The 115343-nt window shown below is 37.1% G+C and carries 117 protein-coding genes (1 of these 117 only partly in view); 72 read left to right on the top strand and 45 right to left on the bottom strand.

Going from position 1 to position 115343, the window contains the following annotated elements; all coding sequences use genetic code 11:
* The first annotated feature begins 31 nt into the window (after nucleotides 1-31).
* The 8 genes from CHB68_RS08295 (at nucleotide 32) to CHB68_RS08260 (ending at nucleotide 11271) form a co-directional block, all read left to right on the top strand.
* Complete coding sequence (locus CHB68_RS08295; RefSeq protein ID WP_089260374.1) at nucleotides 32-478, top strand: KTSC domain-containing protein; 447 nt, start codon at nucleotides 32-34, stop codon at nucleotides 476-478.
* A gap of 27 nt (nucleotides 479-505) precedes the next feature.
* Nucleotides 506-1807 (top strand): DEAD/DEAH box helicase, encoded by a 1302-nt coding sequence (locus tag CHB68_RS08290; protein WP_089260373.1) that lies wholly within the window; start codon nucleotides 506-508, stop codon nucleotides 1805-1807.
* Between the two features lie 37 nt (nucleotides 1808-1844).
* Complete coding sequence (locus CHB68_RS08285; RefSeq protein WP_074673853.1) at nucleotides 1845-3395, top strand: SDR family NAD(P)-dependent oxidoreductase; 1551 nt, start codon at nucleotides 1845-1847, stop codon at nucleotides 3393-3395.
* A 121-nt stretch (nucleotides 3396-3516) separates the two neighbouring features.
* Entirely contained in the window at nucleotides 3517-5475 is a 1959-nt protein-coding gene (locus tag CHB68_RS08280; protein WP_089260372.1) for a hypothetical protein, read from the top strand.
* Nucleotides 5476-5478: 3 nt separating this feature from the next.
* Entirely contained in the window at nucleotides 5479-6312 is an 834-nt protein-coding gene (locus tag CHB68_RS08275; protein ID WP_089260371.1) for a DUF2490 domain-containing protein, read from the top strand.
* A 15-nt stretch (nucleotides 6313-6327) separates the two neighbouring features.
* The gene (locus tag CHB68_RS08270; RefSeq protein ID WP_089260370.1) at nucleotides 6328-7176 is read left to right on the top strand and encodes an MORN repeat-containing protein; all 849 of its coding nucleotides are present in this window, start codon (nucleotides 6328-6330) and stop codon (nucleotides 7174-7176) included.
* A gap of 174 nt (nucleotides 7177-7350) precedes the next feature.
* Entirely contained in the window at nucleotides 7351-10350 is a 3000-nt protein-coding gene (locus CHB68_RS08265) for a WD40/YVTN/BNR-like repeat-containing protein (RefSeq protein WP_089260369.1), read from the top strand.
* 87 nt (nucleotides 10351-10437) lie between these two features.
* Nucleotides 10438-11271, top strand: coding sequence for a 3-keto-disaccharide hydrolase (locus tag CHB68_RS08260; protein WP_089260368.1), 834 nt, complete (start codon nucleotides 10438-10440; stop codon nucleotides 11269-11271).
* Between the two features lie 12 nt (nucleotides 11272-11283).
* Here the strand turns inward: CHB68_RS08260 and CHB68_RS08255 are convergent, their stop codons facing one another.
* Nucleotides 11284-12390, bottom strand: a complete 1107-nt coding sequence (locus CHB68_RS08255; protein WP_089260367.1) for a Gfo/Idh/MocA family protein — start codon at nucleotides 12388-12390, stop codon at nucleotides 11284-11286.
* Between the two features lie 186 nt (nucleotides 12391-12576).
* Here CHB68_RS08255 and CHB68_RS08250 point away from each other — a divergent pair, with 186 nt between their 5' ends.
* Together CHB68_RS08250 and CHB68_RS08245 are read left to right on the top strand one after the other, a co-directional pair.
* Nucleotides 12577-13077 carry a GreA/GreB family elongation factor gene (locus tag CHB68_RS08250; protein ID WP_089260366.1) on the top strand — a complete coding sequence of 167 codons (501 nt, stop codon included), beginning with the start codon at nucleotides 12577-12579 and terminating at the stop codon, nucleotides 13075-13077.
* 220 nt (nucleotides 13078-13297) lie between these two features.
* A complete protein-coding gene (locus CHB68_RS08245) occupies nucleotides 13298-15427 on the top strand; it encodes a catalase (RefSeq protein WP_089260365.1) in 2130 nt (709 codons plus the stop codon).
* Nucleotides 15428-15498: 71 nt separating this feature from the next.
* Here CHB68_RS08245 and CHB68_RS08240 read toward each other — a convergent pair whose 3' ends face one another.
* Nucleotides 15499-17502 carry an ATP-binding protein gene (locus CHB68_RS08240; RefSeq protein WP_179213165.1) on the bottom strand — a complete coding sequence of 668 codons (2004 nt, stop codon included), beginning with the start codon at nucleotides 17500-17502 and terminating at the stop codon, nucleotides 15499-15501.
* A gap of 347 nt (nucleotides 17503-17849) precedes the next feature.
* Between CHB68_RS08240 and CHB68_RS08235 the strand changes: the two genes are divergently transcribed.
* Nucleotides 17850-18488 (top strand): fasciclin domain-containing protein, encoded by a 639-nt coding sequence (locus tag CHB68_RS08235; RefSeq protein ID WP_089260363.1) that lies wholly within the window; start codon nucleotides 17850-17852, stop codon nucleotides 18486-18488.
* Nucleotides 18489-18601: 113 nt separating this feature from the next.
* Here the strand turns inward: CHB68_RS08235 and CHB68_RS08230 are convergent, their stop codons facing one another.
* The gene (locus tag CHB68_RS08230) at nucleotides 18602-19408 is read right to left on the bottom strand and encodes a phytanoyl-CoA dioxygenase family protein (RefSeq protein ID WP_089260618.1); all 807 of its coding nucleotides are present in this window, start codon (nucleotides 19406-19408) and stop codon (nucleotides 18602-18604) included.
* Between the two features lie 130 nt (nucleotides 19409-19538).
* Between CHB68_RS08230 and CHB68_RS08225 the strand changes: the two genes are divergently transcribed.
* Nucleotides 19539-20387 (top strand): AraC family transcriptional regulator, encoded by an 849-nt coding sequence (locus tag CHB68_RS08225; RefSeq protein WP_089260362.1) that lies wholly within the window; start codon nucleotides 19539-19541, stop codon nucleotides 20385-20387.
* Here the strand turns inward: CHB68_RS08225 and CHB68_RS08220 are convergent.
* From CHB68_RS08220 to CHB68_RS08210, 3 genes are all read right to left on the bottom strand, one after another.
* Nucleotides 20384-20932 carry a DUF4494 domain-containing protein gene (locus tag CHB68_RS08220; RefSeq protein WP_089260361.1) on the bottom strand — a complete coding sequence of 183 codons (549 nt, stop codon included), beginning with the start codon at nucleotides 20930-20932 and terminating at the stop codon, nucleotides 20384-20386. The two genes, CHB68_RS08225 and CHB68_RS08220, sit on opposite strands and share 4 nt — an antisense overlap.
* Nucleotides 20933-21089: 157 nt before the next feature.
* Nucleotides 21090-21764, bottom strand: coding sequence for a LytR/AlgR family response regulator transcription factor (locus tag CHB68_RS08215; RefSeq protein WP_089260360.1), 675 nt, complete (start codon nucleotides 21762-21764; stop codon nucleotides 21090-21092).
* On the bottom strand, nucleotides 21757-22827 hold the full coding sequence (locus tag CHB68_RS08210; protein WP_089260359.1) for a sensor histidine kinase: 1071 nt from the start codon (nucleotides 22825-22827) through the stop codon (nucleotides 21757-21759). The genes CHB68_RS08215 and CHB68_RS08210 overlap by 8 nt, the downstream gene beginning before the upstream one ends.
* Before the next feature lie 190 nt (nucleotides 22828-23017).
* Between CHB68_RS08210 and CHB68_RS08205 the strand changes: the two genes are divergently transcribed.
* From CHB68_RS08205 to CHB68_RS08165, 9 genes are all read left to right on the top strand, one after another.
* Nucleotides 23018-23299: a CREC-EF hand family protein gene (locus tag CHB68_RS08205; protein WP_089260358.1), complete on the top strand. Its 282-nt coding sequence runs from the start codon at nucleotides 23018-23020 to the stop codon at nucleotides 23297-23299.
* Between the two features lie 35 nt (nucleotides 23300-23334).
* Nucleotides 23335-24816 (top strand): CotH kinase family protein, encoded by a 1482-nt coding sequence (locus tag CHB68_RS08200; protein WP_245838882.1) that lies wholly within the window; start codon nucleotides 23335-23337, stop codon nucleotides 24814-24816.
* 82 nt (nucleotides 24817-24898) lie between these two features.
* Nucleotides 24899-25678: a YHYH protein gene (locus CHB68_RS08195; RefSeq protein ID WP_245838880.1), complete on the top strand. Its 780-nt coding sequence runs from the start codon at nucleotides 24899-24901 to the stop codon at nucleotides 25676-25678.
* A gap of 2 nt (nucleotides 25679-25680) precedes the next feature.
* Nucleotides 25681-26307, top strand: a complete 627-nt coding sequence (locus tag CHB68_RS08190; protein WP_089260356.1) for a toxin-antitoxin system YwqK family antitoxin — start codon at nucleotides 25681-25683, stop codon at nucleotides 26305-26307.
* 52 nt (nucleotides 26308-26359) lie between these two features.
* Nucleotides 26360-26974: an SCO family protein gene (locus tag CHB68_RS08185; protein WP_317043810.1), complete on the top strand. Its 615-nt coding sequence runs from the start codon at nucleotides 26360-26362 to the stop codon at nucleotides 26972-26974.
* A gap of 201 nt (nucleotides 26975-27175) precedes the next feature.
* Nucleotides 27176-28234: a nickel-binding protein gene (locus CHB68_RS08180; RefSeq protein ID WP_245838878.1), complete on the top strand. Its 1059-nt coding sequence runs from the start codon at nucleotides 27176-27178 to the stop codon at nucleotides 28232-28234.
* 118 nt (nucleotides 28235-28352) lie between these two features.
* On the top strand, nucleotides 28353-29084 hold the full coding sequence (gene mddA / locus CHB68_RS08175) for a methanethiol S-methyltransferase (protein ID WP_089260616.1): 732 nt from the start codon (nucleotides 28353-28355) through the stop codon (nucleotides 29082-29084).
* A gap of 30 nt (nucleotides 29085-29114) precedes the next feature.
* The gene (locus CHB68_RS08170; protein ID WP_089260353.1) at nucleotides 29115-29489 is read left to right on the top strand and encodes a group I truncated hemoglobin; all 375 of its coding nucleotides are present in this window, start codon (nucleotides 29115-29117) and stop codon (nucleotides 29487-29489) included.
* Nucleotides 29490-29535: 46 nt separating this feature from the next.
* Entirely contained in the window at nucleotides 29536-30927 is a 1392-nt protein-coding gene (locus tag CHB68_RS08165) for an FAD-binding oxidoreductase (RefSeq protein WP_089260352.1), read from the top strand.
* Between the two features lie 286 nt (nucleotides 30928-31213).
* Here the strand turns inward: CHB68_RS08165 and CHB68_RS08160 are convergent, their stop codons facing one another.
* Both CHB68_RS08160 and CHB68_RS08155 read right to left on the bottom strand, forming a co-directional pair.
* The gene (locus CHB68_RS08160) at nucleotides 31214-31891 is read right to left on the bottom strand and encodes a type 1 glutamine amidotransferase domain-containing protein (protein WP_089260615.1); all 678 of its coding nucleotides are present in this window, start codon (nucleotides 31889-31891) and stop codon (nucleotides 31214-31216) included.
* 39 nt (nucleotides 31892-31930) lie between these two features.
* Nucleotides 31931-32929, bottom strand: coding sequence for an NADP-dependent oxidoreductase (locus CHB68_RS08155; RefSeq protein WP_089260351.1), 999 nt, complete (start codon nucleotides 32927-32929; stop codon nucleotides 31931-31933).
* Nucleotides 32930-33245: 316 nt separating this feature from the next.
* On the opposite strand from CHB68_RS08155, the gene CHB68_RS08150 reads away from it, so the two are divergent.
* Complete coding sequence (locus CHB68_RS08150; RefSeq protein WP_179213164.1) at nucleotides 33246-34010, top strand: alpha/beta hydrolase; 765 nt, start codon at nucleotides 33246-33248, stop codon at nucleotides 34008-34010.
* Nucleotides 34011-34077: 67 nt separating this feature from the next.
* Here the strand turns inward: CHB68_RS08150 and CHB68_RS08145 are convergent, their stop codons facing one another.
* The 3 genes from CHB68_RS08145 to CHB68_RS08135 form a co-directional block, all read right to left on the bottom strand.
* Entirely contained in the window at nucleotides 34078-35475 is a 1398-nt protein-coding gene (locus CHB68_RS08145; protein ID WP_089260349.1) for an NAD-dependent succinate-semialdehyde dehydrogenase, read from the bottom strand.
* A gap of 19 nt (nucleotides 35476-35494) precedes the next feature.
* Nucleotides 35495-36235, bottom strand: coding sequence for an SDR family oxidoreductase (locus CHB68_RS08140; protein ID WP_089260348.1), 741 nt, complete (start codon nucleotides 36233-36235; stop codon nucleotides 35495-35497).
* Nucleotides 36236-36443: 208 nt separating this feature from the next.
* On the bottom strand, nucleotides 36444-36812 hold the full coding sequence (locus CHB68_RS08135; protein WP_089260347.1) for a winged helix-turn-helix transcriptional regulator: 369 nt from the start codon (nucleotides 36810-36812) through the stop codon (nucleotides 36444-36446).
* A gap of 234 nt (nucleotides 36813-37046) precedes the next feature.
* On the opposite strand from CHB68_RS08135, the gene CHB68_RS08130 reads away from it, so the two are divergent.
* The 7 genes from CHB68_RS08130 (at nucleotide 37047) to CHB68_RS18785 (ending at nucleotide 42368) form a co-directional block, all read left to right on the top strand.
* Nucleotides 37047-37721 (top strand): NAD(P)H-dependent oxidoreductase, encoded by a 675-nt coding sequence (locus CHB68_RS08130; RefSeq protein WP_089260346.1) that lies wholly within the window; start codon nucleotides 37047-37049, stop codon nucleotides 37719-37721.
* A gap of 5 nt (nucleotides 37722-37726) precedes the next feature.
* On the top strand, nucleotides 37727-38560 hold the full coding sequence (locus CHB68_RS08125; protein WP_089260345.1) for a DUF4437 domain-containing protein: 834 nt from the start codon (nucleotides 37727-37729) through the stop codon (nucleotides 38558-38560).
* Nucleotides 38561-38649: 89 nt separating this feature from the next.
* Nucleotides 38650-38787: a hypothetical protein gene (locus tag CHB68_RS18550; RefSeq protein ID WP_179213163.1), complete on the top strand. Its 138-nt coding sequence runs from the start codon at nucleotides 38650-38652 to the stop codon at nucleotides 38785-38787.
* Between the two features lie 136 nt (nucleotides 38788-38923).
* Nucleotides 38924-39547 (top strand): MarC family protein, encoded by a 624-nt coding sequence (locus CHB68_RS08120; RefSeq protein ID WP_089260344.1) that lies wholly within the window; start codon nucleotides 38924-38926, stop codon nucleotides 39545-39547.
* 30 nt (nucleotides 39548-39577) lie between these two features.
* A complete protein-coding gene (locus CHB68_RS08115; protein WP_089260343.1) occupies nucleotides 39578-40111 on the top strand; it encodes an NAD(P)H-dependent oxidoreductase in 534 nt (177 codons plus the stop codon).
* A gap of 49 nt (nucleotides 40112-40160) precedes the next feature.
* Nucleotides 40161-42059 carry a monovalent cation:proton antiporter-2 (CPA2) family protein gene (locus CHB68_RS08110; protein ID WP_089260342.1) on the top strand — a complete coding sequence of 633 codons (1899 nt, stop codon included), beginning with the start codon at nucleotides 40161-40163 and terminating at the stop codon, nucleotides 42057-42059.
* A 186-nt stretch (nucleotides 42060-42245) separates the two neighbouring features.
* Nucleotides 42246-42368, top strand: a complete 123-nt coding sequence (locus CHB68_RS18785) for a hypothetical protein (protein WP_262494232.1) — start codon at nucleotides 42246-42248, stop codon at nucleotides 42366-42368.
* 32 nt (nucleotides 42369-42400) lie between these two features.
* Here the strand turns inward: CHB68_RS18785 and CHB68_RS08105 are convergent, their stop codons facing one another.
* From CHB68_RS08105 to CHB68_RS08080, 6 genes are all read right to left on the bottom strand, one after another.
* Nucleotides 42401-43012 (bottom strand): DEAD/DEAH box helicase, encoded by a 612-nt coding sequence (locus CHB68_RS08105; protein WP_089260341.1) that lies wholly within the window; start codon nucleotides 43010-43012, stop codon nucleotides 42401-42403.
* A 114-nt stretch (nucleotides 43013-43126) separates the two neighbouring features.
* Nucleotides 43127-44026, bottom strand: coding sequence for a DMT family transporter (locus CHB68_RS08100; RefSeq protein ID WP_089260340.1), 900 nt, complete (start codon nucleotides 44024-44026; stop codon nucleotides 43127-43129).
* Between the two features lie 130 nt (nucleotides 44027-44156).
* Complete coding sequence (locus CHB68_RS08095) at nucleotides 44157-45317, bottom strand: iron-containing alcohol dehydrogenase (RefSeq protein WP_089260339.1); 1161 nt, start codon at nucleotides 45315-45317, stop codon at nucleotides 44157-44159.
* Between the two features lie 32 nt (nucleotides 45318-45349).
* Nucleotides 45350-45982, bottom strand: a complete 633-nt coding sequence (locus tag CHB68_RS08090; RefSeq protein ID WP_089260338.1) for a nitroreductase family protein — start codon at nucleotides 45980-45982, stop codon at nucleotides 45350-45352.
* A gap of 9 nt (nucleotides 45983-45991) precedes the next feature.
* Nucleotides 45992-46657, bottom strand: a complete 666-nt coding sequence (locus tag CHB68_RS08085) for an NAD(P)H-binding protein (protein ID WP_089260337.1) — start codon at nucleotides 46655-46657, stop codon at nucleotides 45992-45994.
* Nucleotide 46658: 1 nt separating this feature from the next.
* A complete protein-coding gene (locus CHB68_RS08080) occupies nucleotides 46659-47243 on the bottom strand; it encodes a TetR/AcrR family transcriptional regulator (protein ID WP_089260336.1) in 585 nt (194 codons plus the stop codon).
* A gap of 292 nt (nucleotides 47244-47535) precedes the next feature.
* On the opposite strand from CHB68_RS08080, the gene CHB68_RS08075 reads away from it, so the two are divergent.
* The gene (locus CHB68_RS08075) at nucleotides 47536-48750 is read left to right on the top strand and encodes a patatin-like phospholipase family protein (RefSeq protein ID WP_179213162.1); all 1215 of its coding nucleotides are present in this window, start codon (nucleotides 47536-47538) and stop codon (nucleotides 48748-48750) included.
* A 19-nt stretch (nucleotides 48751-48769) separates the two neighbouring features.
* Here CHB68_RS08075 and CHB68_RS08070 read toward each other — a convergent pair whose 3' ends face one another.
* Complete coding sequence (locus CHB68_RS08070) at nucleotides 48770-50788, bottom strand: aceric acid hydrolase (protein WP_089260334.1); 2019 nt, start codon at nucleotides 50786-50788, stop codon at nucleotides 48770-48772.
* Between the two features lie 374 nt (nucleotides 50789-51162).
* On the opposite strand from CHB68_RS08070, the gene CHB68_RS08065 reads away from it, so the two are divergent.
* Nucleotides 51163-52170: an LLM class flavin-dependent oxidoreductase gene (locus CHB68_RS08065; protein WP_089260333.1), complete on the top strand. Its 1008-nt coding sequence runs from the start codon at nucleotides 51163-51165 to the stop codon at nucleotides 52168-52170.
* 214 nt (nucleotides 52171-52384) lie between these two features.
* Nucleotides 52385-53704, top strand: a complete 1320-nt coding sequence (locus CHB68_RS08060) for a sensor histidine kinase (protein WP_089260332.1) — start codon at nucleotides 52385-52387, stop codon at nucleotides 53702-53704.
* 54 nt (nucleotides 53705-53758) lie between these two features.
* Here CHB68_RS08060 and CHB68_RS08055 read toward each other — a convergent pair whose 3' ends face one another.
* Nucleotides 53759-54673 (bottom strand): helix-turn-helix domain-containing protein, encoded by a 915-nt coding sequence (locus tag CHB68_RS08055; protein WP_089260331.1) that lies wholly within the window; start codon nucleotides 54671-54673, stop codon nucleotides 53759-53761.
* 155 nt (nucleotides 54674-54828) lie between these two features.
* On the opposite strand from CHB68_RS08055, the gene CHB68_RS08050 reads away from it, so the two are divergent.
* The 8 genes from CHB68_RS08050 to CHB68_RS08015 all read left to right on the top strand — a co-directional run bounded on the left by CHB68_RS08050 (nucleotide 54829) and on the right by CHB68_RS08015 (nucleotide 61920).
* Complete coding sequence (locus tag CHB68_RS08050; RefSeq protein WP_089260330.1) at nucleotides 54829-55608, top strand: hypothetical protein; 780 nt, start codon at nucleotides 54829-54831, stop codon at nucleotides 55606-55608.
* Between the two features lie 24 nt (nucleotides 55609-55632).
* On the top strand, nucleotides 55633-56091 hold the full coding sequence (locus CHB68_RS08045) for a nuclear transport factor 2 family protein (protein WP_089260329.1): 459 nt from the start codon (nucleotides 55633-55635) through the stop codon (nucleotides 56089-56091).
* A gap of 10 nt (nucleotides 56092-56101) precedes the next feature.
* The gene (locus CHB68_RS08040; RefSeq protein ID WP_089260328.1) at nucleotides 56102-56548 is read left to right on the top strand and encodes a nuclear transport factor 2 family protein; all 447 of its coding nucleotides are present in this window, start codon (nucleotides 56102-56104) and stop codon (nucleotides 56546-56548) included.
* Nucleotides 56549-56783: 235 nt separating this feature from the next.
* Complete coding sequence (locus CHB68_RS08035; protein ID WP_089260327.1) at nucleotides 56784-57251, top strand: (2Fe-2S)-binding protein; 468 nt, start codon at nucleotides 56784-56786, stop codon at nucleotides 57249-57251.
* A gap of 5 nt (nucleotides 57252-57256) precedes the next feature.
* Nucleotides 57257-59524 (top strand): xanthine dehydrogenase family protein molybdopterin-binding subunit, encoded by a 2268-nt coding sequence (locus tag CHB68_RS08030; protein ID WP_089260326.1) that lies wholly within the window; start codon nucleotides 57257-57259, stop codon nucleotides 59522-59524.
* A gap of 31 nt (nucleotides 59525-59555) precedes the next feature.
* Nucleotides 59556-60278, top strand: a complete 723-nt coding sequence (locus CHB68_RS08025; protein ID WP_089260325.1) for a carboxymuconolactone decarboxylase family protein — start codon at nucleotides 59556-59558, stop codon at nucleotides 60276-60278.
* A 10-nt stretch (nucleotides 60279-60288) separates the two neighbouring features.
* Nucleotides 60289-60753 carry a cupin domain-containing protein gene (locus tag CHB68_RS08020; RefSeq protein WP_089260324.1) on the top strand — a complete coding sequence of 155 codons (465 nt, stop codon included), beginning with the start codon at nucleotides 60289-60291 and terminating at the stop codon, nucleotides 60751-60753.
* A 138-nt stretch (nucleotides 60754-60891) separates the two neighbouring features.
* Nucleotides 60892-61920, top strand: a complete 1029-nt coding sequence (locus CHB68_RS08015) for a leishmanolysin-related zinc metalloendopeptidase (protein ID WP_089260323.1) — start codon at nucleotides 60892-60894, stop codon at nucleotides 61918-61920.
* A gap of 232 nt (nucleotides 61921-62152) precedes the next feature.
* Here CHB68_RS08015 and CHB68_RS08010 read toward each other — a convergent pair whose 3' ends face one another.
* Nucleotides 62153-62527, bottom strand: coding sequence for a response regulator (locus CHB68_RS08010; RefSeq protein ID WP_089260322.1), 375 nt, complete (start codon nucleotides 62525-62527; stop codon nucleotides 62153-62155).
* 524 nt (nucleotides 62528-63051) lie between these two features.
* On the opposite strand from CHB68_RS08010, the gene CHB68_RS08005 reads away from it, so the two are divergent.
* From CHB68_RS08005 to CHB68_RS07995, 4 genes are all read left to right on the top strand, one after another.
* Nucleotides 63052-64500 carry a peroxidase family protein gene (locus CHB68_RS08005; RefSeq protein ID WP_089260321.1) on the top strand — a complete coding sequence of 483 codons (1449 nt, stop codon included), beginning with the start codon at nucleotides 63052-63054 and terminating at the stop codon, nucleotides 64498-64500.
* Between the two features lie 279 nt (nucleotides 64501-64779).
* A complete protein-coding gene (locus CHB68_RS08000) occupies nucleotides 64780-65379 on the top strand; it encodes a DUF6642 family protein (RefSeq protein WP_089260320.1) in 600 nt (199 codons plus the stop codon).
* Between the two features lie 221 nt (nucleotides 65380-65600).
* Nucleotides 65601-65765: a Lacal_2735 family protein gene (locus CHB68_RS18425; RefSeq protein ID WP_143815181.1), complete on the top strand. Its 165-nt coding sequence runs from the start codon at nucleotides 65601-65603 to the stop codon at nucleotides 65763-65765.
* A gap of 39 nt (nucleotides 65766-65804) precedes the next feature.
* A complete protein-coding gene (locus CHB68_RS07995) occupies nucleotides 65805-66158 on the top strand; it encodes a DoxX family protein (protein WP_089260319.1) in 354 nt (117 codons plus the stop codon).
* Nucleotides 66159-66163: 5 nt separating this feature from the next.
* Here the strand turns inward: CHB68_RS07995 and CHB68_RS07990 are convergent, their stop codons facing one another.
* Complete coding sequence (locus CHB68_RS07990; protein ID WP_089260318.1) at nucleotides 66164-66526, bottom strand: DoxX family protein; 363 nt, start codon at nucleotides 66524-66526, stop codon at nucleotides 66164-66166.
* Nucleotides 66527-66622: 96 nt separating this feature from the next.
* On the opposite strand from CHB68_RS07990, the gene CHB68_RS07985 reads away from it, so the two are divergent.
* The 3 genes from CHB68_RS07985 (at nucleotide 66623) to CHB68_RS07970 (ending at nucleotide 69869) form a co-directional block, all read left to right on the top strand.
* On the top strand, nucleotides 66623-67876 hold the full coding sequence (locus CHB68_RS07985) for an NAD(P)/FAD-dependent oxidoreductase (protein WP_089260317.1): 1254 nt from the start codon (nucleotides 66623-66625) through the stop codon (nucleotides 67874-67876).
* Nucleotides 67877-68047: 171 nt separating this feature from the next.
* Complete coding sequence (locus CHB68_RS07980) at nucleotides 68048-68548, top strand: hypothetical protein (RefSeq protein ID WP_089260316.1); 501 nt, start codon at nucleotides 68048-68050, stop codon at nucleotides 68546-68548.
* Nucleotides 68549-69071: 523 nt separating this feature from the next.
* Nucleotides 69072-69869, top strand: coding sequence for a DUF4440 domain-containing protein (locus CHB68_RS07970; protein WP_089260314.1), 798 nt, complete (start codon nucleotides 69072-69074; stop codon nucleotides 69867-69869).
* A gap of 323 nt (nucleotides 69870-70192) precedes the next feature.
* Here CHB68_RS07970 and CHB68_RS07965 read toward each other — a convergent pair whose 3' ends face one another.
* From CHB68_RS07965 to CHB68_RS07955, 3 genes are all read right to left on the bottom strand, one after another.
* On the bottom strand, nucleotides 70193-71056 hold the full coding sequence (locus tag CHB68_RS07965; RefSeq protein WP_089260313.1) for an HNH endonuclease: 864 nt from the start codon (nucleotides 71054-71056) through the stop codon (nucleotides 70193-70195).
* A 1-nt stretch (nucleotide 71057) separates the two neighbouring features.
* Nucleotides 71058-72257 (bottom strand): DNA cytosine methyltransferase, encoded by a 1200-nt coding sequence (locus tag CHB68_RS07960; RefSeq protein ID WP_089260312.1) that lies wholly within the window; start codon nucleotides 72255-72257, stop codon nucleotides 71058-71060.
* Between the two features lie 142 nt (nucleotides 72258-72399).
* A complete protein-coding gene (locus tag CHB68_RS07955; RefSeq protein ID WP_218822491.1) occupies nucleotides 72400-72999 on the bottom strand; it encodes a LexA family protein in 600 nt (199 codons plus the stop codon).
* Nucleotides 73000-73108: 109 nt separating this feature from the next.
* Here CHB68_RS07955 and CHB68_RS18780 point away from each other — a divergent pair, with 109 nt between their 5' ends.
* The 17 genes from CHB68_RS18780 to CHB68_RS07880 all read left to right on the top strand — a co-directional run bounded on the left by CHB68_RS18780 (nucleotide 73109) and on the right by CHB68_RS07880 (nucleotide 91192).
* On the top strand, nucleotides 73109-73243 hold the full coding sequence (locus tag CHB68_RS18780; protein ID WP_262494231.1) for a hypothetical protein: 135 nt from the start codon (nucleotides 73109-73111) through the stop codon (nucleotides 73241-73243).
* Between the two features lie 110 nt (nucleotides 73244-73353).
* Complete coding sequence (locus CHB68_RS18775) at nucleotides 73354-73482, top strand: hypothetical protein (protein WP_262494230.1); 129 nt, start codon at nucleotides 73354-73356, stop codon at nucleotides 73480-73482.
* Between the two features lie 1063 nt (nucleotides 73483-74545).
* Nucleotides 74546-75118, top strand: a complete 573-nt coding sequence (locus CHB68_RS07950) for a Crp/Fnr family transcriptional regulator (RefSeq protein ID WP_089260310.1) — start codon at nucleotides 74546-74548, stop codon at nucleotides 75116-75118.
* A 118-nt stretch (nucleotides 75119-75236) separates the two neighbouring features.
* Nucleotides 75237-75719, top strand: coding sequence for a cupin domain-containing protein (locus CHB68_RS07945; RefSeq protein ID WP_089260309.1), 483 nt, complete (start codon nucleotides 75237-75239; stop codon nucleotides 75717-75719).
* Between the two features lie 33 nt (nucleotides 75720-75752).
* Complete coding sequence (locus CHB68_RS07940; protein WP_089260308.1) at nucleotides 75753-76850, top strand: L-dopachrome tautomerase-related protein; 1098 nt, start codon at nucleotides 75753-75755, stop codon at nucleotides 76848-76850.
* 132 nt (nucleotides 76851-76982) lie between these two features.
* Nucleotides 76983-77921: a cyclase family protein gene (locus CHB68_RS07935; RefSeq protein WP_089260307.1), complete on the top strand. Its 939-nt coding sequence runs from the start codon at nucleotides 76983-76985 to the stop codon at nucleotides 77919-77921.
* A gap of 25 nt (nucleotides 77922-77946) precedes the next feature.
* Complete coding sequence (locus CHB68_RS07930; protein WP_027067511.1) at nucleotides 77947-79155, top strand: MFS transporter; 1209 nt, start codon at nucleotides 77947-77949, stop codon at nucleotides 79153-79155.
* A gap of 7 nt (nucleotides 79156-79162) precedes the next feature.
* Nucleotides 79163-80104, top strand: coding sequence for an aldo/keto reductase (locus tag CHB68_RS07925; protein ID WP_317043809.1), 942 nt, complete (start codon nucleotides 79163-79165; stop codon nucleotides 80102-80104).
* A 54-nt stretch (nucleotides 80105-80158) separates the two neighbouring features.
* The gene (locus tag CHB68_RS07920; protein ID WP_089260306.1) at nucleotides 80159-81118 is read left to right on the top strand and encodes a TIGR03571 family LLM class oxidoreductase; all 960 of its coding nucleotides are present in this window, start codon (nucleotides 80159-80161) and stop codon (nucleotides 81116-81118) included.
* A gap of 1382 nt (nucleotides 81119-82500) precedes the next feature.
* On the top strand, nucleotides 82501-84432 hold the full coding sequence (locus CHB68_RS07915; RefSeq protein WP_089260305.1) for a hypothetical protein: 1932 nt from the start codon (nucleotides 82501-82503) through the stop codon (nucleotides 84430-84432).
* Nucleotides 84433-84434: 2 nt separating this feature from the next.
* On the top strand, nucleotides 84435-85151 hold the full coding sequence (locus CHB68_RS07910; protein WP_089260304.1) for a hypothetical protein: 717 nt from the start codon (nucleotides 84435-84437) through the stop codon (nucleotides 85149-85151).
* 9 nt (nucleotides 85152-85160) lie between these two features.
* Complete coding sequence (locus CHB68_RS07905; protein WP_089260303.1) at nucleotides 85161-85376, top strand: hypothetical protein; 216 nt, start codon at nucleotides 85161-85163, stop codon at nucleotides 85374-85376.
* Between the two features lie 226 nt (nucleotides 85377-85602).
* A complete protein-coding gene (locus tag CHB68_RS07900; RefSeq protein ID WP_089260302.1) occupies nucleotides 85603-85938 on the top strand; it encodes a hypothetical protein in 336 nt (111 codons plus the stop codon).
* Complete coding sequence (locus CHB68_RS07895; protein WP_089260301.1) at nucleotides 85938-86852, top strand: MvdC/MvdD family ATP grasp protein; 915 nt, start codon at nucleotides 85938-85940, stop codon at nucleotides 86850-86852. The genes CHB68_RS07900 and CHB68_RS07895 overlap by 1 nt, the downstream gene beginning before the upstream one ends.
* A 14-nt stretch (nucleotides 86853-86866) precedes the next feature.
* Nucleotides 86867-87397 carry a hypothetical protein gene (locus tag CHB68_RS07890; protein WP_089260300.1) on the top strand — a complete coding sequence of 177 codons (531 nt, stop codon included), beginning with the start codon at nucleotides 86867-86869 and terminating at the stop codon, nucleotides 87395-87397.
* Between the two features lie 37 nt (nucleotides 87398-87434).
* Nucleotides 87435-90041, top strand: a complete 2607-nt coding sequence (locus tag CHB68_RS07885) for a KAP family P-loop NTPase fold protein (RefSeq protein ID WP_089260299.1) — start codon at nucleotides 87435-87437, stop codon at nucleotides 90039-90041.
* Between the two features lie 299 nt (nucleotides 90042-90340).
* A complete protein-coding gene (locus CHB68_RS07880) occupies nucleotides 90341-91192 on the top strand; it encodes a hypothetical protein (RefSeq protein ID WP_089260298.1) in 852 nt (283 codons plus the stop codon).
* 738 nt (nucleotides 91193-91930) lie between these two features.
* Here the strand turns inward: CHB68_RS07880 and CHB68_RS07875 are convergent.
* From CHB68_RS07875 to CHB68_RS07850, 6 genes are all read right to left on the bottom strand, one after another.
* Complete coding sequence (locus CHB68_RS07875; protein WP_089260297.1) at nucleotides 91931-92125, bottom strand: cold-shock protein; 195 nt, start codon at nucleotides 92123-92125, stop codon at nucleotides 91931-91933.
* Between the two features lie 126 nt (nucleotides 92126-92251).
* Complete coding sequence (locus CHB68_RS07870) at nucleotides 92252-92728, bottom strand: nucleoside deaminase (protein WP_089260296.1); 477 nt, start codon at nucleotides 92726-92728, stop codon at nucleotides 92252-92254.
* Between the two features lie 79 nt (nucleotides 92729-92807).
* On the bottom strand, nucleotides 92808-94049 hold the full coding sequence (locus CHB68_RS07865; RefSeq protein ID WP_089260613.1) for a hypothetical protein: 1242 nt from the start codon (nucleotides 94047-94049) through the stop codon (nucleotides 92808-92810).
* Nucleotides 94049-94588: a TlpA family protein disulfide reductase gene (locus CHB68_RS07860; RefSeq protein ID WP_245838876.1), complete on the bottom strand. Its 540-nt coding sequence runs from the start codon at nucleotides 94586-94588 to the stop codon at nucleotides 94049-94051. The genes CHB68_RS07865 and CHB68_RS07860 overlap by 1 nt, the downstream gene beginning before the upstream one ends.
* Nucleotides 94573-95475: a 3-keto-disaccharide hydrolase gene (locus CHB68_RS07855; RefSeq protein WP_089260295.1), complete on the bottom strand. Its 903-nt coding sequence runs from the start codon at nucleotides 95473-95475 to the stop codon at nucleotides 94573-94575. The genes CHB68_RS07860 and CHB68_RS07855 overlap by 16 nt, the downstream gene beginning before the upstream one ends.
* 152 nt (nucleotides 95476-95627) lie before the next feature.
* Entirely contained in the window at nucleotides 95628-96056 is a 429-nt protein-coding gene (locus CHB68_RS07850; RefSeq protein WP_089260294.1) for an FKBP-type peptidyl-prolyl cis-trans isomerase, read from the bottom strand.
* Between the two features lie 269 nt (nucleotides 96057-96325).
* Here CHB68_RS07850 and CHB68_RS07845 point away from each other — a divergent pair, with 269 nt between their 5' ends.
* A complete protein-coding gene (locus CHB68_RS07845; protein ID WP_089260293.1) occupies nucleotides 96326-97837 on the top strand; it encodes a TolB family protein in 1512 nt (503 codons plus the stop codon).
* 28 nt (nucleotides 97838-97865) lie between these two features.
* Here CHB68_RS07845 and CHB68_RS07840 read toward each other — a convergent pair whose 3' ends face one another.
* From CHB68_RS07840 to CHB68_RS07830, 3 genes are all read right to left on the bottom strand, one after another.
* Complete coding sequence (locus CHB68_RS07840; protein ID WP_089260292.1) at nucleotides 97866-98417, bottom strand: DUF4251 domain-containing protein; 552 nt, start codon at nucleotides 98415-98417, stop codon at nucleotides 97866-97868.
* Nucleotides 98418-98494: 77 nt separating this feature from the next.
* Nucleotides 98495-98818, bottom strand: coding sequence for a hypothetical protein (locus tag CHB68_RS07835; RefSeq protein ID WP_089260291.1), 324 nt, complete (start codon nucleotides 98816-98818; stop codon nucleotides 98495-98497).
* 116 nt (nucleotides 98819-98934) lie between these two features.
* Nucleotides 98935-99249 carry a hypothetical protein gene (locus tag CHB68_RS07830; RefSeq protein ID WP_089260290.1) on the bottom strand — a complete coding sequence of 105 codons (315 nt, stop codon included), beginning with the start codon at nucleotides 99247-99249 and terminating at the stop codon, nucleotides 98935-98937.
* 230 nt (nucleotides 99250-99479) lie between these two features.
* Here CHB68_RS07830 and CHB68_RS07825 point away from each other — a divergent pair, with 230 nt between their 5' ends.
* Nucleotides 99480-99782: an HPF/RaiA family ribosome-associated protein gene (locus CHB68_RS07825; RefSeq protein ID WP_089260611.1), complete on the top strand. Its 303-nt coding sequence runs from the start codon at nucleotides 99480-99482 to the stop codon at nucleotides 99780-99782.
* A gap of 6 nt (nucleotides 99783-99788) precedes the next feature.
* Here CHB68_RS07825 and CHB68_RS07820 read toward each other — a convergent pair whose 3' ends face one another.
* Together CHB68_RS07820 and CHB68_RS07815 are read right to left on the bottom strand one after the other, a co-directional pair.
* The gene (locus tag CHB68_RS07820; protein WP_089260289.1) at nucleotides 99789-100142 is read right to left on the bottom strand and encodes a hypothetical protein; all 354 of its coding nucleotides are present in this window, start codon (nucleotides 100140-100142) and stop codon (nucleotides 99789-99791) included.
* A gap of 188 nt (nucleotides 100143-100330) precedes the next feature.
* A complete protein-coding gene (locus CHB68_RS07815; protein WP_089260288.1) occupies nucleotides 100331-100939 on the bottom strand; it encodes a nitroreductase family protein in 609 nt (202 codons plus the stop codon).
* A gap of 174 nt (nucleotides 100940-101113) precedes the next feature.
* Between CHB68_RS07815 and CHB68_RS07810 the strand changes: the two genes are divergently transcribed.
* Nucleotides 101114-102058 carry a TerC family protein gene (locus CHB68_RS07810; protein WP_089260287.1) on the top strand — a complete coding sequence of 315 codons (945 nt, stop codon included), beginning with the start codon at nucleotides 101114-101116 and terminating at the stop codon, nucleotides 102056-102058.
* 51 nt (nucleotides 102059-102109) lie between these two features.
* Here CHB68_RS07810 and CHB68_RS07805 read toward each other — a convergent pair whose 3' ends face one another.
* From CHB68_RS07805 to CHB68_RS07760, 10 genes are all read right to left on the bottom strand, one after another.
* Nucleotides 102110-102364, bottom strand: coding sequence for an acyl carrier protein (locus CHB68_RS07805; protein WP_089260286.1), 255 nt, complete (start codon nucleotides 102362-102364; stop codon nucleotides 102110-102112).
* Between the two features lie 26 nt (nucleotides 102365-102390).
* Nucleotides 102391-103671, bottom strand: coding sequence for a beta-ketoacyl-[acyl-carrier-protein] synthase family protein (locus CHB68_RS07800; RefSeq protein ID WP_089260285.1), 1281 nt, complete (start codon nucleotides 103669-103671; stop codon nucleotides 102391-102393).
* Nucleotides 103664-104116: a 3-hydroxyacyl-ACP dehydratase FabZ family protein gene (locus tag CHB68_RS07795; protein ID WP_089260284.1), complete on the bottom strand. Its 453-nt coding sequence runs from the start codon at nucleotides 104114-104116 to the stop codon at nucleotides 103664-103666. The genes CHB68_RS07800 and CHB68_RS07795 overlap by 8 nt, the downstream gene beginning before the upstream one ends.
* Before the next feature lie 16 nt (nucleotides 104117-104132).
* Nucleotides 104133-104930, bottom strand: coding sequence for an SDR family oxidoreductase (locus CHB68_RS07790; protein WP_089260283.1), 798 nt, complete (start codon nucleotides 104928-104930; stop codon nucleotides 104133-104135).
* A 6-nt stretch (nucleotides 104931-104936) separates the two neighbouring features.
* Nucleotides 104937-105992, bottom strand: a complete 1056-nt coding sequence (locus CHB68_RS07785) for a type III polyketide synthase (protein WP_089260610.1) — start codon at nucleotides 105990-105992, stop codon at nucleotides 104937-104939.
* Between the two features lie 21 nt (nucleotides 105993-106013).
* The gene (locus CHB68_RS07780) at nucleotides 106014-106721 is read right to left on the bottom strand and encodes a methyltransferase domain-containing protein (protein WP_245838874.1); all 708 of its coding nucleotides are present in this window, start codon (nucleotides 106719-106721) and stop codon (nucleotides 106014-106016) included.
* Entirely contained in the window at nucleotides 106721-107842 is a 1122-nt protein-coding gene (locus CHB68_RS07775) for an NAD(P)/FAD-dependent oxidoreductase (RefSeq protein ID WP_089260281.1), read from the bottom strand. Before CHB68_RS07775 ends, CHB68_RS07780 begins: the two co-directional genes overlap by 1 nt.
* 82 nt (nucleotides 107843-107924) lie before the next feature.
* On the bottom strand, nucleotides 107925-108608 hold the full coding sequence (locus tag CHB68_RS07770; RefSeq protein WP_394339888.1) for an OmpA family protein: 684 nt from the start codon (nucleotides 108606-108608) through the stop codon (nucleotides 107925-107927).
* 38 nt (nucleotides 108609-108646) lie between these two features.
* On the bottom strand, nucleotides 108647-109126 hold the full coding sequence (locus CHB68_RS07765; protein ID WP_089260279.1) for a lipocalin family protein: 480 nt from the start codon (nucleotides 109124-109126) through the stop codon (nucleotides 108647-108649).
* A gap of 152 nt (nucleotides 109127-109278) precedes the next feature.
* Nucleotides 109279-111255 carry an alpha-ketoacid dehydrogenase subunit alpha/beta gene (locus CHB68_RS07760; RefSeq protein WP_245838872.1) on the bottom strand — a complete coding sequence of 659 codons (1977 nt, stop codon included), beginning with the start codon at nucleotides 111253-111255 and terminating at the stop codon, nucleotides 109279-109281.
* A gap of 121 nt (nucleotides 111256-111376) precedes the next feature.
* Here CHB68_RS07760 and CHB68_RS07755 point away from each other — a divergent pair, with 121 nt between their 5' ends.
* The 5 genes from CHB68_RS07755 to ppk1 form a co-directional block, all read left to right on the top strand.
* Nucleotides 111377-112327, top strand: coding sequence for an isopenicillin N synthase family dioxygenase (locus tag CHB68_RS07755; protein WP_089260278.1), 951 nt, complete (start codon nucleotides 111377-111379; stop codon nucleotides 112325-112327).
* A gap of 2 nt (nucleotides 112328-112329) precedes the next feature.
* Complete coding sequence (locus CHB68_RS07750) at nucleotides 112330-112659, top strand: translation initiation factor (protein WP_089260277.1); 330 nt, start codon at nucleotides 112330-112332, stop codon at nucleotides 112657-112659.
* A 108-nt stretch (nucleotides 112660-112767) separates the two neighbouring features.
* Nucleotides 112768-113700 carry a DUF1835 domain-containing protein gene (locus CHB68_RS07745; protein WP_089260276.1) on the top strand — a complete coding sequence of 311 codons (933 nt, stop codon included), beginning with the start codon at nucleotides 112768-112770 and terminating at the stop codon, nucleotides 113698-113700.
* A 1-nt stretch (nucleotide 113701) separates the two neighbouring features.
* Nucleotides 113702-114568: a nucleoside phosphorylase gene (locus CHB68_RS07740; RefSeq protein WP_089260275.1), complete on the top strand. Its 867-nt coding sequence runs from the start codon at nucleotides 113702-113704 to the stop codon at nucleotides 114566-114568.
* A 46-nt stretch (nucleotides 114569-114614) separates the two neighbouring features.
* Nucleotides 114615-115343: the beginning of a polyphosphate kinase 1 gene (gene ppk1, locus CHB68_RS07735; RefSeq protein WP_089260274.1), read on the top strand. It continues 1314 nt past the right edge of the window; the window shows 729 of its 2043 coding nt (coding positions 1-729); its start codon is at nucleotides 114615-114617; its stop codon lies off the right edge, out of view.

Raw genomic sequence — 115343 nt, 5'->3', positions numbered from 1 at the left:
CGTAGTTTCGCAGCCGCAAAAAAGCTGTGTTATGAAACGTATCAACGAATACAAAAAACTTTTTGGGGTAGAGAAGGAAATTGAACTTAAAGCCTTAAAAACCAAGTACAGAAACTTGGTTAAAGAATGGCATCCAGATAAATTTCAAGAGGGTGATGAAAAGAGGGAAGAGGCAGAAGTGCAAAGTCGCAGAATTATTGACGGCTACCACTTTCTAGCAAGTATTGCTCCAGAAACCAAAGAAGCCAATAAAGAAGCTTACGAAGAAAGCATTACTTCTGGCATTGCAGATTTTCAACATAACGGTCTTGTTTTAGAAGTTACTTTTGTTGATGGTGCTACATACGAATATTTTGGGGTAACAAAACTTATCTTCCAAAAGATGATCAATGCCAACAAATTAAACAGATTTGCCAAAAGAAGTATTTTTCCAAATTACTTATATAGAAAATCTAAACGAGATCTTCAAGAAGCATAATATCATATTTTTAAAGGGTTATAACGCATGAAAAATCAAAAGGATATTTTATCAAAATTGAATATCAATGCGTTAAACCCTATGCAAGAATTGGCATTAGAAACCATTTCTTCGTCGGACAACACCATATTACTTTCACCCACGGGTACTGGCAAAACCTTGGCGTTTCTATTACCGGTCCTAGACCTTTTAGACCCAAACAATCTTGAAGTGCAAGTGCTCATTTTAGTGCCCTCTCGTGAGCTGGCTATTCAAATAGAGCAAGTGCTGCGTGATATGGGTACCGGTTTTAAGGTAAATGCCATTTATGGAGGTAGGGCAATGTCCAAGGACAAGATTGAACTAAAACATACACCTGCTATTTTAATTGGCACACCTGGTAGAATTTTAGATCATTTTATGGCAGATCGTTTCACCAAAGACCATATTAAAACGCTTGTACTTGATGAGTTTGATAAATCGCTTGAAGTTGGTTTTGAAGAGCAAATGACAGAAATTTTGCTAGAATTGCCAAACCTTAAAAGGCGCATTCTTACCTCGGCTACCGAGGGCGTTAAAATCCCAAAATTTGTGGGTATGGAAAACCCAAGAAGAATTAATTTTCTAAAAAAGGAAATTCCATCACAGTTAACCATAAGTACTGTTGTTTCCAAAGAGAAAGACAAACTGAACACTTTGGTTCAGTTACTTGAATTTATTGGTGAAGAACCTGGTATTATTTTCTGTAATTACAAGGATAGTATTGAAAGTGTAAGCGTTTTTTTAAGCGAACAGGGTATTTTGCACGAATGCTTTTCGGGTGGTATGGAACAACGTGATCGCGAACGTGCGCTTATTAAATTCAGAAATGGCAGTAGCAGAATTTTGGTGGCAACTGATCTTGCCGCTAGGGGCATTGACATTACCGAACTAAAATTCATCATACATTACGAATTACCACATCGTATAGAAGAGTTTACCCACCGTAACGGTAGAACTGCGCGAGTAAATGAATTGGGAACAGCTTATGTTTTGAAATGGGATAAGGAAAAATTACCCGAGTTTATTGAAGCATCTACCCCAATTAAAATCAATACCTCAAAAAAATTAGGCGACCCGTTTTGGGAAACCTTATTTATATCTGGCGGAAGAAAAGATAAAATATCCAAGGGTGATATTGCGGGACTTTTCTTTAAGCAAGGCGACTTAAATAGAGACCAATTGGGAGATATAGAACTAAAGCAAGATTGCGCTTTTGTTGCTGTACCCAAAAGTCTATCAAAAGAACTTGCGAATAAATTGAACAACACCCGATTAAAAAAGAAGAAAGTACGCATTACCGTACTTTAAGCATTGTTAGTATTTTTGCCCCTATTAAGGTAGTACCATGAAGGAAGAACAGCAGTATAAAGAAACAGAAATCGACTTAAACGAGATTGAAAGTTGTATTGATATTTTAAATCGTTTGGTAAACGACACCAACCAGATTTTTGAAATTCCCGAAGATAGACGTATTGCCTTAATTAAAGCTGCCGGCCAATTATCTCGCCCTAGCAAACAAGAATTTGCTAAACGGGTAAAGGACGCCAAAAGAAATGAAAAAAGAAAGCAGGCTGTTCGTGACAAACATGCCCGTAAAGAAACCGGAATTCGTAGTGCGCGTGAAGCCCATGTCTTTGTTGCGCCAAAATTACTACCTGCAGCCGAATTGGCCAGTAAAGATTTGCCGGAGCTTACCACTCCTCGCAATTGTTATGTGTGTAAGGCCGAGTTTACAAAACTTCACCATTTTTATGATACCATGTGTACAGATTGTGGCGATTTCAACTATGCCAAAAGATTTCAGACTGCGAATGTTAAAGGTCAGGTAGCGGTGATTACCGGTTCACGTTTAAAAATTGGTTATCATATTACCTTAATGTTACTTCGTGGAGGCGCAACGGTCATTGCTACCACGCGTTTTCCTGTAGATTCTGCATTACGTTTTTCTAAGGAGGAAGATTTTATGGAGTGGGGGCACCGACTTAAAATTCATGGTCTAGACTTGCGCCATATACCCAGTGTAGAAATCTTCTGCAATTTTGTAGAACAGCAATATGACAAACTGGATATATTAATCAATAATGCTGCGCAAACAGTGCGTAGACCGGCAGGATTCTACCATCACTTAATGGAGAACGAAGAGCGCGAATTCTCATCGTTACCAAAATTTGCCCAAATGGTTTTAAGCGACCATGAAAGCTGTTTGGAAGAGCTTAAAACATTCAGCTCAAAAGCATCACCAAACCAAAACATGCCGGTTACATGGCACGGACCAGAACCTGGTATTGGCTTGAGAGCTTCTGCTCAACTATCACAAATACCGTATAGTTTTGACAATGCATTGGTTGCCCAAGAGGTTTTCCCAACTGGCGAATTAGATGCCGATCTTCAACAAGTAGATTTACGTAAAACCAACAGTTGGCGACTAAAATTAGGGGAGATAGAAACTACCGAAATGATCGAGGTTCAATTGGTCAACTCCGTTGCACCTTTTGTACTGTGCAACCGTTTGGCAGAAATGATGAAAAAAGAAAACACCGGTCAAAAACATATTATCAACGTTACGGCCATGGAAGGTAAATTCCACCGTTTCTTTAAGGAATCGCGCCATCCGCATACCAATATGGCGAAGGCCGCACTGAATATGTTAACGCATACCGCAGCTGGCGAGCTTGCAAAAGATGGTATTTTTATGAACGCTGTGGACACTGGCTGGGTTACCGATGAGGACCCTGCCGAATTGGCGAAAAAGAAACAAGAAGTACATGATTTTCAGCCCCCTTTGGATATTGTTGATGGTGCAGCCAGGGTTATGGATCCATTATTCGATGGTATAAATACCGGTAAGCATTGGTGCGGCAAATTTTTGAAGGATTATTTCCCAATTGATTGGTAATTTCACAAACTTTAATAGCTTTTATTGCTTCATTCTGAATTGATTAAAAACTTTTAATAAAAAGTTAAAAATCATACTCTTCTAATTTACTAGTCTGAATCTTATTTCGTTTTTTTGCGGCATGATTAGGCTAACTATCAACCCTTTACTATTTTTTGTTGTATGCTGTTGTATCGGTATTACAAATTCGCTGAATGCCCAAGAGGTCAAAAATTACAACGGTCCGTTACAGATTGGCAAATACAACGGTAAGGCAAAATACACGTATAAAATTGTTGATAACGACACGGTTTTGGATGGCGACTTTTTGGTGGTGCGTTCCAATCTTCAAGAATTGTTACAAAAGCAGGATTACTCTTTTCAGTTTAAAGGTAGCTTTGTGGAGGGTACGGCCAATGGCCCTTGGAAATTTCAATTCGGGGAATTTAATTCCGAAAGTCAGTCAGAAATTATAGATTACCAATATAGGGTTTTGGTAAGTGGTATTCAAAAATCTGCTTCGGGAAAAATAAATATGGGTAAACCTAATGGCAAATGGACCATTTTGGAGGAGCAAATAGAAAATTCTGAAATAGTCAATACCCTTTTTAAAAGTGTCATTTCTTTTGATAATGGCGTTCCACAACAAAACTTTAGTATCAATAATGAGGATTATACCTTAATTGGTAGATTCTTACGGGATGGCCTGGCCCATGATGAGTGGTCCCTGTTTCCCGTAAACGGTATAGATCAATCTGAAAGTTGGTTTTTTAGGGACGGTTTGTTAATGTCCATTCGGGTAGATGATGACAACGATCATAAAACTATACAGGCATACAATGATTATAATGGCAAAACCCAGACTATTAACTTAAATGAAAGTTATATCAAAGCATTGGAAATACAACTTTCACAAGAAAATATAGAAATTTTACAATATAAATCCTTACCTCGATTATTGACCCAAAATGCCAATAGATACCAAGAAATAGATGCTATTTTATCCTCTTTGGGGAAATCTGAATTTCTACCGGAATTTAAAGTGAAGGTGCCCTATTATCCTTTGAATACCATAGAAAGAAACAGTGTAGATAGTATTGTATCCTTTTATCAAAAAGCGAAAATATTAAGTGAGACTATTTTGCACAATTCCCAATTAAACCTTCTTAAACTTTCTGATAGCACTACGGCCTATCAATATAACAGTGTATTGGCATTAAAGAACCAATTTTTAAAACCCATAAAAAATGTGGTAGATTTTGATTCATTGGGCATTGTAGAATTTGCGGCCCGTGAACAATTACAGAAACATTTATTTCCTAACGGTTTTCCTTCTAAAAACCTTACTATAGAAATAGCAATTGATAGTACAACGGGTTACAAAGCTTATGAAATACCTACATCCGCTTTTATTGATGTAAGCAAAAGTACCATAGAGAATTTAGTAGCTATTTCAAAAGCGGGTTTAGATGGTGTAATGGCCATTGCAGATGAGGTCAAGGAAACTTTGGCACAGGAAAAACGGCAGAATGAACTGGTTTATCTTGAAGAGCAAATCATCATGGAAAACGACTCCCTCATTAAATTTTCGGACTCCTTACTGGTAACGGATATGCCAGTACTTTATAAAAAACCGGTACAACATATTAAATCTTTTGCAAACCGTACTTTAAATGATTACTCCAAGGTTAAATCGGCTCAAAATAGATTGGTCCAGGCGCGTAAGACCGTAACTTGTTTGGCAGGTCTTAACCAATTGGTCCGTACCGTTGAGAAAATGCCGAAATATAAAGACACCTTAAAGGATACATATACAGACCGTATTTGGAACCCGTTCATGGCCACACTTATGGATGAGGACATTAAAAGACGTATTACCACCGCATACAATAAAATTTTGGAACCTTATTTTTTGAACGAGACTTCTGCATTAGATTGTGATAAAGTTTCTACGTTGAATGACCAAATCAATTCTACTTATCTTCAAATTTTAGAATTAAGGGATCAAGAGACCAAAAAGTTGGAACGAAAGCTTAAAAAGGAAAAGGATCCTTTAGCTATACTACAAATGTTGAACGTACAAAACACTGTTAAACAATAGTCTATGAGCACGTTTCGTACATTTCAGCATAATTTAACCGTATTGGTCTGTATACTATTCTTGTTTCGTGTACTTGCCCAAGAGAGTGAAAAAGTTGAGCTACCTCCATATTCAGAGTACAAGGACCTAAAGACCAAAACGTGGTTTAATTCCTATGGAAATATAAGAATAGGAAAACGTCTTTTTTGGGATGCCCAAACACATTTAAGATTAGAGGAAACCAAGGAAACACCTTTTGTTGGACAAGTGGCCCAAATATATAATAGGCACGCAATAGGATATATTCACTCCAAATATTTCAATGTTCGCTTAGGGGGCGTACTCCGCTTAAACTTCAATACGGACGAAAGTTCAGAAGACCGCAACCTGGTACCGGAATGGCGTATTTGGCATCAGTACCAATTTGCACAATCCCTTTCCAGTATGATGATCTACCACCGTATACGTATAGAACACAGGTGGACACAAGGTTTTGCCGAGGATAGTGAGTATATTTTCAGAAATCGTTGGCGGTATATGTTTAGAATGAAAATTCCATTGAACAGTCACAAGCTAAAACCAAAAACATTGTATGTTGCTCCGGAAGCGGAGCTGATCATGCAAAGTGGCAAGGCCGTAGTGGCCAGCCCCATGGAAGACTTACGTTTAACATCCACTTTAGGCTATATTTTGACCCCTAGGTTAACTGTAGCAGCCGGTGCAATGTATTCACAAGGTCAAGACCTAACCAATGGCGGATATTTTAAACATAGCTGGGCCATGCGCTTTCATGTATATTACTCCCCAGATTTTAGAAAGGTTAAAAATAAACTGCCGGAAATTCACTTGACGGATTAAAGCTAGTCAACTATCATGAAGAAAAAGCATTTACTACCTTACGTATTGTTGACCATTGTGTCTGCATTTGCCCTATATTTTGGTATAAAATCCAATGCACTACAGAATGAAGTAGGGGAAAGCAACAAAGCCAAAAAAGAATTGGATGAATTGGTGACCGGTAATAGGGAACTTTTATCCATAGATTCGGTACTAATGAAAGGTGAATATGATAAGGCAATAGAATCGTATCATACTACCTTGGAAAACCATAAGGAACTGAATACGGTCATACCTCTGCGTATTGCCTTGGCGGAGAAATTAATGCAGACGGATTCCCGAAATAATTTTGACAATAGAACGGACCAAAATAGACCAGATTCAGTATCCAGTACATCCATTTCACCTAAAGAACTAAGAAGTATAGACTCGTTGAATTTTGCACTTGAGAAAGCTAGGGTTCAACTGAATAACATGCGAAACCAACTCAATAAAAAATCATTTGGGGAATACTTGAGTTTCAAAAGTAAAAAAGGCACCGCATTGCACTATGTTGGGCAAGTGAAAAACAATATGGCCAATGGCGCCGGTATTGCCGTTTTGGAAACCGGAAGCCGTTATGAGGGTCAGTGGAAAGATAATGAACGTAACGGTCAAGGTACTTTTTATTGGTCAGACGGAGAATATTACGTGGGTAGTTACAAAGACGATATGCGAAATGGCGAGGGGTCCTATTTTTGGCCAAATGGCGATAAATATGTGGGGCAATGGAAAGGTGATAAAAGAAATGGCAGGGGCACATTTTACACTAAGGACGGTAGCATTCTAAGCGGTATTTGGGAAAAGGACAAACTTAAGGAAGCGGATAAAAAAACCAAGAAATAAGTACTGTATTCCTTTTATAAAATTCAATTAATGCCAATAAGGCAAAACTACACACAGACTTTTCTTAAAATTGATAGGGTACAATAGGAAAATCATAAAAATTTGACTTGATATATGAATTGGATATAGGTTTAAGTAACTTTAGGTTTTAACCAACCTATTATCCAGTTTAAAATGAAAACGCTCTTTCACCACTTTACCTATTTCTTTCTTTTTGGTATTTCCACAGTTCTTGTAGCACAGGACTTCTCCGCTTTTGAATATCGTACCATTGGCCCATTAAGGGGTGGGCGGGTAACGACGGTAACGGGCACGCCCAATGAGCCCGGAACTTTTTATTTGGGTGCATCAGGTGCAGGTGTTTGGAAAACCGATGATTATGGTACTACCTGGAATAACGTTTCCGATGGGTTTTTTAAAACACCATCCATAGGTGCCATTGAAGTTGCGATAAACGACCCCAATATAGTATATGTTGGCACCGGGTCAGACGGATTAAGAAGTAATATTATTGGCGGTAAAGGTGTCTATAAATCTATAGATGGCGGAAAAACGTGGAACCATATAGGACTTGAGCATGCCGGACAGATAGGTGCCGTAGAAATAGACCCCACCAATAGCAATATTGTATGGGTAGCGGCTATAGGCAATGCATTTAAGGCCAATGAGGAACGCGGTATCTATAAAACTACGGATGGTGGTGTTACTTGGCAGAAAATGCTTCATATTTCCAACACAACCGGTTTTGCAGATTTGGAACTGCTACCGGGAAATCCAAATATCGTGTACGCTGCCGCTTGGAAAGCTCAACGAACACCATGGACCATTATCTCAGGTGGTGAGCAAAACGAAGGTGGCATCTACAAATCCGTAAACGGAGGAAAGGATTGGACCAAACTGGAAAAAGGGCTGCCTAAGGGATTGATCGGTAAAATTGATCTAGCGGTCTCTGCAGTTGATTCAAGCATTCTTTATGCGGTAATTGAGGCGCCCGGTGATAAAGGCGGTGTATATAAGTCAGTAGATCAAGGCAATAGTTTTGTACAGACTTCGGATAACAAAGGTTTGGTGAACAGACCGTTCTATTATACCAATATTGAACTTGACCCTACCAATCCGGATATTGTGTATTCCAACGCCAATCCACTTTTAAAATCTACAGATGGCGGCAAATCATGGACGATGATGGCGGTACCACATGGTGACAACCATGATATATGGTTGAATCCTAACAATCCAGATTTGTTGATTCAATGTAATGACGGCGGTGCCAATGTTTCCCATAACGGGGGCAAGACATGGTCTTCTCAATTTAATCAACCAACTGCAGAAATCTATCAAGTTGCCGTTGATGATCAATATCCGTATTGGGTCTATGGCGCGCAACAAGATAATACAACCATTGCCATTCCTAGTTCCGCTCCAAGTGCCACGGGTCCTCAAGGAACACAGATAATGATCAATGTGGGAGGATGTGAAACGGGTCCGTCCATACCTAAACCTGGCAATCATAATATAGTATATAACAACTGTAAAGGCCGTTTTAGTGTTTATAATAAAATAACAGGGGTAGATAGGGAATATTCTATTGGCGCATCCAATATTTACGGACACAATCCAAAAGACCTAAAATATAGATTTCAACGTGTGGCACCAGTTCATGTTTCTCCACACGACCCAGATGTGGTATATATGGGTTCTCAGTTTCTACATAAAACAAGGAACGACGGTGTTATTTGGGAAACAATTTCTCCTGACCTTACGGCATTTGAAAATGATAAGCAGGTTATATCCGGTAGCCCGATCACTAGGGATATCACTGGTGAAGAATACTACAGCACCTTATATGCTATTAGGGAATCTAAAATCAAAAAAGGATTGATTTGGACAGGCTCCAATGATGGAGTAGTTTCCGTAACCCAAGATGGGGGATTGACTTGGTCCAATGTAACTCCCAAAAAAATGCCGAAAGGGGGTAGGGTCGAGTCTATTGAACCTTCCCAATTTGATCCCGCAACGGCCTATATGGCCTTGGACAGGCATTTATTGGGCGATACAACCCCTTACTTTTATAAGACCGAGGATTTCGGTAAATCATGGGAACTGTTGAGCACGACAACCAATGGAATACCAATGGACCATATCGCCAAAGTATTGAGGGAAGACCCTGTGACTAAAGGGCTATTATATGCCGGCACGGAATACGGGATGTTTGTTTCCTTGAACGATGGAAAGGAATGGAAAAACTTTCAACAAAATTTACCTATAACCCCAATTACGGATATTATTCTTCATAGGGGCGATTTGGTATTAAGTACCATGGGCAGAGGATTTTGGATTTTGGACAATATAACTTCATTAAGAAATTCTGCCATAAGCAATTTAAACGATACGCCTGTATTATTTGCACCGGACAATACTATACGATATAGGGTTCCAAGAAGATCAAAAGACTTTCCCAATTATCCGGATACCGGCGTATTAATAGATTATTACCTTCCAAAAGAATTTGCGAATGAAGTAAAATTGGAAGTGCTGAATGCGGATAGGCAAATTGTAGCTAGTATTGTAAGCGATTCTACCAAAGCAATGACTACAAAAGAAGAAGTTGAAAATATGGCACTAAGTATGACTTTCAGCTATTTTGACAATAAACTGGAAACCAAAAAAGGGATCAATAGATTTCACTGGAATATGCGGCAAAAAGGTGCTTGGGACAAAAGAGAGTCCAGACGCTATAAAAACGGACCTATGGTGCCACCAGGAGATTATATAGTTAGATTAACCGTTGGAACCGAGGAATATGAACAACCTTTTAAAATTATGGTCGACCCGCGTATGGCCAAAGAGGGTATAGATGACACGATCATTTCTGAGCATTTAAATTTTGAAAATAAAGTACTTCAGTTATTGACCAATGTTAGAAAATTTCAATCCAATTTAGAGTCCGAAATCAAGAAAAGTAAAGGCGATAAAAAAGAAAACTTGGAAAAAATCCTTAAGGAAATAAAAAACGATGAAGGTGCTTACCCTCAACAAATGTTGGCGGCCCAAACGGCCTACTTATCCTATATTGTGGGAGATGCGGACAAAATTATAGGTAAGGATATGAAGGAGCGTTATTTGGAACTAGTTGCGGCGCTGGAAAAATTGGAGAAAGAGGCCAATTTATAATTTTAAGGGAAAGATTTATAAAAAGGTATGTTCAAAAGACATACCTTTTTTTGTTACTTTTAGGTTTAGAGCTTTAAACCAACCCTAATGAATTTGAAAAGTACGCTTAGGCAATCATTGACCTTACTAACACTTCTGACGCTTATATACGCTTGCAACACCAAGAAAAAAGATAATAAGGGCACAAACGAATCCATTGCGGTTTTAGAAGACACAATTCCCCAATGGGTCTCACTTTTCAATGGAACTGATTTAACCGGGTGGACCATTAAAATACCAGGACACGCTTTAGGAGAAAATTTTGGCAATACCATGCGTGTGGAGGACAGTATTCTAAAAATACGGTATGATGCATACGGCCCAGAGTTCAACGATCGTTTTGGAACGGTATATTATGATAAGTATTACAGTAATTATAGGTTAAAGGTAAGGTATAGATTCGTAGGTGAAACCGCTCCTGGTGCACCTACTTGGGGGTATCGTGATAGTGGGATTCAATTTCATGGTCAACCACCCGCAACCCAAAAAATGGACCAGGCATTTCCCGTTTGCCTAGAATATAATTTTCATGGAGGTAATGGTATAGAGGATAGACCATTGGGCGCTGCTTGTACAAATGGTATGTTCATAGAATATAAGGGAACCCAAAATACCACTACTTGTATCCCTGCAGAGATACCGAAGACTTTTCATGGTGATCAATGGGTCACGGCAGAGATAGAAGTGAACAATGGTGAAATTAAACACTTTGTCAATGGTGAAGAAATTTTAAGATATGCCAATCCAACCTATAATACGGAGAATGAAATGGCCAAATCATTGATAGACGGCAATAATACTCAAGTAAAAGGTGGCTATATCTCTTTACAGTCGAACAGCCACCCTATAGATTTTAAAACTATTGAAATTATGGAATATTAATGTTATCCTAGCTTATAGCATTACTTTTTCCCCTGTCTTGGTCGCTTGGAAAATAGCATCAATGATTTTCATATCCTTTACACCTTCTTCCCCGTCTACGGGTACAATAGGTTTTATACCATCAAAAATCAATGCCGCCATACCATCCATCTGTAAGGTTTGATGGGTAATATGTGGCTGGGTCAAAGGACCTTCATGAGTTCTTCCTTCTATGGGGCCATACCCCGTAGAGGGTTGCATCTCAACGAACCCTTTGGACCCTGTCATAAAAAACCGGTCTAGATTATTCATATTGTAAGTACTTAAACAGTTGGCTACCGCACCGCTTGGAAAACCCATTTGAAATTGTATGGTCTCATCTATTCCTTCCTTAAATTTTACCGGATCCGTTTTAGTTTCCTGTGCAGTTACCCAAATAGGTTCCTCTCCCAACATATATCTAGCACCGTTAATGGAATATATACCTATATCCATCATGGCGCCACCACCGGAAAGTTCCTTATTTAATCGCCATTGGTTGGGATCACCTATCGTAAACCCAGATTGACCTTGAAAAAATTTGAGGTCACCAAATTGACCTTCTTTTCTCATTTTTATTACAGCCACTGTCTTGGGTTCAAAATGCATTCTATAGCCGATCAGCAATTTTACATTGGCCGCCTTACAGGCATCTACCATTTCCTGACCTTCTTGGGCATTTATTCCCATTGGTTTCTCGCAAATAACATGTTTTCCAGCTTTGGCTACGCGTATAGATTGATCCTTATGCAATCCGTTTGGGGTAATGACATATACTGCATCTATATCCGGGTTGTCCTTAATAGCATCAAAATTATCATAGTTATAGCAGTTTTTAGAAGGAATACCGTAAGTAGATTGCCATTTTTTGACCTTGGAAGGTGTACCGCTAATTACCCCTACCAGTTTAGCCCTTTTACAAGCCTGCATGGCTTCGGCAACACGTGTACCATAACTACCCAGCCCCATGATTGCAACATTCAGTACCGGTCCTTCATAAGGTACGGTTGAGGAGGCAAAGAGATTTAAAGGCGAATACAATAATGGCACGGCGACCGAGGTGGCCGATATTTTTTCCAAAAATTTTCTTCTAGTTGTCATTGTATATGGTTTTATTGTTAAGTAAAGTGATTTTAAATATAGGGATTCTACGTTTGCAAAATACACACAACCTGTAACTTATAACAATTTAGGGCCAACCTGTAGGAACTGATAAGGGTAAAAAAACTTGCAATGCCATTACATACCTAAATCAGTTAATTGTATGTTGTCCTCAAAAGAATATATATGAGCAGGGGATTTGTTAAAGAAGATGATCAAGAGGAAATACCAATGGTTCCGCCAAGGGCAGATTTACCTAAGGGGGCCATTAATTATGTTACTCCACATGGGTTCGTTCTATTACAGACCGAAAAAAAGACCCTAATTCAGGAAATTGAACAATTACCTAGCGGCAATGATAAGGAACGTCGGATTGCAAGCAATTTTATCAATGCCAAACTACAGCTTTTAAATGCCCGGATTGCAAGTGCCAAAGTAATCAATTTTAAAGACCAACATTTAGATAGTGTGCGTTTTGGAGCACAGGTTACCGTTATGGTCAATGGAAATAAAATACTAGAGACCTATCAAATAGTTGGGGTGGATGAAGCCAATATAGCGGCAAGGAAAATTTCATATGTTTCCCCAATAGCGAGAATTTTAATTGGAAAAAAAATAGGGGATAGTGCCATTTTACAAATGGGGAAGGAACAGCGAGTATTTAAAATAACGGCTATTGACTATTAGACGATTGACTATAAAATATGATTTTCAAATAGGATATATTAATTCCGTATTATTTCAACGAGATCGAGTTTCATTAGTTTTTAGAGGTACTTACAATTGAAATTATCTGTATAGATTTTTATCAATAAAATTATATGAGCCAGTTTTAAAGTTTAAACAGCAAAAGTTCATCTGATTTTACCCCTAGTTTTAAGCTCCTTAAAACAAACAATCGTACACTATGAAAAATAAAGAATCAGCGTCCAAAAAAATCAAGGACCTAGAGCATTATCAAAAAGATATGAAAAACAAACCTTTGACCACCAACCAAGGATTAAAGGTTAACGATACAAATAATAGTTTAAAATCCGGGGAACGTGGTTCTACATTGTTAGAGGATTTCCTGTTACGGGAAAAAATTACAAGTTTTGATCACGAACGTATTCCAGAACGTATTGTACACGCCAGGGGTAGTGCGGCACACGGTTATTTTGAATTATATGAAAGTATTGAGGAGTATAGTAAAGCCGGCATATTTACGGATACCGCAAGAAAAACGCCTGTGTTTGTACGTTTCTCTACCGTAGCGGGTTCAAAAGGTTCACCTGACCTAGCTAGGGATGTCCGTGGTTTTGCAGTAAAATTTTATACCGAAGAAGGAACATGGGATCTTGTGGGAAATAACATGCCTATATTCTTTATACAGGATGCTATGAAATTTCCAGATTTGATTCATTCCGTTAAACCGGAACCGAACAAGGAAATTCCACAAGCTGCATCTGCACATGATACATTCTATGATTTTGTTTCTCTCACTACGGAAACCTTGCACAATCATATTTGGGTTATGAGTGATCGGGCCATTCCTAGAAGTTTACGTATGATGGAAGGTTTTGGAATACATACCTTTAGATTGATCAATGCAAAGGGAGAAGCACACTTTGTAAAATTTCATTGGAAACCAACGCTAGGCGTACACTCCGTAACATGGGAAGAAGCAGTAAAGATAAATGGAGCCGATCCGGATTTCCACAGAAGGGATTTGTGGGATGCCATTGAGGCCGGACAATATCCTGAATGGGAACTTGGTATACAGGTAGTAGCGGAAAAAGATGAACATAAGTTTGATTTTGACCTGTTGGATCCAACTAAACTTATTCCTGAAGAAATGGTTCCTGTTAAAATAATTGGTAAAATGACCTTGAACAGAAACCCGGATAATTTCTTTGCGGAAACGGAACAAGTTGCTTTCTTGCCTGGTCACATTGTTCCAGGTATTGATTTTACGAACGATCCTTTGTTACAAGGTAGATTATTTTCTTACCGAGATACCCAGTTGTCCAGATTGGGAAGCCCTAATTTTCATCAAATTCCAATCAACAGGCCTATTGTAGAAACGCATAATAATCAAAGGGATGCTCATATGCAAATGTCCATTCCTAAAGGACAAACTGCATATTTTCCAAATAGCTTAAGCGGTGGTTGCCCACACCTTTCCAAAATGGCGGAAGGTGGTTTCCATTCATATGAGGAACGTATAGATGCAAAAAAGATACGGACAAGAAGCGAGAGCTTTAACGATCATTTTTCGCAACCGGCATTATTCTATAGAAGTTTGGCAGATTGGGAACAAGAGCACGTGGCAGCGGCCTATACTTTTGAGTTGGGCAAATGTAACCATGAACACATTAAGGAGCGCATGTTATGGTTGATCGCCCAGATAGATGATGATCTTGCCAATAAAGTAGCGGAAGGATTGGGTATGGAAATACCAAAGGATATTGAACGACCTATTAATCAGGCTATAGGTGCCGATGCTGATGCGGACAAACATCAACCTGGTGAAAAGAAAAATTACCTGGACAAATCAAAGGCATTAAGTATGGCCAATACAAAATTCAATAGTATTGCTACCAGACAGATAGCCGTGCTTGCAGCAGATGGATTCAACATGAAAAAATTTAAATCCATGACAGAATTATTGGAGAAAGAAGGAGCTATGGTTAAAATTGTTGCGCCTCACGGAGGAAGTATTACTTGTGATGAAGGTATGAAACATAAAGTTGATGCGGCTATAGCAACGACGGAAAGTGTTTTATTTGATGCAGTCTATATTCCTGGAGGAGAAAAATCTGTGGAAGCTATTTTGGATAATGGAAAGTTTATCAAATTTATAAATGAAAGTTTCAAATATTGTAAGGCAATAGCCGTAGATGATGAAGGTGAAATGGCTTTGGACAAATCATTTATTAAAGCATATAAGGATGATAACGCCATACATATCAATGATGAGCCCTCTAAATTTGTAGACAGTATTTCCAAGCACAGAAATTGGGAAAGACGCAAATTGGCCGATAAAATTCCCGTGTAATTAAATGGTTATATATGGGATAAATCCACTGGAGCCTATGGTTTCGGTGGATTTTTCATTTTTAAGACATATTAAATGGCCTTGCGAAGTTTCAATTTCTTGGGTACGGTAAAATAGATAGTTGATCCTTGACCAATTACACTTTTTACCCATATTCGTCCACCGTTCATTTCTACCATTTCCTTACATAAAAACAATCCTAGTCCTGTTCCTTTTTCATTATTGGTACCATAAGAAGATTCATAATTGTTCTTGTTAAATAAATTCTCCTGTTTTTCCGGGGACATACCAACACCATTGTCCGCCACGGAAAGTACCAATTGGGATTCATTTTCCATAGCATCTATAGTAATCTCACCATTTTTTTGTGTGAATTTTATGGCATTGCCAATAAGGTTTCTTAGTACAATATCCACATGGGCGTCATCACTATAACTAACTAAATTCTTTTCCACATTACTTTTAACTTGAATAGATTTCTTATCGGCTAAAGGTTTTAATAAACGCATATTATTTTCTATCAAATCATTGATGTTAATATTTTTAGGTTCATGTTTGGTACCGTTAATCTGTGTTTTACCCCAAATCAATAGATTATCCAACATATCTGCAATAGAACTTAAATCCTGTAAGGCTACAGGTAAAAATTTGTCCGTTTCTTCCTTGGTCATTTGACCACGTACATAAAATTGCATAAGGCCATGAAAGGAATGAATTGGGCCTCTAAGATCATGCGCTATCAATGAAAATAACTTATCCTTGGTATTATTACTTTCCTTTAACTGTAATTCCCTATTGACTAGTATTTGTTGCTTTTTCTGTAAAATACCATTAAAACGTCCTTGAATTTTAAAGTTTCTATAAATTAAAACGAGCATGATAATCAATAGCAATAGACCTGCCAAGGCAATATAGGTCAACGCTTGTTGACTTGCCAGTTCCCTGTTTTTTTCATCGAGAATCTGTTTTTTTTGTGCCTCGTATTTTTGATAGCTACGGAGCATTGCCAAGCCTTTCTTAAAATTTTCGGTATCTGCTTTTTCCGCAAGTTCCAAATACTCATCCTGATAATCCAACGCCACCTCAAACTCACCTTTTATCCTATTAATATCAGCAAGAGTTTTTGCGGATTTCATTAAAATTTCTGGGTAGTGGGTGGTGCTTGCCGCCTTATTGGCCTTAAGGGCATAATGTTCTGCGGAATCTATTTGACCTAGGCCTATATACGCTTCTGCCAGACCATTATAGGTGTTAATGGTACCCGTAAAATAATCAAGGTCCTCACATAGCAAATTACTTTCCATATACCATTCCAAAGCATCTTCAAATTGCTTTTTTTCCAAGGCTATAATTCCCTTAACCTCATAGCAAAAGGAAAGCCAATCCATATTATCCTCTTCAATGAATATAGGAATGGCCCTTTTTATTACATCTTCTGCATTTTCAAATTTGTGTAAATATGCATATGAAAAGGCCATATTACTTAAGGTCTTTGCCATAGTAAATGCACTCTTGCTTTTTTCACTAAAACGAAGTGAGTTTTCATGAAAGATCAACGCGGTCTCATAGTCTTTTAGACCGGAATACATAATGGCAATATTATCATATAATATCGGCAACATAAGGTTATCCTTATTTTTTTCACCAATTTCAATGCCTTCCAAGTAATATTTTAAAGCCTCATCTACATCACCATGTATAGAAAGGGTAGTGCCGTAATTGTTGAGGACAATTAATTTAAGCTTTTCATAATCGTAATTATCAGCTATTTCTATTGTCTTATCATAATACTTTTTATAATTATCCTTATCCATTAATTGGGAATAGTAGTCACCTAAACGTAGATAAGCATAACCTTCCCCTTTTTTATATTTGGTAAGTTTACTTAAAGCAAGCCCCTGGTTTGCCAAAATATACGTACTGTCCTTATTCTTGTAGGTATATTCCTTGGCCAGATCAAAAAGTAAATCTATGTAAAGGGGGGTTTCAGGATTAAATTCTGGTTGCGCTTTTAATTCCTCTATCTGTTTAAGAAGCTTTTTTTCTGATTGTGAATACGATCTAGGTATCAACATCAATGATAGTACTACTAACAGTATGCATTTTTTATAATTAGTAGGGGACAAAATAAACTTCATCACTAAGAGGGAATTAAGCAATAAATATATAATGTAAATACAATACTTCCTTAATTATGTTGTGAAATGCCAAGTTATGTATGTATTTTCTTACTATTAACTAACGTGCAAATCAATTTTTTCTTTGAGTCCATTTTTTATTTTTTCCAGTTCTTTTTAAACATAGGTTAACATAAGCAGTAATTGTTTAACTAATTATTAATACACAAGTCATGGTTTTCAGCAAACTATCACCTGTAATTGTACGTAAATAATATGATAACAATATCTAAAAACACGGAATTATGACACTAAGAAATTTAAAAACTTTGGTATGTTTAGGCATCGTACTTTTTGCATTAAATTCATGTAAGGATCAAGCCAAAATAGATGCCGATAAAAAGGCTATGGAGGATCAAATATCAATGGAGGAAGCCAAAATTGAGGCAGAAGCGGAAAAGGCTAAAGTCGAAGCCAAAAAAAACGAAATGAAGGCTAACAGTATAGCCGCACTTGCTCATAAAAATAATGAACTTTCAACGTTATTATCCGCTGTGAAAGTAGCTGATTTGGAAGCTATGTTAACTGAACCTGGTAATTATACCGTATTTGCACCATCTAATAATGCTTTTGAAAAATTACCTAATAATAGGTCTATTGCAGAATTGGGCAAAGAAGAGAATAAAGAATTATTGACCAAAATATTACAGTATCATGTAATAAATGACATAATTTCTACAGATAAATTGGTGGATAATATTAAGGAAGCCAATGGTAAATATGTAATGACGACAGTTGCCGGATCAGAAATTACCGCTGGTTTAAAGAATGACAAAATTGTTTTGAAGGATGAAAAAGGAAATAGAAGTGAAATTGTCTTAGGAAATGTAAAAGCATCTAACGGAATTATACACGTAATCAATGATGTGCTATTGACAAAATAATCCTTGATGGGTAAATTATGAAGAGGGCCTTAAGTGCCCTCTTTTTTATTGCATATTTATGAATTTTCATAAATGGTGTTCTAAATTAAATAAACCTAAACGGTATGTTGAAGTCAAAATAAAACAGGATTTAAGGGAGAATTAATAATTCTACCGATTTTAGTGCCAGGACACCATGTTTCCCAATCATTCTGTTGTCCGTCATTAGTGGGTTGTTTTAATTTCATATGCTTATCCATATAGATTATGGTCATGACCTTTCTCATGTTCCGGGTAGTATTTGCACCGGCACGATGAAAAACCCATCCAGAATGAAAACTTATTTCCCCAATATCAAAAGGCGATATAATATGTTTAAAATCGGTTACTTTTAATCTATTCTGTATAATCTGTTCACTCTCATCACTTATAGATAATTCCCTACCATCCATAATTTCATGACTACCTGCGCTAAACTCCAATGGTCCCATTGATAATGGTGTTTTTTGTAGGGGTATCCAAGCAGTTATGGTTTTATCAGAGGCCAAGGGCCAATAGTATTGATCGGCATGCCACGGGGTAATACCCCCGCCAGCTTCCTTGAACAAGGCTTGGTCATGGTACAAACGTACACCTTCAACTTGCATTAAGGCACTGGCAATTTGTGCTAGTCTCTTTGAAAATACCAATGTCTTTATCAATTCATCTTCTTGCCATAAATTAAAAAGCTGCATAAACGCCTTGCCATAGGTGTCCCTATGTTCCATTGGCTGCTTTTCTTTGGTCAACTCCATTACTTTCTTGGTAATGATCCCATTAAAAAATGAAATGGTTTCGGGATCAAAAACATGTTTCAATTTTATATAGCGATTGGAATCATAAAATTGTATTTGTTCATGAGTGAGTACGTATTCCTGATTTAAAAGTGCCATTGTTTTCATGTCATAAATTTTATGTTCATAAAAGTATATAGATGACAGCGGTACATATTTTACAATTTTAACCAATAGTGTGCATATTTTATCCCATATGATGTAATTTGTATACATTAATAGTTAATTATAACTTATAATGAAACCCATCATTGAAAGAATAGACCTTAAAGAATCCCAAACATCTTTTCGGTATTTTAAATTAAAAGAACAACAATTTAAACCCTTTTGGCATTATCATCCAGAGCTGGAACTTACTTTAATTACCAAGGGTAGCGGTACACGGTTTGTTGGTAACAGTATACTTAACTATACTGAAAATGACTTGGTCCTTTTGGGTAGTAACCTACCTCACAATTATATATCCCACTTAAATAACCCATCAATGACCCAAGAAGCGATCGTTATTCAATTTCCAGCCCATTTGTTTGATAGTTTTATAGAATGTGAGGCTTTTAAAACACTGTATAGTTCTGCCACTAGGGGTATACAGTTTTTACATCCCGCCCCACAACTGTTAGAACAATTATGCTCGTTTGATGATTTATCAAAAACAGGGCAATTGGCCGCTTTAATTGAAATAATTCAGCAATTGCTTCTTCACGAAGACACGGTTTATCTCTCCTCATCCTCATACCTTCCGCAAATGGTAACCGATAAATCAAAAAGTAAAATAAAAGTCATTACGTCTTACATTCTTGAAAATCTTACCAGTAAACTTACCGTAAACCTAATGGCAGAAAAAGCCCATATGATAGCTCCGTCTTTTTGTAGATGGTTCAAAAAAAGTACGGGGCATTCGTTTGTGACATTTTTAAATTTATCCAGAATAGAATTAGCCTGTATGCATTTATCCACAACGGATAAACCTATACAGGCTATTGCTTTTGATTGTGGCTTTGAAAGCTTATCTCATTTTAACCGAACATTTAAAAAATTGAAAGGATTAAGCCCAAGGGAATTTAGAAATTCAATGCTATCGCATTAAACCGTTACCTCATTTTCACTCTTCAAACTATCATCTACTTCTAGTACAGGCACCGAATACTTTAGTTCTGTAAATTTTTGAATACGCTCCAAATCATCTTCTTCACCTGAAAAATAAGGAAAAACATCCATAATGGGCGATTCAGTAATGGCAGGAATGGTATAATCTCCCATAGTATCCTTCATTACACTAACCGTATTCTCATAAGCTTCCTTAACATCATTTGCCTGAACCAATAAATATTGATTGGTTTTACGTTCCTTGCCACTCTCCTCATCAAAGGCGATCAAGGATATCTTGGACTTAAACCATCTATCCGAATTTTCAAACGGATGGATTTCTGCGTAATTGGCAACCTTAATGTTCGTAATCTTTATTTCTTCGCTATCACTTAAATAGGCGGACATTTCTTGGGTTATTCTACTTTCTGCTTCAGTATAGGAAATGGCATCTACCAAGAACGGTTCTGTTTTGACCTTTAGCATACCACTTGCCTCATCCAATTTTCTATATTTTACTTTACACTCATACCAAATTGCACTCATATCATGTTTTTTTAGGGGTGGCAAATATAGCAGTTAGCCTTAGTTCCCATCATAAAAAAAACCATTAGATATTCACAATTTCACGAGGTATGCCATAATGTATTTACTAAGAGACATTTAGATTTCTACAGCTAAAAAAGGGAATGAGTAATGGTATTTAGAACACCTCTTTCTTTACCCGCTCATAATAGGAATCGCTCACCGGTATTACTAAATCCTTAAGCAATAAATCTCTTCCCTTTAGGCCCATTACCTTATCCTTATTGATAATATAAGACCTATGTACCCTAATAAACAGGTCGTTTGGCAATTCTTGCTCAACCATCTTTAAACGCTGATTACTTATAATTTTTCTGTCGGACAAATGAAAAGTAACATATTCACTATCACTTTCAACATAGATTATATCCGTATAATTAACCTTATGAAGATCATAACCGGATTTAATGGTGAACGATTCCGAAATGGTTGCATTACCGGTATTTTTAAGTTTGTTCACGGCAGTTAAAAATCGCTCAAATGTTATGGGTTTCAATAAATAATCCAGGACATTAAGTTCATAACCTTCCAATGCGTATTCTGAATAAGCGGTGGTAAATATTATTTTAGTAGTGGGACCGACCATTTTTGCAAAGGAGGTTCCTTTTAATTCTGGCATTTGAATATCCAAAAAAAGTAGGTCCACAGGTTTTTCCTTCATTATTTTAAGGGCATCAAGTGGGTTTTCTACCGATCCAACCAAATGTAAAAAATCTAACTTATCCATGTATGATATAATCAACCTACGGGCCAATTCCTCATCATCTACCACCAAGCAGTTAATTTTATGCATGTAGTTGAAGTATTAAATTCACTTTGAACGTTTGTTCCGCATCATCTATAATTAATTGATGTCGTTTAGGATATAAGATAGCTAATCTTTTCTTGACATTTTCAATTCCAATACCACCAACGGAATCGGTAATTAAGGGGGTCCTTGGCTTACTATTTTCTAATTCAAAACGTATCTGGTTTTTGTTGGCCGCCAAGGATATATGTATGAATGTACCTGTTATTTTTTCAATGTTACTATGTTTTAGCGCGTTCTCTAAAAATGGTATCAATAACATAGGTACTATTTTTATCTGTGGATCCTCTACATTAAAATTTGTGGTAATAGGATACGTTTTACTGCTCTTTAAAGAAAAAAGTTTTATGTAGTTTTCAATATAATCCATTTCCTTTTGTAGTGGTACGATCTCCTGTTCACATTCATAAAGGACATACCGTAACATATCGGAAAGATAACTGATACTTTCTTGGGTTCTGCCTGCATCTATGGCAGAGAGTGCGTAGATATTGTTCAAAGAATTAAATAGAAAATGGGGATTTATCTGTGATTTCAGCAATTTTAACTCTGTCTGTAAGCTTTCATTCTTATTCTTTATAATTTCTTCCTCCTTTCGTTGCGCAAATAAAAATATCTCGACCAAGGTAGCCACAACACAAGCAATGGAAATTAATAATAGGTTTATAAAAAATTTGGAAGGCGGCCTTCTAACTACATCCATTGGCGGTCCCATATCTCCTCTAGGTGACATACCTGGTCCTGGACCAGGACCAGGACCAGGACCCATGTCAGGGCCTAAAGTTGGTACTTGGGTCAACTGGGTCAATATCAAGGTTATTGCAATTACGGTCACCATCAGTGCAATAGAGAACAATAAATATTTCTTTTTGAGTAAAAGGTGGGGTATTGCAAAATAAATCAACAGGCCAATGGCTAGTATTTGGAAGATCAAGGAAAACCAATTCTGCCTAACAAACTCAAATTCCCCTCCATTGAACAGCCAAGCGGTTGACCATATCAATAACCAAAGTACACCGTGAAAAATGAAATTTTTATGTCTTTTCATGCTGCAAATAAAAGATATAATTTTTTAAACCGTCCCTATAAACAAGCTTATAAAACAACGCTATTAAAGTATTCACGGCTTAAAATCAACCATTCACTTAAAGGTTGTCGGCATACGCTTAATATGCCCATTTTGCATTATGGTTTCTTACACCTTTGTAGTCAAATATCAATAATTAAAATTAAAACATATGAAACGAGCTACATTAAAAACAGGATTATTATTTGCCATAATGATTGCTTTGGGAACTTTGGCCGCAACGGCCCAGTCTAAAGGAGAGCGTAGAGAGCCACCTACATTTAAGGAATTATTGGAACAAATGGACAAAGACGAAGACGGACAACTTTCCAAAGACGAGGTCAAAGGACCTTTACAAAAAGATTTTGATAAGATAGATGCCAATGAGGATGGTTTTATAAATGAAGAAGAACTGAAAAATGCCCCTAAACCAAAGGGAAGACCAAGAAACTAATTTCACACAATACGTAATCTTAAATAATAAAACACATGATCATACAGAACAATTATCTCCCTAAAAGTATGTTTCAAGCATTTATCATTTGCCTATCCTTTACATTTTTTACGGCTTGTAGCGATGATGATACCGTTACGGATGCTGATCAGGAAATTACTGAAGGGGAAGTGGAAGAGGAGGATGATACTACCGAAGTGGATGATACCGACTTTACAGCGACCGACTGGACAACTGAAACACACAGTAAGGATGCCGACCCCAATTTTGAAGAAGTATTTGAGGACAATACCGTTAAGCGTTTGGATATTGTCATTACAGAAGCCCGCTGGACCAGTATGCTTGAGGATATGACCTCATTATATGGATCCTTTGGTGCTTCTGCCCAAGGACCGGGTGGCGCTGGTGGGCCAGTTTCGTCATCATCTACGGATGAAGACCCAATCTTTGTTCCCGCAGAGGTAGTTTATGAGGGCAAGGAATGGTACAGGGTAGGGGTTCGCTTTAAAGGAAATAGCAGCTTACAGTCCGCATGGCAAGCAGGTAACCTTAAACTCTCCTTTAAGTTGGATTTTGATGAGTTCGAGGACGACTATCCACAGATTGACAACCAACGTTTTTACGGTTTTAAAAAATTAAGCCTTAAAAACAACTTTGACGATAAATCCATGCTACGTGAAAAAGTCGCAACGGATGTTTTTAGAAATGTTGGCCTTGCAGCGTCTCATACTGCTTTTTATACCGTGTATGTGGATTATGGAGAGGGACCTGTATATTTTGGCGTATACACACTTGTTGAAGAAGTTGACGATACTGTAATTGATGAACAATTTGATGACAATGATGGTAACCTATATAAACCAGATGGTGATGCCGCTACATTTGTCGCAGGTTCCTATAATGAGGATGAATATGTAAAGAAAACCAATGAGGACGAAGCGGATTATTCTGATGTTCTCGCCTTATTGAACAACCTGAACGACAATACCCGTACTTCTGATCCAGAAACTTGGAGAACAAATCTAGAGGCCGTTTTTGATACGGATGTTTTCCTTAAATATTTAGCTACCAATACGGTGATACAAAACTGGGATACCTATGGCAGAATGTCTCATAACTATTATCTATATAATAATCTTGAAAATGGAAAGCTTACATGGATTCCTTGGGACAACAACGAAGCTTTACAGGTAGGCAAACAAGGTGGTTCACCGCAATTGGATTTCTCTGATATAAATGCTGCTCAATGGCCATTGATTTCTTATTTGTATGACGATGATACATATAAAGCGCAATATGACCTATATGTGCAAGAAGTTATTGAAAATGCTTTCAATGAAAGTACTATGCAAGCATTATATACCAATTATGCGGCCTTGATAGAACCATACGCAACAGCTGAGATCGAAGGGCATACCTATTTAAACTCCAGTGCGGATTTCCAAAATGCAATCAACGAGCTAAAGACTCATGTTGCCAATAGAAATACAGCAGTACAAAATTATCTTGATCAATAGGTTGTTTTTGTTTAGTTGACAAAGCTTCATGAGTAATCATGGAGCTTTTTCCCCAAACCATAGACATTATAAATATAATAGCATGAAAAAAAATCCAATTAAAAGAATCACCCCTTTTGCCTTTATTATAGGCATGTTGTTCATTACGTTCATTGCCTGTAGTAGTGACAGTATGGACGACACTACAGAGGATATGGAAGAAAATGAAGACGATGAGCCAATTGTAACAGAACTACATGCTGCATACGGCGCATTTAATACCAATGCCGTAACCGTCTATTTAGATGGATCTGAAGTTGTCATTGAAACCACGGGACTGCCCAACCATGAAACCGTATACTGGGGAGAAGGTAATACGCTTTATCGTGATGAACCTGATGTAGCAACGACACCAAGTATAATGTCCAGCAACAATAATGCAACAACCATTAGGGTAGACGCTACGCCTAATTTATCAGGAAATACCGTTGCCACGGATTTTAATACTATTGGAATTGCGGTCAGTGGTGCTTCTATTTTCAATGATCAAGAAGGAGGTGGTCCTCTAGATTCCGCTGCAGCTAGTTTGGACTGGACTGGGGCGCATATTGGTCCGGGCGTATACCATTACCATCTGGAGCCTATAGCCTTTTCTGACGATGATGAAAACTTAGTAGGTATACTGTTAGATGGTGTTTTTCTCTATGGCCGTAAATGTAATTCAACAGGAGATTATCCTTCAGATCTTGATGCTTCTGGCGGACATACCACTACTACTCAATACACTGATGGTGAAGTAGAATATCATTACCATATTATAAATGAAGTTTATTCAACAACAGGATCATACTTAGCATTTGCAGGTCCTTATCAAGGATATTAAAAATGAGAATAGTTCATTTCCATATTATTTGTTTTATACTGATTTTTCAAATTGGTTGTAAGAATACAACAGAGCCCAAAACTTTGGTGGAGAAACCAATAGAAATTAAGCAAGAAACTAAATTTAAAGAAGAGTTGACATTAAATCAATTGGAAGGAACTTGGTATTATAAAAACTCACCTTATGATGGTTATTCAATAGCCTTACATGAAAATGGTACTTTGGCAGAAAAGGTGGGTTTTATAAAAGGTAAAAGAGAAGGTGAAGCCCAAAAATGGTCTGAAGCCGGAGTTTTACGAGTGGCATATCACTATAAAAACAATCGACTTGAAGGTTCTTATAAAAGCTGGTGGGAAAATGGTCAATTAGCGCAAGATGCTAATTACGTTAATGGCAATATGAACGGGGTTGAAAAGAAATGGTATCCAGACGGGCAATTGGCAAAAGAAAGACAATTGTTAAATGGTAAGGAAGAAGGTTTACAAAAAGCATGGTTGCAAAATGGAACTTTGTACGTAAACTATGAAGCAAAAAACGGACGTATTTTTGGATTACGGAGAGCAAATTCTTGTTATCAATTAGAAGATGAAGTTGTTGTTAGGGATGAAATCGCGAAAAGAGATGAATAAGTCAATTGTAATAATACTGTTTTTTATAATTTTTGCTAGTTGTAAAGAAGCAGTGAAAAAGGAAAACATTCAGGTAACGGAAACCAGTAGGGTAGAGCACTTGCCATATTACAATGATGAATCATTTACGCCTTACTGGATAACGCCAAATTTTAAGGAGGAAAAACAGTTCCATAAAATTCCAGATTTTAAGCTGATCAACCAATTAGGAGATACGGTAACGCAAAATACATTTGATGATCAGATTTACATTACGGACTTCTTTTTTACGAGTTGCCCAGGTATTTGCTTGAAGATGACCAATAATATGACCAAGGTACAAGAAGCCTTTTTAGATAATCCGGAAGTAGCTATTCTTTCACATTCCGTTACTCCATCCATAGATTCGGTTTCTGTTCTTAAAACATATGCTGAAAAGAACGGAGTTATAGATTCTAAATGGCACTTGGTTACAGGTGATAAAACTGAAATTTACAACTTAGGTAGAAACGAATATTTTGTAGAAAATGATTTGGGTATCCCCAAGGATATCAATGATTTTTTACATACGGAAAACTTCCTTCTCATTGACAAGAACAAGCATATTCGCGGTATATATAATGGTTTAAACCGAGCGTCAATAGCACAATTGATTACAGATGCTGAAGCTTTGTTGCAAGAAATGTAATTTCTACTAGTTTAGCTCTAAATTGAATTCATTTCATAACTGTATACCTAGTATTGGGTATTTTAATGTTAAAAATTGAATTACAACCTGTTAACAATCAATTCTCTATATAAAACACTTACTTTTATAAGGCTTACAAAACATAATCCTCCGGTTTTTACGAGCAGTAACCTTGTAAAAAATACCAACATGCCAATATACATGGATAGACACGATGTGTCTCAAGGAGTAACCGCAGAGGATGTAGCAGATCTGCATAATCAAGATTTAATTGTTCAGCATAAATATTGCTGTAAAGGTCTAAGCTATTGGTTCGACGAAGACCGTTCTACCGCATTTTGTTTAGTCGAAGCTCCAAATATGGAAGCGATTATAGAAATGCATACCAATTCACATGGTGATGTGCCCAACACTATAATTGAAGTAGATACTAGTATTGTAGAATCTTTTTTAGGACGCATTGAGGACCCATCCAAATCTCAAAAAACAGAACTTAATATTGTCAATAATCCTGGTTTTCGAATTTTGGCCGCACTTAAATTTATGGATGGCCAATACTTAACCTCTCCGAGTAAAGAAGTACTGGAAAAAATAAAGAACATCATTGAAAATTATGCGGGCCGACTGATAGACAGTCATAAAGAATATTTGCTGATATCCTTTACATCTACAACCAACGCACTGCATGGTATTTTAGAATTGAAAGAATATTATGTTTTGACTACAAAAAGTACAGAGCAAATTCGTATTGGTATTGGAGCGGGAGTTCCAATTACCAAAAACCATGGTTTTTTTGAAGAAACGATTAAGACAGCAAAACGTTTAACAGATATTCAACATTCGCATATCATTGTAACTACAGAAGTTAAAGAGTTATATGAGAGTGAAAATCAGAACAAAAGATTAAATCCTGATATATTTAAAATACTCCTTTTTCAAGAAGAAGAGTTTCTAAACGATGTTATGAATTATTTAGATTGCGAATGGCAAAATCCCAATTTATGTGTAGACGATTTTTGTTCGCATTTGGGATTAAGCACTTCTCAATTATATCGAAAGACCAAAAGTCTACTACATACATCAACCAATTATTTAATTCAAAGACATCGGTTGAACAAGGCTATCAAACTTTTGATTAAAAAAGATATGAACATTTCTGAAATAGCATTTGAAACAGGTTTCAATAGTGCGGCATATTTTACAAAATGCTTTCAAAAAGAATATAACATCCTGCCTTCCAATTATTTAAAAAGTGTTTAAAAGCATAATTTGACTTTTATATTAATGACCGAAAAGTTATAGTATTTGGTTGAAATGTAGAATTTGCAATGAATAAGCATGACTAGATTTGAATGGTAAAACCAAAACAATCAATGTCATGAAAAAAATTATCATCCTTATTTACGGTATTCTAGCTTATTTCATTTTCCTAATTGCTTTTCTGTATGCCATAGGTTTCGTCAATAATTTATGGGTGCCAAAAAGTATAGACTCCGGTGTTGAAATAGATACACTAAATGCTTTATTAATAAACATTGGCTTGCTTAGTGTTTTCGCCTTACAACATAGCGTTATGGCAAGACCGGCATTTAAAAAATGGTGGTTTAACATTATAGGCAAAGCAGCAGAGCGTAGTACCTATATACTCTTATCCAGTCTGGCGTTACTATTAATTTATTGGCAATGGCAGCCAATGACTACGGTGCTATGGTCTGTAGATAATGCAGTTTTAGCTTCTATTATTCAAGGAGTTTTTTTTATGGGTTGGTTAATCGTTTTATTATCTACGTTTATGATAAGCCATTTTGAACTGTTTGGTCTCACTCAAATCGTAGATAATCTTAAAAACAAGGTAACCAAAGAACCTTCATTTAAGGTCAACTATTTCTACGGGCTGGTACGTCATCCTATTATGCTAGGTTTTATAATTGCTTTTTGGGCTACACCAACTATGACTATAGGTCATCTATTATTCGCAGTAGTAACAACCAGCTATATTCTAATTGCAGTTAAATTTCTAGAGGAGAAAGACCTAAAAAAGGCATTAGGTACAACCTATATCGATTATCAAAAAAAGGTTCCCATGATTATCCCTTTTACCAAATTATAAAAACAACAATCTTTTTAAAACCTATATATTATGAACAAATCACTATTTGAACGTCTAGGAGGAAGAGTAGGAATCTCCACTATAGTTGATAACACAGTTACCAATCATATGGATAACCCAGCTGTTAACGCTAGATTCTTGCATTTAAAAAATCAACCGCAACGTCTGGCTATAATTAAAAGTCATACCATCGACTTTTTTAGTGCTGGTAGTGGCGGACCAGCAACCTATACCGGCATGGATATGGTCACGGCCCATACAGGAATGAATATAAGTCCAGGAGAGTATATGCATGTAATGGATGATATTTTCAAAGCGTTAGATCAAAACGGAATTGACGAGGAATCAAAAAAAGATGTCCTTGCCATATTGTGGTCCTTAAAAGGAATGATGATATCAAAATAAAAACAATACAACAATTATATAAAACGAAACAAAACCATGAAAAACCATGAGAAACCTTGAACAACCAATCACAGAAAAACATATAGAAAGCTTACGAAAGCAATTAAATGGTAGACTAATAACAACTAATGACACTTCGTATGACGAAGCACGAAAAATATATAATGCAATGATTGACAAACGTCCTGGCGCTATCGCTATGTGTACGAATGTAAATGATGTTAAAATTGCAGTTGATTTTGGTAGAAATAATAATTTACTCGTTGCAATTAGAGGAGGTGGACACAATGGTGGCGGATTAGGATTATGTGATGACGGAATGGTCATTGATTTATCAGGTCTAAAATCTATTACCGTCAATACAGAAAACAAGACCGTAAAGGTAGGTGGTGGATGTATTTGGAACGAGGTAGATAATGCCACGCATGAGCACGGTTTGGCAATACCTTCCGGCATGGTTTCAAGTACCGGAGTTGGGGGACTTACTCTAGGTGGTGGTGTTGGGTATCTTTCTAGAAAATACGGGTTAACCATTGATAACCTCTTGGAAGCTGAAATGGTTTTGGCAGATGGTTCCTTACTAACAACCAACAAAGATGAACATCCTAATTTGTTTTGGGCTATTCGCGGAGGTGGCGGTAATTTTGGAATTGTAACTAAATTTACTTTTCAGGCACATCAACAGAAAATGGTATATGGAGGACCAACCTTGTGGCCCATAGAACAAACAGAGGAGATTATGGGTTGGTTTGATGGTTTTATTAGAAAGGCGCCAGATGATATAAACGGCTTTATCGCCACTATGATAATTCCCGAATCGCCATTTCCCGAACATCTACATAATAATAAATTTTGCGCCATTGTTTGGTGTTATACAGGTAAAATGGACAAAATGGATGAAACTTTTGCTCCGATTTTAAAAAAGAATCCCTTATTTGCTCATATGGGAGAAATGCCTTATCCGGCTATGCAATCTATGTTCGATGTTTTGTTTCCAACAGGAATGCATTGGTATTGGAGAGCCGATTTTTTTAAATCTTTGACTCCAGAAATTACCGCTCAGCATTTAAAATTTGGTTCAGAAATTCCGACGCCTCTATCACAAATGCATTTGTACCCAATAACAGGTGCAGCAAGTAGGGTAGGAGCAACTGAAACTCCTTGGGCATACCGTGATGCTGATTATTGCGGTGTATACGTTGGTGTTGATCCCAACCCAAAGAATGCTGATAAAATTACGGAGTGGTGTAAAGGATATTATGATGCCTTGCATCCATATTCAGCAGGTGGTGCCTATTCTAATTTTATGATGGATGAAGGGCAGGAACGGGTACAAGCGAGTTATAAACACAACTATAATCGTTTGGCAGCTATAAAACATCAATATGACCCCACTAACTTTTTTAGAGTGAATCAGAATATTATTCCGAAATCATAATTCAGGGAATAATTAAATCGAATTTGATACAGTTTGCTTTGTTTAAAGTAATGAATTCAATTGATGGATATCATAGAGTAGATGATAATATTAGTGGATTTAGGGTGAAGGTTACAACTTAACACAATTCGTGTCAGTTTTAAAGAAATATGAAATATAATTATGGATCAATTAGCAATGGAGCAGAACAATTTGTATCAAAAATATTAGGGATTGATTACCATATAAAACCAAAAAAAAAGCCTGCAAACTGCTTGCAGGCTTTTATATTCAATATGAAATGTTATTATTTCAAAGCTTCAAAAAGTTTCTCGGCAACCAATTCAGATGAAGCAGGATTCTGACCCGTAATCAAATTTCCGTCTTGTACGGCATATGCCGCCCAATCCTCTTTCTTGGAATAAATTCCGCCGCTTTCTTTTAACATATCCTCTACCAAAAACGGAACCACGTTCGTTAACTGGACCGCTTCTTCCTCAGAATTGGTGAAACCGGTTACTTTTTTGCCTTTTACCAATTTATTGCCATCCACACCGGAAACTCTTTTCAAGGCTGCTGGGGCATGACATACAAATGCTATTGGTTTTCCCTGCTCATTAAATGTTTCTATCAATTTTACCGATGTAGCATCATTGGCTAAATCCCATAATGGTCCATGCCCTCCTGGATAAAACACAGCATCAAAATCTGCTGCATCTACCTCTGCCAATATTTTGGTATAGTTCACCAAATCTTGGGCTACCTTATCTTTCTTAAAGCGTATGGTATCCTTGGTTTGTGCGTCCTCGGTATCACTACTTGGATCAATTGGGGCTTTACCGCCCATTGGGGTTGCCACGGTAATTTCCGCTCCTTTATCCAATAAACTATAATAGGGCGCAGCAAATTCCTCAATCCAAAACCCTGTTTTCTTTCCTGTGTCTCCCAATGAATCATGAGAGGTTAATACAAATAATATTTTCATTTTCTTTATTCTTTGGTTCATTAATATATGGTCCAATTATTAGACCTTTACTATCATCTTTCCTTTATTCTTACCATCCATCATATCCAAAAAGGCCTGTGGCGTATTTTCAAAACCTTCTACAATGGTTTCCCTATATGTTAATTTGTCCTCGCCTAGCCATGTAGCTAACTGTTTCATGGCCACCGGAAATTTATCTGCATAGTTAGATACAATAAAACCCTGCATTAAAGCACTGTTCTTTACCAAAAAAGGCTGTACGGCAACGGCCATTGGCAATTCTGTCTTATTATAGACCGATATGGCACCACAAATAATAATTCGTGCAAATTGGTTGATGCTGAACAGTACTGCATCTGATATGGGTCCGCCAACATTGTCAAAATATATATCCACTCCATTGGGGGCTGCCTCTTTTATGGCCGCTTTCATATCCTTGGTGGTTTTATAATTGATGCCATGATCAAATCCAAAATCAGATTTGAGCATGTCAATTTTTACATCCGTACCTGCAATTCCAATTACAGTAAGTCCAAGTATTTTTCCTATTTGGCCAACAACACTACCTACTGCACCAGCGGCTCCAGATACTACCATGGTTTCTCCCTGCTTGGGCTTACCTATTTCATGAAGGCCTAAATAGGCGGTTAAACCCGTCATACCCACAATGCCTAGATATGCACTTAAAGGCGCTTTACTTTTATCTATTTTTTGTAGACCCTCGCCATTGGACACTTGTTTTTCCTTCCATTGCAATAATCCAGAAACAAAATCTCCTTCCTTAAATTTTTCGTTTTTAGACTCCAGAACCTCTGCAACGATACCTGAGCTTATTGGTTCACCTACTTTAAAAGGAGGTACATAAGATTTGGCGTCGCTCATACGGCCACGTAGATATGGGTCTACCGAAATATATTTTGAAACAAGGAGCATTTCCCCATTTTTCAATGTGAAGTTATCATCTAGTTCTTCAAACGAAAAATCATCTAAGGTAGGGGTACCTACCGGTCGTTGTTTTAAATTAATCGAAGTATTCATACACTATTATTTTTCAATTTCATTAATAACTTTATCCCATTACCATCTCCTACAATCCTAGAATTAGGACTATTAGGACGTTCGGTTATCCGGGACTTAAAATCCTTAACTTTTTTACCTTACAAAGGTATCATAAAAAAAGAATGAACGTTCATTTTTAACATTGCTTAACAGTAATGTTGAACTATTTTAAAGATAATTGTTATACTGTTGATCTCCTAAAACCAATAGCGATTGCGTTAACAAACAATAGTTTACGATCAAAAGAATTTTACCTGTATTATAATTTTACCATGGAACAATTTATATGATAATTATGTTTACTGATTGTATCGCTTTTACTCATTTAAAACAGCAGATAAATGGTAGTAGGTTTACCCCAAAAACAAGATTACGGCATCCGGTATTGCTAGTGCATGGTTTTGGATCAAACAGAATTGGGGTGGGCCGTTCATTTATAAACCTTGCCCAACATTTATATGATAATGGTTTTGAAGTATATTCCTTTGACCGGTTGGGTCATGGTGAAAGTGAAGGGTGCTTTGAACAGATTTCCGTTTATGATGAAATTGAGCAATTACACGCCATGGTAGATTATGTTTTAAGCAAGTATAATAGAAAAGTGCATGTACTGGGCCATTCCTTAGGGGGTATGGAGGCTGCAAAATTGGCCGCACAACGACCGGACGTAATAGCATCTTTGACATTATGGGCACCAGCTGCGGTGTTTGCCCATGAAATTGCGGAGCAGGGGGTCATTCAAGGAAAATCAATTGAAGGAGCAGCGGAAAAGGGTTATTTTGATTTTAAAGGTCAAAAATTAGGTTACAAATTTATTGAAGAGGCCAAGGGGTTTAAACCGTATGAAGGATTGGATAATTATGACCAACCTGTATTTATCCATCAGGGAGAAAAGGATGATGTGGTACCTATGGAATATGCTAAAAAATATGTGGCGTGCTGGAAGGGAAACAGTAAATTATATACGTATAAAAATGCTGACCATGGCTGGAATGTACTTGAAGAAAGGGAGTCTTTAATACACCGAACGGTGACTGACCTGCTTGACCTTCAATACTGATAAGCACCCAATAATTTATAAAAAAAGCACCCGAAAGGGTGCTTTTACTTTACGCTGAATTTTAGAATCAATCTTCTGAAATCATTATGGATTTTACATTGACAAATTCCTTCATACCAAAACCGCCATGTTCACGACCGTAACCGGAGTCTTTAACCCCACCAAACGGCATAGCTGGCTCCGCTAAACCAAAAGAGTTGATAAAGATCATACCGGTATCAAAGTGTTGTTCTGCCAACTTTATCGCTTTATCAACATCTTTGGAAAAAATACCGCCACCCAATCCAAATCGGCTATCATTTGCAATTCTCATGGCATCCTCGTCATCCTTGGCCTTGATCAAGGAAGCTACGGGGCCAAAAAGCTCTTCGTCGTAAGCAGGTTGACCAGGTGATACTTGGTCCAAGACCGTTGCAGGATAATAATACCCATCACCATCCATTAATTCACCGCCACATAATAATCGTGCTCCTTTTTCTATACTTTTCAATACTTGCTCATGGATGGTTTCACGTAAATCCTTTCTCGCCATAGGACCCAGTTCCGTATCTTCTGCAGTGGGGTCCCCAATGGTTAAGGCTTTCATAGCTTTAACAAATTCTTCCTTGAACTTATCATATACTTTCTCCGTAGCAATAAATCTTTTGGCAGCAATACAGGTTTCTCCATTATTATAGATTCTACCTTTAACACTCTTTTCCACAGCTGTGGCTATATCGGCATCGTCCAAAATTAAATACGCATCGTTACTACCCAACTCCAATACGGATTTTTTCAAATTTTTACCAGCAAGTTCACCAACCTTTTCACCAGCACCGGAACTACCCGTTAAGGTTACACCACGTACCAATTCGTGGTCTATTATGGTATTCGATTGGTCATGGTCAATTACCATTACATTGAACAAACCGTCTGGCAATCCTGCCGTATCAAAAATGGATTTTAATAATAATGCAGTACCGGTTACATTAGACGCATGTTTTAGCAAAATACTGTTCCCTGCCATTAAGTTAGCTATGGTATACCTAATTACCTGATAACTTGGATAGTTCCATGGCATGATACCGTAAATGATTCCAATTGGGGAATATGTGACAATGCCCTTTCCGCCATTGGAAAGCTCACGTTCCTCTTTTTGAAATACCTTAGGAGCATTAGCGGCGGAGTAATCGCAAATAGCGGTACATAGATCTACCTCTTGTTTACTTTGTTTTAAAAGCTTACCCATTTCTTTGGTCATCAGCTCGGCAAGGTCAGCCTTATAATTCTGTAGTTCCTTACCAATATTTTCAATAACCTTTCCGCGTTCCTCTACACTTTTGGTTCGCCATTGTAAAAATGCTTTATGGGATTGTTGAATGGACTGTTCTACTTCGTCATCTGTCATATAGGAATAGGTAGTCAATTCCTTACCCGTGGTTGGATCAATTGTTTTAAATGTTGTTCTTTTTGTTGTCGTAGACATATTCTTTTTCTTTAATGATTTATTGTTGTTCGCTAGGCACTAAATACACATCGTTGATGTTTACTCGTGCAGGTTGCGACAACGCATAATAAATGGCGTCTGCGATATCCTCTGCTTCCAAAGTTTCCATTTGTTGCATTTCCTTCATTTTCTCTTTGATATCGTCATCGGTAATAGTATCGGTTAGATTAGTTGCAACGGCTCCCGGTTCTATTGAAGTTATATTGATTCCATATTTAGGGGCCAATTCTTGCCGTAATCCTTCAGAAAACATTTTTACGGCTACTTTCGTTGCACAGTAGACCGCTCCACCTGGAAAATAGCGATGTGCAGCCATGGATGAGATGTTAATGATATGTCCGCCTTTATTCTTCTTAAGTTCTGGCAGTACCGCTGCAACACCGTTCAAAACACCCTTTATATTGACATCAACCATTTTATTCCATTCCTCTGTCTTTAATTTTTCAACAAAGGATAGCGGCATTAGTCCCGCATTATTGATCAAAACGTTTACAGTGCCAAAAGTGGTTTTAGCTTTTGAAACCACTTTCTCAAAATCTTCCATTTTGGTTACATCACCGGAAACCACCAATGCTTCCCCGCCTTTTTCCTCAATATTGGATTTTAAATCATTTAATTCATCCTCGCTTCTGGCCATCAATACCACTTTGGCTCCGTGAGCAGCCAATTTATGTGCCGTAGCTTTGCCAATTCCACTAGAAGCTCCTGTTACTATTATTACACTATTTTCTATTTTCATTACTCATATTTTTTGATTCCTGAGCAAGATAATAGCACTGAATAAGTATGATTGACTAGTTTACCACTAGCATTGACCTATTTGCAAATAGAGGATAGAATTATTGCTTTTGAGCTAAAAAAAAAGAAGGTTGAAATAAATAAAAGGGGTTGCAGAAATAGGATAATAGTTTATTGTTAAGTAAACATTATTAAAACTAGATAAGTTTTTATTCGATTACCTCTCCTTTTTTCGCGGCAACAATTTTTCCCCACTCAGCAATAGATGTCAATACCGGAGCCAAACTCTCTCCAAAAGGAGTTAATTGATATTCCACCTTTAATGGAGGTTTTTTGGTATAAACATGTCGCGTAATCAATCCATCCTCTTCTAACTTCTTAAGCTGTAAACTCAAGGTGCGCTCAGTAATTGTTGAAATTAATTTATAGAGTTCATTATAGCGTTTCTTTCCATTCAACAAATAAATCAGAATAACACTCTTCCATTTACCACCAATTAATTCCATAGCAATACTGGTAGTACATGAAAACATTTTATCATTATACTTAATCAGGCGCTTTTTATGTTCAATTTCCATGACTACTGAATTTATATTTCAAAATTAGCGAACTATAATATAGCATACAACTATACTTTTTATAGTTTATTTAACTTTTTATAATTAGTTAACAATCAGTTATTTATAAGTTTCCAATTCTTAAATGAAAGTACTATCATTTTTGACCGTTATTGCAAGTTCTAAATAGCTATCCTACTTTTGAACTATACTTTTGATAGTATGTATTCAATTATTTAATAAAAGGTTACAAACATGAAAATACCAAACATTGCAAAAGAAGACATCCTAAACGCTTTTAATTACAGACACGCTACTAAGGAATTTGATGCTAGCAAAACCATTTCTGATGCCGATATGAAATTTATCTTAAAGACGGCCCATTTATCGCCTAGTTCATTTGGTTTTGAGCCCTGGCATTTTGTAGTGGTCCAAGATAAAGAGTTACGCGAATTATTAAAACCTGTAGCTTGGGGCGCGCCTTTAAAATTAGATACTGCCAGCCACTTTGTTTTAGGTTTGGCAATGAAAGCCCCTATGGTAAAGCACAACGCGCCTTATATTGAACATATGATGAAAGAGGTAAAACAAATGCCTGCCGAAGTTATAGAAATGTACTCTAAATTTTATAGGGAATTTCAGGAGCGCGATTTTAACCTGGATACGGATAAGAAGTTGTTCGACTGGTCTTCTAAGCAAACCTATATAGCATTGGGTAATATGATGACATCAGCAGCATTAACGGGCATAGACTCTTGCCCCATTGAAGGGTTTCATCAAGAAAAAGCAGAGGCTTTATTACAAGAGAAATTTGGAATTGACACCAATAAATACGGACTAGCTTTTATGGCAGCCTTTGGATATAGAAAAGCAAACCCAGAGTTTCCAAAATCTAGAAGAAATTTTGAAGACATTGTAACTTGGAAGTAAACACAATGAAAACATCATTTACAATACTATTTATACTTATAGTTAGTGTTATCTCATTGGCACAAACACCAACAACAGACAATATTAAGTCTGTAAACGAAGTAGTTACCGCAGATAATGTAGAATGGGGTTGGTTAAATCCATTACGAGGCGATAAGAGTCCGGCTGCAGGTGAACTTTGGGGAGACCGTACAAAAAACGAACCAGCAGGGTTTTTAGTGAAATTCAAAAAAGGTTTTTCATCACCTCCACACATTCACAACATAACTTATAGAGGTGTTGTAATTAAAGGTTTGTTGCACAATGATGATGAAAATGCCGAGAAACAATGGCTTCCGGCAGGTTCTTATTGGCAACAGCCAGCAGGCGAAGCGCATATTACTGCTGCTGACGGTGAAGAAAATATGGCGTTTTTAGATATTCAAGAAGGTCCGTATTTGGTAAAACCAACATCTAAAGCTTTTGATAATGGCGAAAGACCTGTAAATGTTGACAAAACAAACTTGGTCTGGTTAAACGCTAATGACATCCGGTGGGTTGCTGAAAAGAGTAATGTGCAAACTGCCTTTTTATGGGGAAGTCATCAAAAAAATCAGCTACGTGCCGCACTTTTAAAATTGCCAGCAGGTTTCAAGGGAAGTATCAAAAACTTAAGTCCCAATTTTAGGGCTGTAGTTATCTCTGGCAAGGTAACCCACCAATATTCTAAAAAAGAGGCTAAAAATGTCTTAGAACCAGGTTCTTATTTTGGAGCTAAAGAAAATGCTGAGCCTTTGTTGGATACAGATACAGAAACGGTTATTTACATCCGCTCTAATGGGGATTTTGAAGTGAAATAAACCATAAGAATTGTTATGAAAAGGAAAGATAGGTAAGACAAGTAGGTATTTCCCCTAAAAAAGGAGTTGACATTCTGTACAATTTAAGTATGACAGATTTAGCAAAATCAGGTGAGTATTTTGATAATGACCGTGGTGGATATAACAAAGCTCATGCAGATGCTTATAATGCTTCCAAAATAGAAGAATTAATACAAATTACCGACCGTTTTTTTCCTAACATATAATTTTGGCTTTGCTTTATAATTCTAATGTACCGTAGCTCACAAAATTCAAGTAATTTTGCTTTTTTAAAAAAATATTGGAGAAGTTGCTATTTTTAAACGTTCGCTTTATTTTTTTAGATAGCTAATTTCTTATCTAATGGATGATTTAATAACCTTTTCTATTACCGTATTTACTGGTTTTTTTGCCATTACCAACCCTATATCCAATATGACGGTATTCCTGTCGCTTACCCAAGGAGCGGATAACAGGACCAAACAGGATATCAATAAAAGAGCCAATATCATAGCGTTCATAATTGTTTTGGTATTCGTTCTTTTGGGCAAGTTTATTTTTGAGCTGTTCAACATTAGTATTCCTGCATTTAAGATAACCGGGGGTATTTTAATATTTTATATTGGGTTTGATATGCTTCAATCCAAACAATCCAGTATTAAGAGTATTAAAAATGTGCATATTGATGAGAATATAGCGGTATCCCCGTTGGCTATACCCATTTTGGCCGGTCCGGGAACTATTGTTACTTCAATGAACTTTGTCTCCAACGTAGAACCCGTACAGATTATAATTGTGATTGCAATTTTCGGGTTTATGAGCTTACTTACCTATTTTACGTTTAGGCTCAGTAATCTGATCGTACGGCTTGTTGGCTATAATGTTATATCCGTAATTGGTAAGATTATGGGATTGATCATTGCCATCATAGGCACAGGTATGATCATTGAAGGTATTAAACTTTCGTTTGATTTGATTACAAACTAAATATCAGACCATATCCATATACATTTGACCATGAAAAAAGTGCTGGTTTTATTCGCTCATCCAAAGTATGAAAAATCCAGGGCAAACCAAGTTCTAATAAATGCCATTGCAAAAAAAGAGGGGGTTACTTTTCATGATCTATATGAAATATATCCGGATTTCCATATAGATGTAGACGCGGAAAAAAAATTATTGGAAGCACATGATGTCATTATTTGGCATCATCCTATGTATTGGTACAGTTGTCCTCCTTTATTAAAACAGTGGATAGATATGGTGCTCGAGTTCAACTGGGCATATGGACCCAAGGGTAAGGCTTTACAGGATAAACTATGTTTAAATGCAATAACTACGGGTGGCTCCAAAGAACTGTACTGTTCCCAAGGAAGTAACAGTTATACCATCAATGAATTTTTAAGACCTTTTGAACAAACGGCCAATTTATGCCTCATGAAGTATCAAAAGCCTTTTGCGGTAATGGGCACCTACAAATTGACCAATGAAGAACTAGATGGTTATGGGGCCGCTTATAACGCGCTAATAGATAGTTTACAGCAATTTTAATATACCTGTTCTGGACGGTATAAAAGTTAATAGTTTAAATTAAATCAATATGACGGGAAGTATACTTTTTGATGCCATAGTTTTTTTACTTGGTGCCATAATTTGCGTTTCGGTTGCCAAAAAATTAGGGCTTAGTTCCGTACTGGGATATCTTATGGCTGGAGTGTTGATAGGACCATACGTATTGGGGTTCATTGGGGAAGAAGGCGAGGATATTCTTCACTTTGCGGAATTTGGGGTGGTAGTCATGCTTTTTTTGATCGGTCTGGAAATTGAACCTAGGAATTTTTGGAATATGCGTAAGACCATTGCCGGGATGGGCGGCTTGCAGGTGGCAGGTACTCTATTGATAACGTATTTCTTCTTTTATGCCATAGGTTTTGATTGGAAAGTATCTTTAGTGGTGGCCATGGCCGTAGCACTTTCCTCCACAGCAATAGCCATGCAAACCATTAAGGAAAAAGGGCTTATGGAAACAACTTTTGGCACCTCTGCCTTTTCCATATTATTGTTTCAGGATATAATTGTGATATTTATGTTGGGGGCACTTCCCCTGTTATCCAATTCGGAAACTGAGGTAGTTGCCGGAACTCATGAAACATCGGGTAATTTATTGGATAGCCTGCCATTGGGTTATCAAACCTTGGCGATTATTTTATCGGTCGTATTGATTATTGTAGCCGGTAGGTATTTGATCGTTCCCATGTTGCGTAAAGTAGCGCAGACCGGAGTACGCGAATTACTGATTGCCTCTGCGCTGCTCATTGTATTCAGTATATCCTTTTTAATGGAATATGTTGGCCTATCGCCAGCATTAGGAGCATTTTTGGGTGGCGTTGTATTGTCCAATAGCGAATATAAGCACGAGTTGGAAAGCACGTTGGAACCTTTTAAGAACCTGTTACTTGGACTGTTCTTTATTGCCGTTGGTGCATCTATAAATTTTGTGGTCATTGCTAAAATCCCGTTCACCATTGGAGGAATATTGATTTCCGTAATCCTTATTAAGGCATTGGTCTTATGGATAACCGCCAGGGTTTTTAGTCTAAAGCTGGACCAGAAGTTGCTATTAACCTTTAGTTTGGCACAAATAGGGGAGTTTGCCTTTGTACTCTTGTCCTTTGCCTTTCAATTAAATATCCTTGACCAAGAGCAAATGGATATTATGTTGGTCATTACCGCACTGACCATGACTTTGACCCCAATAATCAGTATTATCAATGAACGATTCATATTACCAAAAATTGGTACTAAAGAATCTATTAAACGCCCAATGGACCATATAGCAAAATCTCAAAATGTCATTTTGGTTGGGTTTGGACATTTTGGAAGTACTGTGGGCCGCTTTTTAAGATCTCATGGTATTGAAGCGACCATACTTGACCAAGATTCCAATAGAGTAGATTTTCTTCGTAAAATGGGGTTTGAAGTCTATTATGGGGATGCCACACGTATTGATCTTTTGGAATCTGCCGGTATTGCACAAGCTAAGATTTTAATTTGTGCCATAGACAATCCGGGGGTTACCAAAGAAGTTACCAAGTTAGTCAAGGAAAAATACCCGCATGTTGAATTAATGATACGTGCTAAAAACAGATATGATGCCTATGAACTTTTGAATATGGGTATAGAAAACATTTATAGGGAATCATTGGATACATCACTGGCCCTGGCCAAGGATGTACTTAGTAAATTGGGCTTTAGAAAATATACCTTGAATAGGCAAGTACAAAATTTCATCAAGTATGATGAAAGCAGTTTACGTAGATTGGCATCTGAACCCAAACAAGATGAAAATTATATTTTTAAGGCAAGGAAGGAACTTGAGGAGCAGGAAAAATTACTAAATGCAGATTTTGAAAGAGGCGTAGTGGCCTATGATAATCACTGGGATAGTGAACAGATCAGAAAAGCCTTGGATAAAAGCAATCCAAATTCCACTTCCTAAATTTCCGCTATGTTCCCATTACTATGCAATCCCTTAATTTTAGGTTAATTTGAATTTCTGTTTCTTAGAAATTCTTTAAATTGTAATATATTCTTAAAAATTGTGGTCATTTATCGAATGTTGGCCATTTCATACACTAAATAAAATAGTAGTACCGTTATAATAATATCACTAAAAAAATTTAGCATGAAGATTATAGCCAATAGAATTCATTTATTCACCAGTATTTTAATGTTGGTTATAACATCTTGTGCCAAAGGAATTGATGTTTTGGATGAGCTACACACCAATAATTCAGTACAGGAATAGAATATAGAGTTCCTGTTTACCAATTCAATAGCTTATAATTTTACCTTTCTGGCCCTTTCCATAAAATGGTCCTCAAAACGTTGAAGCATCGTATTCATCTGTTCTGCATACAGCACATATTGACATTTAAAAATACTTTGGGATATGGCCAACATGGCATTGTATTCCGATTTCTGTTTTAGGAACTCTCCATCATCAATACTACAAATTTGTAATTGTGATGTGCTCACCCCGTTCAACAAGAATAGTTTGTGCAAATTGGTAGGCGTTGTGATCAATACATCTATTCCCTCAAATATTTCAGATTTTTGAATATCCACATGTAGCTCCTTATATCCCATGTATACCCTAACATCCGTATATTTTACATACTCTTGAAACGCATCGTGCATTTCAATGACCCGTTCCTTATCCTCCACCAAGACCAACGCCCTGGGCGCATTACCTAACGCGCTACACTTTATTTTATGTAGGGTAGTGAGAATCAAAGTAGTTGTTTTACCGCTACCGTTTGGTGCAATACAGTAGACATTGGCTCCACTTTTTATAACAGGTATACCTTTTTCTTGGAACGGTGTAGGCCCTTCAACTTTAAGTCGCTCTAATGCTTCTTTAAGATGTGGATGTAATTTTTTAAATGACATAATTCAACAATTACTACTTTTAAATAAAGGAGATTCTGTTTGCAAATATACAGACTACCATGGGAGTACCTAAACTAATGAACTATTAAAGAGTCTTGGAAAAACAACCATACCTTATGCATATAGAATGAGAAAAACCCCTAACATGATTCCGGTTAGCGGCACTAATTTCTTACGCTTATTCTGTTCTTTAAAGATAAAACCTCCTACTACTACAGCTATTAAAATCTGACTGCGCTTTATAGCGGATAATAGCATGATCAACGCATCTGGATCCTGTAATGCCTTAAAATAAAAGTAATCTGCCACTTGTAACAAAATACCCACCAAAGGTATGGACCACCGCCATTTAAACGCTTTTCTCTTTTCGGCATATGGAAACCACATAACAGATAAGATGAGAAGCAAAATAAGTACGGTATAAAAACAGAACCAAAATTGCAATGTCTGTGGATTTAAGGTTAAGCTTTGTATTAAAAACTTATCGTAAAGTCCGCTGGATGCTCCTAAAAAGGTAGCCCCAATTATGGCAAATATCCACTTGTTCCGCTTAAAATGGATTCCTTCTTTCTTTCCTATTCTGGAGTAAAGTAATACAGAGAATATAATGAGAAAAAAACCTATCCATTGATAAAAATTAGGCTTTTCCTGATAAATGGTAATGGCTCCTATAAAGGTAAAAAATGGTCCGGCCGAACGTATAGGTGTTACAATGGTTATGGGTAAATGTTTTAAAGCTTGGTACGCCAATAGCCATGATGCAGCCATAATCATTGATTTAATCAAGATGTAACCATGGGTCTTCCAAGATATATCGGTAATATATAACTGAATGCCCATCATATAATCCCTATAAAAATGAGAACCAATGTAGAAGGGGAGGAGTAACAAAAATCCTGCGGATATGGTTCCCAATAACACGGGAAACACCTCATTTCCTTGTACCGCATGCTTCTTGCATAAATTATGCAAGCCTAAAAACAATGCCGCCAAAAGACCTAGGTACATCCACATAACGGCTGCGAAGATATTGGTTTTTTAACAATACCACCTACTAAGAATTATCGTCCGGATTTAGAGAAAGTCCCCAATACAAAAAGGCTTCCTTATCGGAAACCTTTTTGTATCATTTACAGAAAATTACTTAATATGCCATTTTCACGATCTTTTCAACCTTATCCGGGGAGAGGTCTTGATGTTCTCCCAATCCATTCCAACCACGATCGGTAAATCGTTTTGAAATCTCTTCGGCAGTACCTTCATATTTTTCGGTATAATCAGATAATTTTGTGGCTATCCCAAGTTGTTTAAAAAAAGCTTCTGTCTTTTCAATGGCCGCATAAGCTTTATCATCCTGACTGCCTTCCGTAATATTCCATACGCGCTCACCATATTGTGCTAATTTTGCCTTTTTAGCTTCAAAGTTATATTTATAGTGGCTTGGAACTACAATGGCCAATGTACGTGCATGGTCTATACCGAATAATGCCGTTAGTTCATGGCCCATCATATGTACTGCCCAATCCCCAGGAACTCCTTTTTGGATCAACCCATTAAGCGCCATTGTACAACTCCACATAAAATCTGCCGCAGGCTTATAGTCAGATGGATTTTCCAATACTTTTGGTGCAACCTCAATAAGTGTCTGCAAAATACTTTCCGCAAACCTGTCCTGTAAAGTTGCTTCAATAGGGTAGGTCATATATTGCTCCAAGACATGTGTAAAAGCGTCCGTTATACCATTGGCCAATTGCCTCTCCGGTATTGAACGTATTACCTGTGGATCTAATATTGAAAATTCCGGAAACAATCCTGGTCCGCCCATAGCCAATTTTTCCTTGGTTGACGCCCTAGTAATTACTGCTCCTGAATTCATTTCTGAACCTGTAGCCGGTAAGGTCAATACGGTACCAAAAGGCATTCCCTTTTGGGTCCTAATATTCTTTGTCAATATATCCCAAGGCGTATCGCCATCATATACTGCTGCTGCAGAAAGAAACTTGGTTCCATCAATTACGGAACCTCCGCCCACGGCCAATAGATAGGTAATATGTTGTTCCTTGATAATCTTTAGGGCATCCATCAAAACATCATATTCTGGATTTGCGGGAATACCTCCAAATTCAACCACTTCTACATTGGACAATGCATTACTTACTTGCTCGTAAATTCCATTTTTTTTAATGCTTCCGCCCCCATATAAAAACAGGACCTTTGCATTTTCAGGAATTTCATTTTCCAACTTTTTTATCGTGTCCTTACCAAAAATAATTTTGGTAGGATTCTTAAATTCAAAATTGTTCATCTCTTTTCTAGTTTATAGCGTTTTTAAATAATTTACTGTATTACAGTTACCAATTCTTCCATTGGTTTTCTAACTTTTTCTAAATTGACCAACCAGTCCTCGCTCTCGTTTCTGTACCCTATAGGCAATAAGACCGTACTACGCAATCCTTTATCTCTCAACCCTAAAATCTTATCTACGGCATCCGGTTCAAAACCTTCTACGGGAGTTGCATCTACCCCTTCAAAAGCCGCTGCACTTATAGATTGGGAAAAAGCTATATAGGCTTGCTTTGCAGCATGGTTAAAATTTTCCTCTTCACTTTTTTGAGGGTAGGACCCCAGTAGCATTTGACGGTAATTTTCCCAACCTTCATTTTTAAATCCCCTTATATCATTGGTTAGATCAAACATATAGTTTATTCTATCTGCCGTATAGGTATCCCAAGCGGCAAACACCAGTAAGTGCGAACAATCTGTAATAACGGATTGATTCCATGCTACCGCCCTTATCTCTTCCTTGACCTGTTGCTTCTTTACTACAATAATTTCAAAGGGTTGTAATCCGCTGGAAGTGGGGGCCAATCGTGCAGCTTCCAAAATACGCTCAATCTTTTCTTCTGCAACTTTTTCGCCATTCATTGCTTTTGCCGCGTATCTCCAATTTAATTTATCCAATAATTCCATAAACTCCTTTTAATTTTTTTTTGCTAATTGTTTAATATCGTTCGATGTAATAATTACCGCCGCATGACTGGAAGCATTTGCCAAATTGATCATTGCTTGGGCTATCTCCTCTGCCTGGATAATCTTATATTTTTTTAAAGGCCCAACAAATAAAGGCTCTAAGACCTTAAATATCTTGATACCTATTTTTTCCATGGTACGTTGTTCATCACGGTCGCCATCAATAAGTGAAGGTCTTAATATGGAGGTGTACCTAATTTCCTGTTTTAGCACCCCTTGTTCCATTTCACCTTTGGTCCTGTTGTAAAAGATGCGACTATCCCTATCCGCACCCATTGCGGATATGACCAAAAATTTCTTTATATCATTTTGACTAGAGAGTTGAGCGGCGGTTACAGGAATACCCATATCTATTTTACGATAAAGTTCCTTGTCCGGTGTTTTATTGGTCGTTGTACCAATACAGCAGTAAACCTCATCGGCCGTAAAATGATTTTTGAACTTTTCCAACTGAAGGACATCGCCAATATGCTGCTCTACCTTATTGGAAAGCCCTTCTATCCTAGACCTTGAAAATAATTTTATAGTACCGTAACGGTCGTCCCGTTCTAGTTTTTGCAGTAAGATACCACCTGTTAAACCTGTAGCTCCTAAAATTATGGCTGTTTTCTTCATTTTATCGATTGATTTTGATACTGCTCCACGCTGCTTGAAAAGCTTCCTCTAGCTCTTGGGGCCCAATTTTGATAGCTCCTCTATTTTCAACAAGCATTAAGAACGATAACGGATTAATGGAATAAGCGTATAGTAGATAATCTGAAATAGGTTTGATGATACCTTCAGCCTTACCACGTGCCCATAGGTCCAATAGAGGTTGTAAGTGCTTAATGCCTTCACGTCTACTGGGTTCATCGATCATGGGGGTATTATCGCACTGTGCCAAGAACATGGCATCGGCGACTTCCTTTAACTTAAAATCTGCAATACGTTTCCAAATAACCTCAAATCCTTCTTCGACGGACATAGTTTCCCTATATGTTTCAAAGGCATACGCGGTATATCTAGATTTTACCTCAATATAAGTTTTGTTCACCAAGTCCTGCTTATTATCAAAATAAAGATAGATCGTAGCTGGAGATACATTGGCCATTTTAGCAATCTTGCTCATTGGAGTAGCATGAAAACCGTCATTGTTAACCAGTTCAATTGTTGCCTCTATAAGTGCATTTCTTTTATCGATACTTTTCTGAAGTGCTGCCATAATTCCTAAACTAGATTACAAATATATTAAAAATGAACGTTCATTCTTTTTTATTAACACAACTTTATATTCAATCATATTCGGTAGGGGGGGGGTAGATTTTTATATGAAGTTCAATTAAAAAGTGACCATTCATCGAAAAAACAATACTTCCTCATATATTCTAAGGTTCTTCTATAATGGTTTTTAAAATGCTATCGTTAAATTTAATGCATACAATCAAGGTAGTTCCCCCTCCTTTATCGTTTTGATCAAGTGCCATCATCAAATGGGCTTTAATACATTATTAAAAATGTTTAAAATCTTATCCCTAGACGGCGGTGGAAGTTGGGCAATAATTCAACTGTTGACCTTAAAAGACCGCTACGGTAATATTAAAGGACATGATCTTTTACAGAAATTTGATTTGGTTATTGCCAATTCCGGCGGCAGTATAGTCCTTGCCGCTTTAGCCGAAAATTATACGCTAAATGAAGCCATTGCACTTTTCAAGTTAAAAGAGAACAGAACGCTCATTTTTCATAAAAACACATTTGCAGACCGCTTTTTTCCGGTAGATTATCTACGCTTAATTGGTATAGGATTTGGACCTAAATACAGTTCAAAAAAGAAAAAGGAAGCTTTTGAACACCTATTTCCGAATATTGATAAGTTGCAGATGTCGGAATTGCCTTTGGCCATTGGCAAAGCGTCCCTAAAATTGGTAGTATGCACCTATGACGCATTGAACAACCGTGCAAAATTTTTTAAATCCTATATAGGCGGCGAACACGGCCATGATTCGGTCAGGCTTACCCAAGCCATTAACGGCTCATCTAACGCACCGGTACAATATTTTGATTTTCCTGCCAGGTTTAAGGCCAAGGACAGTGAGATATTTTATGAGCTGTGGGATGGTGCATTGGGCGGATTCAATAATCCAGTATTATCCGGTATTATTGAAGCCTACAAATTGGGAATTGAACTAAAAAATATAAGGGTGGTTTCCCTAGGGACCAGCAATAGCTTAATGTCCCTTCATGACAAGACCAAATTTTGGAATTGGAAACAAACGGCCCAGCAATTCAGGAGAAAAAAACTACATTTTTTTAAACTGGGACATCAATTAAAGTTTTTCCAAGCTACCGTATTCAATCAGGCAAAGACAATTTTATATCAACCGCCCGATACTGCTAATTATATTGCCATGATGTTCTTAAGGGCAACTACTGGGCAAACGCCAAAAGATAACATGATACGTTTATCCCCTTTGATTCATTTTGACCAGCAAACACCAACAGAGGTAATCCCCCTTATTGAAAAACTATATCAATTGGATATGGATGTGACCAAAGATGAGGAAGTACTTACTTTATTGGAATGTTACGAAGCCTGGAAAAACGGACATATCTATAATCAACCTATAGAATTTAAGGTTGAACGAAATAATGATCTGCTGTGCATTGAAGGAGATAAACAATACAAAACAGGTATGGATAGGTGGCGAACTTGGGAGAACACAGCATGATAAAACAATCAACAATGTTTTAATAGGGCATCCATACCGTCATTTCCCGTTGCAAGCGGTTGCCCCAAGCAAAGTATGGTATTAACATGATATCTACTTTTCTATCATGTAAGGAGAGCGGCTTGTACAACCTATTGTCCCAATTGCCAGATTGTATATTGGCCTTAGCCTTAATGCCCAGAATCTTTCTCTGATCAACTGTAAATTCCTTAAGCTCAAATTCAGATTTTATATCCAATGCCAGGGTGTTGATATCCACTTGTTCCATAACATCATCGGTTTCCAAACAGTATACCAATGGGCCCCGCTTAACAGCTATTTGATTTTTGGTCTCTTCAACCAAAGGGTTGGCCATCATTAATTGAACCGGCATGGGCAAGTTCAATTCAATTATATCTCCCTTTTTCCATGACATAGAAACTTTCGTATATGTACCAGGTGCTGAAACGGGTAACCTTTCTTTATAATTATACACTATGGTTGCCTCATTGCTCCATCCAGGTATCCTAAAATGAATAGGATAATCGCCCTTTGGTGCGTTAAGGATCTTTATAACAATTTTACCGTCCCAAGGGTATTTGCTTTGTTGCTCCAAGACTAAGGATTCATTTGTTAAAATTATAGTATCCAGATTGTTACTTCCATACAAATGAATATATAGGCCTTCTGAAGATACGCTATAGGCATAATTGCTCACCTGGGCCAGCGTACGCGTTACATTAGGTGCGCAACAATTGGATAGTGATATATACCCTTCGCGCTTAGAGCCCCAACGTTGTTCAAAAGGCATTTTGGTAGAGACATTCAACGGGTTGTTATAACAGAATTCCTTTCCCTTTAAACTAATTCCGGAAAGTACACTATTGTACAACGCCAATTCCATAACGTCCGCATATTTGACCGCTGCGGTTAACTGTAACATTCTATAGTTCCATAGAACATTTCCTATATTGGCACAGGTTTCAGTATGTGCAGTGGCGTTGGGCAACTGATAGGGTCTCCCGTAGGCTTGGTGTATTTTTTGAATTTGTGAAGGATTGTATACCGTACCATCCGGTGATACTCCGTCATACAAGGAACCACAGCCTCCGGTAATGTACATTTTACGATACGCAACATCTTCCCAAATGGATTCAAGATTCTCCATTAGTTTGGCTTCCCCGGTTTCCGCATATAAATCTGCAATACCTGCATATAAATAATTGGCCCTTACCGCGTGACCCATTGCGGTGGTCTGTTCCCTAAATGGTATTCTGTCCTGGTTATCATCGGTACCATCTTCCGTAGTACCCCTTATATCGATTAGATTATTGGCCAGTTCCAAATAACGAGGGTCCTTTACCGTTCTGTACATTTCTATTATACCCATATAATGAGACGGACAAATGGCATTTCTGGCCAATTCCGGTGATGCTTTTTTATAAAAGTCATATAAAAATTCGGCCACGCCCTTAGCTACATCCAAAAAATTACTTTTGCCCGTTGCACGATAATGAACACATGCGGCGGTCATTAGATGTCCCATATTATATTTTTCAAAACCCAATTGTTTTTGAAGTTCTTCCGGACCTAATGTGCCCCATCGTTGTTCTATCAATACCGGTGTATTTAAATAACCGTCTGATCGCTGTGCCTTTGCCAATAATGCAATTGCTTCATCCATTTGACGATCTAAACGTTCATCTTTTGTTATGGCAAATGCGGCTGCCATGCCTTCCAATATTTTATAGAAATCACCATCATGAAAGGACGGGCCACTATGCTTTCCTTTTTCTATACCGGCCGCAATCCTAAAATTGGCATACGCGTGGGTAATGGAATCGTTCCTGTAGAGATCCCACATATAGGGAAGGGTATGTTCGGTTTCTATCATAAATTGTTCCTTCCAAAACCCACCTGTCCATTGAACGTCATCAAGATCAACACTCTTTAATCGTGTGTATGGACTGTTTTTATTGGCCACCAAACCATTATTCTGTGAGCATAGTGGCGTATAAGCCACCACAAAAATTAAAGTAAACTTGAGCAACCTTGACATAATATTTGTTTAAACGGGTTCTTTACTGAATAACTAGTGATTGTTAATTGGCACGAATAGTATTTTTGAAATGCTTTGAAACGTTAGCAAATTTTATTTAAATATAACAATCGGCACTTATCAAATATAATAAAAGTGTTATAAATACACCTATCTATTAATCCATACTAACTGTATCAAATATTATTGGATAATTGTCCTAAAGAGCATCATAATTACCAACTGCATTTATGTGATTACCTCTTGTAAGGTTTAAACATTGTGGACGACAAATTGCATCGTTCACTTTTAACCCAAGGATAAAATGTAGGGTGAACAATGCTTAGCACCGGACTTTAAAAGTGAATATTTACAAATGGTACAGAATTTAAAAAATGAAAAAAACTACATATTCCATCTTAGATCTTGCATTAGTATCCAAAGACCTTACACTGCAGCAGACATTTGACAACAGTCTAAAATTGGCGCAACATGCAGAACGTTATGGGTATTCGCGTTATTGGTTGGCAGAGCATCACAATTCCCCAAATATTGGGAGTAGTGCTACCTCTATTTTAATAGGGTATATTGCCCAGGGGACCAAAACCATACGCGTGGGATCTGGAGGAATCATGCTGCCCAACCATTCTCCATTGATCGTTGCGGAACAGTTTGGCACGTTGGCTTCGCTTTATCCCAACCGAATAGATTTGGGACTGGGCAGGGCACCGGGAACGGATAGGGAAACCGCAATGGCCATCCGTACAGATTTTATGCAGGCGGCACAATCCTTTCCAACGGAACTGCAAAAAATTCAGACTTATTTCTCTAAGGAGAATGCGAATGCTAAAATACGTGCTACAGTGGCAGAAGGCACACATGTCCCTATCTATATTTTGGGTTCTAGTACGGACAGTGCGCATTTAGCGGCCCATAAAGGACTTCCGTATGCTTTTGCCAGCCATTTTGCAACAACACATTTATGGAATGCCATGGAAATCTATCGCACGGAATTTCAGCCTTCCAAAGAATTAGCGCAACCATACATGATAGCCGGAATAAACTGTATCATTGCAGATACCGATGAAGAGGCGGAACGTCTATATACATCGTTGATACGCATGATCGTTGGTATTTTTACCGGTAAGCGTGATTTTGTGCAACCACCTACTGAAATGACCGATGAGTTAAGGGATATCGTTCAAAATCCTCAAGTTCACCAAATGCTTAAATACTCCTTTGTAGGTAGTAAAGAGACGGTTAAAAACCAGGTGCAGGAATTTTTAAAGCAAAGCCAGGTAGATGAGCTTATTGCCGTTACCAATATTTACGACATTAACGCTAAAATACGCTCCTATGAGCTTTTTGCCGAAATCATGCAGGAGCTTAACAGTGGGCAGTAATTATTTATTTTAGGGAAATTGCACCTAATCAAATATACCGAAATCGTAATAGCTGTCATTAGATTCTCCAGTATGGGAGATTGAATTACTTTATGTCATATAAGTTTTTAAAAAACACTATTTTTAAAGTATGTATTAAGGTTTACCTATGCATTTTAAAAATGTTTCTCACATTTAACGTTGTAAATCTTAGTAGTTGAATAATACATCGAATATGGACAAGACACGTAAAGTTTCGCCTCTAGTGCAAAATTCAATTGCAAATTTAAATCCGTTGGAGAAGGATTCCATTATTGAAAGGCAACTGCGTTTTCAAGAGTTATTGATCAGTATCTCTACCACATATATCAATTCAGATTTATCGGATATTGATAAGTTGATTCGCGAATCGCTGCAACAAATAGGGGAATTTGTTGAATCTGACAGAAGTTATATTTTTTCCTATGATTTGGTCAACAATACCACTTCTAACACCTATGAATGGTGTGCCAAGGATATAGAACCTGAAATTGAAAATCTACAGAACGTTCCCATAGATTTTATTCCGCAATGGGTTGAAGCTCATAAGAACGGTGAGGCATTTTTTGTGGAAGATGTAAGTCAGTTGCCAGAAGATGGGGAATTAGGTCTACGTGCGGTTTTAGAGCCACAGGGAATTAAAAGTCTAATTACTATACCTAAAATTAAAAACAAAGAATTAATAGGTTTTATTGGGTTTGATTCTGTGCGGAAAATCAATAAATACAACGACCTTGAAAAGGAAATACTCTTTGTTTTTGCGAACATGCTCGTCAATGTTATACAACGTAAGGAAAATGAGGAGCGTATTAAGGAACAGGAACAAAAGAAAGAGGAACTATTGCAATACCTTTCTCGCCAAAACGAGGAACTGAACGAGTATGCCCATGTTGTATCACACGATTTAAAAGCTCCGCTTATCAACATAAGTACCTTGATCAGTTGGTTTATGGACGATAATCAAGAAGTTTTGGATGAAGGTGCCATGGCGCCCTTGCATCAAGTGATGTTCAATGTGGAAAAAATGGATTTTCTGATCAAGGGTATTTTAAATTATTCCACTATAGACCGATTGGAGAGTGATGATAAACATATTGATTTCAACATTATTGTGGACGAAGTTGTTCAGACTTTAATGGTACCAGAACATATAAAAATTGAGGTCCAAAAAAATCTACCTCACATTTACGGTAATACCTGGAGGTTTAAACAGATATTTCAAAATCTTATTCAGAACGCTATTGATTATAGCGACAAGCCACAAGGAAAAATTAATATTGGTATGGAAGAAAAGGATAATGAGTTTGAATTTTATGTCAAGGATAATGGGGTAGGTATCAAATCTACATATTATGACCGTATTTTTAAGGTGTTTACAAAATTGGAAAGTACAGGCTCTTCTTCGGGCATTGGACTTTCCATTGTCAAAAAAATTGTCACTTATTACAAGGGTAATATCTGGATAGAGAGCAAGGAAGGAGAGGGTAGTACCTTTTTCTTTACCATTCCTAAATAAAACCAATTAACAGCGGCAAACTTCAAAAGTAAAATTGGTCAAAGTGAACATTTATTAATTAATGGACGCCCTAAACTCCTTGGGGGAATACCCTACTTTTTGTTTAAACAAGCGACTAAAATGTTGGGGATATTTAAACCCCAATTCATAAGCTATTTCACTTACGGTTTTGTTAGGGTCAAAGACTTTCTCCTTTGCAACCTCAATAAGTTTGCCCTGTATATATTCTTGAGCTGATTTTCCGGTTTCCTTTTTGACCAAATCACCAAAGTAATTGGAAGACAAATGCAGTTGATCCGCAAAATATCCTACCGATGGTAATCCATTTGTTTTTGGCTTATCCGATGAAAAATAACCGCTAAGAAGATTATCGAACTTTTCTAAGGTTCCTTTGTTAACCACTTCTCGTGTAATGAATTGACGGTCATAAAAACGAAGGCAGTAATCTAAAAACAACTCAATATTGGTCACGATCAGTTTCTTACTGTGTTTATCTATCGGTAATTCCAATTCAAACTGGATTTTATCCAATAAACTTAAAATCACTTTCCGTTCTCTAGCCGATAAATGCAAAGCTTCATTGCTAGAATAGGCAAAGAAATTGAACTCTTGTATTTTTTTGGCCAAGTCGGTACCCAATAATAGGTCTGGGTGAAATAGCAATGCATAGCCTTTTGGTACATAATTAGGGTCGTACCCACCAAATTCAATAGTTTGGTTAGGTGCCATGAAAACCAAAGTACCCTCATCATAATCATAAGAATTACCCCCGTACATTATTTTACAACCCACGGCATCCTTTAAAAAAATGGCATAACACCCATAATGAAAACCATCGTAAGCCCTATTGGAGTATCCGTCCTTGTTTACTTTATCAAAATCTACGATACCTACCAACGGGTGCAACACTTCATAATTTCGCAGTTTAAAATAATCTGCAATGGTTTTAATTTCTAAAATATTCTTCATGGCCCTTTATATTTAAAATAAAGATAACGTATTGATTACCATGTAATCAAACCCAAATCTAAAATTCAGTAATTAGGGTATAAACATCCGTTATTTGGGTATTACCCTGCCTTCTTTCTTAACCTAAATTTGTATCAAAAGTTAAAGTAACTTCCATGAATAACGTAGTAGCAATTACCCTATGTCTTTTTTGTTTTACGGTTTGTGCTCAAAATAATAACGCTGGGGACAACAAATTTTTACATGATTTTAGGGGTACGGCAAGTATTACCCACAATGGCGTTTCATTGGTGCCTTCTTTTTCATTAGGTGACCCGGCTTTGTTGTTCGATTTAAAATTTAGGAAGGACAAGTTAAGTTTTGAACCCGATATGCGCTTTTCATTGGATGCAAAACCATGGACCATGCTTTTTTGGTTTCGATACAAGGCGATTGAAAAAAATAAATTCTCACTTAGAATAGGTGCACATCCTGCTGTCAATTTTAGAACGGTTTCCGTAATTCGTAATGGAACAACAGAGGAACTATTGGAGTCTAGAAGGTACTTGGGTGGGGAAATCGTGCCTAGGTATCAAATTACAAATAAGATTGGGGTAGGCATGTATTATCTGTATGGCCGTGGTTTTGATGCGGGAGTCAAACAAACCAATTTCTTGGTATTGAATACCTCTTTTAATCAAATACAAATTTCAGAGCAGCTTGTAATCAATTTTACGCCCCAAGTATATTATCTTACATCAGACAAATTAACAGGATACTATACATCTGCGTTTTTGACCTTGGCAAAAAAGAATTGTCCTTTTTCGTTAACAGGTGTAGTAAACAAAGGATTAAGAACGCAAATTCTGCCCGATGACGATTTTACATGGAGCGTGTTGTTGAATTATAGTTTTTCATCTAATAAAAGAAGTATCCATAAACAAACTAAAGTTTAATACTAATTAATAAACAATAATATAATGAAAACAAAAATTAAGATTTTCGCCATTCTAATTACCGTTTTAGGAAGTTTCAATGCTTTAGCACAATCCGGAATCGAGGAAGAAATCAAGTCACTTTCAGCATTGAAATGGCAATGGATGGCCGATAAGGATGTAGATAATCTAGAACAGCTATTTCACGAAAAATCCAAATTTGTACATATGAGCGGTTCTTGGAAAAAGGAAAGGGAACTGGAAATTATCAAAACCGGGAGCATTTGGTATAAAAATGCAGAAGTACATGACGTTGCCATAGAAACATTTGGTGACGATACCGCCGTACTTTGGAACCGCATTACGCTTACGGCACATGTAAGGGGAAATGATGTTGAAAATGAATTTACGGTTACGGAATTTTACAAAAAGGAAGGAGAGGATTGGAAATTACTGGACCTGACATTTAGTAGTGTACGGGATACCCACAAAATTGAACACTGAAAAATTTACAATGATAAATAAGCAACTGATTTTAGGTATTCTGATTTCATTTATGTGTATGCACATGGCAATAGCCCAATCGGAAATTGAACAGCAAATTAAGGAATTGTCTACTTTAAAATGGCAGTGGATGGCTGATAAAAATGCTGATAGTCTTGCCGTACTTTTTCATGATAAAGCAAAATTTGTACATATGGGCGGTACCTGGGGTAAAGACCGTGAAGTTGATATTATTAGAGGTGGATTCATTCATTACAAAAAGGCAAAAATTCATGAAGTAATGGTAGAAGTATTGAACGAAAGCACTGCTATCCTTTGGAATGAAATTACATTAGTGGCAGTAGTAGGTCAGAATGAAGTTACTAATCCTTTTATGGTCACGGAAGTATATGTAAAGCAAAATGATAATTGGAAATTAGCTGATTTAACCTTTAGCAAACTACTCGTGCGCGAATAAAAACACTATTAATTATTATGGTAAAAACCGCTTTGATATATGTTTACTCGATAGGGATTATCTTGGTTTTTATTAAAGAAATAAATTTAAATACGAACTCCAAAACAAGATTTAGAAAGTTGATTAGCTCAAAATGAGAGTTTTAACATAGTAGATTTATGATATAATCTTGATTTTCAATATACATAACTAAATAAATCATTAACTTGATATAAACCTAAAATTAGATATCACTATGGCGACATTTTCAATACATATAAATGGAAGTACTAAAAACATAGATGTTGATCCATCTACTCCCATGTTATGGGTGCTTCGTGATCACTTTAATTTGGTAGGTACAAAATTTGGATGTGGCATTGCACAATGTGGCGCATGCACCGTACATCTTGGCGAGAATGCGGTACGCTCTTGCCAATTGCCCATATCAGCCGTGGGAGAACAGCACATTACTACGATAGAGGGACTTTCAGAAAACGGTGATCACCCCGTACAACAGGCGTGGTTGGAAGTGGATGTATACCAATGTGGTTATTGTCAAGCCGGACAAATAATGACCGCTTCGGCGCTATTAAAGAAAAATCCGAATCCTACAGAGGAGGAAATAGAAGGTGCCATGAACGGTAATATTTGTCGCTGTGGCACATATACGAGAATTAAAAAAGCCGTTAAAAAAGCGGCAGAGATTAACCAAAACACCTAATAGCCATGACGCATATAAAGACAAAACAGGGAAGACGTGCATTTATAAAGAATAGTAGCCTTGCCGGTGGCGGACTGGTTCTGGGGTTCAGTTGGTTCAATTCGTGTAAACCAAAGGTAGCAGAGGCGCTGGCCGTAGAAATAGAAATGCCGAAAGAGTGGTACGAAATCAATGGCTATCTAAAAATTGGCGATAATGGAGTGGTTACCATAATGTCTCCCAATCCTGAAATAGGGCAAAATGTAAGAACATCCATGCCCATGATCGTGGCGGACGAATTGGAAGTAGATTGGAAAAATGTGGTCGTTGAACAGGCCGCCCTTAATACCAATCTTTATAGTTGGCAGGTTGCCGGAGGTAGTAGGTCTATCAGTAGTTCTTGGCAAAATTTACGAATGGCAGGGGCAACAGCCCGTCATATGCTCAAGGAGGCCGCCGCAGAGACCTGGCAGGTTCCGGTCGGTGAAGTTACAGCGGTCGGCGGGATTCTTTCACATGAAGCTACGGGTAAATCCGCAGGTTATGGTGAAATGGCTTCCGCAGCGTCTAAGCTAGAGGTACCCGAAGAAATAGAATTAAAAGAGATTAAGGATTTCTCCATAATAGGTACTTCCCGTAAAAATGTGGATGGTAAAAAACTTGTTACCGGAAAGCCCCTTTTCGGCATTGATGTGCAACGTGAAGGTATGTTGATCGCATCGGTGGTACACCCACCGGCATTTGGTATGAAATTAAAATCCTATGATGCCGAATCTATCAAACAAATGCCTGGAATTCGCGATGTATTTACCATCAAACTATATAACGACGATTTCAAAAAAATGGCGTTCCATTTTACCGCATTTAATGAGTTGATCGTAGTAGTGGGCGATAGTACTTGGCAAGTATTTCAAGCTAAAAAGGCATTGAACGTAGAGTGGGAAAACAATCCTGAAGTTACCGATACCATGACTATGTTCGGTAACGACATGAAGGTCACCTTCCCGGCCGGTATGGAAAATTCTGAGGACCATACTGCCAAATTAAAGGATATTACGAGTAGTAAAATCAAGGTGGCCCGTAAAGATGGAAATCCCGAGGCTGCTTTTAAAAATGCTGCTAAAATCATAGAGCGAAGCTATAGTTGTCCTTTCTTGGCGCATAACACCATGGAGCCCATGAATTTCTTTGCCCATGTTACGGATGACCATGCAGAATTGTTGGGGCCCACCCAAACTCCCGAATGGATGGAACCTGCCGTTTCTGAAGTCCTTGGTATTCCATTGGAAAATATCGATATACAAATGACACGCCAAGGTGGTGGGTTCGGACGTAGGTTGTATGGTCATTTTATGGTAGAGGTTGCAGCCATATCCCAGCGTATGAAAGCTCCCGTAAAACTGGTATATACTCGTGAAGATGATATGACACAGGGTATTTACCGCCCGGCATATTATGCCACATATAGAGCAGCTTTTGATACGGATAACAATTTAACCGCTTTTCATGTAAGGGCAGGGGGCATACCGGAAAGTCCACTTTTTGCCAACCGTTTTCCTGCGGGAGCGATTGATAACTACTTGGCCGAGGATTTTACGGTAGATTCAAATATTACCACCGGGGCGTTCCGCGCACCACGATCCAACTTTATTGCCGGTGCGGAGCAGTCCTTCTTAGATGAAATAGCGGAAGAAATGGGTAAGGACCCTATAGATTTCAGGTTGGAACTTTTAAAACGTGCAGCCGAAGATCCCGTAGGAGAAAAGGAATCTAACGATTATGATGCCAATCGCTATGCTGGGGTATTGGAATTGGTGCGTGAAAAATCGAATTGGAAACAGGCTGAACCTGGTGTTCACAGAGGTGTCTCTGCCTATTTCTGCCATCAAAGTTATGTGGCACAAGTATTGGATATTGTAATGGAAAATGATACCCCTGTAGTACATAAAGTAACCGCTGCCATTGATTGTGGTATTGTCGTAAACCCAGATGCCGCTTCCAATTTATCCGAAGGTGGAGTCATTGATGGCATTGGTCATGCCATGTATAGTGGTCTAACGTTTAAAGACGGTATGCCCGAACAAAGCAATTTTGACCGCTATAGATTGATTAGACATAAAGAAGCCCCTAAAAAGATTGAGACATATTTTGTACAAAGCGATATTGACCCTACAGGTATGGGCGAACCGCCCTTTCCGCCAATTATGGGTGCCCTGGCCAATGCGTTGTACAAAGCAACCGGCCAACGCCACTACCATCAACCTTTCATAAAGGAAAAGCAAATTATAGGCTAAACATAATATACCTAATAGTTACTCAAAAAGTATGAAAACAAGATTTATGTTTTGTTTGCTAATAGTTTTTGTTAATCTCTTAAGAGCACAACATATAAGTACTCCTGATTATTCTTTAACTTTGCAGCACGAAAGCATTATCAAAATTGCAAGCTATACAGCGCAAGGTGATTTAGAGGATTTAAAGATTGCCCTTCATGATGGGCTGGATAATAAACTCACCGTTAACCAAATTAAAGAGCTGTTGGTACATGTGTACGCTTATGCGGGTTTTCCAAGAAGTATTCGAGGTTTACAGACTTTTTTACAGGTGCTTGATGACCGTAAAGAAGAGGGTGTTATTGATGAAAGGGGAGCAGAGGCAACCCCCGTTACCGATCCACGGGATAAATATGACCGTGGAAAGGAAATATTGGAAACCTTGGTAGGCCGATCATTGGACGGTCCAAAACCTGCCTATCAAGAATTCTCACCGGAGATGGATCGTTTCTTAAAGGAACATTTATTTGCCGATATTTTTGAGCGCGATGTGCTTAGCCATAAACAACGAGAATTGGTGACCATATCGGTCATTGCAAGTTTGGGAACCTTAGAGCCCATGTTAAAAAGCCATTTAAATCTTTCGTTAAATGTAGGATGGCAGCCCGAGCAATTGCGGGAGTTCACCAAAGTACTAGATGGAACTACGACAGCCAAGAATGCAAAGGCAGCAAAAATGGTACTTCAAGAAGTACTTCATAATCGAACAGAATAAAACGGAAGCGATGAAAAGTAAAATCTTATATCGGACATTGTTGATTCTAGTTCTGTTTATTGGTTGTAATGAATCAACAGAAATTCATAAGGATGCTACCTTGTTTTCCAAAGGCGAAATAATAACCAATGAAAATTTTACGGGCACCGCGTGGTTAAATATGTTGGCCGGCCCAGATAGTTTAAATACCATGTATGCCGGCTTGGTTACTTTTGAACCTGGGGCAAGGACCAATTGGCATTCGCATCCAGCGGGGCAAATTCTTATTGCTACCAAAGGAAAGGGCTATTATCAAGAAGAAGGAAAAGACAAACGAATTATGCTTCAAGGCGAAACCATAAAATGCCTGCCCAACATAAAACATTGGCATGGGGCTAGCCAAAATTCCGAATTTGCTCATATCGCCATATCGGACCGGGAAAAAGGACCTGCCCAGTGGTTTCAACCCGTTACTGCTGCGGAATATATGCCTTAATTATTTTATTCTTATATACTCCTTTTTTCAATTTCCCCCTACCTATTGTAGTTTTTAATTAAATATTTTAAATTTAACAATAACTCCATTTTAGTTATAAAACTGTTTAATTATTAACCACTAACACTTTATTTTTTTATGAAGAACACTATTAAAAGTTCCCTAAAATTCATTGGTTGCAGTATGGTCTTTGGGTCCCTATTGCTAACATCTTGTAGTCATGAAACTGGTACCAATGAAATATTGGAACCAACCGATTCTCAAGAATTTGACTTTTCCTTAAGGACACCTTCCAGTGACCTTATTATTATTGATGATTTAGGCACGGATGCTCTTAAAACAACCGAGGCTCCAGGGGTAGACCGTGGTAGGTTCAATATCACCTTAAGTTACTTATTGCCTCCAACTCCCAGACAACAGGAAGTTTTTGAAGCTGCCGCTGCGCGTTGGGAAAGAATCATAATTAAGGACGAGCCCTCATTTACAGGCACGCTACCTTCAGCCTTTGAGGGTTTACCACCGTTGGTAGATGAAGGTGTTGTAGATGACATTATTATTGAAGTGGTCCTAGCACCAATTGATGGTTCCGGTGGAATTCTAGGTCAAGCAGGTCCTCAATTTGTACGTAGCGATGATTTCTTGACCTTGTCAGGCGTTATGTTCTTTGATGTGGCCGATTTGGATTTTTTGGAAGAGCTTGATTTGTTCGAAGAGGTTATCGTTCATGAAATGGGCCACGTTTTGGGCATAGGAACACTCTGGAATACAGTACCCATTGGATTTGACAGAACATTACGAGGCGGGGATGATAGCAACCCCTACTTTTTAGGTAAAAAAGCAAATGTATTTTGGAATGCCGAAGGAGGTACATTGGAATTGCCCGTAGAGGGTGATTTTGGACCTGGCACTGCATTGGGACATTGGGATGAGGAAGTATTGAACAATGAGCTCATGACAGGTTTTCTTAATTTGGGCGAAAATCCATTAAGTAGAATTACAGCCGGTTCTATGAAAGATTTAGGTTATGGCGCAGCCTCTGTTGGCGAATCTTACGATCTACCAAAAGGTTCTCCTGGTGTTGCGGCAAAATCCAATCCTACTGGCTTACACATTGGTTCTATGGAAACCTTATTACAACCCATAGGTATCGTAAATATGAAAAAGTAAGTTTAGACCACTTTTTAATTGTTGGTCTTGATTAGATAAAAGATCAAAAATTTTACAAAAAGAGCTTGTAGCATTCAATTCCTACAAGCTCTTTTTTATATCGCATAAATAATTAAAACTAAAGTCTTAAAAACATACTTTCATAATGTTTTCCTATATTTCTAAAACATACGCACAAAGACGCTGCTAATGAAATCGCTTTAAAACAGTATAATAAGGTGTAATCCGAGTATTAAGCACTTCTCTTACCATAAATCCTGTCATACACCAAATCGATGGACTTAAAAAATGCCTGCTTGGAGAAGGGTTTGGCAATAAAGTCAACGCACCCCAGCTCCCTGGCAATTACCTCAAAATCCAATTTGGTAGAGCTAGATATGAACGGTAAGCGATTTCCGTACATCTCTAAAAAGGAAAAACCGTTCATTCCCGGCATTTCAATATCTGCCATCACCACCTGTGGCTTGGCAATCTGTATATGTATCCATGCATCATAGGAATCTTCAAAAGTAAGTACACCGCCTACCAAAGGGTGTGCGCTGGCCAGTTTCTCTGCAAGGGATAGCCATAATGGGGAATCATCAACAATAACTAATTCAAGCTTCATAAAAATAGAATACGATTTTTCAAAGGCGAAAATTACCGCATACTTCAATTTTGGAAAATAATTTCGGATGAATAGCCTGAAAGTTCTTTATAAACTAACGCTCAGTACCTAAGCACGGCTCAATGACATTTTTCTTCGGTCAATAACCAGGTCCAAATTGGGGTTAGACCAATGTAGGCTTACATGGATTCTCTACAAATTCCTACAAAAAAAGTGCAATTCCTACAAGATAACTATCAACATGCACAAAATTATAACTTCCTAATAATTAAGTAATTACATTTATACAACCAATTTCCTCTCATTTATAACATTTTCCCGACACTGATCGGATTATCCAAGTAGGTACTATTCCTGCAGCAGATATAATGATCATCCGCCTCGTAGTGCTTTCTAATTAAAAGCACCTGAGCGCTATATGTTTATTGTCGGTTAGATTTTTTATCCAGCCCCCCTTACATAGTATTAATGCAACAACAGCCCTTACAGGCATTATTATAAACTAATCCTTTAAATAAGCAGTTATGAACAACAATCATGGACAACACAGTTTTTATGGCAAGAATATGCTATGCACGCTTAAATCCTACCAAATTGAATCTATAGGTAGGTTTGGAAGAATGTTCCGGGAAGTTTCGCCCTTATATATCAATCCGCTCGAGCTTAATAAATTGGGTGCACCCGGTGGACCAATGGAAGGGACCTCACCGGCACAATTGACCAGTGATGTACCATTGGGAATGATATTTTTTGGCCAGTTTATTGACCATGACATTACGTTTGACACACAATCCAATTTTAGCAGTATCAACAATCCGCTACAAATAGAAAATACCCGAACGGCCAATTTGGACCTGGACTGTATTTTTGGTGGCGGACCGGAGGACGAACCGTTTCTATACGATAAACCCAACGGTAGGGGGCTTTACCTATTAACCGGAAAAAGCAACCAAAATCAAGGTCAAGCGGCCAAATTGGAAAAGCATGACCTCCCCCGTACCGGTACCGAAACTGCTATAATCGGTGATCCTAGAAATGATGAAAACCGGGTAATATCCCAATTTCAGTTGGCCATGATCCGCTTTTACAATGCAAACTATGATGCTATTAAAAACGCGGATCCCCATAAGAGTGCGGTTGAAATTTACGAAGAGGCACGTGAGCTAGTCATGTACCATTATCAATGGATTGTAGTGAACGAATTTTTGCCCTTGTTATGTGGTTCCAAAATTGTGGGCGATATCCTGGGATCGGGACGTAAGTTTTACAAACCGTGCAACCAACCTTTTATACCTATAGAATTCTCGGTCGCTGCATATAGATTTGGCCACTCCATGATCAACCAGGCACTTAAGTTACAGCCTAGCGGGCCTGTCCATAGTATTTTTTCGCCCCAATTTGGTAGGGGCTTCGAGAAGATAAAGAATGAGGCACAGGTTATCCATTGGGAAACCTTGTTTGATTTTGATGGTACCTATCAACGTGCGGAAAAACTGGATACCAAACTAGCCGCAATCTTATTGGATTTACCTTTTATACAGTCCGCAAACCCTGCAGATAGGTCGCTTGCCACCCGAAACCTGAGAAGGGGACAGAGCTTTTTATTGCCTTCCGGGGAAACCATTGCCGAGTGTATGCAACGAGATACCGCAGAAATCAACGATATCAAAAATTTAATCCGTAACCTGGCACAGACCCATGATATTAATTTGGACAGCGGTACGCCTTTATGGTTCTATATCTTGGCAGAGGCCGAAGAAATAGGTAGAATTGATAGCGCTGGCAGCAAACCTGGCGAAGGGCTGGGACCTGTAGGTGCAACCATCGTTGCCGAAACCATTATTGGTCTTTTGGAAATGGACGAAGCTTCATACTTGGGCAGCAATAGGGATTGGTCCCCAACCTTAGGCACCAATGGTGTTTTTACCATGAAAGACCTTTTAAACATGGCCAACACCGCCATTGATCTATAATCAAGATTTGCAGCTCATTATTGAACTGTTATTATATAATTTTAGCACTAAGAAAATAGGATCACATAAGTGCACTTCTTACAGTCTCTGTATACAATAATCGGTTAATAGCTGAAGGGTATACAGGGACTTTTTATTAAATCTATCATGTTGGTATGCTATAGTTTTTAGTCATTAGGTAGGAAGAAAAGTAAGGTGTTTGAAACAGATTTTTATGCAAAATCGCTAAAAAGACAAAAAGAGTTACAGTAATTTTGTGGTTCAATTAATTACAGAATCTTGCTAGAGAAAAGACACCAATTACCCCAAGAACAATTTACGGATGAAGAAAATTTCATTTATTGTTTGGAAGGCGTTCAAGATATAGAAACCGACAAGGTTACCGAAGCTCAAAAAAGTTTGACGCAACTGGCCATGAAATATGGCATAGCAAGTATTTATAAAACATGCGACACTATTGAAGGACTTGAGGATAGCCTGAACGCGCTGGTTTTGGATGACCATAATTTTAAGGACTATGAAATCATTTATTTGGTCATGGCCGGTGAAGCCAATAGTATCTGCCTAAACGATTACTATTATACGCTACAAGAAATTGCTGAGCTATTTGAAGGTCGATTAAAAGGAAAGATTCTACATTTCTCCAATGCCAAAATTTTGGATTTGGACGAGGAGGAAGCACAATACTTCTTGGATATCACCAATGCCAAAGCTATTTCTGGTTATGGTAATGCATACAACGGAGTAAGTAGTGCCAACCTAGATGAGGCATTCTTCAACTTATTTAAAGAAGATGATAATATGTTCGATGTAGTCGAAGAGCTACACCAAAGGCATTACAATGTCTGTAAATTGTTAGATTTTAGGTTGTATTATTAAAAGTGAACCGTTTAGGGTAAAGTTTGATCATCCTATTTTTTTAATAATACGCAGGAACCTGGTTTGTAATCCAACCCTAACCTTTAGTGCGTTTTAGCACAATTGAGTTAACCCTAATTTAAAGATTGTTTATTTTGTTTAATTATAATGATATATAATTAAACATTTTGTATTTTTGATGTATACTTTGCAGAGGTTTATTCATCAGAAATATGAAAACTATGTTCGGAATATTTAAAATGAAGTCGGAAAAAGAAAAATTGCAATCTCAATATGAAAAGTTATTGAAAGAAGCGCATACCTTGTCCACTACAAACAGAAAAATGAGTGATCAAAAAACGTTTGAAGCCGATGAAATAATGAAAAAAATAGAACTACTTGATTAATTAGTTGTTTTTATATAGAACAACTCCAATCCATTGTTAATGATCTTTTTGAACATAGCCATTTTAATATCGAGCATAGGTTTCCTGTACTATGGATTTGAATGTTTATTTTCCCAAAAAATGAATGATGAGTTTATTCGGTTTGGCTTAAGTAAACAAAGAGTTATAACGGCATATCTTCAGCTTACCGGAGCATTAGGTTTAATTTTTGGATTTTTTATGTCACCCTTATTAGTCCTAATTTCTGCCGCAGGACTATCGCTCCTAATGCTTTTGGGCTTTGGGGTCAGAATAAAGATAAACGATAGTATTTCAGCGTCTTTGCCTTCGCTAGTTCTTGCGCTAATAAATCTATTTATAGCGTATCGTTATTACCAACAATATATTTTGTAATACTGCTACAAAAAGACAATTAACAGGCATAATGTTAAAAACAAGGCTGCAGGAAAAGATTTGAACAAAGGGTCTTGAATCTTAAGATGCATAACTATAGAACCCAACAATAAAGCAGCCAACCCTAAAGCAGCAGGTTGTGTTAATTTAGGCACCCAAATACCTACCATTAGCAAAATTGCAAGGGTTACCTTTAGAAACCCAACGATATAGCACATCGTTTCAGAAAGCCCATAGACCTTGAATTCTTCAATAATCGTTTTGGCATTTCCGCCACGCCATTTCGTTTCTTTTTTATACTGTATTAGCCAAACATTGAGTATGCTTAGTCCAACTATTAATTGACAAGCAATAAGAAAATAATTCATATTAAAGTAGTTTTGTTTTAAAGGTCACTATTAACCTTCTTTCAAATATACTATTTTTGTTTATTTTTATTTAAAATTAGTTAAACAAAATAAATCGTGAACAAACAGGACTATAGAATACATATCGTTGGCGCCGGAATTAGTGGATTAATAGCTGCCATTGTATTGGAACAAAACGGATTTTCTCCCATAATACTTGAAGCAACCGAAAGGGCAGGAGGTAGGGTCAAGACGGATATTATCAATGGATATCAATTAGACCACGGGTTTCAAGTGCTGCTTACCGCTTATCCTACCGCTCAGAAATATCTCAATTTCAATGCTTTGGAGCTACAACGCTTTTTACCTGGCGCGGTTATTTTTAAGAATAGGAAACAACACATTATAGGTGACCCGCTTAGAGATATAAGTCTCATATTCTCAACGCTTTTTGCAAATATTGGTACCGTTTCCGACAAACTGAAAATTTTACTATTAAACACAACACTTAAAAATAAATCCCTTTCAGAAATTTTTGCAACAAAGGAAGAAACCACCCTTACCTACTTAAAGAATTTTGGCTTTTCAGCAGGTATGATACATGACTTTTTTAAACCGTTCTTTGGCGGTATTTTTCTTGAAGACCAGCTAGAAACATCCAGTAGAATGTTCCTATTTGTCTATAAAATGTTCGGTGAAGGTGATGCTGCCGTGCCTAAAGGAGGAATGGAAGAAATTCCCAAACAATTGGTCCGTCGGTTAAAAAACACTTCTATACAATATAATACCGCCGTAACTTCCGTTAGCGAAAAAGAAATACTACTTGCTAACGGTACTACGTTAGAAAGCGATTTTACGATCGTTGCTACAGCACCTAGTCAACTCATTGGAAATCTAAAGAACCAAGCTACGGAATGGCATGGTTGCGATACCCTTTATTTTGAAACCGATAACAGAAAAATCAATAAAAAATTAGTGGGACTTCTTCCAGAAACGGATTCGATGATCAATACTATTTTTTATCCTTCAAGTCTTGAAACTAAGGTAAGCGGAGCTAAGGAATTACTTTCGGTAACGGTAATCAACAATAAAGGATTATCTGGAAAAGAGCTTATAAATGGCGTTCAACAAGAATTAAGTACCTATTGTGGCATAACTTCATGTACCTTCTTAAAACATTACCATATTCCCATGTCCTTACCAAAACTGAGCGAAGTACAATATGAAGTACCACCTTCTGAAACACGATTGACCGAGACTATTTATTTGGCCGGGGATGTACAGTTAAACGGCTCTTTAAATGCCGCAATGCTAGCTGGCGAAAGTGCTGCGCTAGGCGTGCTGGAAAACCTAGAAGGTGTATTCAAATAGTTTACGGCCTTAAACTTTAAAATTGTTCCATTCAACATCGCCCTAAATTCCTTTGGTTTGTAAACCTGATGTGGAAATAGGTAGCACAACGTATTTGTAAATAAAATCTACCCAATAGCGGGTATTGTATACGACCCTGTTCAAAAGTAGTTTTGGCTTAAAAGCAGTCGTATGAAATTAAAAATTCTGATTGCCATATTCGTGTTGGCACTTACAACACAATGTTCGCTCATAGAAATAGAACATGAAGAAGACCTGATTGTACAAATAAAAGGGAAGTGGAAATTAACATCCATCACCTTTGATGGAAGACAGAATATTATACCTTGTGACAAAACTACCTATTCTGAATTTACGCTGGACCCGTACGATGACAAGGACTTTAATTTTGATTATTCGGGTGATTATATAGGTACCGCCTATTTCTATACCGAGGCATTGGAAAGCTGTAGTCCCGAAACTTTTGTAGGTAGTTGGGATTGGGACGATGAAGAAGTAACGTTAATCTTAAACATTACGGGAACATCTTCTGGTACTGTTTACACCAACGAATTCAATATCGCTTACAGATATATGGAAGGCAGCGATAGTGTTGTGGATACCATCTATCTTACCTTTAAAAACGAGGATGAAGATTTTGAACGGGTATACTTATATGAAAAAGAAGAGTAAAGTTTTGATTTTATGTTTTTTTTAGGTCGAAGTTCAGAAACCATTGCAGTCTGAAAATAATTTATTTATCAAACAGATAGTATAAACTACCTGCATACGGTCCGCAGAAAAATAATTCTTAACGTTATAAATAATATGAGAACTATTGGCAACAGCTACATTTAAGCTATGACTAATCTAAAATTAGGGTTAACTTTTTGATATTTTATATAACGTATGATTATGATACATTTTTGTATCATTTTGTTCCGCGTAATGTAACTTGAGATTTGGTTGCGGCATAAAAATAAAGATTGAGAATCTTATTTTTTGAACGAGATGGTGCGTTGGCAAAGTTGTAACCATCTTTTTTGGATTTCTTTCTAAAAGTTTTCTTTTCATAAGGTAATGGTACTTTATTTATCCGAAACAATTGAGTAGGGCAATGTGTGTGGAATGGTATTTTAAGTTCCAATGTTTCATCGTGTCTGTAACAATAATAAACTACATTCATCTTTAGAAGGAATTAACTTAATAGATATTCATGAAAAATAAATCCGCTTCTAAGACAACACTTCTCTTATTAATCGCAATTTTCTTGTTTAAAAGCGGTAATTCCCAAGTAGAACCTTCATCAGAATTATACCAGAACATAAAAAAAATAGATAGTATCCTTTTTGAGAATGGTTTCAATAAGTGTGTGCTTTCCGATATGGAAGATTACATAAGTGAAGATCTTGAGTTTTATCACGACCAAAGTGGACCAAGCACTACCAAGAAAGATTTTTTTAAGGCGCTTCAGCAAAATATTTGCTCAAACCCAAATATGAAACCCATTCGTAAATTAATTGAAAGTAGTGTAGAGGTATACCCTCTATACAATAATGGGGTTTTATATGGAGCCATTCAAAACGGTTTACATGAGTTTTATATAAAAGAAATAAATAAAGAGGTATATCTAACCAGCGCAGCTACATTCACTCATCTTTATATCCTTAAAAATGAAACTTGGCAATTGAAACGTGTATTGAGCTATAACCACAAACAACCAAAACAAGAAATCCGTGAACATACAGCAATTTCATTGGCAGATAACATACTAGCGGAATATGTTGGCGAATATAAAAGTACAACCACAAGTGTAAGTATTTCAAAAAAAGAAAACGCTCTACAAATGGTTTCCGGTGAAATGCAGTTGATTATTCAACCTATGTCACAAAATCTGTTTTTTAGCACCGAAGCGCCACTAACCTTTGAATTTATTAAAAATGCTGAAGCTAAGATTATAAAGATGGTCGTTCGCGAGAACGGACAAGTTGTTGAAGAAATTGAAAGAATTTAGTTACTCACCAGCTTTATTTTTAATAGTATTCCAAAAAATATTACTATAACTTATCGCTATTTTATATAACGTCTGATTATGATACATTTTTGTATCATAATGTCTTGCATTATGGCACTTTGCTTGGGTAAAGCAAAGTAATTGAGACTTCACTTTCTTTAAATTTTTCTTCTAAAAAGTTTCTTCTCTAAAGGTAAAGAAATCGAAAAGCAATTTCGCTTTGAGATTCATGAATACCTTTAAAAAATAATAAACAAGGAATGAATAAACACTTATTATGCGAGCCGACGGTAGGAGGGGAGTGTAATGTGTGTGGAATGGGTTTAGTCATCAATCTTTAAACTGTTGTAATATTGCGCTATGTCATCTAAGGAATAGCTTTTTATCAATCTTGGGCGAATTGAATAAATAGTTTCAATTAGTTCTAACTTATGGTCTGTTACCGCATGATGAATTCCTCTGTGGCAATTCGGACATAGCGAAACTATATTATCCAAATTATCTAAGGGATAATCGAAAGAAGTTTGAAACTTTATCGGAATAAAATGATGAGCTTCTACGTAAGGCTTTCTCGTTCTTTGAGCAATAAATGTTTCGTGGGATTTGTCAATTTCACAAGTATAACTTGTTATATCAAAACGCATTATCGCCAATCTAGGGTCTCTGTAAAATCTTGTTCTACCACTTAAAGTTTGCGTGATTATCTTACCTTTTGGGTCTATATCAATTGCAGATGCTTCGGGAATAGTATTTTCGATTATTTCTTGATATTCCAAATCTTCGAAATCAATCTGTCCTAATGTTCTCCATGCAGGTTCATCAATTGAACCTATAACAATTCGATTATCCAAGTTTATGTAAATAAACCAAATATCCCCGCCCTTTGGTTTGAATCCGCTCCGTGAGGATAGATAAAGCCTGAGTTCAGGTTTATCAGGTTTTGGATAGACTAGATTTAACGAGATGGAATCGAAATTTGGATACAACAGGAATTCCTTACTAGCCAAATCTGGATTGCTTCCGACATTTCCGACTTGAATATTTTCATTGCCAAAATATTCCACTACCATTCCAGCCTCGCTATCTGTAAGCGTTATTTGGGAATCATAATTTTCTCTTTCCGTAACCCGCGAATAGGCTCCGTTACGAGAGCTAAAAAAATCTTTATGGAAATCTTTAAAATCCAAACTACCGTAATATTTTATTTTTCTCTAAAGTTTCAACAATCTTCTTTGCTATACTTTCGACTACGGGCACAGCAACAGAGTTGCCAAATTGTCTATAAGAAGCAGCATTACTTGAAGGAAGAATATAACTTTCAGGGAAACCTTGTAATCTTGCACATTCTCTTGGGGTAAGTTTTCTTGGGTTTAATCCCTCTTGCGGAACTAAACATTCCTTACCATCTTTTCCATATCTAGCAACTATAGTATTTGAAGGCTTTTCGAGATTCGCTGTGAAAGCTGTAAAACCTGTACCTCTTTCTAAATTGCGCTTTGTACGCCTTTGATGCCCTGCCCAAAGTTTATCTGAAATAGTGTATTCTTTAGATGGATTATCTTCAAGTATTGATTTTAATTTTAGTGGTTCCCCTTCAAAATTTGGGAACTCAAAGTCTATAGAGGAATCTTTAAAGCATACCATATAAAATCTTTCACGTTTTTGAGGTACAACGGATTTAGAATTTATGACTTTACTAAAAAAAGAATATCCCAGGTTTTCTATTACTGACTTTACAGTATCATATGTGTTTCCACCATCATGACGCTTGAAGTTCTTGACATTTTCCAAGAATATAACTTCTGGCTTTTTAACTGACACGATTCGCATTATATCAAAGAATAGATTTCCTTTAACCTTATCTTCAAAACCATGTGATTTACCTAATGAATTTCTAGAAGAAACGCCAGCTAAACTAAAAGGTTGACATGGAAATCCACCTGTTAAAATTGTATGGTCAGGAATCAACAAATCTAACTCCGAATCACTAATTTGTTCTCCTGTAAACTCCCTTATATCTCCAAAAGGTACTTCTCCAAAATTTGATTCGTAAGTTCTTTTAGCGGAATTATCAATCTCGGATGAAAAGACACATTTACCTATTTGACTTTGTAATGCTAATCTAAAGCCGCCAATTCCGGCGAATAGGTCGATGAAAGTAAACTTCTCGTCTTTAGGAGGAGGAAATGGAACATCCCACTTTATTGGAATAATTGTTTGGAAGTTAGGCTCTTCAACCCTGTTTTCTATGAAACCCAATGCTTTGTTCTCATAGGCGCATGAGGCTTGATTACTTTGCATGTAATGAGTTATATATGCATGTTCGTTTGTGAAATTCTTGTCAAAACCAAACTTCAAATCGACTTTTAAGGATGAGTAATTCTTCATTTATAGGTTCAAGTACTTGGTTACAATATTAAAAAGAATTTGAAATGATATAACTTGAAAGGAACTTTATTATCAACAAAGTTATCCCAAATACAATTGGGAATCATTACAAATCATTGGTTTAGGAATCGGTTAATAGTCTTTAAATGTTATTCTTTAGAATACTTCTTACTATTCCTTCAATCTTAAAATCCTCAGCAGATATGAATGGAGGATAAGCGGTATTAAATGAATGCAAGATGTTGACAGTGTCTTTTCTATATAGTTGTTTAATTAAAGCCTTTTCCTCATTTACACAGACTACAATATCTCCATCGTTTGCAAGGGTTGTTTTCTCTCCAATAATAAAATCTCCGGAAGAAATTCGGGGTTCCATGGAATCTCCTTTAGCAACAACAATAAAGGCCTTTTCAGTTGGAAATTTTAAAATTCTAGAAGCAATGGGTATCCTGTCAATAGGACTACCGTCCAAAATAGTGCCATTTGGACCACATTCGGCAAGGCCATATTGATTAATATATGTTATGGGTTTCTCGGGGTCTTCTAAAATTTGATAATCCCTTGGATTAGATGGATTTCTTTTTAAAAATCCTTTTTTCTCCAATTGTTTAACATGATGGTGAACAACACTTGTTGATGCAACATCCAACTCTTCCATTAGCTCAAACATGGTTAATGGGTCATCTATACTTTCTCGTAAAATATGGATTAACTTTTCTTGATTAGGGTGTAACTTCTTCATCGTAGCTAAAGTAATTAACATTTATGAGAACTTATAAACATATTCTATTTTTTATTCTACGAATTTTTATATTCGTTCGATAATTCATTCTAAACTTAAATATAATATCATGGCTAGAACTAGCAAAAGAGGTAGAAGTGCAAAAACAGGTCAATTTGTGACTATTGAAGAGGCAAAAAGAAGACCTGCAACCACAGTGATTGAAACCCTAAAAGTTGGGCCGACGAAGAAAAGAAGAAAATAATGGCCAAAATATACAGGACTTGAAATCATCGCAAAGGAAAATGGCAGGGAAGGAGTTGATTTTATTGTAAAAGCCCAAACGGTCGACAAACTGAGGTATTTCTGCAACCAATGGATTTGATTGCACAACAAAGCTACAGAGTGCCAAAAGAAAAGTTAGGTGAACACAGAGAAAACCTTTGGGTAGCATTAATAGGTTTTATTCCTGATAAAGAGCCTTTGGTATTCTTAATTCCTTAAAACCCTTGTAAAACCTGATAATTTCGTCTTTTTTGAGATTAACGTCGGTATACATACATATCTGTCAAATTGGGAAATAAAGCTCATTACGAAGGGTATGGAGAAGTTAGGTGAGTATATTATCCACAATCAAATAGAGAATTTCAAATAACTAGCACATCTCCACAGTATGTCAAATAGACTTCAAGGAAAAGTTTGTTTGGAAGGAAAAGTTTGCTTGGAACGAAGAGGGTAGCAAGTGTTTAGAAATTTATGCTCTGCTAAATTTTAAACTTTTGCGACAGGTTGACGGGAAGTTTCTGAAAAATTTATTGACGGACGATTCCTCGTAAATCGTTTATTTGAAAATAGCTAAAAGGTTTTGCTTTTTTTGGCGCTGGCCAAGCTGCTGGGAATTGCGTATAAAATAAAATGCCTGAGCATTTTGATTTTATGAAAGCAATTTGCAGTTGGCCGAGCGGCAATTTTACATAACGACTAATTATAGATACAGCCCAAAGGTTTCTCGTTGGGGGTTTCTAAGAATTTGAAATTCTCTAAAAAGTTTTTTCTGTGTAGAAATATTGAAGTTACGTGAATTAAAAAAGTTGATGACCCTGTTGGTAATTCTCTTAAAAGCTATAAACGTGAGGGATATTTTACATAATAGAATTATAGCTACTTATAATTTCAACATTCAAGTAAAACGGTTTTGACATAATATCTGACGATATGAACCTAAAGGCGTCATATCTGATATTATATCAAATGCAAGCATGCGCCGTTTTACGACATACACCAATCTGGTCTATAATGTTCCGCGTTATGTAACTTGAGCTTTGGTTAAAAGCGAAAGTTATTTTCTAAAGCTTTCTTTATTTTTTTCTTTCTAAAAATTTTCTTCTCAAAAGGTAATGCAACACTTATTAACTGACCGACGATAGGAGGGAGGGCAATGTGTGTGGAATGAAAATGTAATTTTAATGACTGTGTAAAGTAAATTTATGCTCTTTAACTGGTTGTCTATCTAATATAAAATGCAACAATAAATAACATTTCAAATAAAGAAAAGTATTTTTGTTTTATGGAAGACAAGTTACAGTTACTAAGACAACATTTTGAGGAAATCGTTTCTTTAACTGATGAAGAGTGGAACTTTGTACAATCACACTTTGAATTTAAAAGTCTTAAAAAACACCAATTTTTAATACAAGTTGGGCAGCCTGTAGACTTTGAATATTGGATTATCAAAGGTTTGGTAAAAGCATATTCCATAGACGAAAAAGGCAAAGAACACATTCTTCAATTTGCTATGGAAGACTATTGGGTGAGCGACCATTGTGCTTTTCAACATCAAGAACCGGGAACCATTTTTGTGGACTGCCTTGAAGATTCCGAGTTTTTCTGTTTATCCCTAGAGAACAGGGAAAAGATTTGCTTTGAAGTACCTGCGGTTGCCAATTTTTTCAGAATTAAATCCAACCACGGTTATATCAATCTGCAACAAAGAATCCTTTCATTGCTTACTATGACCGTGGAAAGCAGGTATGAGTACCTATTAAACAAACTTCCAAAATTGATTCAACGCGTTCCTAAAAAATTAATCGCTTCTTATTTAGGCGTATCCAGAGAGACTTTAAGTCGTTTTAACAGCTAAAAGTGACCTAAATCACTTTTCAAGATTGATATACATCACAAAAAATCCGTGATGTATGTCCTCGCACACATCTTGGTTTTCATAGAATTTTGTATCGAACAATTAAATACAATGTACTATGAAAACTACAAGAACACTTTTTCTATTATTTACAGTAATTGCCATAGGCTTTAACACCTATGCGCAAGAAGATAAGAGACCGTTAATGGGTAACTCCTACGGTATTATCAATATTGATGAATATATAACGCTACTACCTAAAAGTCATAATGGTATCATCAAAGACATCAGATTAATAGACCGTGAACACGCAGGCGTTAGAATTTTCAGGCTGTATGACGAAGTGCCTATGCACTACCACGCAAAATCTGATGCCTACCTCTACATTTTAAATGGCAAAGCAGAATTTTATGTTGCTGATAAAGGGCCTGTTGTTGCAGGAAAAGGCGACTTACTTTTTTGGGGTAAAGGTACAGCGCACGGAAACGGAAAAATTATAGAAGGTCCGTTAGACGTGCTCGTTTTTGATGCCTTAGCCAGAGACCCAAGCGATGTTATCTGGGTAGATCCATCAACACAAAAGAAATTTTTAGGCAACTAATCAAATCATATTCACTTTTTAAAAACAATAACGATGAAAACAGTAACAACTATAAAAACAGTCTTGTTCGCACTTGTAATGAATTTTACACTATCAGCACAAGCACAATTAGAAACGATAGCAACATTTCCAGAATCAAGACCAGGAAATATAACCGTCTCTAACGACGGAAGAATATTTGTAACAATGAGTGCCTTAAGTGCTTCAAAATATATGGTGAAAGAAATTTTGCCAAATGGAGAAGCCATTCCGTTTGGTGATAAAGAATGGATTGTAAAACCAGAAAACGGAAGTATAAAAGGTATCAATTCAACCATCGGAATTCAAGCAGATGCTAACGGAATTCTTTGGGTTTTGGATATGGGTAATGTGAAACAAAATCAGGTTCCAAAATTGGTTGGTTTTGATTTGGTTACCGGTAATGTAACAAAAGTTTTTCCTATCCCGAATACGGTATTATCAACAAAACCTTTTTTACAGGATTTTGTGATTGATGTGAAAAACAACACTGCGGTAATTGCAGATATGACCGATGCTTTAAATCCGCCAATTGCACCAGCTTTTGTAGTAATAAACTTAGAAACGGGTTATATAAGACGAGTTCTGGAAGGGAATGCTTCGTTTTTGTCGGCAGATGAACCAGTGAAAATTCACGGAAGATTGGTCTCTCATAAAAGAAAAGATGGTACTACCATACAGCCAAGATATCCTTTAAATCCAATTTCTATAGATGACGAAAACAAGTATATCTACTATGGTGCAATGGGGAATACCAAAATTTACCGTATTCCATCTGCTGTTTTAGCGGATGAAAGTAAACAAGATAGCGACCTTAATAAGTACATCGAGTTTTATGCCAACAAACCAAAATCTGACGGATTTAAAGTGGGTGCAAACGGTAAAGTATATGTCACCGATGTTGAAAATTCAGCCATTGTAGAAAGCACGCCTTCTGGAATGAAAACCATTGCGCAATCTAAAAAAGACCTGTCTTGGCCCGATGGTGTTGCCATACACGGAAACTACTTGTATATCGTAGCAAATCAGCTTCATAATCTGCCTTTGTTAAATGAAGGGAAAGATGCTAGTAAACCTCCATACTTGGTGTTAAAAATGAAGCTTCAAGATTAAATAAAATTAATAATAAGGTGATGTATGAGCAGTATTAAATGTGACATACATCACTTTAAAATGGTGATGTACATCCTCGCACACACTTGGCTTTAATCGGAAATTTGTATCAGAAATTAAAAATATAATAAAATGAAAACAATAGTAAATACTTTAAAAACAATGGCGTTAGCAGCTACACTTTTTACTGCTTTAAGTACAAACGCACAACAAGTACCAACGTCACCTTATGGAGCAGACGATGAAATTGGTGCACTTAATCTTTTAAATGAAGAAACGGTTTTAGATGCCGTAAAATTGGTTAAAAAAGGAAAAGTATACCGCTTAGGAATGGTGGTAAATGCAGAAACCGCAGCTTTCCGTCACAGATACTTTCATATTGAAACTTTACAACCAGAAACTGCCGCTGCAGGTTCTAATAAATTCACCTACGTAGATGATCAATTGATTGGTTGGACAGGTGTTGGATCTCAAATAAACGGATTGGCACATTACGGTAGAGACAATGTGCATTATAACGGACATAAAGTTGAAGATTTTTTAACCGTTTCTGGTGTAAAAAAATTAGGGCTAGAAAAATTACCTCCAATTGTTACTAGAGGTGTTGTGCTAGATATGCGCTCATACTACAATCAAGATATTGTAAAAGAAGGTACTGTTTTTACAGTTGAAGACATTGAAAAAGTAGCCAAAAAACAAGGCATTGAAATCCGTAAAGGAGATGTGGTTCTGTTTTATACAGGATGGACCAAATTAATGGGTAAAGATGACAAACGTTACCTAGCTGGCGGACCTGGTATTGGTACGGAAGCTGCACATTACTTAGGTAAAAAAGGAATTGTAGCAGCAGGCGCAGACAACTGGTCTTTTGAGGCTTTACCACACGAAAACAGCGCACTTTCTTTCCCTGTAAATCAAATGATGGCAACCGAGTACGGTGTACAAGTATTGGAAAACATTCTTGTAGATGAATTGGTAGAAGATAAAGTTTGGGAATTCCTTTTTGTATTGGGTCATCCTTTATATGAAGGCTCTACGCAAGTACAAATAAACCCTGTCGCCATTAAATAACAGTTACAAAAAACAATTAGAAATTATGGAAACATCAACAATACATAGAGATACTACGGTAGCCAAAAAGAAGAGTCTACCAGCCGCATTATGGGCATTGACCATAAGTGCATTTGCCATAGGAACAACGGAATTTGTAATTGTAGGTTTATTATCTACCGTTGCAAACGACCTGGGCACATCATTAACATCAGCAGGATTATTAGTTAGTCTGTACGCTATTGGTGTTGCCATTGGTGCTCCCATATTAACTGCATTAACAGGTAAAATTCCTAGAAAACAATTATTAATGGGAATTATGTTGCTTTTCATTGTTGGTAACGGATTGGCAGCTATCTCACCAAGTTTTGAGTTGTTGCTATTATCAAGAGTGGTAACAGGTTTTGCGCATGGTGTATTTTTCTCTATCGGGTCTACCATTGCAGCTAGTTTAGTGCCAAAAGATAAAAGGGCAACTGCCATTTCTATAATGTTTGCAGGTCTTACTGTAGCTATTGTAACCGGTGTGCCTTTAGGAACATATATCGGTCAGAATTTTGGATGGAGAGCAACTTTTATTGGTGTAGCCCTTTTAGGATTAGTAGGTGCAATAGCTAGTTTAGCTTTGGTGCCTAAAAACATCAAACAATCAGCGCCATTACGTCTTATAGACCAATTAAAAGTGATTAAGAATCCGTCTATTTTATTGGTATTAGCCATTACCGCATTTGGTTATGGTGGTACGTTTGTCACTTTTACTTATCTAACACCGTTATTAGAAGAGGTTACTGGTTTTTCTTCAGATATGACCAGTATATTCCTTTTAATTTACGGTATTGCCATCGCAATTGGAAATATCATAGGTGGTAAAGTCTCTAACAACAAACCAGGAAAAGCCTTATTGGTAATGTTTGCTTTACAAGCTATAGTGTTGTTTGTATTATACTTCACCGCTTCTAGTCAGATTTTTGCCATCGTAACCCTATTTTTTATGGGAATCCTAGCGTTTTCAAACGTACCGGCATTACAATTATATGTCGTAAAAATGGCTGAAAAATACTTACCAGGAACCGAAGATGTAGCATCTGCCTTGAACATTGCCGCATTTAATGTAGGTATTGCTATTGGCGCTTATGTAGGCGGAATGGTTGTAGAATCGAGCTTAGGTATTGAAGCGACGCCTTGGGTAGGGGGTATACTAGTAATCGTAGGATTCTTGTTGACCCTAGTTTTATTCAAAAAAGAAAAAATATAAATATATAATGATGACTACATTAAAATTTAGAAACAACGACGAAATGCCAATTCTAGGTTTAGGAACATTTAGATCTGAACCAAATGAAGTGTACAATGCTGTACTTTCTGCTATTAAAATTGGATACAGACATATTGATTGTGCTGCGGCTTACGGAAACGAAAAAGAAGTAGGTAATGCCATTGCTGAAGCAATTAAACAAGGCTTAGTTACGCGTGAAGATTTATGGGTGACTTCCAAATTATGGAATGCTTCCCACGGTGAAGAGAATGTGATTCCTGCGTTGCACCAGACTTTAGAAGATTTACAACTAGAGTATCTAGACCTGTATCTTATCCACTGGCCTGTCGCTCTTAAAAAAAGAACGGAAATGCCAGAAAAAGCATCTGATTTTATTCCATTATCAGAAGTACCATTAACCAATACTTGGAAAGGGATGGAAGCTACTTTAGAACAAGGACTTGCAAAGCATATTGGCGTGAGTAATTTCAATGAAAATCAGCTTAAAGAAGTATTAGCGACTGCAGTGCATCAACCAGAGATGAATCAAGTAGAAATGCATCCGTTTTTACAGCAAGAAGCATTACAATCATTCTGCGTAAAAAACGATATTCTGCTCACCGCTTACGCACCTTTAGGTTCGCTTGTAGATGACAATAGCACTCTGCGTTTGTTAGACAATGACACCATAAAAAACATTGTCAACGCAAGAAATATGTCGCCTGCACAAGTCGCATTGGCATATACAATACAACGAGGCATTGCGGTAATTCCTAAATCTACAAATGAAGTGAGATTACTTCAGAATTTAGAGACGTTAAACCATACGCTTACAGAAGAAGATATGGCTTTGCTGAAGGCTTTAGATAAAGGACACCGTTTTATAGATGGTAAATTTTGGGAAGTTGAAAACGGACCCTACACTGCAGATAGTATCTGGAATGCTTAATCACATTGTTCATCAGGTGTCTTAACGGATACCTGATGAATTTAAACACACACTATGAATCCATTTGATAGACTATACAAGCCAGGTAAAATGACACTTGGCATAGAATTTCCTTTAGATAATGATTGGTCATCAGAAGGAAATCGCAAACGCTTGGAAGACAACAGACCTTTTGGAGTACCCGATATTTCCAATCATTTAGCATTGGCACAACAAATTGACGAAGCAGGATTTGCTGCTTTATGGATACGAGATGTTCCTGTATATGACCCTAATTTTGGCGATGGTGCACAATTGTTCGATACGCTTCCATATTTGGGCTATTTATCTGCCGCTACCAAAAACATTTTGTTAGGTACTGCTGCAATTGTATTACCACTACAGCAGCCTATAAAATTAGCAAAAGCTGCTGCCACCATAGAAAATTTAAGTGATGGTAGACTCTTGTTAGGTTTAGGTTTGGGCGACAGACCTGTGGAGTTCCCAATGTACAATATCGATTATAATAAAAGACCGGAAATCTTTAGAAACAATCTTGATATCATTAAAGAAGCTTGGAAAACTAATAGCGATTTAAAATCTAAGTATGATTTTTTAACTAACGGTATAGAAGTTTATCCTAAACCGAAAAATGACATTCCGCTTGTAATAGCAGGTCATTCCGGACAAAGCATTAATTGGATAGCAAAAAACGCACAAGCTTGGTTTAATTACCCAAGACCGGTTGCCGAAACTTTAGAAAACAGAAAATACTGGTGTAATGCTTTGTATGACGAAGACCAAGCAGCAAAACCCTATATTTCAGCTATACATTTAAACCTGTCTAAAGACGACAACGCGACTTTTATACCACAGCGTTTTGGTGGTACAGTAGGCGTCAACCATCTTACCGAATATTTAAAAGCATATGAAAATGTCGGAGTCAACCATATGGCAATAAACCTTAGAAAATCTGAAACGCCAGTTAGTGAAGCTATTGCTAAAATTAAAGATGTTGTATTAAGGGAGTTTTAGTATTAAAATGAAAACGGCCTAAGAGAATTTTGGTAAAACAGGGCCGAGCGTTAAGAAAAGGTCTAGTAGACCTTTTTAGCGAAGGAGCCAGCCGGCGCGTGGGCCTTTTATCTAAATACTCTATTAAAATGACCAAACAAATAGGGTAGGGGTTTATTAAGAGCTACAATGGATCCTAAAATATAGCGACTGAGTGCCACCGCTCCAGCTGGCTCTTACGCTAAAAATGTACTTTGGGTACATTTTCTTTACGCTTAGCCCTGTTCCAAAATTATCTACGTGACAAAAGAAATTAGCCAGTGGCTGATTACTTTTGGCGGCGGGTTGAAGCGCAGGCATTTTTTTGTTTAGTTCATTCCTTGGTAATTGTTTTCAAAGGTATTCATGAATCTCCTGCGTCGATTTCGCCAGCGCATCCTCTCGCTCAAAGTACACTTTGCCGTATCAAGAAAAAAAGATAAATAAAAACCTTGCTGGTTAGCATGTTGAATTCTATTTGACATAATGTTAGAAGTACCTAAAGAAAAGATAAAACAAGACGGGAGGTTAGCAAGGGCTAAGAATTTTGCTCGCAGAGAAAATTTTAGCTGTTGCGGCTAACTGACGAGAATGTAGTAGAAAAAAATCTTGCAGAGATTTCCTCGAATACACGAATTTTAAACAAACCTAAAAGGCAAGCTTTTAAATGGCGTTGGCAAGTGGCGGGAAATTGTGTTTAAATTTAAAATGCGATTAAGCATTTTAGAATTTAAAAAGCAATCGAGCGCTTGGTAGCGGCTATTTTACATAACGGCAAATTATGAGTACAGACGAAAGGTTTGTCGTGAGGGTTGCGGAATTTCTAAGTTTGGATTACATTTTCTTTTGTGTGCAAAATTTTCTTGTAGCGTAAATTAAACAGGTTGACGACCCTGTTGGTAATTCGCTTAAAAGCTACAAATGTGAGGGATATTTTACATAATAGAATTATGACTTACGTTTTTCATTAAACCTTTACGGTATGTTGGCAGCCGCATCATCTTTCTTGAATATTGCTTCAGCCTTTGGGCTAAACCAATATTACAAAATGTATCATAATGTTCCGCGTTATGTAACTTTGCTTGGGTAAAGCAAAGTAATTGGTACTTCACTTTCTTTAAATTTTTCTTCTAAAAAGTTTCTCTGAAAAGGTAATGAAACACTTATTACTGACCGACGGTAGGAGGGAGGGCAATGTGTGTGTGTAATGGTATTTTACTACAAATATTAATTATTTACAGAAAACCGTAATTGGATACTTGTTAATTTTTTATATATTTAAAATCCTCAAAATATATTACTTCCTACAATTTATTTCTTCCCCCTAAGTTAAAATACCCTTTGATGGGTATTGTAATTAGTTGATGAAAATTAAAGATTTGCTGAATCTAAATATAGAATATTCTAAAGTGTTAATACAAATGGAGTTAAAGTCCGAAAATTCGATATTTCATCAGAATAAATTTTATTTATGCCTATTTGTTTTAGGCGTTTTGACAAATTTCAATTCATTTGCCCAAGAACTAAAGGCAAGTTTTACTCTTGACACTGCAAAGACACAGGTTTTTCCTTTTGACCTAGATTTTAACTTGAAACTTGTTAGCCCAAAGAACAAACCATATCGAGCCGTTTACCTATATCGATTAGATAAAAATGGGAAGGTTGTAGTTGATAAAAACACATCTTTGAAGCAATATAGATGGACTACCGACTACAGAATAGAAGACATAGAAAAAAAAATTTCAATTGACTCAGCAGAGGCGGAAAATTATTTAAAGGAAAATGAAAGCCTTGAATCTTCTTGGAAACAACAATTAAAACAACTTGAAATAAGGAAAAAAGAAATTGAATCAAGAGCGTCAAATGATGAAAATGCACAGAAAGAACTGGGCAGATTGTCTAAACAAATTTATACAATTGAATATAAAATAAATAAGTATGTAAAATCAGACAGCTTAATCAATTATCATTTACTCAACCGACAGAAACTTATAAAACAATTCAAAAAGAAACTTTCTATTATACCCCTCGATGAGGTAAATAGGATAAAGGATACCTTGGTTGTTCGTGTTGAACACCTAAAGCCAAATAAGAGATATCTGATTGTTGCTATGGATTATTTGAATAAAGTTAAAGTCCTAGCTAAGCTTGTAGAAGAGCATGATAGTTACGGGGATTTTGGAAAACACTATGCTTCGCTTATTCCCAAAAATTTTACTTCGGAAAATCAATGGAAAGAGCTTTCAGAGATTATTTCTCCAATATTACTTAAAAATCGAATCCCTAAAATAAAAACTTTACTTAAAGAATACAATGAAAAACCAAGCTTGTCTCCTTTTCCACAAAGGATTAGTTTCCCCGGTTCTTATCCATATCCAACTAGTTTAATTCAACATCATCTAACTAATGATTCTTTGTTCATCTTACCAAATGGCTCTAGTCTAGATTTTCGAGAGTTAAACGGAATTCTTGTTGTTTCAAAGAAATATGGAAATGACCTTGTAACTGGAGAAACGAGAATAGAGTTGAACGAAAAGAACAGGTTAAACATGAGTTTTGAACCTAAAACCAATCTTACTGAACAAAAAACAAACATATTATATCACTTAAATCTTGCAAACAAGGCCAAGCAATCTTTATACCTTCTTGAACAATCAGATTCGATAGTTTCAAAATATGAAAATTATTTCGATGATTTCATTGACATTTTGGAAGAAAATAAGATATGTATTAATGAAAAGCTACAAAAGAATAGTAAGATAGATGATAAATTAAAAAAAGAGTTGTTACCTATAGGACAAAATTTCACAACTTTGGAGAAAACGACCAATTCATATAATTTCCTTACTAGGAATAGTAGGATAATTAAGCCTGATTTTGGTTTGTTATATTATCGCTCAGATGAAGGATTCCAAGGTGTTGCACCATTTGCGGGATTTCATTTTGGTATTCGCGGAAGAAATGAAGATGTTCCATTTAATGAAATCCCAGGGTGGAAAAAGTATCTTACTTTCCAAGTAGGCGTGCCTTTTTTTACGGGTAGTTTAATTGAAGAGGGGCGTCGTAAACATCTGGTAGGTAACTCTTTCTCACTTTATGGAGGTATTGGAGTTAACATTAATCACACAATAAGGATTAGTTATGGGGGAATTTTTTTCAGAGGAATAGATAGTAATTCCTCAGGTGAAGGAACCTTTAAGATAAAAACAGCGAAAGCGGTTTCAATTAGCATCAACTTAAAACTACAATCTTTATTTGAAGGTCTTTATGGATCGATTAAATCATTAAATCCGTAATAATGAGATATAACACAATAATTCTAATAACGATTATAACTTTGATTGTGAATGGGTGCTATGATTCGGAAGAAGATCTGACTGTTAATAGACAGTTTAGCCTAAGGAATTTACAATCTAAAGACAGTATAATTGCAAATGGTTTCTCATTTTATTCTTTTGAAGTCGAAGTCCCAGGAGTTAGGTATGGTGGTTCAAAAGAAATTTCACTTGAAAGCACTTGGGGCGAATGGAATAATGGCACTAACTCGTCAACTATACAAATAAAGTATAACAAAATCACAGATTCTTATACAGATACCGTTTTATTGAAGGCAGGAAGAGTACCAGGAGCATTTAGTATTGCGGTAACAGAAAAATCCAGTCATCTTGGGACGTATAATTTTGACGCCATACCGCAATATCCTTCATTCATACAGATTTTAGCCGATTCTGTTCAACTCAAACTATCACCTGGAAATACTACAAAAATTAGAGCTCTTTTTTCAAACGATAACGGGTTCCCGAGCTACAATACTAAATTTCGTTTTAAAACACAGGACCCAGTTAGTATTTTCCCGAGAGATGTTTTTATTGACTCAGCAGAAACTATTGCCACATTACAAATATCGACAGAAACAAGAATAGATACGGTCAAGGTATACGGGGAACTACCAAATTTACATAACCCTCAACAGTTTTTTGCAGATACTTTAAAAATCAAAATTATTAATGAATAATCAAATATTATGGCTGAAGAATTTAAATTGACACAAGAACAGGTAACCTTTATTAAGCAAAAATTGGAGGTCGATACATTGAAGAATTTAATAATCACAATTGATGTGGAGTCTGCACCTATCAGAGAATTTAAAGAACAAGAGATAAATAGAATAACTAAATCATCTTTTAGAATGAAGGGTTTTTGTCCACCAGATTTCATAAAATGGAAACCTACATGTTAAGACTTTTGAATGCAAAAAATTAATTAAGAACTTATTACAGAACTCGACGTAGCAAGGCTGGAGATTTATGTGGAAGTCTATATTACTAAAATTTTACACTACCTAATAGATTTTCGTAATTGAATACTTGTTAATATTCAATATATTTAAGAATACCAATAGTTGAATTAACACAATTTATTTTCAATGAAAATCCATTTGGAATTTTCAATTTGAACAAAAAAATATGAAGTACTTACTATTTGAATACGGCGAGACAATAACTGAGGAATTTGAATTTCCTGAAACAAGATATTGTGATATTAAGAACCTAAACGTGTTTGTTTCCAACAATCTACCTGCTATAGATACTATTGAGAATACAGTTACTCAAACTTTTACTAAGGTTTCAGGGGAATCAAGTGATTCGGATTCGGATATGGGTATGGCAGTTGTTACTCGAACAGATTCAATTGGTAATTCAGAAGAAACTGATGATGACAATGATGTTTTTTCATTATCAAATTTTCTGATTACTGCCACTACTACTAGAGTTGAAATGGAAAGCACCGATACAGATTAGTGATTTTAATTGTAACTCATAGAGAGGATTATACGGCTGATTTCCTTGTCAATATTTTAAATCAAAGAAATATCGAATACTTGAGATTCAATACTGACTGTATTGGACTTAAGCATAAAATTTCATTCACTACAAAAAATGATACTAAGATTGCTATAGACGGAATTTCACATTTTGATTCAGTTTGGTTTAGGAGGGTCAAAGTACCAACAATTTCTTTTTCTTCATTTGAAGAGAATGATTTTTACAATAAAGACTACCAAAGTTTTTTCAGCAACCTTTGGAATACTTTGAGTACAAATAAATGGCTAAGTAATCCAAACAATATCTACAAGGCTGAAAATAAAATTTTTCAATTATCAGTTGCTCGAAAACTTGGTTTTCCCATTCCAAATACCATAATTTCCTCAGATTCTGTAGAGATCCAACAATTTAGCAAAGAGAATGGAAAAAAAATAATAATTAAGCCGCTATATAGAAGTCGATTTTTAGCTGACGGAGAAGAAAAAATAGTTTTCACGAACAGTTTGAAAACAAATCATGTGGAGAACGAAAGTTTTGTTTCTTTTCCAATGATTTTTCAAAATGAAATCGAAAAAGAATATGAACTTCGAGTTACCGTAGTTGGCAAGGAAATTTTTGCAGCAAAAGTAGATTCACAAAGTGATTCGGACTCTAAATTAGATTGGAGAAGAAAAAGATTAAAGTTTGAACCCTACAACTTACCAATTGATATTCAAGAATTAGCTCTTAGACTTGTAAGTGAATTGGGTTTAGGGTTTGGTGCAATAGATTTAATAAAAACAAAAGACGGATATGTTTTCTTAGAAATAAACCCTAACGGGCAATGGGTATGGATTGAAAGCGACACAGGCTTAAAAATTTCTGATGCAATTATCCAATATCTCACTTGATACTGCTATAATTTATGGGAGAAAAGAAGAAAGGACAAATAGAGAAACAACTTAATGATGAATACATCTCATATCTACTGAGGTTATTTGATAATGAAGATAGCAGAATGAATAAATTGGAAAGTAAGATAACCCAATTAATTGCTCAATCAGGATTAATAATATCGATAGTTACATTTATTCTTCCGCTGTTTTATGATTCCTTAAAATGCATATTCTTGGAACTAAAGGTTGTACTGGCATTGACATTTTTAGTTACCATTTTACTTCTTTGTACCTCAATTTTTTACGCTAGTAAAATCTTTAATATCCAGAAGTTCAAATATGCAGATTGTTCAGAAGAGACTGTAAGATGTGGTCATAAAAAAGTATCCGAATTTAAAAAAGAATACATAGACGATTTAATCTTTAGTATTGATAGAAATAGAGGGCTAAATAATACCAAAGGAACGATTCTTTTAAAATCAAATAAACTTTTTGCTTTTGGAATTTATTTTTTGGTTGCATTAACAATAGAACTTTTAATTGTGTCCTTCATCATTTGATTTAATGAGTTCTAATGGCTAATCAATAGATGGTGATATGAAAAAAAACTATAGAGTAACTTTTATTTTTGCGGGCTTGTTAATTCTGTTTTTTAACCCGATTAAGAACCTAGTTGATAAAGTCGTCGTAAATCCCGTTCTCAGTAAGATAGAATCGAATCTGGCCATAGATTTAATATTTGCAATTCTATTGTTTTTGATAGTTCGAAAAGTATATCTCAATTTTAAAAATAAAAGTTATATATCTCTGCATCAATGGATCTTTAGCATAACATCGATTGGGTTTTATCTATTCACAAGGTTTTATCTCGACTATAATTTTTATGGTTTTTCTTTTTGTGAACATTTAAAATATTTTGATGTATTATCATTTTATCTACTCATAGCCCCCTTTACTACTATTTTTTCTGTTTTTCATAAAAGGTTTAAAAAAAAGGGAAATCATGATAACCTTTTTGACGACTCTCCAATAAAACTTGAAAAAGAAGATGCTCTCGACCGAAATTATAAGGCTAAGCGAATTGCAAACGAGATTTTTCAATCTAAGACTAGTGAGGCAATTGGATTTGGGATTACTGGCGAATGGGGGAGTGGCAAAACTTCATTTTTGAACTTACTTAAAAAAGAAATCAACAATAAGAACACCGAAAAAGATTTTATTTTAATTGATTTTAATCCATGGCTCAACTTAGGGGTAGAACCAATTATTAAAGATTTCTTTGATACAATTCAGGAAGCACTAAGACCTTACAGCGAAGATGTTTACAGAGAAATAAAGAAATACTCTCATTCTATATTGAATGTCAGTAAAACTAATTTTACAGATAGCCTAAAAGAGATTTTGACGTTCGCATTGAAAAAAAATATATCTGCTGATTTTAAGGCCTTAAACTCTCTTCTTAAAAACCTTAATAAAAGGGTGATAATTTTCATTGATGATTTTGATCGACTTCAGTCGAATGAAATTTTCGAAATTCTAAGACTAATTAGAAATACCGCTAGTTTCGATTGTTTTGTCTATGTAGTGGCATTTGATAAAGATTATTTGAATAAATCATTGGAAAATTTAAACATACCTAAACCTGAAAAGTTTTCAGAGAAGATATTCTTAAAAGAAGAGCATCTAATTCCTGTTACCCAATCTCAAATAAAAGAATTTATTAAGGCTACATTAATATCAAAAGTCGATGACAAGACGGAAGAAATTGAATCATATTTTGGAACCAATTCTGTAATATTTAGAACAGAAGGAAATGATATTCCATTAAATCATTTAAGAGACGCTAAAAGGTTTTTAAATTCTTTTGTTAATGATTACGTATCTATAAAAAACGAAGTGGTTTTTGAAGATTATTTTTTACTTAAACTATTAAAATTTAAGTTCTATGATATTTACATCTTATTGTTTTTACATAAGGATAAATTTTTAAATAATAGAGGTCAATCCTATGGTGGTGGTGGGACCATCTATTATTTAAAGAATAGATATGAGAATGATAATAATTCAACTTTCGGAATTAGAACTAGGGAATACAAAGAATCAATCCTCGGTAAATTTATGCTTGAGCAACTCAATTATAAGGAGGAAATAGTTTTAAAGGTTGGAAAAATAATGAATAGACTATTTGAAATAGATACATACCAACAAAAAAGTCATTTGTCATTAGCTTTCGAACGGAATTATCATAAATACTTTAAAGATAATTTGAATATTGAAGATTTATCTGAAGTTGATTTCAAACAAACATTAATTTCTGATTTTGAAGCAATAAAAGGTAAAATTAAAGAATGGAAGGAAAAGAAAGTACTTGATTTAGTTAAATATCGTTTTTACGAATTAAATATTGCTGACATTGATTCTAGGGAAAACTATGAAAAAATTGTAAAAACCATCTTTTATATTGCAAATTTGGAAGTTGTTAGCTCTTACTATGGACAACATGTATTAGGTTACGATAACACAACATTACAAAACTTTATTTCTAATAAAGATAATATTATATCCAATAAGTTTTATGCTGGGCAAAATCAAGAATTTAAGCGTTTCATTCTAGACGTTTTAGGGAATTCTCAAACACCATTCTTATTTGAATCTGATTTTTTAAATCATGTGATAGATGATAATTTTAAAGAGGATAATTTTATTTTGTCTGAAGAAGAGATTAAAAATACATTAACTAATTACTTAAGAGACTATTTAGATAACTCCGACGAATTGTCTAGTAGGGTTTGGGCATTATTTCACAATTGCAAAACAAATACCACGAAATTAAATGAGCAACATCAAAGGGTAACAAGTTATAGTTATTTTGATGGTGCCCAAGATTTGTTAATTAATTTTATGAAAAAGGATTTAGATAGTTTTCTAGTTACTTTCATAGAAGCCATGCCGTTCCGAGGAAAAAATGGAGGGGATAATTTAATTGGAGTTTCTCATGGTATAAAAAACAATATTTTCGGGAGTTTCCAAGCTTTTGAAGATTGGTTAAATGGTTTAAGTGAAGAGGATTTATCTAAACCTAGCATATTTAAAGAAGAATTTTTGAAATTTTTTGTATTGTGTAAAGAAAATGAATTCAGCAAAGTAGAATTTGATTTTAAATTTCCACCAGCAGTTGACAAATTAAAATCACTTGAACGATGAATTTTTAAAGGGCCTAAGAGAATTTTGGTAAAACAATAGGGGAGAGGAGCGTTAATAATTTTAGGGGGCTGGTTACAATATTTGTTGACTGTTTATATTGGTTCTTTCACCTTAAAGCGGTCTTAAGAGTTACAATGGATCCTAAAATTTAGCGACCGACCTGTACATTGTTTCTAAAATTATCTGTAAGCCTTGATTTTTTTGTTTCTTTTTTTATCAAGAAAAAAAGATAAATTAGTTAAAGGCAAAATTAGTAATCAGCACCTAAAAGCAATACAATAGATAGACTCTTGAAACATATGGAAAAAGACTTGAAGTTAATTTTAACTAATGGACAACAAAGAATTAGCGGGAAAAAATTCAAGAAAACGGGTTGGTGGACTTATGGAAAAATTGGGTTTGGTATTTTTGGTTTAGCACTGATTCTTCTATTTATCATAGCATCTTTTAGTGCGGGCACGAGTGAAACTAATCCGAATTACTCTACTTTTCAAGATAAGATTTTTCAATTATTACCATTGTGGATATTTGCTACATCCGCTTTTTTAATTACACTTTTTATAACTCAAAGGAATAATAAAAGAAACATAGCTTTCAAGCTTTTAGAAGAACTTAATTCAACAGAATTCTTAAAAGTTAGATATGACCTAGGTAATCAGATAAGACTTGCGCAAAAAGAAAAAAGAGATGTTGATAGGTTTAGTGGTTGGTTCCCTCATATCAGTTTGCTTGATGAAACAAGAAAAGTAGAAAATTGGGAGTTGCCTGGGAATAATGATTTTGATGGATACCTTGCCAATCATTCACTTGCTAAACTGGTATATTTTGTCTTAAGGATATCTAATTATTCAAAACATGGTATGATTGATATGAAATTAACGAAGCATCTATTTCATTTTTTCTTTGCACACTATGAGACTTTATTATTGGAATTTGCGATAGGTATAAAAATTAAAAGGCATTTTTACAATGAGCAGTTTGCCTTTGATTTTGATGAGAGATGGGATTTATGTCCTGAAAGAATAGAATACTTCTTTGTAAGTATAGGGTTATCTGGCAAATTACCAAATGATTATCATTATGTATATTTTCCATCTTTGAATAAAAAAATAGACTCTAATTCTATTTTACATAATGTCAAAAGCACTTAAAGAAAAGCTTAAATCAAGACGATAGGTTAGCAAGGGCTAAGAAATTATCTCGCAGAGTAATTTTTAGCTGTTGCGGCAAGCTGCCAAGAATGCTTTGAAAAATTTATTGACGTATAGTTTCTCATAAATCGTAAATTTCAAAAAAATCTAAAAGTTTTGCTTTTTTTGGCGTTGGCAAGCGATGGCAAATTGTGTTTAAAATAAATTGCCTGAGCAATTTGATTTTAAAAAGCAATCGAGCGTTTGGCAGCGGCAATTTTACATAACGATTAATTATGGAACAAATGAAAATATGCGTCGCAGACACCGCTTAAAAAAGTTTCCTGACCCTGTTGTAGGTTTTAACCAATTCTCAACGCTTGAGGGATATTTTACATAATATCATTATAGCTAACAAACGGGATTTCCCCTATAAGCTACAATGTGTTAATTTTGTTCTATAATTTATATTATGTAAAATAGAATTCTTAGAATGCCACTATTACTTCTACAATAGAACCTTAAAAATTATATAAAAATCCGACATACCAAATCCTACACATCATCTCGCCAACATTTAAAATCATCCGCAGGTTAATTCCAAATGCTCGTGTATGTAAAATAGACTTTTTAACTGCCCACTATATAAATAAAATTTCATCCCAACAGAAAAATCTTATTGAGCCATATATTCATCAAACTAAAACAAAAAAATGCCCATCATTGCTGACGGGCATTACATTTAAAAGTTTAAGCGTCTTAATCTATAACTGTTACGTTTACCGCGTTTAATCCTTTTTTTCCTTGAATTAGCTCAAACTCGACTTCATCGCCTTCGCGTATCTCATCTACTAATCCTGAAATGTGAACGAAATGATCGTTCGTTGAACCTTCTTCCGTAATAAACCCAAAACCTTTGGTCTCGTTGAAGAATTTTACTGTTCCTTTACTCATGGTACTCTAATTAAATATTACAAATAAATGTACTACATTCAATTATAGTGCCATAAATATGTTTTGGCTACGCGGCTTATCTCTTATAGCCTCCGTATTTATCGCTGTTTGCCGGAAAATATTTGCCTAATAGGCAGTTTTGTCCTGTTTGGCATCCCAGTCCCTAAAGACGGTCAAGGCTTCTTTACGGGCCAATTGTACAAACTTTATCTGACGCCCGTCTATATCCTTTTCAATTTCATCATAAATAAACTGGTCATCAAAATCTATGGCCGCGGCGTCCTCTCGGTTACATCCAAAAAATACCATTTTAGGCCTGGTCCAATAGATGGCACCCAAGCACATTGGGCAGGGTTCGCACGAGGTATAAATGGTGCAATCCGTTAATTCAAAATTGTTCAAGGTCTTACAGGCCTTGCGTATGGCCACTACTTCTGCATGTGCGGTGGGGTCATTGGTAGAGGTTACTTGATTGTATCCCTCGGCAATGATCTCACCATCTTTCACCACCACTGCGCCAAAGGGTCCGCCTGCATTGGATTGCATTCCTTCCGCAGCGAGGGCTATGGCTCTCTTCATAAAATATTCATCCTGTTCCGTCATTTCTTCTATTATTTTTTAACGCTGGCAAATTTCGTATTTTCCTGCTTTACACTTGTTCCTTTTCGCCACTAAGTATGCCTTATTCCGTTGCCAAAGCCGTTACCAGCATTTTTGCCGTTCTTACCTTAGAGGTATCATCTGTATAATCGGTCCAAGCAAAATATAGGGTTCCCTCTTCTATTTCCATTTGTGGGAATCCAGATTTGCGTGAACCATCCATTACGGCTATCGTCCGTGGTGTGGATAATGTTCCGTTTCTATTTACTTGCATCACTTTGAAAGAGGCTTTTCCCGCTTCGGATTCCATCCAACTTACTACGGCCGTTTCCTCGTCCTCCCAAAGGACATCTACCCGGCCCATAACATGTTCATCGGCAATTAAAACGGGGTTGGAAAAATGCTCTCCGCCATCATCGGAAAATATCACCTGTACCCTGGGCGTTTCCTGTGCGGCCGTAAACCACGCAGTGACCAAATTATTTCCCATTGCGGACACTTTTGGTCCGTTGACGGGACAACCTTTTATGACCCAATTATCGGCATGGATGGTTTTTGGTGCCGTCCACTGCCCCTGTACCTGTCTTACAATGCTGATATCCCGCACTTCATCTTCGGTACGGTCACGGTACAGCACCACGGGCCCGTTATCGGTAATGGCGGAAGTGGTCTGGCAGCAGTCGCACGTACTTGCATCCAATTCCTCTTCCTGGACCAATTTTCCCGCTACGGAAACCACACCGGCGCGCAAGGTCATTGCCCCCCGCTCCCCTACTTCATTTTCCATGGTATTTCTACCGTCTAACCAATTCACGAAAAAGGCATCCTTGTATGGTGTAACGCTCACAAAACCGTGTTCCGTAGGGGTTGCATCGGTATGTAACGCTAATCCAGTTGTCCATTCCTGTGCATTACGGGGTTTTACGTTCATCTGAATATCATAGGAATAGGTACCCTTGCTGGATTTCCTTAACACATGGGACCATAAATGGCCGTTGTTTTCCGCGATCATTGGATAATCCGCCCAATTGACAAACCAATCGCTACCCGTTATGATCGTCTGTGCCTCTTGCCATTCCCCATCCTGCAATTGGGCATACTTAACGGTAAAGACCGAATCGTTGACCGCCTCTACCCAAGAAAGCAGGGTCAGGTCCTTATTGGATACGATATGCGGAAGCGAGCTCATTGCCTTGGCGGGCGATTTCATTTCCTGAAGATCTAACTGCGCCACCTCCTTTTTTTGGGGCCGCTCCTGCTGTTGTTTGCATCCTACGCATAGCAGGAAAAATACCAAGGACAACCTATATACTACCTTTTGCATCAGTTTATATTGGTTAACCGTTCTACCATTTCCTGGGTGTTCCATGACATACCGCCGTCAAAACGGGCTACCTGCTCCCCTACTTCATTATAAATTAAGGTTACGGGCAAGGCGCTAATGTCCTTCTCTGGATATGAACCATTGTATTTTATAAACTTAAAATCAAAGCCCCTGTCCAACCTGAACTTTTTTATCTTTTCCACGGATTGGTCCGATGCCAGTAGAAAGACGTAGTTTTCCTTTTCCAGGATGGACTGCAGTTCCAGCAAATCGGGCATTTCCTCTATACAGGGCCTGCACCAGGTGGCCCAATAGTTCATTAGGATGCGTTTTCCCTTATAGTCCTTCAACGATACCGCATTGCCCTCTAAATCCTCATAAAGTGATGTTACGGCCTTTTCTTGCACCAAGGGTTGGGCTTTTACGGGAGTTGTAGTTTTCGCGTCTTTGTTGTCCTTACAGTTCAAGAATACCAGACAAAGCAAACTGTATGTTAGATACTTTATGGTAGTAGAAAAATAATTTATTCGTAGATACATGTAGAATTATCGGGTTTTATGTAATAGGATTTATAATTTCTGGCCTTTTCATCCATACATCCACAGAGGTTCAATACCTCTATCCGTTTAAAATCTATGGGATGGGATTCTGCCTGAATGGCTATGTAACCTTCCTTTAACGCCTCTCCTTCCTTATAGGCGGAATCCAAGTAGCCGGCAATATTTCCTCCGCCAATTGTGGGCGAGCTATATGCCATGACCACTTTATCCTCCATCTTATGCTGTATCAATGAATCGCCCAAAACCAAGGCTTCCACGGTTACCCATTGGTCCCCATGATAGGTATTGGAAACGGAGTTTACGCAATGGGTCGTAAATAGGCTATCGTTCAAAACCACATTGGTGCCCGGGGTACATAGATTGGCCGTAGTGCGCGGTTGGTTACCATCGCCCCCTAATAATTGCAGTTCCAACGAAATGGGAAAATCCTGGTCCAGGCCTAGAGTGCCCGGTTCTTGACAATGCAACATCAGTCCGTTATTACGAAAGGCCCATGCAGGACCATTGGTCATTTGATCGCCAACAAATCTGTAAGTGGCCCTTAGTTTATAATGCGAAAATTTTTCCTTGTAAAATAAATGTCCAAAATTGCCCTTGAACGTATCGGTCTTAGCATACCTGACACTCAACAGTCCATCATCATACACAAAACGGTCCCTATAGTTTTCCCCAAGGGCGGCACCGGTAAATTTTGGGGTCCAGTCCCCATAGTTGCTGCCATCAAAAATAGCTACCCAGTCCTCTTCCGCTTCATTGGTAGACGTTTCCCCACAGGCAATGCATACTACGATGACCAATGGTAGCACCAATATTTTAATACTTGACCTAAGGGCGTTTTTAATTGAGAAAATAGTTGTCAATTTCATGGAAGTTCTAAATGGGTTATTCAATACTGTCTTCTTACTTAAGCACCATTACGATGCGCGTAAAAGGACTGTACGAACTTACTTTAAATCACGATTGAAAACAAAAAAAAACCGTTCCTATTCAGAACGGTTTTGCTATAATTGAATACTATTTATTTTATGGCTACAAGCTCTAGCTCAAACGTAAGGTCCTCACCGGCCAATGGATGATTGGCATCTACCACAATATTGTCATCATTTACTTCCGCAACACGCAGTTGCTTTTCACTACCGTCCGCATTGGTGGCCATTAGTGCCATATTTACTTCTACCTTTAAATCTTCGGGTAAATCCGATTTGTTTACGGTCTGAAAAAGTTCCTTGCGTTTTTCGCCATAGGCTTCTTCCTTGGCAATTACGATGGTCTTTTTTTCATTGGGCGCCATATCCAACAATCCTTTTTCAAAACCGGGGATTAAGCTACCTTCTCCTAATTTCACTTCCAAAGGCTCCCTGTTTACGGAACTATCAAAGACTTGGCCATCACTCAATTTTCCTGTGTAATGAAGTACTACTCTGTCGTCTGCTTTTACTTTACTCATACTGTTTTATTCTACTAATTATCTTTTATAAGAAACAAAGGTATCGTTCTCATAGGCCAAAAAAGAATTATAGCGCAAAACCTTGGGCTTTTAGGTTTAGTTTAACGTAAATAAGCATGTATTAAGCGATTTACGCACCAGTTAGACCCAATTTCACGAACGTAGTTGTACATAGCTCTACCGTTTCTTTAGCACCATTCCCCATTTTTGAAGCAATTAAAACCGTATATTTAAAGGTCAACTTAACAACCAACAAAATTACGTTCATTATGAAACTACACTGCTCCTTAGGCATATGGGTATGCCTTTTTCTATGCTTTAATACCACCATAGCCCAACATACTATTGGAATTTTTGATGGAAATACCGCCGTAGGCAACCCAAAGATCAAAGGCACCGCCAATTACAATGCAAAGGACCAGACCTATACCTTAACAGGTTCCGGTACGAATATGTGGTTTGGCGCTGATGAATTTCAATACCTATGGACCACCATACAAGGTGATTTTATAGTGAGGGCCACCGTACATTTTAACGGTGAAGGAAAAGACCCCCACCGTAAGGCCGGTTGGATCATCAAGGACAACCTGGATACCAACTCCAGACATGTAAACGCCAGCACACATGGGGACGGACTCACCTCTTTACAGTACCGTAAAACGGTTGGAGGAAATACCGAAGAACTAAAGTCCGACCAACAATCGCCCACCATAATACAATTGGAACGCCGGGGAACTACCTACATGATGTCTACGGCCAAATTTGGGGAGGAATTCGTAAGTGAGACCCTCACCGATATGGAGTTGGACAATGAAGTTTATGTAGGTATCTATGTCTGTTCCCACAACCCTAAGGTATTGGAGAGCGCTACCTTTAGTAACGTAAGAATTATAAAGCCCGTAGCAGAAGATTACACCCCGTATAGGGATTATATTGGCAGTAATTTGGAACTAATGGATGTGGAGAGCGGTCATAGAAAAATACTCCACCATTCCGCCCATTCTATCCAAGCTCCCAATTGGACGGTTGATGGCAAAAAATTGATTTATAATTCCAAAGGACATCTTTATAATTTTGAGTTGGAAACTTCTACCATAACTCCGTTAAATACCGGATTTGCAGTACATAACAATAATGACCACGTACTTACCTTTGACGGAAAACTCTTGGGCATAAGCAACCATAACCAAGACGACGGGGGTAAATCCGCACTTTACTATTTGCCTACCCAGGGGGATTCACTACCTAAAATGGTGACCAAACCAGGGGTCGGTGCCTCCTATTTTCACGGGTGGTCTCCCAATAATAAGGAAATGTTGTTCACGGGCGAACGCAACGGCGCTTATAACATATTTTCAATCAATGTAAAATCAGGAAAGGAAGAACAACTGACGGATTTTGCTACCTTGGATGATGGACCTGAGTTTGATGCTAAAGGCAAATATATTTATTTTAACTCCGTACGTTCCGGAACCATGCAATTGTACCGTATGAAGGCTAATGGAAAAAAACAGACCCAACTGACCTTTGATGACTATAACAATTGGTTTCCCCATATTAGTCCCGATCAAAATTGGATCGTCTTCATTTCCTTTCCAAAAGATATTGACCCTAGCCAACATCCGTTCTATAAACATTGCATGTTAAGAATTATGCCCGCTAAGGGAGGAACACCCAAAGTTTTGGCCCATATTTATGGCGGACAAGGTACTATCAATGTTCCAAGTTGGTCTCCGGATAGCAAGAAAATAGCTTTTGTAACGAATACGGATAATTATTAAATAATAACTTTATATAGAACTGCTTAAATTATTGATTATTATCTTTATCAATTTCCTTTATAGCACCTTCATAACGTATGGATAAACGGTCTGATGAAGTGACCGATACTTGTGCGGTTCTATTTGGGTAGACAAACATATTAACGGTATACTGTTCGGTATTGTTTTTGGCCTTGAACTGGATTTTAAATGCGTTTTTGTCCGCATCATACACCCCTGAATACGATTTTGCTCGACCATCAAATTCAATACCGGTAGCGGATCCATAGCCTGCATTGAACTGTCGCTCTCCATAATAGGGCAAATTACCGGATACAGAATCGCCCATCACCCTTAAATAATTAGGATTGCCCATTAGATTGATACGGGTAACATTACTTCCAGGAGGCAAAAGACCTGCATTGGAAATACTATTTAGACTACGTGTAGCCATAGGGTTTGCCCATTCCGCAATGAATTCAAAGGATTGATGCTGCATAACCTCCTGCAACGAACTGATCTCTGCCTCTGTGGGTGCCTTGGTTGTAGAACAATTCCACAAAAGCGCTGAAAATAACAAATACAAAATTTTCCTTCCCATAGCTTTCAATAGTATCGATAATGCATTATAACCCACTAAAATTATGCCAGTTGAGGATTCCTTCACATAAAATGATACTAAAATTCTTCCTCCTCGAACTGGGTATCGGCTAAGATCGTTTTTTGCACCTTTTCGGAATTCAGGTCCTTGTAGAGTGCCTTGATTAATCTAAGCCTCTTTTTTTCGGAAATATCCAAAGTATCCAGCGCCCTGATCTTTTGTAGTAATGCCGTTCTACGTTTTAATTGTACCGCTGCGTAATTTGGTTCAAACTGGTACATAATTGGTCCGTCTTCCTCAACGGACAAGGATGACTTTTTCTGTAGGCTGTCCGTTTGCGCATGTATTGTTGCTACACTGAATAATAAGCAGCAAAATGCAAAACGATATAACGTTTTCATTGTTTGATCATTTAGGTTCTTCCCCTAAAGTACTAACAAATTTCAAAATAAGGACAAGTATGGTTTATTTACTTATCCAAAGATTTCCACTCAACTTTAATGTAAATGATAACGTACTAAGAGTTCTTACTGGATTTTAAGGTGTAGTCCGTAAAATCATCCTCAAGTTCAAAGGTCTCCTGAATATGGTAATTTACATCCTGAAATTGATCGGGCAATAACTCATTGGTTCCACGTAAGTAATTCAATAAGGACTCGTTGGCAGCGATCAATTTATCTATTTTTTGTTTTAGATATTCCTTAGTCTCGAAAAGTGCACAGGTAGAAGGTTCATATAGGTATGAATCTATCTTAGTTCTTATATGCTGAAGGATGATATAACAACGTTCTAATTTTCCTAAACATTTAGATTTGTCCTGAACATTTTCCATAGCACAAAGGATTTAAATGGTTTGTGGGAATTTTAGTTCAAATTAAGAAAGTTGCTCGAAGATAAATGGACTTTTACATGCTTTAACTTAAATTTAATTTTCCCACCTTTAAGATAACGATTTAAAAACAAAAGGGTTAGAAATTCATAACCTAAATGAAAATTGTTTTTAAGTTTTTTTTAGTTGTATGGATTAACGGAAATGAGTACCTTAAACTAAACTTTCAACCTATGAATATCAATTTTGAATATGACGATGTCAAAGCCAGCAATCGTTTAGAGATTATGGCTGCCCAGAAATTAGAAAAATTAATGGACAAATTCGATTTTATAGTACGATCCGATGTTTTTTTTAAGAAAGAAAACACCTCTTCCCCAGACACCGGTATGGTATGCAACATCCGCTTGAGTGCCCCAGGGCCACGTTTGTTTGCACAATCCTCCACCGCTAGTTTTGAGGCCTCCATTGCCTCGTCCGTAGAAGATTTACAACGACAATTGGAAAAACGTAAGGCCAAGATGCAATCGCATTAAACACTATTATTCCGGAGCTACGGAAGATGTTGCTTCCTTAGCCTCCTGTTCATTGGTTATTACTTCTTGTATTCGTTCAGAAAACGGATTGCGTTTTAATTCCTCGATCAAACGCTTTCGTTTTCTGTCCGAAATATCAAGGGTGTCCAATATTTCCTTAGTGTGGTATTGATACGCAATTCTACTCTGTTTTAATGCAATTCTCTTAGAGGCCGGAAGCACAAAATCCGACTCAAATTGGTTCAATAGGGTACGTTTTTTTACGTAAGATTCCACCATTACGGTGTCTTGGGCCTGCGTTGTATGAATTCCTACAAAAAATCCTACAACCACAACCCCAAATAGGGTTATATTTTTCATGTCAATAACGTGTTCTAAGAGAAAATTAATACATAAAATACAAACCCCAATATTCTACTATAAACTTATCTGTTTATCGAAAAAAGTTTACATTTCGTCCATACTTCTTATCCACGATATTGCCGGTAATTTTTAAACTTAAGTTGTAAGCCAATTTAATTTTTTTAAGGGCGAATGTAACCATAACTTTATATGGTTCTCCATTCATTTTTAAAAGCAAATTCCTCCTGGGGCTTTCGTTTACGCTTGGCTACTTCTGCCTCTTGCAATTTCTCCGGCAAATCGCTTAACGTGCCACCGTAATAACCAACGGCAATTCCTGTAGTAATATGATACTCCTCTGGCACTTTAAATATGTTATGGGCTTTTTTCCAATCCAGACCTGCCATATGGTGCAGTGCTATGCCCATATGCTCCGCTTGTATGGCCATGGTACCCAAACACATTCCCAAATCGTGCAGGGCATGAAAATTCTCCTTACCCTCCGGATTGGTTTTCTTATAGGCGGATAGCATAAGTACCGGAGCATTGGTTGCCCATGACTGATTGAACTCTCCCAAACATTCCGCTATTTTATCATAGGTATCCGATCCTTTATGCGCATATATAAATCGCCATGGTTGCCAATTATTGGAACTGGCAGACCACCTAGCAGCTTCAAACAAAGTCTGCATCTCTTCTTCACGTAGTTCTTGATCACTGAAAATCCTTGGGCTATACCGCTGTTTCAATAGATTTAATAGTTCATGATCCGTATCCGCAACTTTTTCCTTTTCAATGTGTTCTTGCTGTACCATATTTATCTTTTACAGTTAAAAATTTATTTTAAAAGTACGTTTAAATGAAAATTTTGATTGATCTTATCCCATTAATTTTTAATGTATTGAGTTGATTCTCAAGCTGTGAAGAAATTGCTAAAATAATTTTCAAAAGGACTATTTATAGTACCTTTGCCACTTTTAAATTTGAATATGATAGTCTGGATCGTTTTTATTGCCTTTGTACTTGTTTTTCTAGCCTTAGACCTTGGAGTGTTCCATAAGAACGACCATGTCATAAAATCTAAGGAGGCCGGGATATGGACCGCTATATGGGTAACCGTTGCCTTAAGTTTTAGCGGCGTGATCTATTGGTTGTTCAATACAGGACTAATTGAAAATCCAACCGGACTTACACCTAACAATGCCGTATTAAAATATATTACGGGGTATTTGATAGAGTTGTCCCTGAGCGTGGACAATGTTTTTGTCATCGCTGTAATTTTCGGTTCTTTCAAGATTCCGCCTTTGTACCAACACCGTGTACTATTTTGGGGAATTTTGGGAGCCATAGTATTTAGGGCACTGATGATTTTCTTTGGGGTTGCCCTCATCACCAAATTTGAATGGATTATCTATATTTTCGGTATTTTTCTTTTATACACTGCATTTAATATGCTCAAGGGCGAGGATGATAATTTTGATCCAAAAAATTCCTTTGTATTTAAACAGATCAAAAAGATTTATCCCGTGACCACCCAGATGCACGGACATGATTTTTTCATTAGAAGAATGGGCGTTAAAGCTGCTACGCCACTATTTGTAGCCCTAATCGTTATTGAACTGACCGACATTCTTTTTGCACTGGACAGTATACCTGCTATTTTGGCCATTACCGCTGACCCATTTATTGTATTTACCTCTAATATTTTAGCAATATTAGGCCTAAGGTCTATGTATTTTCTAATTTCAAGAATGCTTGAAAAGTTTAGGTACATTAACTATAGCCTGGTGGTGATCTTAGCATTTGTTGGACTTAAAATGCTCTTTTCGCATTACATTGAATTACCGGAATGGGTATCCTTAGCGGTTATTTCAATTTCATTGGTATCTGGTATCTTAGCCTCGGTACTGATCAAGGAGAAGACAACACCATAGTCAGTAATCTGATTAAGGTTATAATGTATTAGTGCAGGTATTGATTACAACTTATTTTTGCGATAGTTTTGCATCTATAATGGCCAATGCATCATTTACCGTTTGCATCTGATCCATATCCTCATTCTCTAACCTGATATCAAAAGCATCTTCCACATCCAATACAATATCCACTAAATTGGCCGAATTAATGTTCAGGTTTTCCATAAAGTGGCTATTTTGCTTAATATCTGTAACATCCACATCTTCAGGTAAATATACTTTTACGATATTTTTTAAAGTTTGATATTTCTCTTCCCTTTCCATATACACTAATTTTAATACCGATTGGTTTATATATCCGATTTGTAGGATTTGAAAATGACACAAGCATTAACATCTCCAAAGCCAAAACTTGCCTTTGCAATAATTGAAGCATTATAAGAAATTGGTTCCCGAGGAACACATTGAACACTGATGATAGATTCAATGTCCGGATGCAGATCATTACAGTTAATGTTCTTAAAAATAGTATTTTCTTGAAACTGCAATATACTTGCCACACATTCTATGCTTCCGGCGGCGGCCAAACAATGCCCAACCGTTCCCTTAAAAGAATTAATATACGGAAAGTCCTTGCCTGAACGCCCCAAAGCCTTGCTCCAATTTTCAATTTCCAACGCATCTTTAGATGTCGCCGTCAAATGTCCGTTAACAACTTCGATATCCGCAGCACTAATACCCGCATTGCTGATAGCCTTGCGGATACAACGCTGCACCGCCATACTATTTGGTGCGGTCATGGACCCACCGCCCAGTTGTCCGCCACTATTGAGCTCTCCACCCAAAACTTCTGCATATATTCTTGCACCCCTTTTCCGGGCACTTTCCAAGGATTCCATTACCAATGCCCCTGCACCACTACCGGGTATGAATCCGCCAGCAGTGGCACTCATAGGCCTACTGGCCTGGGTAGGGTTATCGTTATAGGTCCTAGGCAGTATGCGCATTGCATCAAAACCGCCCCAAACGTAGGGTCCGCTATCACTACAACTACCCGTTAAAATTTGTTCTGCCTTACCTTGGCTAATGCGGTCATACGCCATGATGACCCCTTCGGTACCTGTGGTACACGCCGCAGAATTCGTCGTCACTTGATTTCCACACCCTAACAATCCACCTAAATAGGCACTTATACCGCTTGCCATGGTCTGTATGACCGATGTGCTTCCCAACCGACGAACGTTTCCCTCATCAATTAAATGAATGGCCTCCCTAAACTTGTCGACCCCTAAAATACCGGTACCAAAAATGATGCCTTGGTCCCAATTTGGAATTGTCGTGGTATTTTTACTCAAACCGGCATCGGCCCACGCATCCATACCCGCTATGACCCCATATATAATTCCGGTTGCGTTTAAGCCCCGGAGTTCCAATGGAGTAAAATAGTTGGCCAACATGGCCTGGTTTACCGGTGGCTCACCGGCTACTTGACAACCAAAACCTAATTTTTCCAATTGTGGCCGGTGCGTAATTCCACTAGTGCCCTGAATAAGGGATTGGGTAAAATTGGTTAACCCTATACCGTTTGGGGCACAAACGCCCATACCTGTTATAACTACGCGCCTACCCATTATTGAAACCTATCATGCCCGCTATGGTACCCTTGCAAACCAAATTATTCTCCTCATTAAACATTTTTACGCTACATTTTAATTTCTGAAACCTAAAATATTCCAGTACGGATACTACCCGTACAATCTCTCCCGGAAAAACCGGCTTAAGAAACTCCATTGCGGTGCTGCTCATGCCAATGGTCAGGTGCTGTAAATTCTTTTCATTCTTCAATAGAAAAATTCCCAAAGACACTAGACCTATTTGCGCACAGCACTCCGTCAACAATACCCCTGGCGTAACTGGACGGTCCTTAAAATGTCCTTTATAAAAATAGGCATCCGGTGGAAAACGATACCGACCTTCCGCTCCCGTGGCGTGTATATTCGTGAGTTCATCCACAAACAAAAAAGGTTCAGTATATGGTAAGGCCTCCAGTACCCATTGCCATGATCGTTCACTCATCTTTTTGCTATATTCATTACTGTAAACTTTCCCCTCCATCGACCTTTATGACCGTGCCGGTTATCCATTTTGCTTCATCAAGCGTCAACATGTATACTGCATTGGCCACATCTTCCGGTGTTGTCAACCGTTTATTAGGATTGCGGGCCAAGGCATGTTCTTTTATGGATGCATAGCCTGGTATCATTTTTAAGGATTTGGTGAGGGTAACTCCCGCTTGTATGCAATTGGCCTTAATTCCCATTGGTGCAAATTCCAAGGCGATATTTCTCGTTAACGCTTCCAAAGCGACTTTTGCCACGGAAACTGCGCCATAATTGGGCAATGCCCTAGTATTGCCCTCGCTTGTAAATGAAATGATACGGGTATCCGCAGCGAATACATCTGCGGCAAATAATGCTTTGGTCCAATCATAAAGGCTAAGCGCCATTGCCTCTAACGTAATCTTAAAATCCGCATTTACCAAGGTTGACCCTTGGTCCGAATACATTGGTTTCAACGTACCTTTGGCCACACTATGCACCAATACCTTGATGCAATGTCCTTGAGGAAGCAGATTCTGAATTTCTATAACGGCCGCAGTGCGTTTATCCGCATTAAAGGCATCTATATTCATGGTAATCAACTTATTGCCGTAAGCCCTGATCATATTAAACGATGCTTCAATATCCTCCAACTCCGAACGCCTGTCCCTATGTACAATAATTACATGATAACCATGAGCGGCCAATTTTTTGGCCGTGGCAAGCCCCAGGCCACTACTGCCGCCTAAAATTAAGGCCCAAAACGTATTATTGTTGTTTGTTGTACCCATAATACATTACCATTCTATTAATACACGCTGTGCTGAAAACCCAGGACCAAAACTTAAAATTAGTCCCTGCTCCCCAACCGGTATCGGCTTTTCCAAAAAACGCTCTAATACATACAATACGGTGGCACTGCTCATATTGCCATATAATCGCAAAACTTCACGGGTATCATCTATATTCTTACCCAAGGCTCCAAAAAGCGATTCTACCGTCTGTACGATTTTCTTGCCCCCAGGATGAAAGATCAAATGGTCCACATCGTTTATAGAGGTTTTATATTTTTTTAAAAAGGGATGCACAATATCTTCAAAATGATTGGCAATGGTTTCGGGTACTGCAGGATCAAGTATCATTTTTAATCCGTGATTGGTCAAATCAAAACCCATCATATGGGTGGCATCCTTAAAATGGTACATTTCCTCTCCTACGATCTTGGGCCCTACTGCATGTTCCTCCGATGATAACAGAACACATGCCGCACCATCACCAAATATGGCCGCACTAACCATATTGGCCATGGAAAAATCATTCAGTTGAAAAGTAGCGGTAGGACTTTCAACGGATATCAATGCAATACGTTTTCCCGGATTGGATTTAAGGAAATTATGAGCATATATAAGCCCGGACACTCCAGCGGCACAACCCATTTCAGTTACCGGAAGCCTTACGACATCCTTTCTTAAACCCAACGCATTAATGAGATAAGCATCCAAAGACGGAATCATGATACCCGTACAACTTACCGTAATGATATAATCCAAGGAATCTGCCTGCCATTTGCTTTTATGCAGGGCATTTCTGAGCACATTTTCGCCCATACGTTTAACCTCCCGTACGTAAATCCTATTTTTATCCTCAAAAGTGGTTGCTGAAAAAACCTCTTCGGGCGGCATTATGGAATAACGTTTATCCACGGCCGCACCCTCAAATATCTTAATTACCTTTCTGGTAAAACGTTCTTCCTGACCGCTTAACCAGAACTCCACTAAGGGTAGTATTTCTTTTGTCTCCCTATAATATTTGGGCAATTCTTTGGTGACACTAACAATTCTTGTATAATTCATAGCCATTCTTACCCTAATCTACTACTTCTTTTTTAAAATCCACAGATACCTGAAGGCCCATTTCCATTTAATATAATGATCCGCCCCATCAACTTGATGCGCATACCCCATTAGTTCCCTCCTTTTAAAAGCCCTCAGAATAGATAAAAGTCCATCCTTTTGGGCAATTTCCGTCTTAATAAAAAATAGCCCGAACACCTTGAACAAATAGTATGCAAGTGGATTTCTTTGTAAATCATTAATGACTACACCTATGGAAGCCAATGAAACAAACCTTTTTAAAAATCTAACAATTTCCACATCGTTAAAATGATGAAGGGTCAAGGTGGTCATTACAATATCAAATTGCGCTGGTAAAAATTCCGCGGATAAAATATCACGTTGCATATACCTAATTTCCGGAAATTCAACCGAATTTCGCCGAGCCAATTCCAAACTTTGTGCATTAAGGTCCACCCCTATCAATTGAACCTTAATCTTTCGCTTTCTAGCGGCCAAAGCGAGTTTTCTTAGCATCGTACCTTCTGCACAGCCCATATCCAAAATCGTATACGATTCTTTTCTTTTTTCTTCAATTAACTGAAATACAGCATTTAAGGTTATAGCGTATCCTCCTAATAATCGATTTACCCTATTGATATCATTTAAAATGGCTTGTAGTGACTCTATGGACCCTTTATAGTGATCCATAATTTCAATCTCCGTACTTCTTTTAGAAAAATCCTTCATCAATGCACTAGTTTACCATGTGTTTTAGAAATAATATAATTTAAGACACGGGGAGACTTTCCTATAGTGCGAATTCCTAACGAAACCCACTTATCGTGCATTAATATAGACTGTAATTTTCTACCCATCCATATACGCTTTCCAAAATTTGCGGACCAAGCTTTTATATATTCTTGTTCCAATTGTGTGCGATCGTATGCCGAATCATTTTTATAGGCCACAATTAACTCGGCCACAATTTTTGCACTATGAACCGCCATGGCCATACCATTACCGCACAACGGATGAATTAGTCCAGCCGTATCGCCACACATTAATAGATGATCTACAACTACCTCCTTTTTGGAAAATGAAATTTGGGCAATGGTCATTGGTTGTTCAAAAATTGGAGTTGCCTCTTCCAAAAATTGCTTTAAATACTTATTTTGCGCCACCACATGGTTATTGAACTCCTGTACATCCTTATAGCGCTTAAAACTGTTATAATGTACCAAATAGCAAAAGTTAATGTGACCTAGCTCCGTTGTTGATAGTCCGCCGTACCCTCCTTCAAAATTATGAAGACCCACAACATCCGATGGAAAATCATTCCAGGTATAATGACCTTTTACCGCCAACCAACCGTGCTTCATTAAACTAAAATTCCGTTTAAGGCTTTTGTCCAATAAAGAACGTTTACCATAGGCACCTATAGCCAATTTGGACGTATACGCTCTGGTATTCGTGGTTATAATAAAGGCATTTTCCCTAAAATTACATTGAACTACTTTTTCAAAATAGAAATGAACACCTAAAGCTTTGGCCCTCTTATACAATAAATTATCCAAGGTATATCTACTGATTCCGTATCCCCCTAGGTCCAAATTGGTCTGCAATAAATCACCTTTTACGGTTGAAAGCTGAAGTCTTTTTATATCTACCGCACCTGCGTTATGGAGATCAATACCCAACCTGCCCAGATAAGGTGCTATTTCCTTGGACACATATTCCCCGCACACCTTGTGGTGCGGATATATATTGGCTTCCATAACTGCTACGTCCATACCTTCTTGCGCCAAATGTATCGCAACGGTCAAACCGGCCAATCCACCACCTATGATAACAATTTCGTGTTCTTTCACTTATGGAAAGTTACGTCAAAACAAAAAACCCTGCTATTAGCAGGGTTTTTATTTCTAATTCAAAAGCATAAAAATATGCCTCTTAGTTTGTTTGGGACTTCGCCTCTTGTTTTAATTCCTCACTTGCAACAATGGCCAATTCCACACGTCTGTTCTTTGCCTTACCCTCAGACGTAGTATTATCGCCTACAGGCTGGTTCTCTCCATACCATTTGGTATCGAACCTACTTGCATCTATACCTTTTGCAACTAGGTATTTGGTAACGGATTGTGCCCTTTGCTTGGACAGATTCATATTATATTCGTCCGCCCCGGCACTATCGGTATGTCCCTCGACCAAAATATTGGATTTTGGATATTCCTTGAAAATGTTCGCCAATTTATCCAAAGTTGCGGCCGATGTTCCTTGTACGTTAGATTTATTGGTATCAAAATATACCCCTGCATCTTCATTAAAGGTTACATTGATACCTTCACCAACTCTTTTTACTTCCGCACCGGGTATTTCCTCCTCAATACGTTCTGCCTGACGATCCATTCTATTACCAATATATCCACCTGCGGCACCACCAATGGCAGCACCCAATATTGCACCAAGGGCCGTATTGTTACCACTACCCACGTTATTGCCCAACACTCCACCAATTACGGCACCACCAGTGGCCCCTATAACTGCACCTTTTTGCGTTTTATTTGCATTTTTTACCGTACTACAGCTCATTACCATTGCCAGTGCAAGAATATAGCTGGTCTTACGTAATATCATTGTTTTCATATGTTTAATTTTAATTATTAAGTAGGTTATTATTTTTTACTGAATTCATAGACCACGTTCACAGGTGAACCGTCTACCATAACGTTGGATTTTAATACCATTGCATAATCGGTAAGGGTATCAATAGTCAATCGATATCCTGCACCGCCCGATATATCCTGATTTTTTTCGTTGATGAATTTAAATTGTAGCTGACTGCTATAATTTTCCTCTCTTTCTACCACAGACCATCTAATATAGCGGTCACCGCCATTACACAGTGTTGACGGACTAATAGTATATCTTCCGGTACTATTATTATCACGAAAGAACCACTCGCTACCTTCTAAGCAGATATCCTCTACATCATTGAACAGTACAGCTTTTACATTACCGGTGTTTCCTTCAAAAGCAACATTATCCAAAGTCCAGGTACCGCTCAACAAGTTTCTTTTAGCTCGTGCATCCTTTGAGATGGAACAAGACGACACTAAAAGAACGATACTGACTAGCCAAACTAATTTCTTCATAAATAAATGTATTTAGGTTAAGGTTAAAACGTATATACGTTATGTCTTACTTTTTGGATGGGCAATCTTTATAAATTACCTCAAGACATTGCAAAGATGACTGATTACCCGCATATCTTTTGGCTCTAAAAAAAAAGATGTTAACGTGTATCCTAGTAAGCTATTAATTCTTGAAGTATAACGGCAAATCTGTCTTTTGGCAAATACTGTGCTTCCAAAGCGGAGTTAAAAGGAATAGGAGTTTCCAAACTACCTACCCTTTTTATGGGGCCATCCAAATATTCAAAGCAATGTTCCATGACCAAGGCGGAAATATCACTAGCAATACCACCAAACAAACTATCTTCCTGAAGAATGATCAGCTTACCCGTTTTCCGTACTGAACTATATACGGCATCTATATCTAACGGTTGCAGGGTACGCAAATCAAGCACATCTGCTGAATCTATCCCTAATGTATCCAACGTTTCCAAAGCCCAATGAACCCCTGCCCCATAAGTAACTATAGTAATAGATGCACCTTCCCTAATCAAACTTGCCTTGCCAAATGGTAGCGTATAGTAATCTACGGGTACTTCTTGATAGCTACTTCTGTACAACCCTTTATGCTCAAAGAACAACACCGGATTTGGGTCTTCAATGGCCGTGGCCAATAAACCCTTTGCATCATAGGGAAAAGCCGGATACACTACTTTAAGTCCCGGGGTCTTTGTAAACCAGGCCTCGTTGGTCTGTGAATGGAACGGACCGGCGGCTACCCCGCCACCACATGGCATACGGATTACTACATCCGCATGTTCCCCCCATCTGTAATAACTTTTGGCCAAATAGTTGACAATGGGATTAAAACCCGTACTTGCAAAATCTGCAAATTGCATTTCCATGACCGCTTTCATACCGTTTATGGACAAGCCCATTGCAGCGGAAACTATAGCCGATTCACATATGGGCGTGTTACGCACACGTTCCTTTCCAAAATCGTTGATAAAGCCTTCCGTTATCTTAAATACACCTCCATAGTCCGCCACATCCTGACCCATGATAACCAAATTGTCATACCTTTGCATTGACTGCTTTAACCCTTGAGATATGGCGTCTACTAAACGGATACTTTTTGTATGTATTGAGGGTTCAATTAATTTAAAATCAAATGTTTTGTATACCTCACTTAATTCTTTACTTTCATTAGGTACAATTGCATCTTCATTAAACGCCATTTGCAAATGTGAGTCTATTTTGTCCTGTATATCCTTTTGAAATTCTTCAATAGACTCCTTGTTGACTATATCCTGCTTCAGTAAAAATTGCTTAAAATTATCAAGCGGGTCTTTAGCGGCCCAGGTATCCATTAATTCTTGTGGAACATATTTGGTTCCACTGGCTTCCTCATGCCCCCGCATACGAAAGGTTTTAAATTCCAATAATACCGGTCTAGGACGATTACGCATATCTTGGGCCAAAGTCCTTACCCTAGTATACACCTCAAGGATATTATTGCCATCTATTATATGGGACTCCATACCATAGCCAATACCCTTATCGGCCAAATGCTCACATTTAAACTGTTCATTGGTAGGCGTGGAAAGTCCGTATCCATTATTTTCAATACAGAACAAAACCGGTAAATCCCACACGGAAGCCACATTCAACGCTTCGTGAAAATCACCTTCGCTCGTGGCCCCTTCTCCAGTAAAAACCGCAGTTACCATTTTTTCATTACGCAGTTTATGGGCAAGGGCAATACCGTCTGCCACACCTAATTGCGGACCCAAATGTGATATCATCCCTATAATCCTATACGCTTGGGTTCCAAAATGAAAACTTCTGTCCCGTCCTTGTGTAAAACCACTGGCTTTACCCTGCCATTGTGCAAACAAGCGGTGCAAAGGAATATTCCTTGTCGTAAAAATGCCAAGATTTCTATGCATGGGCAAAATGTACTCATCATCATTGAGTGCACTGGCCACACCTACAGAAATAGCTTCCTGGCCTATACCACTGAACCATTTTGATATTTTACCCTGACGTAGTAAAATCAACATTTTCTCTTCAATCATTCTGGGCAATAGCATTGATTTAAAGAGTTTTATCTGAATATCCTTATCAACCTTAAATTGTTTATAGTCCATCAACTGGTATTGTAAGTATTATAAAATATAAATGTAACAAAAATGCCTACAGCAACTAACATTTATAACAGAGCTTGTAAATCGGCAATTATTATTAATTTTACATAAATATCATAAAATTATGAGCTTGGTACCTAGTGTTGATTTATCTGATTTTCTTTCGGAGGACCCAAAAAGAAAACAAAAATTTATAAATGAGATCGGTAAGGCATTTGAAGAAATAGGCTTTGTTGCGCTGAGCGGTCATTTTCTATCGGACGAACTGGTTGATTCCTTGTATGACGAAATTAAAAAATTCTTTAATCTGCCCCAAGATGTTAAGGATTCATACGAAATAGATGGTATTGGTGGCCAACGAGGTTACACATCCTTTGGAAAGGAACATGCAAAAGGTAGAAAGGAAGGAGACTTAAAGGAGTTTTGGCATTTTGGACAGTATGTGGAGAACGACCCTAAACTGGAAAAGGAATATCCGGACAATGTATTGGTCAAAGAGCTTCCCAAATTCAATGAAGTTGGAAAAGAGACCTATAAAATGCTTGAGAAAACCGCAAAATATGTTTTGCGTGCCCTGGCGCTACACTTAGATTTGGATGAATATTATTTTGATAATTTCATTAAAAACGGAAATTCCATATTACGCCCCATTCATTATCCTCCTATTACCACGGAACCTAAAAATGCGGTAAGAGCGGCGGCACATGGTGATATCAATTTAATTACCCTTTTAATGGGGGCACATGGTAAAGGTCTACAAGTAAAGAACCATGAGGGCGAATGGGTAGATGCCATTGCAAAGCCGGACGAATTAATGATCAATGTAGGTGATATGCTTTCTAGATTGACCAATAATCGGTTGCTTTCTACCATACACCAAGTGGTAAACCCACCTAAGGAACTTTGGGGCACTTCTAGATATTCCGTACCATTCTTTATGCATCCGGTTAGTGAAATGTCATTGAACTGTTTAGATAATTGTGTTGATGAAGACCATCCAAAACTTTATTCCGACATTACTGCGGGCGAATTTTTACATGAGCGTTTGATTGAATTAGGATTGATAAAGAAGTAACAATGGACTTACAAGACCAGCTTAAAAATCTTTTTCCCGATCATGAACCCCAAGATATTCCTGTTGAAAAAGAACCTCAGGACCGTATTTGGTTGCAGGATGAGCCCATAATTTGTAAATACGAAAAGCGTAAAGGCAAGCCAATTACCATTTTGGAAGGATATACCGGTGCAACGGAAGATTTTAAAAAATTGGCCAAGGATATCAAAAAAACGTTGAGTGTAGGCGGTAGTTTTAAGGATGACAAAATCATTATCCAGGGAGATTACCGGGCAAAGATCATGTACATTTTAAAGGAGAAAGGCTTTAAGGTAAAACGCGTAGGAGGATAATTTTTATAGTTTAATAGACTTGCAATTAATTTGTTTTCTGTTAAATTATTTTTTAGCATTGTTATAAGTCTTATTTTTAATGTTCACCAAACTAAATCATAATCTGGCATGAGTTCTGTTTTACATATTACCAATGGCGATATTTTTACGCAACGACTCCAAAAATTGAATTTAAAGGGAGATGTAATCACATGGCGCGAAATGCTATGTGAAGGAAAGACATTACCCACTGTAGGCACCGAAACTTTCTGGAAAACCAGGTTTGAATTCCTTCATAAAAATTACAAGGTTTCAAAATCATGGTTCATCGAAAAAACCTTAAAAGAATACCGCTCACTATGTAGCCATAAACAACAGGACCAAATAGTATTATGGTTTGAATACGATCTTTTCTGCCAAGTAAATATGTTGGCCGTTATCAGTTGGTTGCTTACCCATCGTAAATATGCTGAAATATCTTTGGTATGCTGTGGTAAGGAAGATGAAACGGATAACATGTACAGTCTTACGGAACTTACCGATGATCAGCTACTTGGTCTATACAGAAATAAAAAAATATTAACGCAGGACGATACCGAATTTGCGGATTACGTCTGGCAACTATATTGTAGCAACAATCCTATACGATTGGAGAATCTGACCGATTTTAATGATTACCAATTTGACTATTTAGGAGATGCCATTAAAACACATCTAAAAAGATTTCCCAGTATCGTAAATGGACTAAACGATATGGAAAACACCATTTTGAGATTGGCCATGGACGAAAAGCCAAAATCAAAAAAAGAATTCATGAACGTTCTCCTCAATAATCAAGGTAACCTTGGTTTTGCCGATACCCAATATGACCGTGCAATTACAAGGTTAAAACCCTTGATCAGCAGTTTAAATCCGGTTAGGTTATCTAAAAAGGGAAAGGAAATTTTAGAGGGCAAAACAAGTTACTATTCCTGTATACAGGATAATGATGTTTACTTAGGCGGGGCATTGAAGTACAATTTCCTTTATAATACCAATGCCAATAGAATTCTAAAATTATAGCATGCAATTAAGGCCTGCTGAGCTGATCATCAATGATGACGGCAGTATATACCATTTAAATCTACTTCCAGAAGATATAGCGACCACCATCATAACGGTAGGTGATCCCGATCGTGTACATCAAGTCTCCAATTATTTTGATCGTATAGAACTAAAAAAAGGAAAACGAGAATTTGTTACGCATACCGGTATAAAGAACGGTAAACGAATTTCCGTTATATCTACGGGTATAGGTACGGACAATATTGATATTGTGCTTAATGAACTGGATGCCTTGGTCAATATTGATTTTTCCACCCGCACCCTTAAGTCTAAACATACCCCACTTAATATTATTAGAATCGGTACAAGTGGTGCCATTCAACCCAATATTCCCGTTGACTCTTTTTTAATCAGCGAATACGCCATTGGTTTTGATGGGCTTTTACATTTTTATGAGCATGAAAATATGGGTTTTACGGATATTGAGGATGCTTTTATAACATACTGTGATTGGAATGCCAATAAAGCACGACCATATATAATAAAATATGCAGATAATCTAGCAAAATTATTTATTGATAATCGTATACGATTAGGCTTTACCGCAACAAATACAGGCTTTTATGGCCCTCAACACCGCCAATTACGTCTTAAGCCCAGCCAAATGGAATTAATGCAGAAACTCTCCTCATTTTCTTACCAAAACCTGCAACTTACAAATTTGGAAATGGAAACGTCCGGTATATATGCCCTTGCCCATTTATTAGGCCATCATGCCGTTTCCTTAAACTGTATTCTGGCAAATAGAGCAACAGGGGAATTCTCCAAAACTCCATCGGAATCCGTAGATGAGTTAATAAAATTTTGTTTAGGGCGTCTTAGTTAACGCATTTTTAAAAGTATCCTGCCGTGGTCTTCTTATTTTTGTGCTTATGAAAAATAAAAATTTGAAGCATAGGGATATTAATTGGCTTTATTTTAATGAACGTGTATTACTTGAAGCAGCCAATAAGTCAACTCCCCTATTGGAAAGACTTAAATTTCTTGCAATTTTTTCTTCGAATTTAGATGAGTATTTTAAGGTTAGGGTTTCCGGTCTTCGCCAAATACGGCAGTTGGACAAGAAGTTGCGAAAGAAACTAATGCTCAAGGCAAATAGTACCTTAAAACATATATTAGAAACTATAGAACAACAACAAATTACTTTTGGTAAGGTGATAGCGACTACCTTGAACGAGTTGGAAAAGCACCATATATTCTTAAGAAACCCAAGTGAATTCAATGATGAACAAAAAGTATTTTTAACCAACCTATTCCATACTTCTATACAGCCTTATTGTAAGATACATAGTACAACAAACAATGTATCGCTTATAGATGGTGCATTATATTTGGCCGTTCATCATAAGAACAACGAGTATAGCCTAGTGCAAATTCCTACCGATGAAGCAGATCGTTTTATAAAATTACCGGGCGACCATCACCAATATTGTTATTTAGATGATGTTGTTCGACTTAATATGGATAAGCTATTTCCCAATCAGGAAATTACACAGTGCTATTCCATAAAATTGTCTCGGGATGCGGAGTTATATTTAGAAGATGATTATACGGATGCCGCACTGGTAGAGAAAATATACAATTCCCTGAATAAAAGGGAA

It is taken from the genome of Maribacter sedimenticola (assembly GCF_900188415.1).
GTDB lineage: Bacteria > Bacteroidota > Bacteroidia > Flavobacteriales > Flavobacteriaceae > Maribacter > Maribacter sedimenticola.
This window is presented reverse-complemented; position numbering and strand designations above follow the sequence as displayed.

Coding starts and splice junctions, on each gene's coding strand:
- CHB68_RS08295 (WP_089260374.1), top strand. CDS start 32: ATGAAACGTATCAACGAATACAAAAAACTTTTTGGGGTAGAGAAGGAA.
- CHB68_RS08290 (WP_089260373.1), top strand. CDS start 506: ATGAAAAATCAAAAGGATATTTTATCAAAATTGAATATCAATGCGTTA.
- CHB68_RS08285 (WP_074673853.1), top strand. CDS start 1,845: ATGAAGGAAGAACAGCAGTATAAAGAAACAGAAATCGACTTAAACGAG.
- CHB68_RS08280 (WP_089260372.1), top strand. CDS start 3,517: ATGATTAGGCTAACTATCAACCCTTTACTATTTTTTGTTGTATGCTGT.
- CHB68_RS08275 (WP_089260371.1), top strand. CDS start 5,479: ATGAGCACGTTTCGTACATTTCAGCATAATTTAACCGTATTGGTCTGT.
- CHB68_RS08270 (WP_089260370.1), top strand. CDS start 6,328: ATGAAGAAAAAGCATTTACTACCTTACGTATTGTTGACCATTGTGTCT.
- CHB68_RS08265 (WP_089260369.1), top strand. CDS start 7,351: ATGAAAACGCTCTTTCACCACTTTACCTATTTCTTTCTTTTTGGTATT.
- CHB68_RS08260 (WP_089260368.1), top strand. CDS start 10,438: ATGAATTTGAAAAGTACGCTTAGGCAATCATTGACCTTACTAACACTT.
- CHB68_RS08255 (WP_089260367.1), bottom strand. CDS start 12,390: ATGACAACTAGAAGAAAATTTTTGGAAAAAATATCGGCCACCTCGGTC.
- CHB68_RS08250 (WP_089260366.1), top strand. CDS start 12,577: ATGAGCAGGGGATTTGTTAAAGAAGATGATCAAGAGGAAATACCAATG.
- CHB68_RS08245 (WP_089260365.1), top strand. CDS start 13,298: ATGAAAAATAAAGAATCAGCGTCCAAAAAAATCAAGGACCTAGAGCAT.
- CHB68_RS08240 (WP_179213165.1), bottom strand. CDS start 17,502: ATGTTGATACCTAGATCGTATTCACAATCAGAAAAAAAGCTTCTTAAA.
- CHB68_RS08235 (WP_089260363.1), top strand. CDS start 17,850: ATGACACTAAGAAATTTAAAAACTTTGGTATGTTTAGGCATCGTACTT.
- CHB68_RS08230 (WP_089260618.1), bottom strand. CDS start 19,408: ATGAAAACAATGGCACTTTTAAATCAGGAATACGTACTCACTCATGAA.
- CHB68_RS08225 (WP_089260362.1), top strand. CDS start 19,539: ATGAAACCCATCATTGAAAGAATAGACCTTAAAGAATCCCAAACATCT.
- CHB68_RS08220 (WP_089260361.1), bottom strand. CDS start 20,932: ATGAGTGCAATTTGGTATGAGTGTAAAGTAAAATATAGAAAATTGGAT.
- CHB68_RS08215 (WP_089260360.1), bottom strand. CDS start 21,764: ATGCATAAAATTAACTGCTTGGTGGTAGATGATGAGGAATTGGCCCGT.
- CHB68_RS08210 (WP_089260359.1), bottom strand. CDS start 22,827: ATGAAAAGACATAAAAATTTCATTTTTCACGGTGTACTTTGGTTATTG.
- CHB68_RS08205 (WP_089260358.1), top strand. CDS start 23,018: ATGAAACGAGCTACATTAAAAACAGGATTATTATTTGCCATAATGATT.
- CHB68_RS08200 (WP_245838882.1), top strand. CDS start 23,335: ATGATCATACAGAACAATTATCTCCCTAAAAGTATGTTTCAAGCATTT.
- CHB68_RS08195 (WP_245838880.1), top strand. CDS start 24,899: ATGAAAAAAAATCCAATTAAAAGAATCACCCCTTTTGCCTTTATTATA.
- CHB68_RS08190 (WP_089260356.1), top strand. CDS start 25,681: ATGAGAATAGTTCATTTCCATATTATTTGTTTTATACTGATTTTTCAA.
- CHB68_RS08180 (WP_245838878.1), top strand. CDS start 27,176: ATGGATAGACACGATGTGTCTCAAGGAGTAACCGCAGAGGATGTAGCA.
- mddA (WP_089260616.1), top strand. CDS start 28,353: ATGAAAAAAATTATCATCCTTATTTACGGTATTCTAGCTTATTTCATT.
- CHB68_RS08170 (WP_089260353.1), top strand. CDS start 29,115: ATGAACAAATCACTATTTGAACGTCTAGGAGGAAGAGTAGGAATCTCC.
- CHB68_RS08165 (WP_089260352.1), top strand. CDS start 29,536: ATGAGAAACCTTGAACAACCAATCACAGAAAAACATATAGAAAGCTTA.
- CHB68_RS08160 (WP_089260615.1), bottom strand. CDS start 31,891: ATGAAAATATTATTTGTATTAACCTCTCATGATTCATTGGGAGACACA.
- CHB68_RS08155 (WP_089260351.1), bottom strand. CDS start 32,929: ATGAATACTTCGATTAATTTAAAACAACGACCGGTAGGTACCCCTACC.
- CHB68_RS08150 (WP_179213164.1), top strand. CDS start 33,246: ATGTTTACTGATTGTATCGCTTTTACTCATTTAAAACAGCAGATAAAT.
- CHB68_RS08145 (WP_089260349.1), bottom strand. CDS start 35,475: ATGTCTACGACAACAAAAAGAACAACATTTAAAACAATTGATCCAACC.
- CHB68_RS08140 (WP_089260348.1), bottom strand. CDS start 36,235: ATGAAAATAGAAAATAGTGTAATAATAGTAACAGGAGCTTCTAGTGGA.
- CHB68_RS08135 (WP_089260347.1), bottom strand. CDS start 36,812: ATGGAAATTGAACATAAAAAGCGCCTGATTAAGTATAATGATAAAATG.
- CHB68_RS08130 (WP_089260346.1), top strand. CDS start 37,047: ATGAAAATACCAAACATTGCAAAAGAAGACATCCTAAACGCTTTTAAT.
- CHB68_RS08125 (WP_089260345.1), top strand. CDS start 37,727: ATGAAAACATCATTTACAATACTATTTATACTTATAGTTAGTGTTATC.
- CHB68_RS18550 (WP_179213163.1), top strand. CDS start 38,650: ATGACAGATTTAGCAAAATCAGGTGAGTATTTTGATAATGACCGTGGT.
- CHB68_RS08120 (WP_089260344.1), top strand. CDS start 38,924: ATGGATGATTTAATAACCTTTTCTATTACCGTATTTACTGGTTTTTTT.
- CHB68_RS08115 (WP_089260343.1), top strand. CDS start 39,578: ATGAAAAAAGTGCTGGTTTTATTCGCTCATCCAAAGTATGAAAAATCC.
- CHB68_RS08110 (WP_089260342.1), top strand. CDS start 40,161: ATGACGGGAAGTATACTTTTTGATGCCATAGTTTTTTTACTTGGTGCC.
- CHB68_RS18785 (WP_262494232.1), top strand. CDS start 42,246: ATGAAGATTATAGCCAATAGAATTCATTTATTCACCAGTATTTTAATG.
- CHB68_RS08105 (WP_089260341.1), bottom strand. CDS start 43,012: ATGTCATTTAAAAAATTACATCCACATCTTAAAGAAGCATTAGAGCGA.
- CHB68_RS08100 (WP_089260340.1), bottom strand. CDS start 44,026: ATGTGGATGTACCTAGGTCTTTTGGCGGCATTGTTTTTAGGCTTGCAT.
- CHB68_RS08095 (WP_089260339.1), bottom strand. CDS start 45,317: ATGAACAATTTTGAATTTAAGAATCCTACCAAAATTATTTTTGGTAAG.
- CHB68_RS08090 (WP_089260338.1), bottom strand. CDS start 45,982: ATGGAATTATTGGATAAATTAAATTGGAGATACGCGGCAAAAGCAATG.
- CHB68_RS08085 (WP_089260337.1), bottom strand. CDS start 46,657: ATGAAGAAAACAGCCATAATTTTAGGAGCTACAGGTTTAACAGGTGGT.
- CHB68_RS08080 (WP_089260336.1), bottom strand. CDS start 47,243: ATGGCAGCACTTCAGAAAAGTATCGATAAAAGAAATGCACTTATAGAG.
- CHB68_RS08075 (WP_179213162.1), top strand. CDS start 47,536: ATGTTTAAAATCTTATCCCTAGACGGCGGTGGAAGTTGGGCAATAATT.
- CHB68_RS08070 (WP_089260334.1), bottom strand. CDS start 50,788: ATGTCAAGGTTGCTCAAGTTTACTTTAATTTTTGTGGTGGCTTATACG.
- CHB68_RS08065 (WP_089260333.1), top strand. CDS start 51,163: ATGAAAAAAACTACATATTCCATCTTAGATCTTGCATTAGTATCCAAA.
- CHB68_RS08060 (WP_089260332.1), top strand. CDS start 52,385: ATGGACAAGACACGTAAAGTTTCGCCTCTAGTGCAAAATTCAATTGCA.
- CHB68_RS08055 (WP_089260331.1), bottom strand. CDS start 54,673: ATGAAGAATATTTTAGAAATTAAAACCATTGCAGATTATTTTAAACTG.
- CHB68_RS08050 (WP_089260330.1), top strand. CDS start 54,829: ATGAATAACGTAGTAGCAATTACCCTATGTCTTTTTTGTTTTACGGTT.
- CHB68_RS08045 (WP_089260329.1), top strand. CDS start 55,633: ATGAAAACAAAAATTAAGATTTTCGCCATTCTAATTACCGTTTTAGGA.
- CHB68_RS08040 (WP_089260328.1), top strand. CDS start 56,102: ATGATAAATAAGCAACTGATTTTAGGTATTCTGATTTCATTTATGTGT.
- CHB68_RS08035 (WP_089260327.1), top strand. CDS start 56,784: ATGGCGACATTTTCAATACATATAAATGGAAGTACTAAAAACATAGAT.
- CHB68_RS08030 (WP_089260326.1), top strand. CDS start 57,257: ATGACGCATATAAAGACAAAACAGGGAAGACGTGCATTTATAAAGAAT.
- CHB68_RS08025 (WP_089260325.1), top strand. CDS start 59,556: ATGAAAACAAGATTTATGTTTTGTTTGCTAATAGTTTTTGTTAATCTC.
- CHB68_RS08020 (WP_089260324.1), top strand. CDS start 60,289: ATGAAAAGTAAAATCTTATATCGGACATTGTTGATTCTAGTTCTGTTT.
- CHB68_RS08015 (WP_089260323.1), top strand. CDS start 60,892: ATGAAGAACACTATTAAAAGTTCCCTAAAATTCATTGGTTGCAGTATG.
- CHB68_RS08010 (WP_089260322.1), bottom strand. CDS start 62,527: ATGAAGCTTGAATTAGTTATTGTTGATGATTCCCCATTATGGCTATCC.
- CHB68_RS08005 (WP_089260321.1), top strand. CDS start 63,052: ATGAACAACAATCATGGACAACACAGTTTTTATGGCAAGAATATGCTA.
- CHB68_RS18425 (WP_143815181.1), top strand. CDS start 65,601: ATGTTCGGAATATTTAAAATGAAGTCGGAAAAAGAAAAATTGCAATCT.
- CHB68_RS07995 (WP_089260319.1), top strand. CDS start 65,805: ATGATCTTTTTGAACATAGCCATTTTAATATCGAGCATAGGTTTCCTG.
- CHB68_RS07990 (WP_089260318.1), bottom strand. CDS start 66,526: ATGAATTATTTTCTTATTGCTTGTCAATTAATAGTTGGACTAAGCATA.
- CHB68_RS07980 (WP_089260316.1), top strand. CDS start 68,048: ATGAAATTAAAAATTCTGATTGCCATATTCGTGTTGGCACTTACAACA.
- CHB68_RS07970 (WP_089260314.1), top strand. CDS start 69,072: ATGAAAAATAAATCCGCTTCTAAGACAACACTTCTCTTATTAATCGCA.
- CHB68_RS07960 (WP_089260312.1), bottom strand. CDS start 72,257: ATGAAGAATTACTCATCCTTAAAAGTCGATTTGAAGTTTGGTTTTGAC.
- CHB68_RS07955 (WP_218822491.1), bottom strand. CDS start 72,999: ATGAAGAAGTTACACCCTAATCAAGAAAAGTTAATCCATATTTTACGA.
- CHB68_RS18780 (WP_262494231.1), top strand. CDS start 73,109: ATGGCTAGAACTAGCAAAAGAGGTAGAAGTGCAAAAACAGGTCAATTT.
- CHB68_RS18775 (WP_262494230.1), top strand. CDS start 73,354: ATGGATTTGATTGCACAACAAAGCTACAGAGTGCCAAAAGAAAAGTTA.
- CHB68_RS07950 (WP_089260310.1), top strand. CDS start 74,546: ATGGAAGACAAGTTACAGTTACTAAGACAACATTTTGAGGAAATCGTT.
- CHB68_RS07945 (WP_089260309.1), top strand. CDS start 75,237: ATGAAAACTACAAGAACACTTTTTCTATTATTTACAGTAATTGCCATA.
- CHB68_RS07940 (WP_089260308.1), top strand. CDS start 75,753: ATGAAAACAGTAACAACTATAAAAACAGTCTTGTTCGCACTTGTAATG.
- CHB68_RS07935 (WP_089260307.1), top strand. CDS start 76,983: ATGAAAACAATAGTAAATACTTTAAAAACAATGGCGTTAGCAGCTACA.
- CHB68_RS07930 (WP_027067511.1), top strand. CDS start 77,947: ATGGAAACATCAACAATACATAGAGATACTACGGTAGCCAAAAAGAAG.
- CHB68_RS07925 (WP_317043809.1), top strand. CDS start 79,163: ATGATGACTACATTAAAATTTAGAAACAACGACGAAATGCCAATTCTA.
- CHB68_RS07920 (WP_089260306.1), top strand. CDS start 80,159: ATGAATCCATTTGATAGACTATACAAGCCAGGTAAAATGACACTTGGC.
- CHB68_RS07915 (WP_089260305.1), top strand. CDS start 82,501: ATGAAAATTAAAGATTTGCTGAATCTAAATATAGAATATTCTAAAGTG.
- CHB68_RS07910 (WP_089260304.1), top strand. CDS start 84,435: ATGAGATATAACACAATAATTCTAATAACGATTATAACTTTGATTGTG.
- CHB68_RS07905 (WP_089260303.1), top strand. CDS start 85,161: ATGGCTGAAGAATTTAAATTGACACAAGAACAGGTAACCTTTATTAAG.
- CHB68_RS07900 (WP_089260302.1), top strand. CDS start 85,603: ATGAAGTACTTACTATTTGAATACGGCGAGACAATAACTGAGGAATTT.
- CHB68_RS07890 (WP_089260300.1), top strand. CDS start 86,867: ATGGGAGAAAAGAAGAAAGGACAAATAGAGAAACAACTTAATGATGAA.
- CHB68_RS07885 (WP_089260299.1), top strand. CDS start 87,435: ATGAAAAAAAACTATAGAGTAACTTTTATTTTTGCGGGCTTGTTAATT.
- CHB68_RS07880 (WP_089260298.1), top strand. CDS start 90,341: ATGGAAAAAGACTTGAAGTTAATTTTAACTAATGGACAACAAAGAATT.
- CHB68_RS07875 (WP_089260297.1), bottom strand. CDS start 92,125: ATGAGTAAAGGAACAGTAAAATTCTTCAACGAGACCAAAGGTTTTGGG.
- CHB68_RS07870 (WP_089260296.1), bottom strand. CDS start 92,728: ATGACGGAACAGGATGAATATTTTATGAAGAGAGCCATAGCCCTCGCT.
- CHB68_RS07865 (WP_089260613.1), bottom strand. CDS start 94,049: ATGCAAAAGGTAGTATATAGGTTGTCCTTGGTATTTTTCCTGCTATGC.
- CHB68_RS07860 (WP_245838876.1), bottom strand. CDS start 94,588: ATGTATCTACGAATAAATTATTTTTCTACTACCATAAAGTATCTAACA.
- CHB68_RS07855 (WP_089260295.1), bottom strand. CDS start 95,475: ATGAAATTGACAACTATTTTCTCAATTAAAAACGCCCTTAGGTCAAGT.
- CHB68_RS07850 (WP_089260294.1), bottom strand. CDS start 96,056: ATGAGTAAAGTAAAAGCAGACGACAGAGTAGTACTTCATTACACAGGA.
- CHB68_RS07845 (WP_089260293.1), top strand. CDS start 96,326: ATGAAACTACACTGCTCCTTAGGCATATGGGTATGCCTTTTTCTATGC.
- CHB68_RS07840 (WP_089260292.1), bottom strand. CDS start 98,417: ATGGGAAGGAAAATTTTGTATTTGTTATTTTCAGCGCTTTTGTGGAAT.
- CHB68_RS07835 (WP_089260291.1), bottom strand. CDS start 98,818: ATGAAAACGTTATATCGTTTTGCATTTTGCTGCTTATTATTCAGTGTA.
- CHB68_RS07830 (WP_089260290.1), bottom strand. CDS start 99,249: ATGGAAAATGTTCAGGACAAATCTAAATGTTTAGGAAAATTAGAACGT.
- CHB68_RS07825 (WP_089260611.1), top strand. CDS start 99,480: ATGAATATCAATTTTGAATATGACGATGTCAAAGCCAGCAATCGTTTA.
- CHB68_RS07820 (WP_089260289.1), bottom strand. CDS start 100,142: ATGAAAAATATAACCCTATTTGGGGTTGTGGTTGTAGGATTTTTTGTA.
- CHB68_RS07815 (WP_089260288.1), bottom strand. CDS start 100,939: ATGGTACAGCAAGAACACATTGAAAAGGAAAAAGTTGCGGATACGGAT.
- CHB68_RS07810 (WP_089260287.1), top strand. CDS start 101,114: ATGATAGTCTGGATCGTTTTTATTGCCTTTGTACTTGTTTTTCTAGCC.
- CHB68_RS07805 (WP_089260286.1), bottom strand. CDS start 102,364: ATGGAAAGGGAAGAGAAATATCAAACTTTAAAAAATATCGTAAAAGTA.
- CHB68_RS07800 (WP_089260285.1), bottom strand. CDS start 103,671: ATGGGTAGGCGCGTAGTTATAACAGGTATGGGCGTTTGTGCCCCAAAC.
- CHB68_RS07795 (WP_089260284.1), bottom strand. CDS start 104,116: ATGAGTGAACGATCATGGCAATGGGTACTGGAGGCCTTACCATATACT.
- CHB68_RS07790 (WP_089260283.1), bottom strand. CDS start 104,930: ATGGGTACAACAAACAACAATAATACGTTTTGGGCCTTAATTTTAGGC.
- CHB68_RS07785 (WP_089260610.1), bottom strand. CDS start 105,992: ATGAATTATACAAGAATTGTTAGTGTCACCAAAGAATTGCCCAAATAT.
- CHB68_RS07780 (WP_245838874.1), bottom strand. CDS start 106,721: ATGAAGGATTTTTCTAAAAGAAGTACGGAGATTGAAATTATGGATCAC.
- CHB68_RS07770 (WP_394339888.1), bottom strand. CDS start 108,608: ATGATATTACGTAAGACCAGCTATATTCTTGCACTGGCAATGGTAATG.
- CHB68_RS07765 (WP_089260279.1), bottom strand. CDS start 109,126: ATGAAGAAATTAGTTTGGCTAGTCAGTATCGTTCTTTTAGTGTCGTCT.
- CHB68_RS07760 (WP_245838872.1), bottom strand. CDS start 111,255: ATGGACTATAAACAATTTAAGGTTGATAAGGATATTCAGATAAAACTC.
- CHB68_RS07755 (WP_089260278.1), top strand. CDS start 111,377: ATGAGCTTGGTACCTAGTGTTGATTTATCTGATTTTCTTTCGGAGGAC.
- CHB68_RS07750 (WP_089260277.1), top strand. CDS start 112,330: ATGGACTTACAAGACCAGCTTAAAAATCTTTTTCCCGATCATGAACCC.
- CHB68_RS07745 (WP_089260276.1), top strand. CDS start 112,768: ATGAGTTCTGTTTTACATATTACCAATGGCGATATTTTTACGCAACGA.
- CHB68_RS07740 (WP_089260275.1), top strand. CDS start 113,702: ATGCAATTAAGGCCTGCTGAGCTGATCATCAATGATGACGGCAGTATA.